The 113,557-nt window shown below is 56.4% G+C and carries 108 protein-coding genes, 3 tRNA genes and 9 pseudogenes (2 of these 120 cut by a window edge); 70 read left to right on the top strand and 50 right to left on the bottom strand.

Annotated features, from left to right (window positions below; translation table 11 throughout):
- The 5 genes from ACG98I_RS07695 to trpA all read left to right on the top strand — a co-directional run.
- On the top strand, window positions 1-287 hold the 3' portion of the coding sequence (locus tag ACG98I_RS07695) for an anthranilate synthase component II (RefSeq protein ID WP_394719756.1). The gene continues 352 nt to the left of window position 1, outside the view; 287 of the gene's 639 nt are visible here — the last part of the coding sequence; its start codon lies off the left edge, out of view; its stop codon occupies window positions 285-287.
- A gap of 61 nt (window positions 288-348) precedes the next feature.
- The gene (gene trpD / locus ACG98I_RS07700; RefSeq protein ID WP_394719757.1) at window positions 349-1,368 is read left to right on the top strand and encodes an anthranilate phosphoribosyltransferase; all 1,020 of its coding nucleotides are present in this window, start codon (window positions 349-351) and stop codon (window positions 1,366-1,368) included.
- Window positions 1,358-2,842 (top strand): bifunctional indole-3-glycerol-phosphate synthase TrpC/phosphoribosylanthranilate isomerase TrpF, encoded by a 1,485-nt coding sequence (gene trpCF / locus ACG98I_RS07705; protein ID WP_394719759.1) that lies wholly within the window; start codon window positions 1,358-1,360, stop codon window positions 2,840-2,842. Before trpD ends, trpCF begins: the two co-directional genes overlap by 11 nt.
- A 15-nt stretch (window positions 2,843-2,857) precedes the next feature.
- Window positions 2,858-4,090, top strand: a complete 1,233-nt coding sequence (trpB, locus tag ACG98I_RS07710; protein ID WP_394719761.1) for a tryptophan synthase subunit beta — start codon at window positions 2,858-2,860, stop codon at window positions 4,088-4,090.
- A 2-nt stretch (window positions 4,091-4,092) separates the two neighbouring features.
- On the top strand, window positions 4,093-4,956 hold the full coding sequence (gene trpA / locus ACG98I_RS07715) for a tryptophan synthase subunit alpha (protein ID WP_394719762.1): 864 nt from the start codon (window positions 4,093-4,095) through the stop codon (window positions 4,954-4,956).
- Window positions 4,957-5,122: 166 nt separating this feature from the next.
- Here the strand turns inward: trpA and ACG98I_RS07720 are convergent, their stop codons facing one another.
- Complete coding sequence (locus ACG98I_RS07720; RefSeq protein WP_394719764.1) at window positions 5,123-6,472, bottom strand: dicarboxylate/amino acid:cation symporter; 1,350 nt, start codon at window positions 6,470-6,472, stop codon at window positions 5,123-5,125.
- 184 nt (window positions 6,473-6,656) lie between these two features.
- Here ACG98I_RS07720 and ACG98I_RS07725 point away from each other — a divergent pair, with 184 nt between their 5' ends.
- The 5 genes from ACG98I_RS07725 to ACG98I_RS07745 all read left to right on the top strand — a co-directional run bounded on the left by ACG98I_RS07725 (window position 6,657) and on the right by ACG98I_RS07745 (window position 11,099).
- Window positions 6,657-7,130 (top strand): SdpI family protein, encoded by a 474-nt coding sequence (locus ACG98I_RS07725; RefSeq protein WP_394719765.1) that lies wholly within the window; start codon window positions 6,657-6,659, stop codon window positions 7,128-7,130.
- A gap of 220 nt (window positions 7,131-7,350) precedes the next feature.
- Window positions 7,351-8,388 carry an alcohol dehydrogenase AdhP gene (gene adhP, locus ACG98I_RS07730; RefSeq protein ID WP_394719767.1) on the top strand — a complete coding sequence of 346 codons (1,038 nt, stop codon included), beginning with the start codon at window positions 7,351-7,353 and terminating at the stop codon, window positions 8,386-8,388.
- 673 nt (window positions 8,389-9,061) lie between these two features.
- Window positions 9,062-9,670: a hypothetical protein gene (locus ACG98I_RS07735; RefSeq protein WP_394719768.1), complete on the top strand. Its 609-nt coding sequence runs from the start codon at window positions 9,062-9,064 to the stop codon at window positions 9,668-9,670.
- A gap of 116 nt (window positions 9,671-9,786) precedes the next feature.
- On the top strand, window positions 9,787-10,764 hold the full coding sequence (locus ACG98I_RS07740; RefSeq protein WP_394719939.1) for a bile acid:sodium symporter family protein: 978 nt from the start codon (window positions 9,787-9,789) through the stop codon (window positions 10,762-10,764).
- Window positions 10,765-10,787: 23 nt separating this feature from the next.
- A complete protein-coding gene (locus ACG98I_RS07745; protein WP_394719770.1) occupies window positions 10,788-11,099 on the top strand; it encodes a hypothetical protein in 312 nt (103 codons plus the stop codon).
- Between the two features lie 312 nt (window positions 11,100-11,411).
- Here ACG98I_RS07745 and ACG98I_RS07750 read toward each other — a convergent pair whose 3' ends face one another.
- The 4 genes from ACG98I_RS07750 to ACG98I_RS07765 all read right to left on the bottom strand — a co-directional run bounded on the left by ACG98I_RS07750 (window position 11,412) and on the right by ACG98I_RS07765 (window position 14,551).
- On the bottom strand, window positions 11,412-11,744 hold the full coding sequence (locus ACG98I_RS07750; protein ID WP_394719772.1) for a branched-chain amino acid transporter permease: 333 nt from the start codon (window positions 11,742-11,744) through the stop codon (window positions 11,412-11,414).
- The gene (locus ACG98I_RS07755) at window positions 11,737-12,450 is read right to left on the bottom strand and encodes an AzlC family ABC transporter permease (protein ID WP_394719773.1); all 714 of its coding nucleotides are present in this window, start codon (window positions 12,448-12,450) and stop codon (window positions 11,737-11,739) included. Before ACG98I_RS07755 ends, ACG98I_RS07750 begins: the two co-directional genes overlap by 8 nt.
- 92 nt (window positions 12,451-12,542) lie before the next feature.
- Window positions 12,543-13,139 carry a YqgE/AlgH family protein gene (locus tag ACG98I_RS07760; RefSeq protein WP_394719775.1) on the bottom strand — a complete coding sequence of 199 codons (597 nt, stop codon included), beginning with the start codon at window positions 13,137-13,139 and terminating at the stop codon, window positions 12,543-12,545.
- A complete protein-coding gene (locus ACG98I_RS07765; RefSeq protein WP_394719941.1) occupies window positions 13,139-14,551 on the bottom strand; it encodes a CCA tRNA nucleotidyltransferase in 1,413 nt (470 codons plus the stop codon). The genes ACG98I_RS07760 and ACG98I_RS07765 overlap by 1 nt, the downstream gene beginning before the upstream one ends.
- A gap of 52 nt (window positions 14,552-14,603) precedes the next feature.
- Here ACG98I_RS07765 and ACG98I_RS07770 point away from each other — a divergent pair, with 52 nt between their 5' ends.
- From ACG98I_RS07770 to ACG98I_RS07785, 4 genes are all read left to right on the top strand, one after another.
- A complete protein-coding gene (locus ACG98I_RS07770; RefSeq protein ID WP_394719777.1) occupies window positions 14,604-15,188 on the top strand; it encodes an NUDIX hydrolase in 585 nt (194 codons plus the stop codon).
- Window positions 15,185-17,467 (top strand): hypothetical protein, encoded by a 2,283-nt coding sequence (locus tag ACG98I_RS07775; RefSeq protein WP_394719779.1) that lies wholly within the window; start codon window positions 15,185-15,187, stop codon window positions 17,465-17,467. Before ACG98I_RS07770 ends, ACG98I_RS07775 begins: the two co-directional genes overlap by 4 nt.
- A complete protein-coding gene (gene murJ, locus ACG98I_RS07780; protein WP_394719781.1) occupies window positions 17,451-20,897 on the top strand; it encodes a murein biosynthesis integral membrane protein MurJ in 3,447 nt (1,148 codons plus the stop codon). The genes ACG98I_RS07775 and murJ overlap by 17 nt, the downstream gene beginning before the upstream one ends.
- Window positions 20,898-21,308: 411 nt before the next feature.
- Window positions 21,309-21,845 (top strand): YceI family protein, encoded by a 537-nt coding sequence (locus ACG98I_RS07785; RefSeq protein ID WP_394719783.1) that lies wholly within the window; start codon window positions 21,309-21,311, stop codon window positions 21,843-21,845.
- Between the two features lie 105 nt (window positions 21,846-21,950).
- Here ACG98I_RS07785 and ACG98I_RS07790 read toward each other — a convergent pair whose 3' ends face one another.
- From ACG98I_RS07790 to ACG98I_RS07800, 3 genes are all read right to left on the bottom strand, one after another.
- The gene (locus tag ACG98I_RS07790; RefSeq protein WP_394719785.1) at window positions 21,951-23,684 is read right to left on the bottom strand and encodes an ABC transporter ATP-binding protein; all 1,734 of its coding nucleotides are present in this window, start codon (window positions 23,682-23,684) and stop codon (window positions 21,951-21,953) included.
- On the bottom strand, window positions 23,685-25,142 hold the full coding sequence (locus tag ACG98I_RS07795; protein ID WP_394719787.1) for an ABC transporter ATP-binding protein: 1,458 nt from the start codon (window positions 25,140-25,142) through the stop codon (window positions 23,685-23,687).
- A 219-nt stretch (window positions 25,143-25,361) separates the two neighbouring features.
- The gene (locus tag ACG98I_RS07800; protein ID WP_394719788.1) at window positions 25,362-25,796 is read right to left on the bottom strand and encodes a VOC family protein; all 435 of its coding nucleotides are present in this window, start codon (window positions 25,794-25,796) and stop codon (window positions 25,362-25,364) included.
- A gap of 135 nt (window positions 25,797-25,931) precedes the next feature.
- Between ACG98I_RS07800 and pepN the strand changes: the two genes are divergently transcribed.
- The 15 genes from pepN (at window position 25,932) to ACG98I_RS07875 (ending at window position 36,532) form a co-directional block, all read left to right on the top strand.
- On the top strand, window positions 25,932-28,511 hold the full coding sequence (pepN, locus tag ACG98I_RS07805) for an aminopeptidase N (protein WP_394719790.1): 2,580 nt from the start codon (window positions 25,932-25,934) through the stop codon (window positions 28,509-28,511).
- Window positions 28,512-28,533: 22 nt separating this feature from the next.
- Window positions 28,534-29,466 (top strand): hypothetical protein, encoded by a 933-nt coding sequence (locus ACG98I_RS07810; RefSeq protein ID WP_394719792.1) that lies wholly within the window; start codon window positions 28,534-28,536, stop codon window positions 29,464-29,466.
- 198 nt (window positions 29,467-29,664) lie between these two features.
- Window positions 29,665-29,919, top strand: a complete 255-nt coding sequence (locus ACG98I_RS07815; protein WP_394719794.1) for a sigma factor — start codon at window positions 29,665-29,667, stop codon at window positions 29,917-29,919.
- A 19-nt stretch (window positions 29,920-29,938) separates the two neighbouring features.
- A complete protein-coding gene (locus ACG98I_RS07820; RefSeq protein WP_394719796.1) occupies window positions 29,939-31,315 on the top strand; it encodes a recombinase family protein in 1,377 nt (458 codons plus the stop codon).
- Window positions 31,316-31,678: 363 nt separating this feature from the next.
- Window positions 31,679-32,206, top strand: a complete 528-nt coding sequence (locus tag ACG98I_RS07825; RefSeq protein ID WP_394719798.1) for a hypothetical protein — start codon at window positions 31,679-31,681, stop codon at window positions 32,204-32,206.
- A 315-nt stretch (window positions 32,207-32,521) separates the two neighbouring features.
- Window positions 32,522-32,674 carry a helix-turn-helix transcriptional regulator gene (locus tag ACG98I_RS07830; protein WP_394719943.1) on the top strand — a complete coding sequence of 51 codons (153 nt, stop codon included), beginning with the start codon at window positions 32,522-32,524 and terminating at the stop codon, window positions 32,672-32,674.
- 158 nt (window positions 32,675-32,832) lie between these two features.
- Entirely contained in the window at window positions 32,833-33,681 is an 849-nt protein-coding gene (locus tag ACG98I_RS07835) for a winged helix-turn-helix domain-containing protein (protein WP_394719800.1), read from the top strand.
- 35 nt (window positions 33,682-33,716) lie between these two features.
- Complete coding sequence (locus tag ACG98I_RS07840) at window positions 33,717-33,905, top strand: hypothetical protein (RefSeq protein WP_394719802.1); 189 nt, start codon at window positions 33,717-33,719, stop codon at window positions 33,903-33,905.
- Window positions 33,902-34,111 carry a hypothetical protein gene (locus ACG98I_RS07845; RefSeq protein WP_394719804.1) on the top strand — a complete coding sequence of 70 codons (210 nt, stop codon included), beginning with the start codon at window positions 33,902-33,904 and terminating at the stop codon, window positions 34,109-34,111. The genes ACG98I_RS07840 and ACG98I_RS07845 overlap by 4 nt, the downstream gene beginning before the upstream one ends.
- A gap of 76 nt (window positions 34,112-34,187) precedes the next feature.
- Window positions 34,188-34,412, top strand: a complete 225-nt coding sequence (locus tag ACG98I_RS07850) for a hypothetical protein (protein ID WP_394719806.1) — start codon at window positions 34,188-34,190, stop codon at window positions 34,410-34,412.
- A 122-nt stretch (window positions 34,413-34,534) separates the two neighbouring features.
- Window positions 34,535-34,729 carry a hypothetical protein gene (locus ACG98I_RS07855; protein ID WP_394719808.1) on the top strand — a complete coding sequence of 65 codons (195 nt, stop codon included), beginning with the start codon at window positions 34,535-34,537 and terminating at the stop codon, window positions 34,727-34,729.
- On the top strand, window positions 34,722-34,928 hold the full coding sequence (locus tag ACG98I_RS07860; protein WP_394719810.1) for a hypothetical protein: 207 nt from the start codon (window positions 34,722-34,724) through the stop codon (window positions 34,926-34,928). The genes ACG98I_RS07855 and ACG98I_RS07860 overlap by 8 nt, the downstream gene beginning before the upstream one ends.
- A gap of 11 nt (window positions 34,929-34,939) precedes the next feature.
- Complete coding sequence (locus ACG98I_RS07865; protein WP_394719811.1) at window positions 34,940-35,746, top strand: hypothetical protein; 807 nt, start codon at window positions 34,940-34,942, stop codon at window positions 35,744-35,746.
- On the top strand, window positions 35,746-36,021 hold the full coding sequence (locus ACG98I_RS07870; RefSeq protein WP_394719813.1) for an HNH endonuclease: 276 nt from the start codon (window positions 35,746-35,748) through the stop codon (window positions 36,019-36,021). Before ACG98I_RS07865 ends, ACG98I_RS07870 begins: the two co-directional genes overlap by 1 nt.
- A gap of 70 nt (window positions 36,022-36,091) precedes the next feature.
- Window positions 36,092-36,532, top strand: coding sequence for a hypothetical protein (locus ACG98I_RS07875; RefSeq protein WP_394719814.1), 441 nt, complete (start codon window positions 36,092-36,094; stop codon window positions 36,530-36,532).
- A gap of 14 nt (window positions 36,533-36,546) precedes the next feature.
- On the opposite strand, the gene ACG98I_RS07880 is transcribed toward ACG98I_RS07875, so the two are convergent.
- The 3 genes from ACG98I_RS07880 to ACG98I_RS07890 form a co-directional block, all read right to left on the bottom strand.
- The gene (locus ACG98I_RS07880; protein ID WP_394719816.1) at window positions 36,547-37,083 is read right to left on the bottom strand and encodes a bifunctional DNA primase/polymerase; all 537 of its coding nucleotides are present in this window, start codon (window positions 37,081-37,083) and stop codon (window positions 36,547-36,549) included.
- Between the two features lie 824 nt (window positions 37,084-37,907).
- Window positions 37,908-38,141 carry a hypothetical protein gene (locus ACG98I_RS07885; RefSeq protein WP_394719818.1) on the bottom strand — a complete coding sequence of 78 codons (234 nt, stop codon included), beginning with the start codon at window positions 38,139-38,141 and terminating at the stop codon, window positions 37,908-37,910.
- On the bottom strand, window positions 38,138-38,455 hold the full coding sequence (locus ACG98I_RS07890; RefSeq protein WP_394719820.1) for a hypothetical protein: 318 nt from the start codon (window positions 38,453-38,455) through the stop codon (window positions 38,138-38,140). The genes ACG98I_RS07885 and ACG98I_RS07890 overlap by 4 nt, the downstream gene beginning before the upstream one ends.
- Between ACG98I_RS07890 and ACG98I_RS07895 the strand changes: the two genes are divergently transcribed.
- The 4 genes from ACG98I_RS07895 to ACG98I_RS07910 all read left to right on the top strand — a co-directional run bounded on the left by ACG98I_RS07895 (window position 38,454) and on the right by ACG98I_RS07910 (window position 41,886).
- Window positions 38,454-38,864, top strand: a complete 411-nt coding sequence (locus ACG98I_RS07895) for an RNA polymerase sigma factor (RefSeq protein ID WP_394719821.1) — start codon at window positions 38,454-38,456, stop codon at window positions 38,862-38,864. The two genes, ACG98I_RS07890 and ACG98I_RS07895, sit on opposite strands and share 2 nt — an antisense overlap.
- 176 nt (window positions 38,865-39,040) lie before the next feature.
- Entirely contained in the window at window positions 39,041-39,967 is a 927-nt protein-coding gene (gene trxB / locus ACG98I_RS07900) for a thioredoxin-disulfide reductase (RefSeq protein WP_394719822.1), read from the top strand.
- A 7-nt stretch (window positions 39,968-39,974) separates the two neighbouring features.
- Window positions 39,975-40,298 (top strand): thioredoxin, encoded by a 324-nt coding sequence (gene trxA, locus ACG98I_RS07905; protein ID WP_394719823.1) that lies wholly within the window; start codon window positions 39,975-39,977, stop codon window positions 40,296-40,298.
- 379 nt (window positions 40,299-40,677) lie between these two features.
- Window positions 40,678-41,886: an N-acetylmuramoyl-L-alanine amidase gene (locus tag ACG98I_RS07910; protein WP_394719824.1), complete on the top strand. Its 1,209-nt coding sequence runs from the start codon at window positions 40,678-40,680 to the stop codon at window positions 41,884-41,886.
- A 71-nt stretch (window positions 41,887-41,957) separates the two neighbouring features.
- Here the strand turns inward: ACG98I_RS07910 and ACG98I_RS07915 are convergent, their stop codons facing one another.
- The 8 genes from ACG98I_RS07915 to rpmH all read right to left on the bottom strand — a co-directional run bounded on the left by ACG98I_RS07915 (window position 41,958) and on the right by rpmH (window position 47,192).
- Window positions 41,958-42,638, bottom strand: coding sequence for a hypothetical protein (locus ACG98I_RS07915; protein WP_394719826.1), 681 nt, complete (start codon window positions 42,636-42,638; stop codon window positions 41,958-41,960).
- 18 nt (window positions 42,639-42,656) lie between these two features.
- On the bottom strand, window positions 42,657-43,784 hold the full coding sequence (locus ACG98I_RS07920; RefSeq protein ID WP_394719827.1) for a ParB/RepB/Spo0J family partition protein: 1,128 nt from the start codon (window positions 43,782-43,784) through the stop codon (window positions 42,657-42,659).
- 18 nt (window positions 43,785-43,802) lie between these two features.
- Window positions 43,803-44,651 carry a ParA family protein gene (locus ACG98I_RS07925; protein WP_394719829.1) on the bottom strand — a complete coding sequence of 283 codons (849 nt, stop codon included), beginning with the start codon at window positions 44,649-44,651 and terminating at the stop codon, window positions 43,803-43,805.
- Window positions 44,652-44,661: 10 nt separating this feature from the next.
- Entirely contained in the window at window positions 44,662-45,261 is a 600-nt protein-coding gene (gene rsmG / locus ACG98I_RS07930; protein WP_394719831.1) for a 16S rRNA (guanine(527)-N(7))-methyltransferase RsmG, read from the bottom strand.
- Between the two features lie 122 nt (window positions 45,262-45,383).
- The gene (yidC, locus tag ACG98I_RS07935; RefSeq protein ID WP_394719833.1) at window positions 45,384-46,364 is read right to left on the bottom strand and encodes a membrane protein insertase YidC; all 981 of its coding nucleotides are present in this window, start codon (window positions 46,362-46,364) and stop codon (window positions 45,384-45,386) included.
- A gap of 27 nt (window positions 46,365-46,391) precedes the next feature.
- Window positions 46,392-46,676, bottom strand: coding sequence for a membrane protein insertion efficiency factor YidD (gene yidD, locus ACG98I_RS07940; RefSeq protein ID WP_394719835.1), 285 nt, complete (start codon window positions 46,674-46,676; stop codon window positions 46,392-46,394).
- On the bottom strand, window positions 46,677-47,045 hold the full coding sequence (gene rnpA / locus ACG98I_RS07945; protein ID WP_394719836.1) for a ribonuclease P protein component: 369 nt from the start codon (window positions 47,043-47,045) through the stop codon (window positions 46,677-46,679).
- A gap of 3 nt (window positions 47,046-47,048) precedes the next feature.
- Window positions 47,049-47,192 (bottom strand): 50S ribosomal protein L34, encoded by a 144-nt coding sequence (gene rpmH, locus ACG98I_RS07950; protein WP_394719838.1) that lies wholly within the window; start codon window positions 47,190-47,192, stop codon window positions 47,049-47,051.
- A 943-nt stretch (window positions 47,193-48,135) separates the two neighbouring features.
- Here rpmH and dnaA point away from each other — a divergent pair.
- The 6 genes from dnaA to ACG98I_RS07980 all read left to right on the top strand — a co-directional run bounded on the left by dnaA (window position 48,136) and on the right by ACG98I_RS07980 (window position 56,825).
- Entirely contained in the window at window positions 48,136-49,827 is a 1,692-nt protein-coding gene (dnaA, locus tag ACG98I_RS07955) for a chromosomal replication initiator protein DnaA (protein ID WP_394719945.1), read from the top strand.
- A 767-nt stretch (window positions 49,828-50,594) separates the two neighbouring features.
- Window positions 50,595-51,791 carry a DNA polymerase III subunit beta gene (dnaN, locus tag ACG98I_RS07960; protein ID WP_394719840.1) on the top strand — a complete coding sequence of 399 codons (1,197 nt, stop codon included), beginning with the start codon at window positions 50,595-50,597 and terminating at the stop codon, window positions 51,789-51,791.
- A 13-nt stretch (window positions 51,792-51,804) separates the two neighbouring features.
- Window positions 51,805-53,043, top strand: coding sequence for a DNA replication/repair protein RecF (gene recF / locus ACG98I_RS07965; protein ID WP_394719842.1), 1,239 nt, complete (start codon window positions 51,805-51,807; stop codon window positions 53,041-53,043).
- Entirely contained in the window at window positions 53,036-53,632 is a 597-nt protein-coding gene (locus ACG98I_RS07970; RefSeq protein WP_394719844.1) for a DciA family protein, read from the top strand. The genes recF and ACG98I_RS07970 overlap by 8 nt, the downstream gene beginning before the upstream one ends.
- A gap of 288 nt (window positions 53,633-53,920) precedes the next feature.
- Window positions 53,921-55,993, top strand: a complete 2,073-nt coding sequence (gyrB, locus tag ACG98I_RS07975) for a DNA topoisomerase (ATP-hydrolyzing) subunit B (protein ID WP_394719845.1) — start codon at window positions 53,921-53,923, stop codon at window positions 55,991-55,993.
- Between the two features lie 94 nt (window positions 55,994-56,087).
- Window positions 56,088-56,825, top strand: a complete 738-nt coding sequence (locus ACG98I_RS07980) for a hypothetical protein (RefSeq protein WP_394719847.1) — start codon at window positions 56,088-56,090, stop codon at window positions 56,823-56,825.
- A 12-nt stretch (window positions 56,826-56,837) separates the two neighbouring features.
- Here the strand turns inward: ACG98I_RS07980 and ACG98I_RS07985 are convergent, their stop codons facing one another.
- From ACG98I_RS07985 to ACG98I_RS08005, 5 genes are all read right to left on the bottom strand, one after another.
- The gene (locus ACG98I_RS07985) at window positions 56,838-57,311 is read right to left on the bottom strand and encodes a hypothetical protein (protein ID WP_394719848.1); all 474 of its coding nucleotides are present in this window, start codon (window positions 57,309-57,311) and stop codon (window positions 56,838-56,840) included.
- A 63-nt stretch (window positions 57,312-57,374) separates the two neighbouring features.
- Complete coding sequence (locus ACG98I_RS07990) at window positions 57,375-57,815, bottom strand: DUF6918 family protein (RefSeq protein WP_394719850.1); 441 nt, start codon at window positions 57,813-57,815, stop codon at window positions 57,375-57,377.
- Window positions 57,816-57,909: 94 nt separating this feature from the next.
- Window positions 57,910-58,386, bottom strand: a complete 477-nt coding sequence (locus tag ACG98I_RS07995) for a hypothetical protein (protein WP_394719851.1) — start codon at window positions 58,384-58,386, stop codon at window positions 57,910-57,912.
- Between the two features lie 125 nt (window positions 58,387-58,511).
- Window positions 58,512-58,772, bottom strand: a complete 261-nt coding sequence (locus tag ACG98I_RS08000) for a cell filamentation protein Fic (RefSeq protein WP_394719853.1) — start codon at window positions 58,770-58,772, stop codon at window positions 58,512-58,514.
- Window positions 58,769-59,011, bottom strand: coding sequence for a CopG family transcriptional regulator (locus ACG98I_RS08005; protein WP_394719855.1), 243 nt, complete (start codon window positions 59,009-59,011; stop codon window positions 58,769-58,771). Before ACG98I_RS08005 ends, ACG98I_RS08000 begins: the two co-directional genes overlap by 4 nt.
- A gap of 69 nt (window positions 59,012-59,080) precedes the next feature.
- On the opposite strand from ACG98I_RS08005, the gene gyrA reads away from it, so the two are divergent.
- The 4 genes from gyrA (at window position 59,081) to ACG98I_RS08025 (ending at window position 62,411) form a co-directional block, all read left to right on the top strand.
- Complete coding sequence (gene gyrA, locus ACG98I_RS08010) at window positions 59,081-61,651, top strand: DNA gyrase subunit A (protein WP_394719857.1); 2,571 nt, start codon at window positions 59,081-59,083, stop codon at window positions 61,649-61,651.
- Window positions 61,652-61,656: 5 nt separating this feature from the next.
- The gene (locus ACG98I_RS08015; RefSeq protein WP_394719859.1) at window positions 61,657-62,052 is read left to right on the top strand and encodes a DUF3566 domain-containing protein; all 396 of its coding nucleotides are present in this window, start codon (window positions 61,657-61,659) and stop codon (window positions 62,050-62,052) included.
- 199 nt (window positions 62,053-62,251) lie between these two features.
- Window positions 62,252-62,328, top strand: a tRNA-Ile gene (locus ACG98I_RS08020).
- A 10-nt stretch (window positions 62,329-62,338) separates the two neighbouring features.
- A tRNA-Ala gene (locus ACG98I_RS08025) sits at window positions 62,339-62,411 on the top strand.
- A gap of 344 nt (window positions 62,412-62,755) precedes the next feature.
- Here the strand turns inward: ACG98I_RS08025 and ACG98I_RS08030 are convergent.
- Window positions 62,756-62,998, bottom strand: a pseudogene (locus tag ACG98I_RS08030) (toxin-antitoxin system HicB family antitoxin); the annotation flags it as partial.
- Between the two features lie 83 nt (window positions 62,999-63,081).
- On the opposite strand from ACG98I_RS08030, the gene ACG98I_RS08035 reads away from it, so the two are divergent.
- The 5 genes from ACG98I_RS08035 (at window position 63,082) to ACG98I_RS08055 (ending at window position 67,531) form a co-directional block, all read left to right on the top strand.
- Window positions 63,082-63,870 (top strand): metallophosphoesterase family protein, encoded by a 789-nt coding sequence (locus ACG98I_RS08035; RefSeq protein ID WP_394719860.1) that lies wholly within the window; start codon window positions 63,082-63,084, stop codon window positions 63,868-63,870.
- Between the two features lie 23 nt (window positions 63,871-63,893).
- Complete coding sequence (locus ACG98I_RS08040; RefSeq protein WP_394719862.1) at window positions 63,894-64,304, top strand: NUDIX domain-containing protein; 411 nt, start codon at window positions 63,894-63,896, stop codon at window positions 64,302-64,304.
- Between the two features lie 651 nt (window positions 64,305-64,955).
- On the top strand, window positions 64,956-66,638 hold the full coding sequence (locus ACG98I_RS08045; protein WP_394719864.1) for an ABC-F family ATP-binding cassette domain-containing protein: 1,683 nt from the start codon (window positions 64,956-64,958) through the stop codon (window positions 66,636-66,638).
- Window positions 66,639-66,688: 50 nt separating this feature from the next.
- The gene (locus ACG98I_RS08050; protein WP_394719866.1) at window positions 66,689-67,273 is read left to right on the top strand and encodes a helix-turn-helix domain-containing protein; all 585 of its coding nucleotides are present in this window, start codon (window positions 66,689-66,691) and stop codon (window positions 67,271-67,273) included.
- A 12-nt stretch (window positions 67,274-67,285) separates the two neighbouring features.
- On the top strand, window positions 67,286-67,531 hold the full coding sequence (locus ACG98I_RS08055; RefSeq protein WP_394719868.1) for a GyrI-like domain-containing protein: 246 nt from the start codon (window positions 67,286-67,288) through the stop codon (window positions 67,529-67,531).
- 45 nt (window positions 67,532-67,576) lie between these two features.
- Here the strand turns inward: ACG98I_RS08055 and panC are convergent, their stop codons facing one another.
- Together panC and panB are read right to left on the bottom strand one after the other, a co-directional pair.
- Window positions 67,577-68,422, bottom strand: coding sequence for a pantoate--beta-alanine ligase (panC, locus tag ACG98I_RS08060; protein ID WP_394719870.1), 846 nt, complete (start codon window positions 68,420-68,422; stop codon window positions 67,577-67,579).
- On the bottom strand, window positions 68,419-69,231 hold the full coding sequence (gene panB / locus ACG98I_RS08065) for a 3-methyl-2-oxobutanoate hydroxymethyltransferase (RefSeq protein WP_394719872.1): 813 nt from the start codon (window positions 69,229-69,231) through the stop codon (window positions 68,419-68,421). Before panB ends, panC begins: the two co-directional genes overlap by 4 nt.
- A 341-nt stretch (window positions 69,232-69,572) precedes the next feature.
- On the opposite strand from panB, the gene sucC reads away from it, so the two are divergent.
- Both sucC and sucD read left to right on the top strand, forming a co-directional pair.
- Window positions 69,573-70,766, top strand: coding sequence for an ADP-forming succinate--CoA ligase subunit beta (gene sucC, locus ACG98I_RS08070; RefSeq protein WP_394719873.1), 1,194 nt, complete (start codon window positions 69,573-69,575; stop codon window positions 70,764-70,766).
- Between the two features lie 26 nt (window positions 70,767-70,792).
- Complete coding sequence (gene sucD / locus ACG98I_RS08075; RefSeq protein ID WP_394719875.1) at window positions 70,793-71,695, top strand: succinate--CoA ligase subunit alpha; 903 nt, start codon at window positions 70,793-70,795, stop codon at window positions 71,693-71,695.
- Window positions 71,696-71,785: 90 nt separating this feature from the next.
- On the opposite strand, the gene ACG98I_RS08080 is transcribed toward sucD, so the two are convergent.
- Complete coding sequence (locus ACG98I_RS08080) at window positions 71,786-72,655, bottom strand: DODA-type extradiol aromatic ring-opening family dioxygenase (protein ID WP_394719877.1); 870 nt, start codon at window positions 72,653-72,655, stop codon at window positions 71,786-71,788.
- Between the two features lie 128 nt (window positions 72,656-72,783).
- Between ACG98I_RS08080 and ACG98I_RS08085 the strand changes: the two genes are divergently transcribed.
- Complete coding sequence (locus ACG98I_RS08085; protein ID WP_394719879.1) at window positions 72,784-73,287, top strand: MarR family winged helix-turn-helix transcriptional regulator; 504 nt, start codon at window positions 72,784-72,786, stop codon at window positions 73,285-73,287.
- A 100-nt stretch (window positions 73,288-73,387) separates the two neighbouring features.
- Window positions 73,388-73,460 (top strand) — tRNA-Ala (locus ACG98I_RS08090).
- 85 nt (window positions 73,461-73,545) lie between these two features.
- On the opposite strand, the gene ACG98I_RS08095 is transcribed toward ACG98I_RS08090, so the two are convergent.
- Complete coding sequence (locus ACG98I_RS08095) at window positions 73,546-73,728, bottom strand: hypothetical protein (protein WP_394719880.1); 183 nt, start codon at window positions 73,726-73,728, stop codon at window positions 73,546-73,548.
- 255 nt (window positions 73,729-73,983) lie between these two features.
- Here ACG98I_RS08095 and ACG98I_RS08100 point away from each other — a divergent pair, with 255 nt between their 5' ends.
- Window positions 73,984-74,622 carry an SRPBCC domain-containing protein gene (locus ACG98I_RS08100; RefSeq protein WP_394719882.1) on the top strand — a complete coding sequence of 213 codons (639 nt, stop codon included), beginning with the start codon at window positions 73,984-73,986 and terminating at the stop codon, window positions 74,620-74,622.
- 34 nt (window positions 74,623-74,656) lie between these two features.
- Here ACG98I_RS08100 and ACG98I_RS08105 read toward each other — a convergent pair whose 3' ends face one another.
- The 6 genes and pseudogenes from ACG98I_RS08105 to ACG98I_RS08130 form a co-directional block, all read right to left on the bottom strand.
- Window positions 74,657-75,679, bottom strand: coding sequence for a zinc-dependent alcohol dehydrogenase family protein (locus ACG98I_RS08105; protein WP_394719883.1), 1,023 nt, complete (start codon window positions 75,677-75,679; stop codon window positions 74,657-74,659).
- Window positions 75,680-75,792: 113 nt separating this feature from the next.
- On the bottom strand, window positions 75,793-76,674 hold the full coding sequence (locus ACG98I_RS08110) for a helix-turn-helix transcriptional regulator (protein ID WP_394719885.1): 882 nt from the start codon (window positions 76,672-76,674) through the stop codon (window positions 75,793-75,795).
- Window positions 76,675-77,123: 449 nt separating this feature from the next.
- Window positions 77,124-78,119, bottom strand: a pseudogene (locus ACG98I_RS08115) (amidohydrolase).
- Window positions 78,023-78,772 (bottom strand): amidohydrolase family protein, encoded by a 750-nt coding sequence (locus ACG98I_RS08120; protein WP_394719887.1) that lies wholly within the window; start codon window positions 78,770-78,772, stop codon window positions 78,023-78,025. Before ACG98I_RS08120 ends, ACG98I_RS08115 begins: the two are co-directional and overlap by 97 nt.
- Window positions 78,772-80,112 carry a flavin monoamine oxidase family protein gene (locus ACG98I_RS08125; RefSeq protein ID WP_394719889.1) on the bottom strand — a complete coding sequence of 447 codons (1,341 nt, stop codon included), beginning with the start codon at window positions 80,110-80,112 and terminating at the stop codon, window positions 78,772-78,774. The genes ACG98I_RS08120 and ACG98I_RS08125 overlap by 1 nt, the downstream gene beginning before the upstream one ends.
- A 55-nt stretch (window positions 80,113-80,167) precedes the next feature.
- A complete protein-coding gene (locus ACG98I_RS08130; RefSeq protein ID WP_394719891.1) occupies window positions 80,168-81,655 on the bottom strand; it encodes an APC family permease in 1,488 nt (495 codons plus the stop codon).
- Between the two features lie 215 nt (window positions 81,656-81,870).
- On the opposite strand from ACG98I_RS08130, the gene ACG98I_RS08135 reads away from it, so the two are divergent.
- From ACG98I_RS08135 to ACG98I_RS08145, 3 genes are read left to right on the top strand one after another with little or no spacing between them, the layout of a single operon-like run.
- Window positions 81,871-82,461 carry a TetR/AcrR family transcriptional regulator gene (locus ACG98I_RS08135; RefSeq protein WP_394719892.1) on the top strand — a complete coding sequence of 197 codons (591 nt, stop codon included), beginning with the start codon at window positions 81,871-81,873 and terminating at the stop codon, window positions 82,459-82,461.
- 58 nt (window positions 82,462-82,519) lie between these two features.
- Entirely contained in the window at window positions 82,520-82,855 is a 336-nt protein-coding gene (locus ACG98I_RS08140; RefSeq protein ID WP_394719894.1) for an aldo/keto reductase, read from the top strand.
- Window positions 82,852-83,301 carry an aldo/keto reductase gene (locus ACG98I_RS08145; RefSeq protein WP_394719896.1) on the top strand — a complete coding sequence of 150 codons (450 nt, stop codon included), beginning with the start codon at window positions 82,852-82,854 and terminating at the stop codon, window positions 83,299-83,301. Before ACG98I_RS08140 ends, ACG98I_RS08145 begins: the two co-directional genes overlap by 4 nt.
- Before the next feature lie 4 nt (window positions 83,302-83,305).
- Here the strand turns inward: ACG98I_RS08145 and ACG98I_RS08150 are convergent.
- The 4 genes and pseudogenes from ACG98I_RS08150 to ACG98I_RS08165 all read right to left on the bottom strand — a co-directional run bounded on the left by ACG98I_RS08150 (window position 83,306) and on the right by ACG98I_RS08165 (window position 89,218).
- Window positions 83,306-84,566, bottom strand: a pseudogene (locus tag ACG98I_RS08150) (IS256 family transposase).
- 842 nt (window positions 84,567-85,408) lie between these two features.
- Window positions 85,409-86,470, bottom strand: a complete 1,062-nt coding sequence (locus ACG98I_RS08155; protein ID WP_394719898.1) for a hypothetical protein — start codon at window positions 86,468-86,470, stop codon at window positions 85,409-85,411.
- A gap of 1,371 nt (window positions 86,471-87,841) precedes the next feature.
- On the bottom strand, window positions 87,842-88,837 hold the full coding sequence (locus tag ACG98I_RS08160; protein WP_394719900.1) for an ArsO family NAD(P)H-dependent flavin-containing monooxygenase: 996 nt from the start codon (window positions 88,835-88,837) through the stop codon (window positions 87,842-87,844).
- A gap of 33 nt (window positions 88,838-88,870) precedes the next feature.
- The gene (locus ACG98I_RS08165; protein WP_394719902.1) at window positions 88,871-89,218 is read right to left on the bottom strand and encodes a metalloregulator ArsR/SmtB family transcription factor; all 348 of its coding nucleotides are present in this window, start codon (window positions 89,216-89,218) and stop codon (window positions 88,871-88,873) included.
- Window positions 89,219-89,298: 80 nt separating this feature from the next.
- Between ACG98I_RS08165 and arsB the strand changes: the two genes are divergently transcribed.
- Window positions 89,299-90,486 (top strand): ACR3 family arsenite efflux transporter, encoded by a 1,188-nt coding sequence (gene arsB / locus ACG98I_RS08170; RefSeq protein WP_394719904.1) that lies wholly within the window; start codon window positions 89,299-89,301, stop codon window positions 90,484-90,486.
- Window positions 90,414-90,833 (top strand): low molecular weight phosphatase family protein, encoded by a 420-nt coding sequence (locus tag ACG98I_RS08175; protein ID WP_394719906.1) that lies wholly within the window; start codon window positions 90,414-90,416, stop codon window positions 90,831-90,833. The genes arsB and ACG98I_RS08175 overlap by 73 nt, the downstream gene beginning before the upstream one ends.
- A gap of 122 nt (window positions 90,834-90,955) precedes the next feature.
- On the opposite strand, the gene ACG98I_RS08180 is transcribed toward ACG98I_RS08175, so the two are convergent.
- The 3 genes and pseudogenes from ACG98I_RS08180 to ACG98I_RS08190 form a co-directional block, all read right to left on the bottom strand.
- Window positions 90,956-91,105, bottom strand: coding sequence for a hypothetical protein (locus ACG98I_RS08180; protein ID WP_394719908.1), 150 nt, complete (start codon window positions 91,103-91,105; stop codon window positions 90,956-90,958).
- A 30-nt stretch (window positions 91,106-91,135) separates the two neighbouring features.
- A pseudogene (locus ACG98I_RS08185) lies at window positions 91,136-92,020 on the bottom strand (permease).
- Window positions 92,010-92,399: a helix-turn-helix transcriptional regulator gene (locus ACG98I_RS08190; protein ID WP_003849007.1), complete on the bottom strand. Its 390-nt coding sequence runs from the start codon at window positions 92,397-92,399 to the stop codon at window positions 92,010-92,012. Before ACG98I_RS08190 ends, ACG98I_RS08185 begins: the two are co-directional and overlap by 11 nt.
- 226 nt (window positions 92,400-92,625) lie before the next feature.
- Here ACG98I_RS08190 and ACG98I_RS08195 point away from each other — a divergent pair.
- Window positions 92,626-92,826, top strand: a pseudogene (locus ACG98I_RS08195) (recombinase family protein); the annotation flags it as partial.
- Between the two features lie 176 nt (window positions 92,827-93,002).
- Here ACG98I_RS08195 and ACG98I_RS08200 read toward each other — a convergent pair.
- Entirely contained in the window at window positions 93,003-93,599 is a 597-nt protein-coding gene (locus ACG98I_RS08200; RefSeq protein ID WP_394719910.1) for a cadmium resistance transporter, read from the bottom strand.
- Window positions 93,600-93,959 carry an ArsR/SmtB family transcription factor gene (locus ACG98I_RS08205; protein ID WP_394719912.1) on the bottom strand — a complete coding sequence of 120 codons (360 nt, stop codon included), beginning with the start codon at window positions 93,957-93,959 and terminating at the stop codon, window positions 93,600-93,602.
- A 304-nt stretch (window positions 93,960-94,263) separates the two neighbouring features.
- On the opposite strand from ACG98I_RS08205, the pseudogene ACG98I_RS08210 reads away from it, so the two are divergent.
- Window positions 94,264-94,977 (top strand): annotated as a pseudogene (locus ACG98I_RS08210) (IS6 family transposase).
- 268 nt (window positions 94,978-95,245) lie between these two features.
- On the opposite strand, the gene ACG98I_RS08215 reads toward ACG98I_RS08210, so the two are convergent.
- Window positions 95,246-95,635, bottom strand: coding sequence for a heavy metal-responsive transcriptional regulator (locus ACG98I_RS08215; protein WP_003847964.1), 390 nt, complete (start codon window positions 95,633-95,635; stop codon window positions 95,246-95,248).
- Between the two features lie 98 nt (window positions 95,636-95,733).
- Here ACG98I_RS08215 and merA point away from each other — a divergent pair, with 98 nt between their 5' ends.
- Window positions 95,734-97,155: a mercury(II) reductase gene (gene merA, locus ACG98I_RS08220; protein ID WP_394719914.1), complete on the top strand. Its 1,422-nt coding sequence runs from the start codon at window positions 95,734-95,736 to the stop codon at window positions 97,153-97,155.
- 243 nt (window positions 97,156-97,398) lie between these two features.
- Here the strand turns inward: merA and ACG98I_RS08225 are convergent.
- A pseudogene (locus ACG98I_RS08225) lies at window positions 97,399-98,106 on the bottom strand (IS5 family transposase); the annotation flags it as partial.
- A 186-nt stretch (window positions 98,107-98,292) separates the two neighbouring features.
- Between ACG98I_RS08225 and ACG98I_RS08230 the strand changes: the two are divergent.
- Window positions 98,293-98,523 carry a hypothetical protein gene (locus tag ACG98I_RS08230; RefSeq protein WP_088859150.1) on the top strand — a complete coding sequence of 77 codons (231 nt, stop codon included), beginning with the start codon at window positions 98,293-98,295 and terminating at the stop codon, window positions 98,521-98,523.
- Between the two features lie 747 nt (window positions 98,524-99,270).
- On the opposite strand, the gene ACG98I_RS08235 is transcribed toward ACG98I_RS08230, so the two are convergent.
- The 4 genes and pseudogenes from ACG98I_RS08235 to ACG98I_RS08250 form a co-directional block, all read right to left on the bottom strand.
- Window positions 99,271-99,549, bottom strand: coding sequence for an SHOCT domain-containing protein (locus ACG98I_RS08235; RefSeq protein ID WP_003847971.1), 279 nt, complete (start codon window positions 99,547-99,549; stop codon window positions 99,271-99,273).
- A gap of 476 nt (window positions 99,550-100,025) precedes the next feature.
- Entirely contained in the window at window positions 100,026-102,113 is a 2,088-nt protein-coding gene (locus ACG98I_RS08240) for a heavy metal translocating P-type ATPase (RefSeq protein ID WP_394719916.1), read from the bottom strand.
- A gap of 123 nt (window positions 102,114-102,236) precedes the next feature.
- A pseudogene (locus ACG98I_RS08245) lies at window positions 102,237-103,278 on the bottom strand (SURF1 family protein).
- Between the two features lie 79 nt (window positions 103,279-103,357).
- A pseudogene (locus ACG98I_RS08250) lies at window positions 103,358-103,789 on the bottom strand (copper resistance CopC family protein); the annotation flags it as partial.
- A gap of 298 nt (window positions 103,790-104,087) precedes the next feature.
- On the opposite strand from ACG98I_RS08250, the gene ACG98I_RS08255 reads away from it, so the two are divergent.
- From ACG98I_RS08255 to ACG98I_RS08290, 8 genes are all read left to right on the top strand, one after another.
- Complete coding sequence (locus ACG98I_RS08255; RefSeq protein WP_394719918.1) at window positions 104,088-106,148, top strand: bifunctional copper resistance protein CopD/cytochrome c oxidase assembly protein; 2,061 nt, start codon at window positions 104,088-104,090, stop codon at window positions 106,146-106,148.
- A 341-nt stretch (window positions 106,149-106,489) separates the two neighbouring features.
- Window positions 106,490-107,281, top strand: a complete 792-nt coding sequence (locus ACG98I_RS08260) for a M23 family metallopeptidase (RefSeq protein ID WP_003847988.1) — start codon at window positions 106,490-106,492, stop codon at window positions 107,279-107,281.
- A 143-nt stretch (window positions 107,282-107,424) separates the two neighbouring features.
- On the top strand, window positions 107,425-107,754 hold the full coding sequence (locus tag ACG98I_RS08265; RefSeq protein WP_394719920.1) for an ArsR/SmtB family transcription factor: 330 nt from the start codon (window positions 107,425-107,427) through the stop codon (window positions 107,752-107,754).
- A 104-nt stretch (window positions 107,755-107,858) separates the two neighbouring features.
- Entirely contained in the window at window positions 107,859-108,566 is a 708-nt protein-coding gene (locus ACG98I_RS08270) for a DsbA family protein (protein ID WP_394719922.1), read from the top strand.
- Between the two features lie 9 nt (window positions 108,567-108,575).
- The gene (locus tag ACG98I_RS08275) at window positions 108,576-109,226 is read left to right on the top strand and encodes a vitamin K epoxide reductase family protein (protein ID WP_394719924.1); all 651 of its coding nucleotides are present in this window, start codon (window positions 108,576-108,578) and stop codon (window positions 109,224-109,226) included.
- Window positions 109,227-109,524: 298 nt separating this feature from the next.
- Window positions 109,525-111,150, top strand: a complete 1,626-nt coding sequence (locus ACG98I_RS08280; RefSeq protein ID WP_040355493.1) for a cytochrome ubiquinol oxidase subunit I — start codon at window positions 109,525-109,527, stop codon at window positions 111,148-111,150.
- 2 nt (window positions 111,151-111,152) lie between these two features.
- Entirely contained in the window at window positions 111,153-112,154 is a 1,002-nt protein-coding gene (cydB, locus tag ACG98I_RS08285; protein ID WP_003847484.1) for a cytochrome d ubiquinol oxidase subunit II, read from the top strand.
- Between the two features lie 5 nt (window positions 112,155-112,159).
- Window positions 112,160-113,557: the 5' portion of an ABC transporter ATP-binding protein/permease gene (locus ACG98I_RS08290; RefSeq protein WP_040355498.1), read on the top strand. 225 nt of this gene lie beyond the right edge of the window; the window shows 1,398 of its 1,623 coding nt (coding positions 1-1,398); it begins with the start codon at window positions 112,160-112,162; the stop codon falls past the right edge of the window.

The raw sequence follows: 113,557 nt of genomic DNA on the forward strand, positions 1-113,557 counted from the left end.
TCTTCGAAGGACTGACCACTGATGTGGAACCAGACCAACCCAACTATGTGGGAACCCACGTTCCAATTGCGCGCTATCACTCACTCGGTTGCGTGAATCTGCCTGAGGGCCTGCACGCACTCGGTTTCATTGATGACATCATCATGGCCGCTGAGACCGATGACAGCATGGCACTGGGTCTGCAATTCCACCCTGAGTCAGTACTCACTCCAGCCGGTCCCATCATGCTGGAGCGGTGCATCAACAAGCTCTTGCAATCTCAACCACCTGCGCCCGCACTTCATTAACGCCACGTTAAACCGCATTTATTAGAGTATCTATTAGTAACTAGAAAGGACACTTAAGCTCATGGCAACACAGCTCGACGCTTTGATGAAATTCCTGGATAATCACGAACCAACGGTGGAGGAGGCCTATGAGGTCTTTTACCCACTGACCAATGGTGAGTATGACGATATTCAAATCGCAGCATTGCTGGCCACCATCCGCACCCGCGGGGAGACCTTCGCGGACCTGGCTGGCGCCGCCAAGGCATTCATTAACGCATCCCGTCCCTTCCCAATCACCGGCGAGGGCATCTTGGACTCAGCAGGTACCGGTGGCGATGGCACCAATACCATCAATATCTCCACCGGCGCATCATTGGTTGCGGGCGCAGGCGGCGCGAAGGTCATCAAGTGCGGTAACCGTTCGGTTTCCTCCAAATCCGGCTCCGCGGATGTACTTGAGGCTTTAAATATCCCACTTGATCTGGACGTCGATCGTGCGGTCCGCCAATTCGAAGAGTCCGGCTTCACCTTCCTCTACGCTCCGGCTTACCACCCAGCGGTTGCTCACGTGATGCCGGTTCGCCGCGCTATCAAGGTGCCAACCATCTTCAACTCTCTGGGCCCTATCCTTTCTCCAGCACGCCCTGAATTCCAGATCATGGGCGTTGCCAACCCGGAGGCAGGCCGCACCATCGCCGAGGTCTTCAAGGAACTTGGCCGCACCCGTGCCATCGTCATGCACGGCGCAGGCACTGATGAAATCGCAGTCCATGGCCCAACCCAGGTCTGGGAACTGCGCGACGGCGAGATTTCTGAATACACCGTCAACCCGGAGGACTTCGGCGTAGCCACCCACCAGCTGTCGGATCTAACCGGCGGTGATGGCAAGGAGAACGCTGAGCACCTGCGCCGCATCTTTGACAACACCGCGCCAGATGCACACCGCGACGCGATTGCGGCTAATGCTGGTGCCATGTTCTATCTGACCGGCCGTGCAGACAGCTTCAAGGAAGGCACCGATAAGGCTTTGGGCTTGCTTGCCGATGGCACCGTGAAAGATTGGTTGCAGCGTCACGAGGAGGCCAACTATGCCAAATAATAATGAGAAGTCGGGACTACCAACGGTCCTCGAGAACATTGTTACAACCCGCCGTACGCACCTAGAGGACATCGCTAAGCGCATTGCTCACGTGGATGTGGATAGCCTGCCGCGCTCCACGCGCTCGCTTTATGACAACCTGCATGGCGCGACCAATGCATTCATCATGGAATGCAAGTCTTCCTCACCATCACTCGGTCTGATTCGTGAGCATTATGAGCCAGGTGCCATCGCGCGCATCTACTCACGGTATGCCGCGGGTATCTCCGTGCTCTGTGAGCCAGAGAAGTTCGGTGGCGATTATGACCACCTGCAAACCGTCGCGATGTCTTCACACCTTCCGGTACTGTGCAAGGACTTCATCGTGGATGAGGTCCAGATTCACGCCGCCCGCTACTTCGGCGCTGATGCCATCTTGCTCATGCTCTCCGTTCTTAATGATGAGCAGTACACCCGCCTGCAGGATGAAGCACATCGCTTCGGCCTGGACGTGCTTACTGAAGTTATCAGCGAGGAAGAAGTAGAGCGTGCCATTCGTCTGGGTGCAAAGATTTTCGGCGTCAACCACCGCAATCTCCACGACCTCAGCATCGATCTCAGCCGTTCCAAAACCCTGGCAGCATTGCTTCCCGATGACGCCGTGGTAGTTTCCGAGTCCGGCATCCGTAATAACGAGACGGTACGCGCGCTTGGCGGACACTCCAATGCTTATCTGGTCGGCTCACAGCTCACCTCGACACCCGACATCGATAAAGCAGCACGCGAACTGGTCTATGGCCACAACAAGGTCTGCGGACTCACCACGTGGTCTGCTGCCCAGGCCGCCCGCGCGGCGGGCGCTGTCTACGGCGGTCTCGTTTTCGAAGAAGCTTCTTCGCGCAATGTTTCACGTGAAACCGCCGAAGATATCATCGCCCACGAACCAGACCTGGACTACGTCGCGGTCTCTCGACGCACCAAGGGCTGGGCTGAGCTTGCCGACATCGAGGGCGTGACCGCGCTACAGCTCCACGCGCCTTACCAAGGCAGTATCGAAGCCGAGCTCGACTTCATCCATGCAGTCGTTCAAGAAGTCAAGGACGCTGGAATCACCGTGGCTTCCACCAAGGATGAGGACCTCGACTTCGGTGCGGAGCAGGAGAGTGGTCTACAAATCTGGCGTGCAGTCTCTATGACCCACGCTGATGGCCCCGCGCTCGCGCAGGCGCTGATCGAGGATAAGGCAGTCGATCTCGTCGTGCTGGATTCCGGCGACGGCGGCACGGGCACCAGCTTTGACTGGACCACGGTTCCTCAAGAGGTTCTGGGTTCCGCACTCTTGGCTGGCGGCATTGCCCCTCAGAATCTGGAGGAGGCTCTCAAGGTTGGCACCCTCGGCGTTGACCTGAACTCTGGGCTGGAAACAAAAAAGGCCGTGAAAGACACCGGCCTGATTGCCCGCGCATTCGATATCATCCGACACTTTCACTTTTAAGGACATTTCCTCACAATGACTGAATCAACCAAGCCGTCGGAGACCTTGCTTCCGGCGTACTTCGGAGAATTCGGCGGACAATTCGTTCCCGAGTCTCTCATCCCAGCTCTTGATCAGCTGGAGCAGGCCTTCGTCGACGCAATGGAAGATGACTCCTTCCAAAAGGAACTCGCGGACCTGCTGCGTGATTACTTGGGCCGTCCAACGCCGATTACCGAGGTGCATAAGCTCGGTGGCAAGGCACGCATCTTCTTAAAGCGTGAAGACCTTGTGCACGGTGGAGCACACAAGACCAACCAGGTTCTGGGCCAGGCACTGTTGGCTAAACGCATGGGCAAGACCCGCATCATCGCGGAGACGGGCGCTGGTCAGCACGGCACCGCAACCGCATTGGCGTGTTCACTGCTTGATCTTGAGTGCGTCATCTACATGGGCGCTAAAGACGTCGCCCGCCAGCAGCCAAACGTGTTCCGTATGGAACTGATGGGCGCCAAGGTGGTTCCAGTTGATTCTGGTTCTGGCACCCTCAAGGATGCCGTGAACGAGGCTCTGCGTGACTGGACCGCAACCTTCCACGAGTCGCACTACCTACTCGGTACCGCGGCTGGCCCACACCCATTCCCAACCATCGTGCGTGAATTCCACCGCGTCATCTCTACTGAAGCGAAGGCACAGATGCTGGAGCGCATCGGTGGACTGCCAGACCTCGTTGTCGCGTGTGTTGGCGGCGGCTCCAACGCCATCGGCATGTTCGCAGACTTCATTGATGAAGAAGGCGTGGAGCTCGTCGGTGCTGAACCCGGCGGCGAAGGCCTAGATTCCGGCAAGCATGGCGCCACCATCAATAATGGCACCATCGGCATCCTGCACGGTGCCCGCAGCTACCTGATGCGCAATGCTGATGGCCAGGTGGAGGAGTCCTACTCCATCTCGGCAGGCCTAGACTACCCAGGCGTCGGACCACAGCACGCGCATCTACACGCGACAGGCCGCGCAAAGTACGTCGGAATCACCGATGCTGAGGCGCTTCACGCCTTCCAGCTGCTGTCGCAGCAAGAGGGCATCATCCCGGCCCTCGAGTCCTCCCACGCCCTCGCATACGCTCTCAAGCGCAAGGATGAGGACATCGACATCCTGGTCTCACTGTCCGGCCGCGGCGACAAAGATATTGACCACGTGCGCCGCACCCTAGAGGAGAATCCAGAACTGGTTCTCAACAAAGACATCATCACCGAGGAGAAGAACTAACCATGACTGCTACACGTGATGGCGCTGCTCGCTTCGAAGCGCTCTTCTCTGCACTCGATGCTAAGAATGAAGGCGCCTTTGTTCCTTTCATCATGCTCAGCGATCCTAATCCTGAGGACAGCATAGAAATCATCCGCACGGTGATTGCCGCGGGCGCAGACGTCCTCGAGCTGGGCGTCCCATTCTCTGATCCTGTGGCTGATGGCCCCACGATTCAAGCATCCCACATCCGCGCTCTGGACAATGGCGCTACCGTCGATGGCTGCCTGAACCTGGTTCGCCAGATCCGCGAAGAGTTCCCCGACACACCAATCGGCATGCTCATCTACGGCAACGTTCCTTTCACCCGCGGACTTGAGACCTTTTACGAGGAATTTGGCGCAGCGGGTGCAGATGCCATCTTGCTTCCCGATGTCCCTGTCCGCGAGGGCGCCCCATTCTCAGCGGCTGCTGAGAAAGCCGGTGTCGCTCCAGTGTTCATCGCCCCTGCACGTGCCTCTGAGCGCACCCTAGAAGGAGTTGCAAAGTACTCCAAGGGTTATATCTACGCTGTCTCCCGCGACGGCGTCACCGGCACCGAGGTCGCATCGGAAACGCTCGGCCTGGATGAGGTAGTGGCGAATATCCATCGCTACAACGGCGCGCCAGCACTGCTTGGCTTTGGCATTTCCACCCCGCAGCACGTAGCCGACGCCGTGGCAGCCGGCGCTGCAGGTGCCATCACAGGCTCCGCAATCACCAAGATTGTCAATGGCTATGTTTCACGTGAAACCGAAGAATCGCCAGCCTCTGTCACCGACCTCGACGGTCTTAAGAAAGAACTCACCGAGTACGTCAGCTCCATGAAGGCCGCGACTAAGCGTTAGCCGCTGCCGCGTCGACTAGCGCACGGTACCCGGAAATAATCTTCTGTAATACTTGCGAATTCTGGGATCAAAATAGTCCCTGTTTCTCGCTCCCACCGCAAAGCGCGGGGAAGAGAAACAGGGACTTTTTCTTGCTTAGAAGCTCCGAGATTAAGGAAGTGGCAGACTAATTATCGCTGCGTTTTCCGGAGTCCGTGGGGTCTCCATGTGGATCGGAAGTAGACTCAGAACCGGAAGTCGCTTGAGAAGTAGATGAGACCGTCTCAGTACCTTCACCCTTATCGATGAACTCAGCTTCATAGCCGTCCTCACCAAGCAGGTTCTCTGGGTTATCCAGTTCATCAATCTTGTTCCGGGCAAAGCGATCCATGATCATCGCAATCGCACCATCACCGGTAACATTCGCTGCGGTACCGAAGGAGTCAACGGCGATGTAGGCAGCGATCATGAGTGCAATCATCGAGTCATCGAAGCCCATCATGTCACTCATCAGACCCACCGCAACCATCACTGCACCGCCAGGAACACCTGGAGCCGCAATCATCATAATGCCCAACAGGAAGATGAAGCCCATGACAACACCTAAGCCAACGTTCAGATTTGCAAGATAGACAACCGCGAAGCCATAAAGCGTCAGCTTGATCATTGAGCCGGAGAGGTGAATAGTCGCGCACAGTGGGATAACGAAGCCAGCGATCGGCTTAGAGATTCCATTATTCAACGCAGAACGGTGGGTGACCGGAATGGACGCGGCGGAAGAAGAAGTACCCAGTGCGGTGAAGTAAGCAGGCAGCATAGTCTTCAGTGCCTTGAATGGGTTCTTACCCGTGATTGCGCCAGCAATACCGTACTGGAGCACGACATAGAGAATGGTCATCACGACAGAGAGGACCAGAACCTTGGCGAAGGCCGAAAGGACATCCATCAGGTTGCCATTCATGCCTAGGCCTAGGAACATGCCGAAGATATAAATCGGCAGCAAAGGAATCACAAAGCCCCAAATGACCTTGATGACGATTGCTTCCAGCTCTTTCGACGCCTTGTAGATGGTATCTGCCTTCACGGCAGTCATCGCGACACCAATACAGAATGCCAGTAGCAGGGCAGTCATCACATCGAATGGGGCCGGCATTTCAACCTCGAAGAAAGGTGCAACCGCACCTTCATCGATATCAGACACATTGAGATTTAGGGACTGGTTGCCCAAAAGAGTTGGGTACAACGCTTGCGCCGTACCGTAGGCGAGAAAGCCGGCAATGATGGTGGAGCCATAAGCTATCACTGCGGTAAACCCAAGCCACTTTCCTGCGCCTTTGCCCAAACCAGCAATTGCCGGTGCAATCAGGGCAAAGATCAAGACAGGAATGAAGAAGTTCAGGAAGTTACTGAACAGACCATTAAATGTCGCGAAGGTACGGCCCAACCATTCAGGGGCGAAAAGACTCACGATGATGCCAAGAATGATCGCAATGATGATCTTGAACAACAGCGAGTCCGTCACTTTAGACTTAGACATCGTTTTCAATTCTATGAACGAGGAGCCACGCCGGTGGTCCACCAGAGCGCGGCAATTGACAAGGATTTGTCGCTGCGGCAGCTCATACCTGTCCCGCGACGCGCAACTATGGTATCCCACTCATAGCTGTTTCTAATAGCCTCTAGTTGGGTATTTACCCTCATTCGGGATTAGAATACGGTTTATGGTCGCTGTCGGAATAATCTTCCTTATCATTTCCCTGTATTGGCTGGTCTTTGGTGGACTCGCCACCGCCCGCCGTCTTCCGGGCAATAAGTATTTCGGGCTCCGAATTCCAGATGTTCGCCGCTCTAAGGAAGCATGGGATGGCTCCCACGTCGTTGCCGGTCCCGTATGGATTCTGGCGGGCGTCGCCTTCCTCTTCGGCGGTTTGGCTGCTTTCCGCGCCAGCGGTTGGCTGTGGCTCATCCCGGTAGCCACCGCCATCATTGGCTTCATTGCTATCTCCGTTGGTTCAAACTTGGGAGCCCGCGCGGCACATCTCTACACGCTCAAGGCACGTGAAGAAGACAGCGGATGCATCTCCGAAGGTGGCTGCAATTGTGGTTCCGGCGGCTGTGGCTCTGCAGGAGACACACCTCAGGTCGATATGGAAGCCCTACGTGACGCTGTAAAGAACGTTGATAACCCCAAGTAGGCTCTCATAATCTCCCTACCCTCAAGGCCCGGTACTTCGGTACCGGGCCTTTGTGCTGGTTACGGACCTACAATCCCCAGAATCAAGTGTCGGAATTATGTTCTAATGACATAGGCTAGTTTCTGACTAAAATGTGTGTCACATCTCAAAATGGGATGCCGAAGGGATCCACCTGCTGCCTTTGGACAATAGAAATATTGATTCTGAAAGGAGTGGCCACATGACCACTGCCGCACCCGAACAATTTACCGCCGCCGTTGTTGAAAAATTTGGCAACGACGTAACAATCAAAGACATCGACCTCCCTGAACCCGGGCCAAACCAAGCACTAGTGAAGGTGCTAACTTCCGGTATCTGCCACACCGATCTCCACGCACTGGAGGGGGACTGGCCCGTTAAACCCGAGCCTCCATTCGTGCCAGGCCATGAGGGAGTGGGCGAGGTGATTAAGCTCGGCCCAGGCGAGCATGACGTCGCAGTTGGTGACATCGTGGGTAATGCTTGGCTTTGGTCGGCATGTGGCACCTGCGAATTCTGCATCACCGGTCGCGAGACCCACTGCCCAGATGCTGAATACGGTGGATACACCGCCAATGGTTCTTTTGGACAATACATGCTCGTTGACACCCGCTACGCTGCACGCATACCGGAAGGCGTTGACTACCTGGAAGCTGCTCCGATTCTCTGTGCAGGTGTGACAGTCTACAAGGCTCTAAAGTCTTCCGAAGCCCGTCCGGGTCAGTTCGTTGTCATTTCGGGTATCGGCGGTTTGGGCCACATTGCTGTTCAGTATGCCAAGGCCATGGGCCTGCGCGTCATTGCGGTGGACATCGCAGACGAAAAGCTCGAACTCGCAAGCAAACTGGGAGCTGAATTCACCGTGAACGCGGCGAATGACGATCCAGGCGAAGCCGTTCAGAACTACACCGATGGCGGCGCTCATGCCATCGTGGTCACCGCTGTTCATGAGGCAGCATTCGGTCAGGCATTGGCGATGGCCCGCAGCGCCGGCACCATCGTGTTCAATGGCCTGCCTCCAGGAGAGTTCCCTGCATCCGTCTTCAACATCGTATTCAAGGGTCTGACTATCCGCGGCTCCCTGGTGGGCACCCGCCAGGACATGGCAGAGGCCCTCGACTTCCTTGCACGCGGTCTGGTCAAGCCCACCGTTGCGGAATGCTCACTCGATGATGTCAATGACGTATTTGAACGCATGCGCAATGGAAAGATCGACGGCCGTATCGCAATCCGCTACTAAGTCCGCTCTCCACGATTGCACTTAAGTAATCACAGCGAAGGGCCACTCCCACAAGCCGTCACACCGGGAGTGGCCCTTCTGTATGCAACTCTGGACTCCCACGCCCACATTTCCATTCAAAATCTAGTTTGGAAGTAGGGGAGTGATTCGCGCACACTAACGTCACTGTGACGTTAATCAATGTGTAGTGCCGACCTCGCTTAAGGAAGTCGAAATTGTAGATTTTTCGGTTCGTCTAACCTGTCCCGAACAATATTCAATGGACACAACCCAAGATTAGCCCCAGCCGTTAATTTATTTGGCTGACCATCTTGAAAATCTACTAAGTATCTATTGAGCGAAGATATAGTTGATGTAATCAATTAAGGCGATCGTCTACCATGTGGTAGATCCGCAGTCGTGGAGGGTAATCATCTTTGTCGAAACGATCTTTACCGCCGTGGCGCTCCTAGCGAATTTCGATCACAAAAAGTCATTGACACGCCGGGAACTTAAAGAGATTTCCTCTAACACTACACCAGTAGACCCCTTGTGCAACAGTAGTGCTCTTGGGAAAGGGATCTCGATGAATAGGCGTGCTGAACCTCTATGCACAACGGTAAGTAGCTGCCAATTGCCTGAGCATTCAAAATTTGACAAGACATAGAGCGAGCAATCAGGAAGAATAGGAGGCATGAATAAATCTGCAGCCATTACAGCACTAGCCGTATCCGCACTCACGCTCGCGTCCTGCTCTTCGGAAGCGCCTAATGACGCCGTAGTGGAGGATGACACCACTCAAACGACTACTGAGCCAACCACCGATGATGCCGATGGTGGTGCAGCGGGGGAGAGCACCGCTGAACAGACTGCTACGGATGATTCAGCAGAATCTATTTCCGAGAATGCCTCGGGAGCTAACAATGGCTCCCGCCGCTTTGATGAAGCCGCTCTAAAGGGTGAATTAGAAGGCTTGGGCTATACCTGTGATGATGACGATGACTGCCAGAAGACAGACGGCGCAATCATTTATGACATCGATGTAGATAATGATTCGGTCGATGTAGAAGTTCAAGGCAACAATGACCTGGATCAGCACTTTGAGACCATCCTTTCGGACGTCGGAACAGCCTTTGGTGATTGGGACTTCGGCGGTGCATCCTGGGATGAGATTGAAACTTGGGCATTAGAAGCATCTGAAGACCAAGAAACCGTAATTGGCAATGTGGAAGTTGACCATGACCGCGGTGAAGATGACGGTATCCCAACCCGCGATCTGAGCATCGAGCTTCAAAATAGCTAATAGGGCATAGACTGCTCATTTATTCGCTCCCCGTTACTTGTGCATCTCACCTACGAATGTGACGGGGAGTTATTTAATCTGAGGACAAAACACAGCTAGTGCGTAAACTAGCACTCATGCTTGAGCGCTTGAAAAAGGTTGACCCTCTTATTGTCCTGATTATCCTCGCGGTGATCATCGCTATCATCGCACCCGCGAGGGGAACATTTGCAGATGTGTTCTCAACGCTAACCAGTATCGCTATTGCGGTGCTGTTCTTTCTTTATGGCGCAAGGCTCTCAACGCAGCAGGCACTGGATGGGCTAAAGCACTGGAAGCTGCATTTAACCATTTTGGCGTTTACGTTTGTGCTTTATCCCATCGTCGGCCTATTGCTGCGGCCACTAACACTGGTGGTCTCAGAAGACATTTACTTAGGTATTCTCTTCCTCACCCTGGTGCCATCCACAGTGCAATCATCGGTGGCATTTACCTCGATTGCGGGCGGCAATGTCGCTGGCGCTATCGTCTCGGCGTCCGTATCAAACTTGGTGGGCGTCTTCGCCACCCCGGTGCTCGTGATGTTGCTGATGGGAGCCAGCGATGGCATCCATATTGATGCCTCAGTCTTTGGTGAAATCGCTTTGCAGCTCCTGCTGCCATTCATCTTGGGTCAGCTACTGCGCAGGTGGGTAAAAGACTTTGCGGCCAATAAGGGCACCAAGGTTGTTGACCGTGGATCAATTGCGATGGTGGTGTATTCAGCCTTTTCTTCCGGCATTGTGGCTGGTGTATGGAGCCAGATCAAAGTGTGGGAAGTCATCTTCCTTATCGTCTTCTCCGCCGTCCTCGTCGTAGTCATGCTGATGCTGACCCGATTCATTAGCGATAAGTTGGGATTCGACCGTGGCGACCGTATCGCGTCTGAATTCTGTGGTTCAAAGAAGTCCCTGGCAACAGGCCTGCCCATGGCATCAGTCATGTTCGCATCAGGTGCGACACCACTGGGCTTAATCATCTTGCCATTGATGATTTACCACCAAGTACAGCTAATGATCTGTTCTTGGCTGGCAGCACGCTATGGACGTGAGGCGACGGACCAGAACGCATCGTAACCCTTTAGATAGACTAAAACACCATGGAAACAATTCACTACGTACGCACCACTCTCTCGGTTCCTGGCGCTGGCATGGCAATCCACATCGCTGAGCTAAAAGAACTCAATAGCCAGATGTGCGAAATGATTCGACTCATCGCCCTCGACCCTAATAATTCCATCGTGGGCGCTGCACACGGCGATGTTCGCGAGGGCAATATCGATATGCCAACCAAGCAAGTTCCACACCCATCCACGTATGACCAGTTCCCAGATATCGATGCCACTTACATCGATCAGGCCGAGTTTGACGGCCTCTGGACCGAAGCCCAAGCAATCTTCCCCAACCTCTAGCCATTCAAAAGTGGGAATGAATGTTCATTGTTTCATTCTGGAGCACTCTGTAGCATAGATTCCTGACGTTGTATGGCCAGCTGAAAGGTAAAAATGCTCGGCACTCTGGTATCTATTATTCCTCTGCTTGCCGGGCTCCTCATCCTGGTGTGGTTCGGAAACCGAATCAATGGAATCTATTTCGAACTCAAGAAGATCCGACAACAGCTGGAAAAGAGCAACCAGGAACAAAACTGAATACCAAAAATGCCCTTCTATGTTTCACGTGAAACATAGAAGGGCATAATCAGTTTTATGTTCTTTAGGCGACTCCTAAAAGACCACATTCACCAGAATGATGTAGGCGACAGTGCCGCCCACAATGGACAATCCGGTATCGCGGCGCCACAGGTGTAGCAACAGGGTAATCGCCACAGCGATTGCCACCGATAGGGAACCGCCGGGCATCTCCAGCTGGCCGTACCAGGTGTAGACCACGAGGACGGTCATCACGCCCACAGGCATGGTGCGGCCGAGCACAGACATGAACTCACTGCCCTTGAGGTACTTCAACAAGCTAAATGGCAGTGCGCGCAGTGCAACGGTGACAACGAACATGGGGATGAGCACAGCGAAGACCATGCCGGGAGTTACGCCATTAGGCATTTGTTCCTCCCTTCCGCCATTCCATCTTCTGATCGATTCTTGGGGAATAGAAGCGAATGAGAAGCACCACGAGGTATGCAGAAAGTGCGACCATCAAAATCTGATTAGGGAAGAAGACCGCTGCCACAATGCCGAGGAGACCGGCAGAAAGCGGAAGAGAAAAGTCTGGGTAGTTCTTAAATGAATCCACCGCCAAGACAACAAAGAGGGCAACAAGAGCGAACTCCAGACCCTGAAGACCTGATGGAACAATCTGACCCGCTAAAGCGCCCACAATGCCGCCGCCGACCCAGGCTGCTTGGCAGAGAATCTGAATCGCTAGAATCCGAGGACCAGATAACTGCTCATCACGGGGCAGGGCAGAGACAATGGCATAGGACTCATCAGTTAGCGCATAGGTGGAATAGACCTTACCTGCAGAAGAATCAATGCGGTGGCGGGGAAAGGTGAGCCCATAGAAGAGGTGGCGGAAATTCACCATGAACGCAGTGACAATTGAGGCGGTGACGCTGGTGCCGGACAGCACCATGGGAATGGCCAGAAACTCCATCGAACCCGCGTAAATGACAACGGAGAAAATTGGTGTCCACCACCAATCGAAACCTGTCTGCACCATCAGGAGGCCAAAAGCCAACCCCAAGGGGATAAGACCCAGGCCAACCGCCCAGGAATCTTTGATCCCCTTCTTTATTTCCTCACTTTGCATGAGGGATACCTTATCAGCACAAAACTAAAATAGTGGGCTTAGATTCCAGAAGGAAAATAAGCCCACAACATGGAGGTTTAACTAGTTTGGTCCTAGTTTGAATCGAGGTCCTCAGGGAAGGTCGCGTATAGCGGAAGCGGCATGTCCTGGCGGCGCATCACATCACCCCACAAGTCAGCGGAACCCGGGGTAATCACGTCCTGGGGCAGTGCCGGGGTGACAAACCAATCGCCGCGCTCAATTTCATTATCGAGCTGACCCGGGCCCCACTCGGCATAGCCGGCGAACAGCCGCAGGCCATTAACATAATCGGCGAGGTCTTCTGGATCCGCACGCATATCCACGTGCGCCAAACGCGGAGCCAAGCGGTTGAGTTGCGGGTGGGAATCAATATCCACGCCCGTTTTGGTCATGGCCAAACCCACCACGGATTGCTGATTGAGTGGGCCACCAATGTAGAGCGCCTGTGGCTTAGCCACAACAGGCAGCCAATCCGGCAGGACATTAAAGACCGCGACATCACTTCGGGAAGTCAGAACGACGCCGAAGCTCATCGCGGGGGAGTGATCCACTATGAGAACCACTGAGCGTGAGAACGATGGTGAGGGAGCCCCAGGGGCAGAGATCAACAACTGACCGGGCGCTGGTTCATTACGCTCAAGGGCGTTAAATAATCTATCGGCGTACATTACTGTCTAGACTCCCACCACTCTTGTAACTTCGCAATAGCAACGTCTCGATCCAGCGGGCCGTGCTCAAGGCGCAGTTCTTTCATAAAGGCCCACGCTTTACCAACATCAGGACCGGGCTTGAGATCTAAAATCTCCATGATTTCATTGCCATCTAAATCTGGGCGGACCGCAGCAATGCCTTCCTTCTCTTGAATGTCAGCAATGCGGTCTTCTAGATGATCATAGGTACGTTGCAGCCTTCGCGCTTTGCGCTCATTGCGGGTCGTGCAATCCGCGCGCACCAGCTTGTGCAGACGCGGCAGCAAGTCACCCGCATCATTGACGTAGCGGCGCACAGCCGAATCAGTCCACTGACCTTCCCCGAACCCATGAAAACGCATGTGCAGGCGCACCAGCTCGGAAACATCTTGGGTGGTGGCCTTCGGGTACTTCAATTGGCGCATGCGGCGACGGGCCAGCTTCGCACCCACTACTTCATGCTGGTGGAAGCTCACCTTGCCGTCCGTCGTATCACGGGTATCCGGCTTGCCGATGTCATGCAGCAATGCCGCCCAACGCAGCACCAAATCCGGGCCGTCGTCTTCCTGGTCCATTGCTTGACGCAGCACGGTCAAAGAGTGCGCGTACACATCCTTGTGCTGCGCATGCTCATCAGGAGCCATCGCCATTGCTGGAATCTCAGGGAAGACAATCTCTGCCAAACCGGTTTCCACCAGCAAGTCAATGCCATCCCAGGGAGCTCGACCCAAGATCAGCTTATCCAGCTCGACCTGGATACGTTCAACCGTAATACGGCGAATCTCTTCCGCCATCTCAGTCATCGCTTGACGGACGCGATCACTGACCCCGAACTCCAACTGGGAGACAAACCGAGCAGCGCGCAGCATGCGCAGCGGATCATCACGGAAAGATAATTCCGGTGCAGCTGGAGTATCCATGATGCGCTGCTCTAAGTCCTTGAGCCCCTCCATCGGGTCATGGAATTCACGTGTGCCATCGGCACGCAGCTCAATCGCCATGGCATTGGCTTTGAAATCGCGGCGAATGAGGTCTTCGGCAAGCGTATCGCCAAAAGTGACCTCGGGGTTGCGGCTATCGCCATCATAAAGATCGGCGCGGAACGTGGTGATTTCAATTTGCTGTCCCTTATAAACAGCCGAAACCGTACCGAATTCAATGCCGGTATCCCACGTCTTCTCAGCCCAGGAATCCAAAATCTCATGCACTACCTGGGGACGAGCATCCGTGGTGAAATCCAGATCATTGCCCAAACGCCCCAACACGGCATCACGGACTGAACCGCCAACCAAATAAAGAGAATGGCCGCGATTAGAGAACTCTTTAACGAGACCGGATAAAAGATCACTTAAGCCTGCAACGGTCGTGTCTGCGCGAGCAAGAAGCCCCATTAGCTGAGTGTCCTGTAAATCCACGGTTAGAAGTCTACTACGATAAGCAGGGATGACTAACCACGCTAACCGGAAGCGGCGCAAACGCCGCCCAGCGCAAAGGCCGCAACGCCAGCAGCGCTCGACAAATAAAATGGTAACCCGCGATGAAACCTCCGCGGGTGGCTTAGTGGTATCCGGATTAGCTGAGGCAGTCGATGAAAACGGCGAGGTAGATCTGACCCGTATCTATGTGGCGCTGATTGGCAGGTTAGACCGCCGTGGCCGCCTATTGTGGTCGATGCCGAAAGGGCACGTGGAAAACGGTGAGCCCAAAGACCTCACCGCACAGCGCGAGGTATGGGAAGAAACCGGCATCCGAGGAGAGGTCTTCTCAGAACTGGGTGTTATTGATTATTGGTTCGTCTCTGATGGCGTGCGTATTCACAAAACCGTGCATCATTTCTTGCTGCGTTTTGTTGACGGCATCTTAAATGATGAAGACCCAGAGGTCACTGAGGTGGCCTGGATTCCAGTAGCCACGCTGATTGAGCATTTGGCTTATGCCGATGAGCGCAAGCTAGCGCGTATTGCACATGATCAACTTCCCGATCTCGCACGAAAGGAAGCCGCAGCAGGAAAGGCCACCCCGCGGTGACACAATCACGCCCACGCACGTTGCGCCACATCACCAATGTGTCCATCGCTGCCACGCTGACGGCTGCATTAGGGCTCACACCAGGGCTGATGATGCCGGCAGTGACGAATGCTCAGGAGGCTGTGCAGCATCCCGGTTGGGAGGGTTCGTCTGCGCGCGGTGATGATCGCGTGGATTTCGCGTTAGAAAGCAATCCCGGCACGGTTGCCTTGGGCGAACACTTTGACGTCGACTTGCGTATTAACAATACTTCCGCCGCGGAGATTAATAATGTGCAGGTCACAGCACGTCGCGGCAATGCCGTCACGGATGCTGCCGCCGCACAGCAGGAGCTGGCGCACGGCGATTTTCCTTATTATGGCACCACCATTTTCCCGGAAGCCCTGGCACCAGGGGAGGAGTCCACGAATCCGATGGACATCGGTATTGGCGTTGAGGAAGCTTCATCGCTGGCCATTAACTCGCCTGGGGTGTATCCGGTCATGATGTCTTTGACCGGCACGATGGATGGCGAGCCCGTGGCGCTGGCCGATGAACGTTTCTTGCTCACCGTCACCGAACGCGATGGCAGCATGACGCTGGACGATGCCGCCGCATCAACGTTGGTATATCCGATCACGGCACAAACCAATATTGCTCCTGGAGAGGTCGGCGATAATCCGTTGGTGCTGACCGATGAGTCGCTCGCAGAGCAGCTTGCCGATGGCGGGCGCCTTGATGAACTCCTAGATATTTATGAAGACCACGACCTAGGTGAGGGCGCCTGCGTGGCGCTCGATCCGGCTTTGCTGGACACGGTAGATCGGATGAGCGCAGGCTATAACGTTGCCCAAACTCATCCGCCGATTGTGCGGGAGCGTAAGCGTCTGCGCGATTCCTGGTTCCGTGATGATGAGTATGACGAAGGTGTGCCAGGCACGGGCGTCCAAGACGCCGAACGCTGGGTGGAGCGTGTTTCTGATCTTGATTGCATCATCGCGATGCCGTGGGCTAATTCCGATCTCAATGCCACCTCACGCGTGAGTAACGCCTGGCTGGAAGTTGAAGCCGTGGAACGTGGTGCGGAAACCATCTCTTCCATCACGGGCAAAGATGTGGCTTCCGATATTGTGGTTCCGGCCTCGGGCTACTCGGAGCAAGCAGGCGCGCTGCCGTTATTGGTGGCCGATAACACTGGCTGGGAAGGCAATGCCGCAACATTCAACGCGGCCCAGGGCGCACTGCTGGCGCAGACCGGCACATTGCCACAAACCACGGCCTATACCGATCCGTGGCTACGCTATGACTTCACCAATGATTCTGTGCACGCCCGTGACCTCACCGCCGCGGCAGCTGTCTACCTGACTCCGAATGACCCCGGAGTTGATGGCAGCAACACCGCCGGAAATAACCCCGCGGGCACTGAAGACGCCAGCCCGGTTAATACCCTGGGCCGTGTCAACCAACCGAATATTTTGAAGCTCCCGAATTATCTGGAGCCCTCGACCGCCGAAGCAGTGCTCGAGGCTGCAGGCCAGTTACCTAACCTGCGACCGATCACGGATGTGGATCCCACCACCACCGAACAGGAACCTGGTTTGCCGCAAAATAGCTCGGGCGAAGGCACCTACAGCGACCCGGCAGCGTTTACGGATCCGGAAGTTCAGCGCATCGCGCAGCAAGCACGCTACACCGATGAGCTGACCCTCATGATGGAAAATAGCGAGAATATCGCTATGACTCGTTATGGGTTTACGCTGCCGCTGCGCCGCGACCTATTGGCCGCGTTGTCACAGTCTGGCCGCAATTCCCTTCATAGTCATGAGGAGGCGGTAGAAACCGCCAGCCAACGCTTGGAGGAAGATAATGTCGTGCTGCGCACCCTACGTGATGCGGTAACGCTGATACCGCCGGGCAACGTGTACACGCGCACCTCAGATGCCTCACCGCTTCTGGTCGTGGCGGAAAACTCACTGCCGCTGCCGGTGCACGCAACGCTGGAATATGACAGCATCGACGCTGTTCGCCTCGAAACTTCTGAGGACATCATCATTCCTGCGGAAGGCTCCATCACCGTCTCGCTGACCGCCTCCATGCCGGAGCGGCAGGAGCGCACCAACATTTCCATGTGGCTTGCTACTGAAGATGGAGCCACGATCTCTGAGCCTGTCAACATCGCAGTTCAGACTCGAGGCGGTATCGTGAACATCTATGGCGCGGCCATCGCTGCCGCATTGGTCTTTGTCTTCGCCGTGGTGGTGAGGACTAGTCGGAAGAAGAAACGTGGACGAAAAACCTAAATCTCTGAGTTCGACAGAGAAGCAGGATCACCCTGTTTCTCGGTCGAATGCTGTTAGCTCAAACCCGTCAACGGAATCTGTAAACCCAGATTCCGTTGATGTAGAGACGGCCGCAGAATTCGCAGGCACCGAATCTGCCGAAACATCATCGGTAGGCTTGCGCCGCCGAATTGTGCAGCCGTCTCCGCCGGCGCCAGTACCCGAGCTGAAGAAACCAGCTCCGGTACCACCGGTCGTAGAAGATAAATCCACGCTGAAATCGACGGCAGCTAAACAAACCAGTGACCGCGATGTGGTTCGCGCAACCGGTTCGATGGCGGTAGCAACGCTGCTTTCGCGCATCACGGGCTTTATCCGCAACGTGCTCATCGGTGCATCCCTGGGTACAGCGATCGCATCAGCGTTTACCACAGCAAACCAGCTGCCCAACCTGATTACTGAAATCGTGCTAGGCGCGATCCTCACCTCGCTGGTGGTTCCAGTCCTAGTCCGCGCGGAGAAGGAAGATGCCGATAACGGCGAAACCTTCGTACGAAGACTGTTCACCCTGGCAGTGACGCTGCTGGGTAGTATCACGCTATTATCGGTCATTTTCGCACCGCAGTTAACGCGAATGATGCTGCCCGAATCAGGGCAGGTCAATACAGATCAAGCGATTAGTTTTGCCTATCTGCTGCTGCCGCAGATCTTCTTCTACGGGCTCTTTGCCCTTTTCCAAGCGGTGCTGAATACAAAGAATGTGTTCGGTCCCGCCGCCTGGGCGCCGGTGGTCAATAACATCATTTCCATTTCGGTGCTGTTGGCCTATCAGTTTGTACCAGGCCAATTGCACCCCGCTGAGGCTTCACCAGTCACGGATCCACACGTGATGCTTCTGGGCCTGGGCACCACCTTGGGTGTCGTCGTGCAATGCGCGATTCTGCTGCCAGCGCTGAAGAAGGCCGGTATCAACCTCAAGCCACTGTGGGGCCTGGATGAGCGCCTCAAGCAATTCGGCAGCATGGCTGTCGCGATTGTCGCATACGTTGCCATCTCCCAATTCGGCTACGTTATTACCTCTCGTATCGGCGCGATGGCCGATGAAGCAGCGCCCTTTACCTACCAGCAGGCGTGGCTGTTGCTGCAGGTTCCTTATGGCATTATCGGCGTGACCTTGTTGACCGCAATCATGCCGCGCCTCTCCCGTAATGCTGCTGAGGGCGACGTTAAGGCCGTGGTCCGTGACCTCACGCTGGGTACCAAGCTGACATTTATTGCGCTGATTCCGATTGTCATCTTCATGACCGCTTTCGGTATTCCTATCGCGCGCGGTCTCTTCCAGTACAACGCTTTCTCGCCAGAAGATGCGGAACTCCTGGGCCTGACGCTGTCATTCTCAGCCTTCACGCTGATTCCATATGCCCTGGTGCTGCTGCACCTGCGTGTGTTCTACGCGCGTGAAGAAGCCTGGATTCCGACCTACATCATCGCCGGCACCATCTTCACCAAGGTCGTGCTGACCATGCTGTCTCCACTGGTGGCTGGTTCCCCTGAGCGAGTGGTCATTCTGCTTGCCGCATCCAATGGTTTCGGCTTCATTGCCGGCGCCGTTATTGGTGCATTCTTGCTGCGGCGCAAGCTCGGCAACCTGGGTGGCAAGGAAGTCATGTCCACCACTTACTGGGCGGTTGGTGCCTCCATCGTGGGTCTGATTCCAGCCGGTATCTTGATGTGGTTCATGAACATGATGCTGCCACCACGCCCACATGCGTTGGTGTACTTGGTCATGATCGCGATTGTCGGCATCGTCTTCGTCATTGTCACAGGGATCGTGCTGGGCCGCTCCAAACTGCCTGAGGTGGTCAATCTCGGCCGCGCACTGCAGCGCATTCCTGGCCTCAACCGGTTTATCAACGTTGATACAGATCAGGGCATCGAGGTTGAGGGCCCAGAGATGGTGGAGATTCAGCCAATCTTCGGCCAGGATGCTTTCAACTCCTCGCCAGTTCCGCCACCAATGTCTGCGGGTATTGTCCGTGGCCCACGCCTGGTACCGGGCGCTCCGGTTTCTGATGGACGCTTCCGTTTGCTGCGTGATTGCGGCTCCGTCCCGGGCGCTCGTTTCTGGCAGGCACGTGAGCAAGACACCGGCCGCACCGTGGCTCTGACTTTCGTGGACACCACCTCGCAGGCACCGCTGGCACCGGCCCCACCGGCTGAAGCAGCACGCCGCTCCGCGCTCGTGTCCCGCAATACCCGTAAGCTCGCCGAGCTCAACTTGGACACCATGCCAACTGGTGTGGAAATCCTCGGCTACCGATCTGGCTGCCTGGTGGTTGCTGACTGGGTCGAGGGCTCCGATCTGGCCACCGTTGCTGAGTCCGGGAATTTGGATCCACACGCGGTTGCTCTCGCACTGGAACCGCTCATCAAGGATTCAGCTACCGCCCATGAGGAAGACCTCGTGGTGGGTATTGATAACCGCTCCCGCATCCGCATTTCCACCGATGGTGTTGCCGTGTTGGCCTTCCCGGCCGTGCTTAATGAGGCAACCCAAGACATGGACAAGGCTTCGCTATCGTCAGCACTGAAGCTGCTTGTAGATGCCTCCACTCCAACCCCTCAGGTCCTGCTCGACTTAGCGGATAAGGATTCTGAAGACTCACTCAATGACATGGCTGCGGGTCTGCGCTCCTACGCTGGTGTGGATTCTGATGAGCCAGAAGAACAAGAGCCAATTGAGGCCCTGCCGGTTACTGAGCAGCCACTGACTTCGGATGAGATTCCGGAAGAAACTGCGGGCTTCGGCGCCCGGAGTTACTCCAGTTCTTCAGCGATCATCATTGGTGTCTCTGTCATCGCATTCGTGGTTCTCATGGCTTTCATCACCACGTGGATTACGTCCTTGGTGGGACAGGAATCTCGCTCTAACCCGGTTGCTCCGGCCCCGATTCAAGACACTGAAGAGGCCGAGCCAACCATGATTTCTACACCTCCAGTCTTGCTGCCGATGTCTGCGGGTATTGAAATTCCAACTGGAAAGATCATCCCCGAAGCAGTCGATGATGACCCCGATACCGAGTGGACTTCCGATGAATCCGGCGTAGGTATAGTTGTCACCGCTGACAACTCCGCGCAGCTGCATGATGTTCTCATCTCACATTCAAGCTCTGCGGGCGCTGAAGTTGTTATCTACGGCGTCAACGCGGTTGATTTCGTGGCCTCTGAATTCAACGCTGAGGAACTCACCCAATTGGGCACCGGCACCTTGGCTCGTGGTCGCACCGCGGTGGAATTGGAAGAAGACCCAACCTCTTATGACTCAGTCATCATCTGGGTTGCTGACCTTCCATCTAAAGGCGATATCAACATCACCGAGGTTCAACTCACCGGCGTCATCACCGGCCCAGCATCAACCAATAATCCTGAGGAAGCAGTCGGCGAAGAATAGAAACGACTGAAACAACCTCGACAATTGATAAGGCCGGAGTCAGGCACAGGGATGACAATCCCAGCTTGGCTCCGGCCTTTTGTTTGCTGTGAATTGCTTTCCTCCGCTGAAAAGTCCACACGGCGCCATTAGGATGGGCGCCAGAACCATCCGGCCAAAATAGCTAGCCAGCAAATCTGCCAGGGGCACGCCTTGAGAGGCATCCGGAAAGGCTCATGTACTGACCCGTTGTTATTGCAGTTTTCAACGATTTTAGAATTTTCTTATCTCCGTGACCTGCAATTTCAAAATATTTTTAGTTAAAGGTTGACGTAATAACAAAGTGATGCCATAATAATTGTTGTTGCGTCAACAAAGGTTGATGCTCAGAAAATCTGAGACATTCTCAAACAACTACTTTAGGAGTACACAATGACCAACTTCGCCGGCTCTTACACCCTGGACCCAACCCACACCGTCATCGGTTTCGTTGCTCGCCACGCAATGGTCACCAAGGTTCGCGGCAAGTTCAACGAGTGGGATGCAAAGATTGAAATCGCTGAGAACCCAGCTGATTCCAACATCGAGGTAGTAGTTAAGACCGCTTCCGTTGACACCGGCAACGAAGACCGCGACGGCCACGTTCGTGCGGATGACTTCTTCAACTCCGAGTCCTACCCAGACATGACCTTCAAGGCAACCGACATCAACGTTGACGAGAATGGCAATGGCACCCTGACCGGTGACCTGACCATCCGTGAGACCACCAAGTCCGTCACCCTGGACGTTGAGACCGAGGGCGTAGCTGAGGACCCATTCGGCAACACCCGCGTTGGCTTCGAGGCTTCCACCAAGATCGACCGCACCGAGTTCGGCCTGAACTTCAACGCTCCACTGAACACCGGCGGCGTTCTGGTTTCTGAGAAGATCACCATCGAGATCGAGGGTTCCGCAATCAAGAACGCTTAAGTTCTTCCCTCAAGTGACTGTCACTAAGCAGTTACTGCAATAACTTCATATACGCGAAGGGCCTGATTCCGATTCACATCGGTGTCAGGCCCTTCGCGTTGTTGCTTAGGAAGACCACGCCTGCCACAGCTTTTCATAGGTGCCACCGAGGGAGCGGAGTTCCTCATGGGTACCGGATTCTTTGATGGCGCCTTGTTCCATGACGATGATGCGATCAGCCTGCGCTGCTTGATCGAGGCGGTGAGCCACGATGAGAGAGGCGCGGTCTCTGGTGACGGCAGCAGCAGCGCGCTCCAGCAGCTGTGCATGATCGGAGCCGGCCTCAGCGGTGGCTTCATCAAGAACCACCAGGTGCGGAGCAGCTAATTCCACCCGGGCTAATGACAGCAGCTGAGCCTCAACTCCGGTCAGGCGGAATTCACCATCACCGATAACGGTTTCCACGCCCTGGGGAAGACGGGCAATCCATGAGTCCCCAACGGTAGCGAGCGCCGACAGAACGTCTTCGTCCGAAGCGTCGGGCCTCGACATGCGGACATTATCCAGCACCGTGCCACGGAAGCAGTGTACTTCCTGACTAACCATTGCTATACAGCCGCGCAGCTGCACCGGATCAATGTCATTGATATCTATCTCCGCCAATTTCACGTGACCGTCTGTGGGGCGCAAGAGTCTTGCTGCGATCAACGCCAGTGTGCTCTTACCGGCACCCGTTGCACCGACCACTGCGACGTGCTCGCCAGGTTTAATAGCAAGGTTTATATCTTTGAGGACAGGCTCTTGCTCGAAGGAGTGGGAGACATCGGCAAGCTGCAACGTTGGGCTCTTTGGCACATCGGCCGTGCCGCGGACCTGCGCGTTAGCAGTGTCAATGACGCCGACCATGCGGATCAACGATGCACTGGCGGACTGAATATCAGCGAACATACCGACGAGGATGCCAATCGGACCGAAGAGCCGGTGGAAGATCAAGGCGGCGGTGGAGACCGCACCGACGGTCACCAGATCTTGGGTCACCAGATAGAAACCGGTGCCCAAAATAGCGATGAGCGTGATGCACTCGGCGCGGTTATTCCGCGAGAAAGCCCAGGTGAGAAACCTAAAGACCGAAATCGAAATATCACGAGCTGTGCCTGAAGCTTGATCGATGCGCTTGAGCTCCAGCGGTTCAGCCTGATATGCGCGCAAGGTCGGTGCGCCCTCCACCGCGCCGATGAGACGCTGGGTGCGGACACCAAATGCTTCACGTTCCTTGGTAAACATCGGGCCCGAACGTGGCAGGTAAACGCGCAGAGTGGACCAGTAGAGGGGAATGGCAATAAGTCCAACCAGACCCAAGCGCCAGTCCACGGCGGTCATCCCAATCGCCGACACGATGACAGTGAAGCTAGCTTGAACGACCATCGGCATCACACTGCTTGCCGCGGTGGACACTTCCCGGGAGTCATCAGCCACGCGGGAGACTAAATCACCCCGGCCAGCTTGCTCGACCGTGTGGGCATCAAGGCTCAGAGCCGAATCAAGTACCTCTTCACGCAAGGCTGCGATGGCGGGTTCCAAAACACGCGCGAGCAGCACCTCACCCCACCAGGTGCCCAGGCTGGCGATAGCACCGCCAACGATGATGAGTATGGCAAAGCGGACAACCCCAGTGAAATCTGGGTCTGCCAGGAGGTTATCCACCACAACGCCAACAGCCCAGGGGCCAATGAGTCCACACACGGCGGTGAGCAGGCCGAGGATAACGACACCAATGAGCTTTAGGCGATGTGGTTTAAGTTGCGCCAGCGCTACCTTAAAGGCACGTCCAGGGCGTGCGGAGGGCAGAACAGTACTCATTTATTCGCCTCCTTGGGGGATTACCCGATCAGCAACGTTCATAAACGCCGGGGAGGTACTGAGCACCACGGTGGTTTTACCCGCACGGAAATCACGTATCCCCTGGGCAATACTGACTTCGGTAACCGAATCCACGGCGCTGGTGGGATCAATCAGCACCAGTACTTCCGGATCCGCATGCAAGGCACGAGCAAGCACCAAGCGCTGGCGCTGACCACCGGAGAGGTTGCTGCCTGAGTCACGCACCTGCGAATCCACGCCCTGGGGAAGCGCCTCAATGATGTCGGTGGCACCCGAAGCTTGCAACACGGCCTCATCAATAGAGGCAGCCGGGTCATGACTCATGGCGATATTCGAGCGAATCGTGCCTTCAAAAACATCTGCCGAGTGCGGCACTATCAGTGCACCCGGATGGAATTCAGGCAAGGTCCAGGTGTCTGGATCGGCGACGATGAATTGGGAATCGCCGAAGTCGATGTCCTGCGCTGATGCTTCGACGGTCGGCTTATTATTCAAGAATTCGGTGACGCGACGCGCAGCGCCATGAGCAACAGCGGCATCACTCATGGAGTTACTCAACAGGCGGATTGGCTCCGAAAGGTACACGGCGATACCAACGATGGCGACCAGCTGTCCTGGTTCCAGCTGCCCTGAACTCACACGCCAGGCGGACATGAGCAATACCGCAGCTAGGTTGAGGGCCACGGCAAATTCACCAACACCAGCCACTTTGCCTTTAACGGCAGCGGTATTGATAGCAGCCTGCGCGGATTCTTGTGATGCAGTGCGATAAGCAGTACTGGCCCAACGCTCGCCGCCAATGGCCTTGATGACGCGCAAACCCAGCATGGTGTCGCCAACCTGCGCGCCTGCCGCCGCAAGCTTGGCCTGCTGCGTGGAGCTGCGCTGGGAAATCCCACGACTAGCACCAGCCACGATGAAAGAAATCACCGGAGCTAGGATCAGCACAATAAGCCCAACGAGCCAATCACTCCACAACAAGAAGATCGCCGATGCCACAAAGCCCGTGATTGAGGAAACTCCGGTGCCAATCTGACCGAAGATGCGCGTGATGGAATCAGCGTCCGCCGTCGAACGCGACATCACCTCACCGGGCACCAGGTCCTTGGTGGACATCTTGGTTAACGCATGGTTGGCAACTTCCACGCGCAGCGAATGCGATTCATGCTGCACCGCCGCATTCAGTGAACGAGAACCAACACGATAAGACCCTGACAGGACAATAAAGAGCACAGCGAATAGCACCAGGCTAATGGCCAACAGTGTCAGATCCCGTGGCAGAACTGCGCGGTCAATGATGACACCAATAGCAATGGGTACCAGCGCCTCACTGAGCTGCCAGAGGCTTAAGAAAATACCGCCGAGGACCGCGCGTTTCCACTGTCTTTTCACCGTGCGCCGCAATAGCGCTGTTCCGCCACGCGTTGCTTTTTCCATAGCAACCTTTCTCCACCACGAATCACATGCTGATTCGTGAATTACCCATGCCCAACATGAGCTGAGTATTCATGCTTTTCATACAAGCTTTGAATCTACCCGCTATCAATCTTTAGTACGAGAACGCCCTAGAAGCATCAGCAATTACAGTAGTTTCAGCTCGCAATAATGAGGTGGAGAAAGAAAAAGCGGTGCTACAGTCATGGCACCGCATGAAACCTAGGCCGGGCTGACAGAAGCGTTAACAGCCCAGCTAACCCCGAAGCGATCACGGACGTGACCATAGAGCTCGCCCCACGGGGCTACTTCCAAAGGCAACACGACTTCACCACCCGTGGCAGTGAACTTATCCCAGTACCCGCGGGCTTCTTCTTCATTCGAGCAGATCAAGAGCAAGGAATATGGAGTGCCATCCAGACCGGGCGAGTCTTCTTCCATGGCGTCACCACCGGCGATAGAGACGATCTCAGAATCCAATGTCGCATTAGCCACCGCATCAGGAACAAGTTCAAAAGGGAACTGCGCGGCATTTTCCTTGGGGAAGTCGCCGTAGGTCAAGATATTTAGGTCACCACCAAAAATGGAGTGATAGTACTCAAACGCTTCCTTCGCAGTACCAGGAAAGCTGATATAGGTATAGGACTTAATGGACATGAATCCTCCCATGGATTTAGTGTTTCAACCCGTCGCGAGCCGATAAGAAAAGCGTACCGCTCTAGACATCCCTCACGCACAGATATTTGTGCCCCAGGTCATATTTTGTTTAATCGAGGGACTACTATGGCAGTCATGCCACAAGCTAATCTCACGCACCTAGAAGCACAGCAGCGTGCAGCAGCGCTCACCCTTAGCGCATATCACCTGCACCTAGATTTATCCCAGGCCACCGATCAGGAAGTGTCCACCTATCCGGTTACTGCTCGGATTGAATTCCAGACCACCGATCCGGAGCTCTTCATCGACTACCTGGGGGAGACGGTCACCAGTGTCACGATCAATGGCGCTGCCACCGATGTCGATTTCCACGATGGGCGACTCTATCTTCATAACCTCCCAACAAATGAAGACGTAGCAGTGGAGATATCCGGTGATTCCATTTACTCCCGCAGCGGCCAGGGCCTGCACCGCATGCTGGATACCGCCGATGGTGCGACCTATCTTTATTCACACCTAGAGCCTTCCGATGCCCGTCGCATCTTCCCATGCTTCGATCAGCCAGATATTAAGGCAAAGTTTCACGTGAAACTTACCGCGCCCGCCGAGTGGGCCATACTGGCGAACCAGCCCGAGATCGCACGCGAGATCTCAAGTGACAGCAAGATCGCAGGTAAGAGTGGGGAGGTAGCTACTGTGGAGTTCGCCGCGACCCCGCCGCTATCCACTTATCTCACCGCATTCGCGGCGGGACCATATATCTCCAAGTCACGAACCTGGACCGCGCCCGATGAGTCACTCACGGTGGAGCTGCGCTCCTCTGCCCGCACTTCCATGGAAGAATTTCTCGATGATGAGATCTTGGAACTCACTGCTCAGGGCATGGATTTCTTTCACGAGAGCTTTGGTTTCCCGTACCCGTGGGGCAAATATGATTCCATCTTCGTGCCGGAGTACAACCTGGGCGCGATGGAAAACCCCGGACTCGTTACTTTCACCGAATCTTACTTATTCCGCTCTGCTCCAACGCGTGCGCAGCATGCCGCGCGAACCAATACAATCCTCCACGAGATGTCCCACATGTGGTTCGGTGACCTAGTCACCCCGCAGTGGTGGGATGATTTGTGGCTGAAAGAGTCTTTTGCGGAATTCATGGGCGCGGACTCTTCTGTCAACGCCACTCAATATGCAGAGGCCTGGACGAACTTTGCTGGTAGCCGCAAGAATTGGGCTTATTCCCAGGATCAGCTGCCCACCACGCACCCGATCAAAGCGGAGATCCCCGACGTGGATGCCGCACGTCAGAATTTCGATGGCATCACCTATGCCAAGGGCGCCGCAGTGTTGAAGCAATTGGTGCACTATGTGGGCAGCGAGGAATTCTATGCTGGCGCACGAGACTACTTCCAGGCACACGCATTTGGCGCGGCTACCTTCGCTGATTTACTCAATGCGCTGCGCAATCACACCGACCGCGATCTCGAGGCTTGGTCGAATGCATGGTTAAAGACCTCCGGCCCCGATACCCTCGCCCCAGAAATCACGGTGTCTAATGGCGCCATTGAGTGGCTGGCTATCATCGCCACCGCCGAGGGTGATACCCGTCCGCACCGCGTGAATGTCTCACTTTTTGACTCCTCACTAAACCGCACCGAGATATTCGATGTTGATATCTCCGCAGGTCAACACACCACCGCGATCGCGGAAGCAGTAGGGAAGCCAGCACCGCATCTGGTTCTCATCAACGATGGTGACCACACCTATGCCAAGGTGCGCTTTGATGAAACCTCCCTCAACACCATTCGCCACCGCCTCAGTGAGCTACGCGGCGGCCCTGAGGAGGAGCTATCCCGTGCGGTCATCTGGACGGCACTGTGGAATATGACGCGTGATGGACAGTGGTCAGCCAATGAATTCATTGACACCGTGCTCGAGCACGGACCAAAGGAAGATAATGCCAATATCATGGCTACCACCTTTGCCAATGCTCGTTATGCGGTGAAGAATTTCTTGCCCGAGGATGAACGAGAGGACAAGCGTATTGAGGTCGCTCATGGTTTCTGGAAACTTCTGACCAGCGCCGATCCCGGATCAGATGCGCAGCTAACCATTGCACGTTCTACCATTGCAACGCTCGCGGCAACACCAGAAGAATCCGGCACGCAGCGCCTACAAGACATTTTGGATGGTGAAATCAAGGGTCTAGAACTAAGCCCTGATATTCGGTGGTCAATCATTCGCGCACTTGCTGCGCGTGATGCAGTGAGCCAAGAGGTAGTGGATGAGCAGCGACGCGCTGACAATACGTTGACGGGTGCAGCGGAGCATTTAGGCGCAACGTATGCATTCCCCACTACAGAGAACAAACGCTTCATCTTCGATGAGGTACGTCGCCCGCAGGCCTACTCCAATACCGAGGTCAAGCAGTTGCTTGCAGCATTCAATGCGCCGCGTTCAGCACCGCTTACTGATTCCTTCGCCACGGAATTCTTCGAGGTACTGTCATCTATTTGGTCCGATCAGCCGATCGAGATAGCCAACCACATTGTGCGCGGGCTCTATCCAGAACAAGAAATGGCAGTGACAGCTACCGATACGTTCCTGGCCAACGACGATGTCCCAGGAGCACTCCGCCGAGTACTCCTGGAATGCCAGGACGCCGTGCGCCGCAACCTGGCTGTACAGGAGGAACAACGCAGCCTTATGGCGCCCTAGTCACTTTTGATAGAAAAGGAAGATGAATTCGTCGAATAGAGCAGCCGTGGGCGCAGTGATTGTTGCTGCGGCTGTTATCTGGCAAGGAATTGGTACGGCGGTTGTGGGGAACACGGTTGCGCCAGAGCTATCGACCTTCACCACGTTTTCAGCATTCCTCACCGCGGCAATCCTGGCGAACCTCATTTTCTTCCTTCGCGAGACAACGGTGCCTATCGCGACCAAGGCGGGGCAGTGGCGTGCGAATTTTAGGGTTGTTGCGGCATTGAACTTATTTTCGGCGGGCGCTTTCTGTCTGTTTTATATCTCTGCCACGATGATTCAACCAACGGCAGCCAGCGTGATTGAAACCGGCATCGGACCGCTCGTTGTCGCGATTATTGCCAGCTTGGCCAGCAAGCGCCTGACCGGCTCTTTGATCCCAGCAGCCATCATTGTGGTGCTGGCATTCGCGTTTTTCTTCTTAGGAAATGACGAGCTCTCAGGCATGACCCTGTTGGGTCTTGCCCTTGCAACTGCCGCAGGGTTTTCCGCAGTCGGTGTGCTTTATTCATCACAATCAGCATCAAAGCGCGGACTGGGAGTGATGAGCATTGCAGCTATCAGGTTCCATTTAGCCTGGATAATAAGCGGGCTCGTGGCATTTATGACGATGGATGCAGAAACAGTGCAGGCAGAGTCACTCATACCAGCAGTGGTCTTATCGGCCCTGTGCATCACCTTCCCAATCTTGCTTCTGCAGTGGGGCGTAATCCTGGCACCACCCTTTGTCTCAGCGTTGATCCTGGCTATCTTGCCAGCAGTTGTCATGGGCACTGAAATGGCCTTTGGTATGAGAATTACAGCGATGCAGTTTACGCTTTTAAGCGTCATCGTGGTCATTACTTTGGGCCAAGCCATCTTGAGCATGCGCGGAAACTGCGAATCGAAAACTCAATCCGCATCAGATAAATAGTACTTGACCTGCCGCGATCGCAGATTATAGACGGAACTCTCACTTCATTAGTTCCATTGCAGCCTTAAATTTCCAGCCCACCTCGGTGGGCTATTTATGCTGGCTGTTTTACCCTTCGAACCTAAATAATGGAAAAGGAGACACACCATGTGGTGGTGTGGAAAACCTTTCACCACTAGATTTCGGGGGGAATCGCAGATGGACTCGGAGCTGGAAATTACGGATGAGCAACTGGTTCGTGACTTTCTTGAAGGAGACACCAGGGCATTCTCGGCGATCGTCGAACGCCACCGTGAGCAACTGCTGTATGTCGCGCGGTCCTATACCAAGTCAGATAATGATGCCCAGGACGTAGTGCAGGAAACATTCTTCAAGGCCAGCACCAACTTGCATAAGTTCCGCTCTGAGGCCAAGCTCTCGACCTGGCTGAATCGCCTTCTGTTAAGGCGATGATACGGGTATAATGGCCTGTATGAAAAAAGCATACACCTATTGCCGAATATCCGCAGATGTAGAGGGGGACGCGCATGGCGTGGCCTCACAGCTGAGACAGTGTCATGACTATGCTGAACAGCAAGGATGGGAGATCGGCGGGGACTATATCGACAACGATCTTTCCGCATTTTCGGGGGTGAATAGGCCCGAATTTGAACGCCTTCTAGCAGACATGGCAGCAGGGAAAGTCCCCATACTTGTCGCATGGCACATTGACCGCATGGCGCGCCGTGTGGCAGATCTAGCCAGGATTGTTGAAGCGGCAAAGCAGGGCGGCACAGAGATCCGAACCGTGAAGGCCGGGGAGATCGACCTAAGCAACGCTTCAGGAGAGTTCGTAGCCTACCTAATGGGCGCTATGGCACAGTTTGAATCACGCCACTCATCCGAGCGCCAAGTTGCCTCGCAGCACGACAGGGCACTACGGGGATTGTGGCGCGGTGGGCCACCACCATTTGGCTATAAATCAGCGGGCACCGGGCAGCTCGTCATTGATGAAGAAGATGCAGCATGGCTTAAGAAGTGGGCAACGTGGCTACGGGCTAATGACTCGCTGCTCGCCATTAGGCGTCGAACACATGCCAGCGTCCCCGAGGGACACAAACTAAAGCGCTTATCGCTTTACGGCCTACGTAGCCGGTTGATTAACCCAGCTATTGCGGGACTTGTCAAAGAGCACGGGGAGATTACCGGAGAGGCTAGTTGGGAGCCTATTTTCAGCCGGGAAGAATACGACACCCTTGTTGCTATCCTGCGTGACCCGTCAAGAAGGACAGCCCAGAGCCAGGAGCGCAAGTGGCAGGGTTCGGGTACGTATATTTGCGGGAGATGCGGGACGCGTTTAAGGTGCCACAGACACCCACAGTATAAGGATAGGCGCGTTTATGAGTGCCCTAAACATCACATGTCTATTGACCGGATAAAGATGGACGCTTTGGTTGATGAGGTTATTGTTGCCTACTTGAGTATGCCTCAACAGGGTGTTTTCGGGGCGGACGATAGCCAGGGCGAGGCACTTGCAAAGTTGCATGAAGAGCGCGTTACGTTGCTTCAACGCAAGGATGGACTGGCGTTGTCTTTTACAGAGGGCGAGATTGACCGGGCGCAGTTGACGGCTGGCACTAAGTCTTTGAATGCGAAACTAGAGTCTGTGGATAAGCGCGTGGCATCGCTAAAGCGTGACACGGTGGTTGTTGACTTGACTGCCTCACCTGAGATGGTGGAGGAACGGTGGCAGGCTATGGCGCCGGATAAGCGCGCGTTGGTGATTCGGGCATTGTTTGATGTGGTGCTGTTGCCTGCTGGCAGGCTTAGGTTGCCGACTCGTGAGCGTGTGGAGTTTAGGTGGAAGTGATGTTGCTGGCAAGCCCCGTGGAGTGATCTAAGCAAGTTGCCATGTGGAGCTACCCCCGAAAGTGTTTAGTAGCGATATGGCGCGATGTGGCTCGGTGTTGGTTCGTGTTGGTTGGCGTTGGGGCGACAAAAACAGCGTTGACTACCAGGGGAAATGGGCTTTATCATAGACAGGCAGCTAAGTCAACTGTTGACCGCGCTGGCGCTGTCTGAGAACTGAATAGAGGCCCAAGAACCTTACACCCAGTCCGTGTGCCCGTGGACATATTTACGGGTAGGCCGTTAGCCATACGGTGCCGTCCCCGGTTAGAGCGGGATAAAAGCTAATACCGAAAGCAATATTCAACATTAGGGAGTTAGCCAGATGAAATTTAGTGATGAAGTAATAATTGACGAATCAGGGCGTGAATGGTGGACGGCGGAGAAGGCCGCCGAAGCCTTTAACGTCACAGTGCGGGAGATCGAAGAGCGTTATAAGCCGTTGATGACACCGGGAGCAGTCAGGGAGCCAGAAAAGGAATATGACTATGTTTACGACTTTGAACGCCCCGGCTATGAGTTTGATGAACAAGCGGCGCGCGAACAGATCCACAAATCAGCGTGGAAGAAAAGTGTAGAGCAAGAATCAACCGATCCCTTTAAGCGTGGCTTTACGATTAATCCGGATCGTGTTGGTGGTGTTCCGCAGGATGGAGACTTTGATTTATGGAGCACGATTGAGACGCGCGGTTATGATCTTGGGCTGGAGCCGGAATCTAGGCGGCTCGTAAATGTTACGCCTCGGCTTTTTCTCAGGGATGAGTTGCTTAATGTGCGTTATGAGAAAGTGCAGAGCCGGAAGGTTAAACCACTTCCGCCGCGTGGTTCCGGTGGTCGATTTGCTAAAAGTTAGCATATGTGCATGTCGGACCGAATATGCGGGAAAGAATGCTAATTAGTAAGGGGAAGAAGAGGCTAAAAATCTTCCCAAGCTCGTCACCCTTTAGGTGCCGGGCTATTTTTTATGCCCACTTATAGTGCCAACCAAGGCAACCCGTTGTACTTCCAGTGCAGCGGGTTTTTTAGATCCAAGGATAAACATTGACCAATGAACAATACATCCAGCAAATTATCGCCCAGGCTCCACCACTTACCGAAGAGCGTCGGGCGTTCTTATCCCAGATTTTCAGCGAAGGAGGTGTCAAGAGTGAAGAAGTATCTAACGCACATGGAGGTGTGCGAGCTGCTTAGTGTTAGTCGTAGGACGTTGTTCCGGTGGCGACAGGTTGGTTATTTTCCCCAGCCGGGTTATGTCGGTCGTAGGCCGGTTTATCGGCGTGAGGTGGTGGATGAGTGGTTGGCGCGGCAAGCGTCACAGTGACGAAAGCCGCATTTTAGAAATGACCGTTTTATTGACTGTTGCAGAACTTCCCCCGGCTGCATAGGTCACATTTTCGAGCAAGAGGGATTTTATGTCCGTTGACCGGGCTATACTTATTTTAGTTAACCACTTGCAGTTACCAGTTGAAAAGGAATGCAATGAACAAGGCAGAGTTTCGCCAGCACCAAGATGATTGGCGACAGGCTTTAATTAGCCACAGGAAAGACAGTGGACAGGCTTTAGAGGGCGCTACTATTCGCGTCGCTATCGCCTTACAGCATTATGAGCACGCGACGGCTGGTGAAGATCAGTGCTGCGCTTTTCCCACCCGCGCGAGCCTTGCAAGGCGGCTAGGGCTGGATAACGGTAAGCCTGAGAACTATCGCAGGACTATCACCAAGCACCTTCGGCAGTTGGAGCAGGCCGGGTTCATCGTGAAGATTCGCGAGGGCGTTAGGCCGTCTTTAGATAACCCGCGTGGCACCTCCGCTAAGTGGCGCTTGATTGTTCCCGCTGAGGATTTGGAGCGAATCAGAACCATGTGGGATGCCGAAGAGCCGGAGGAAGTAGGGGGGCAAACTGTGCATGTAGGTAACGACGAAGAGGGCAACATGCACGATTCACCCCCCAACCCTTGCACGATTCACCCCCCAACTCCTGCACGATTTGCACACCCAACAACCCCTGACTATCAACCCCTGACTGATCAACCTCTGACTGTTGGTGTTGATTTTTCTGAGAAAAGAGAATCAGAGAACCAGGAGCCGGAGAATCTGGAGCAGATGCAGGAGTTCAGTGATGCCTATCCGGGGAGCGCTTCTCCCGTGATGATTGAGGTGGCTTACAGGGATGCGATTGAGGCAGGAGCTACGCATGAGCAACTAGTCGCAGCCGCGAATGAGTACGCAGCCAAGTGTGAACGGCTTGCGACAAAACCAATGATCGTTTGGAGCTTCTTAAGAAACGATACGTGGGCAAAGTACGTCAAAGAAGATCGCCCGTCCTAGCAGACAACCATCCAAAGATAAAAAAGGAATCAGCAATGAGAGTAGATGTAACTCGACAACCAGGAAAACCCGGCTTCTTCCGCGTGGAGCGGTCGAAAGACTTTGAGGATCGCATGTTTGTTTCCGCGCCTTACACGTCGGAGATTACCCGTGATGAAGCGATAAGCCTTATCGAGGCGTTGATTGTGAAGGCTGAGGAGATCTGGCCGGAGGTGAGAGAGTGAGCACTGGCCGTAAGGTCTATCAGATGCCAGACGCGCAGCGGGTGCGATGGATGAAGGACGGCAAACGGAAAAATTTTGACGCAGCGCCCGACCATGAGCGCAGGATGGTGATCGCGTATTGCGGAGCCAGGATAGAACTTCCCAGGGATAAGGCGTTGAAGCTTGCAGACATGCTTGTTGACCTGGCCGAGCAACTACCGGATTAACCCAACTACTTTTTAGCCACTCTTCCCAGACCGGGGCGGGTGGCTTTTTCGATCCATCTTCTTAGGAGCAAAAACCTTGATTTCTATCCCAGCCACTCGACCAAATGGCATACCGCATGTAATCCGCGTCAGTCAAGACACCGGCGACCCAAAGCGGATCTTTATCGGCATGGGTACACCGCGCGGCCTTGTCTTTGATATTGCGCAGGCGCGGGAGCTTGCCCAGGAACTCAACATCCTGGCAGACGTTCTGGAAGCCGAAATTTCCCAGCCATCAGGGCTACTCGTCCAAGACCTGTAGACAGCCCGTAATCAATGCCTAGAAGCCCGCCAGACGGCCTAGAAGCAATCAATCGAACATGAACCCATAAACGCCACTACAGGCGCTTAATTCGTCACACATTCCGAAAGGACACTTTAATCATGAAAACAGTAATCAATCTTGCGGCCGAGCAGATTGTCAGGGCGCAAGACATTTCCGTCGAACGTTCCCGATATGGGGACGGCATATTTGTGCGCGTGCCCCGTACCGGACAGGTGACGCTGACCAGGGAACAAGCCGGGCAGCTAGCTGATGCGCTTTACGGCCTGGCTAAGAGCGGGGTTAGCGATGTCTAGTAACGGCGAAATCTTTGCCCAGTTCATGCACGAGGCTTACGGAATAGAGCCGGAACCGGAACCGGAACCAACCGGGCCGCGTAAACCCGCACCCGTGCCAGAAGCCGGACATGCCGGGCCGTCACCAATGGCCAAAGAGGCATCAGACCTCACCAACTTTCACGAAAAACTACAGCACTACTTCAACATCCACTACTAAGGAGAACCCACATGACCAAGACCACTTACCAGCGACCAAAAGCCAACCTCACCGGCGCCCGTGGCTACCAAGCACTAGCCGATGCATGGAACATTCCAGTCGATGACCTTTACACCGATGCCTACCGTGAAGCCCGCGCCGATGCGAAAGCATGGCAGGAGCTAACCTTTACCGCCGGTGGTAAGGAAGTAGCGCAAATTATCGCCACCACACCGCGTGATAAATGGCTGGCAGAAATCAAAAAGCAGGCCGCCGATTCGGTTGCAGCGGAGCTGATTAAAGAAGGCCACCCGCGCATCAGCTTCAACCTTTCCCGGGCCGCTGATAAAGAGCTAACCGGCGATGCAGCATGGCGCCATGCTGCCACCGTCCTAGACGTGGACAAAGCCGTGCAAGACTTCCAGAACGCTGTGAGCGACCTCGGAACCACCGTCTACGATCCCATCAAGGCAGCACAGAAGAACCCAACCGCGTTTGCCGAATACATGCGCCGATCCCCTCAACTTCTGTTCCTGGATGTGCTCGGAGCGAGTGGACGTGACAGCGCCGCGTTGCATGCCAGCTTCCCAGAAATCCCGGTGTTGACCTTTTCCAAGGATGGTTTCAATCGCAAAACCAACCACTACACCGAAGAAGAAATCAACGTGCACCGCGTCGCCTTGGCCTACTTCGATAAGGCTCGAAACGATGACAACATCCTCATTGACCTGGTGCTTGGAGAATACCCAGGGTTTGAACTGGCAACCAGCCTCAACCCGAATGAGTACCGCCGCCGCCGTGAACTCATGTCCGAAGTCAACAAGATTGAACAGGTCTAATGGCATGGAGCCGGGGCAATGGCCGAACATCCACCGCACGCTGGAAACGGATCAGGCAGCGGGCAAAGGCTTCTTTGAACTACTGGTGCGCACGATGCGGGAGCGGGGAGCCACTGGAGCTAGACCACATCGTCAACACCCGGAGCGGCGGAACCGATGACATGGACAACCTGCAATGGCTTTGTGTCCCCTGTCATAAGGCAAAGACACAGCAGGAATCAGCAGCACGGCGAGGACGGTTTAAGCGACCACCTAAACCGCCACTAGCGCCTTAGTAGGCTCAGGATGCACCAACCCAAGCCGTTGGTGTGTCCGCAACTTACTAACGGACATAAGGAGACAACATTGGCTAGACCAATCAACCCACACAGCAGGCGACAGCGCCACCTAGCAAAGACAGGCGACGCCGCTGACTTCGTATCAATCCCCGCCGCTGGCAACCAACAGCCAGCACCCGCGTGGCCACTCGACAACGAACCCGCCCGCGTGGAACTCGACATGTGGAACAGTCTTTGGGCAACACCACAAGCAACCATGTGGGAATCAATGCACATCAATCACGTGATCGCCCGATACGTCATGGTCACCTGCCTGGCAGAACAAACACAACAGGCAGGACTACTGGCAGAAGTAAGACAACTAGAGGACAGGCTCGGACTAACGCCGGTGTCTTTGCGCAAACTGCAATGGAAGATTGAACACCAGGACAATCAGCCGGTTGATGCTTCCCAATCAGAGGAATCTAAAGAGCGCTGGGCACAAATCCTAGACATGGACAGGCACTAGAAACAGCACACAGGCTACAGGCAAAGCTCATCGAAAGTGCAACGAATAAACCGGGAATGACTGAACCACTCAACCTGACCATCCCCAAAAACATCGCGGCGATACTTCACCGGCTCCTGTTCATGGAACACATGCACCCCAGCACCGGACAAAGACCGTTCAATAAATACCGGCTTCACGCTCTTGATGGCAGACGATGCCCACGGCAACAACTCACCACCGGAATCAAAGCAATGATCCAAGTCGATACATGCCAGCCCATCGCCCAACATCACCCCAACACCATCACCGGCGCTGGAATCCTGCACCGCATCCCAGCTAGTCCAGGTGGCCGGGTTAGTAGACGATGCATTCCTGCCATCAACCATGACAGGACGCTTCCCCTTCGCACGTGTCCAGCGATTAGGTGCCAGCGCCTTTAGTTTCTCGATTCTTTGACGGCGAGCGCGATAAGCCTTTTGTTTGCAGGCAGCGGAACAGAACGTCGGGGTTCTGCCACGCGCGCCCATCGACTCGAAAGACGCTTCGCACCACTTGCAACTAAGGATCATAACCTCAATTCTAGCATAGAAGTGTTACGAATTAAAGACCTGACCACTATCTTTAGGTCAATGGCCTGCATGTTGTCACGAATAGATCGAACACGCGCCACAACGCCGCTAGACGTGGCGAAATTCGCCAATCAAAAGGCAACATCAAACACGCCCCAAACACCCGCCAAACAGCCAAATAAGCCCCAAAAACAGGCATAACCGCAGGACGGATCAATACGAATTATGCACGCGGTTTGAAGTCCTCTATGCCTTCCGTGGTGGGACGTGGTGGCGGAGAGCCGGGACGCCAGGGTGTTTCACAGAATTAGAAGCCCTTGTTTGTTGAGTTGCTTCGGCTGGCATCGATACCCTTTCTACTATAAAGGGCATTAACAGTAATCCCAGGTCATAGCGTTATTGCGTGTGCGCGTCTAGGCGGTTTAGTGGTACTTGTATATGCTCACCACCCGGCCATCGCCTTAAATCGGCTCACAGCGCGCCGTGACTATTCCAGAAAGAGCAGCAGGGAGTGAAATGGGTAGAGGTGCCCCGTGTCGCAAAGGACACAGGTCTATTCCGTCAGTCGCGTTGGTCGTTTAGGTATAGAGTGCGCAGCATGTGCGCGTGTGCTCACTACGGGTATTAGTCGCATGTGACAGGGCCGGGATACTCACACAGGGCGCTCACACTAACCACAGTGTGCCGCGTCCGGGCCTGCCTTTACCGCGTGGCCCTGCATGATCGGATGGGTGCTGTTCCCGCTCTAACCGGGGACGACTACGCGGGTTAGGCGTATCACCCGTTGTGTATCCACGGGCGCAGGGATGAGTAGTAGTTGGGGGTTAGGTGTTGATTGGTTCCAGCTCATCGACAGCGTGAGTGGTGTCAGTCAGGAGCGTTATCAGTGCTTCGCACACCGGGCATACTGGCCGGGGATCTTTGGCCTGAACTTTGTATGTGGCGGCAAACTCGCCGTGCTTGGTTAGCCAGGGGATGACACAGCCGCACAAGGTGTGGATGCCTTCACCGGTTTCTTTGAGTGCGCGGTGCAAGTACTTCTTATTGGCACGTTTCATGAGCGCGCCGGTTCTGTGTTCGCTTTGCGCTTCTTGACCACATCGAGTCGATCCGTGACGACCTGTTCAAGTTCGGTACGTCCGTAGATGTTGAGGAATACTTGCAGTCCGTGGGCGGGATGTTCGGGACGTGCATCCAGCTCATCTAGGCGTGCGATGATTTCACCCGCGATCATGATGAGTTCGCTGTCATAGCCCAGGACTTGCAGATCGGCGATGATGAAGCTGTACAGCTGGTTTGTGTACTCTTTGCCGATGATGCGGTCGGCTTCTTCCAATAGGGCGGTGGCGCTGATAGGATATGTGTCAGACATGCGGAATCTCCGTTTCCGTTGTGTTGAGGCCCCCGGATACGCCAATATCCGTTGTGTGGCCGCTTATGCCCCTATACCCCTATCATCGATCTTTCGCCTGGTCCGCAATTCCGGCTATGACTACGTGCATCATCGCTCCAATGCGCAACATGAATCCTTTGATGCAGAAGTAGTGGAAGACGACCGCAATCACTGGCTCGCGCACGAACCATTGATGGGCATCGATACCCGCATGGATGTCAAAGACGCATTAGAGAACCTGCAGCCCGATCAGCGTGAGGTGTGGTGGTTGACTGAAATCGGCGGGTATTCATTACGCGATGTGGCGGGTTTCCAAGGAGTACCGGAAGGCACGATTAAGTCCAGACGCTCACGGGCGAAAAAGGCACTGCGCTCCGCGATTGCCTAGTTCAACACCCAACAACGGTAGAATTGCTCTTCAGGAAGAGATCACAGCACCTGCCGGTGTCACATGCGATCAGCGGTGGCATAGGTGGCGAATAGAATGAAATTACTTTCATCATAATGCTGTTGATCTGATTGGCGGCTACAATCGCCAGCGACAACAAATAGAGGAGTTAGTACATGACCATCCACGATGTCGCCATTGTTGGGTCCGGCCCAGCTGGCTACACCGCCGCACTTTATGCGGCACGCGCAGAACTCAAGCCAATTGTTTTTGAAGGCTTTGAGTACGGCGGCGAATTGATGAACACCACCGAGGTGGAGAACTACCCAGGTTTCCAAAAGGGCATCATGGGCCCTGAGCTGATGGAAGAAATGCGCGCTCAGGCTATTCGTTTCGGCGCTGACCTGCGTATGGAAATCGTGGATTCAGTAGAGCTCGAAGGTGAGATCAAGAAGATCCACGTCGGCGATGAAGTCTTCGAAGCACGCTCCGTCATCCTTGCTACCGGTGCAGCACCACGCCACTTGGGCGTTGAGGGCGAAGACACCCTGACTGGACGTGGTGTCTCCACCTGTGCAACCTGCGATGGATTCTTCTTTAAGGGCCACAACATTGCTGTTGTTGGCGGCGGCGACTCCGCGATGGAAGAGGCTACCTTCCTGACCAAGTTCGCTGAGACGGTTACTATTATTCACCGCCGCGAGGAGTTCCGCGCATCCAAGATTATGCTGGAGCGCGCGCGTGAGAATCCACAGATCAAGTGGGAACTGAATAAGACCGTAGAAAAGGTCATCGACGTCGACGGCAAAGTCGGCGGCCTAGAGCTCAAGGACACCGTCACCGGTGAAACCTCGACCTTGGACGTCACCGCTATGTTCGTCGCCATTGGCCACGATCCTCGCTCTGAGTTCCTGAATGGCCAGATAACCACCAATGAAGAAGGCTACGTGGTCGTTGAGCAGCCATCGACCCGCACCAGCCTCGAGGGCGTCTTTGCGTGCGGTGACCTGGTGGATGACCACTACCAGCAGGCAATTACCGCTGCTGGTTCCGGCTGCCGCGCAGCGATTGACGCGGAACATTTCTTGGCAGCACAGCGTTAGGAAGAGTATGAGCAACGTAATTGACGTAACCAAGGACACCTTCCGCAGCGAGGTCATCGACTCCGACAAGCTCGTCGTCGTTGATTTCTGGGCTGAATGGTGTGGTCCATGCAAGAAGCTATCCCCAATGCTGGATGAGATTGCTGAAGAGATTGGTGATGACGTCACCATCGCGAAGATCAATGTGGATGAAGAGCGTGAGCTGGGCGCCATGTTCCAGGTCATGTCCATCCCTTCTGTCTTGATGTTCAAGAATGGCGAAAAGGTTGATGAATTCGTTGGTCTTCAGCCAAAGCCAGCAATCACTTCCAAGATTCAGGCACAGCTCTAAAGCCGCAGCCGCCACTCTAGAAATCTTGGCCCTGAGGCTTCTCGCTCAAGGCCAGAGTTGAGCGACTCGCAACCCCCTCCCAGACTATGGCTGGGAGCACGATGAGAACTCACTGTGATGGGAGTGCGAACCAAAGGAGAGCCGGAGTACTAAGCCATACGCTTAGGCTTTGGCTCTCTATTTTTATGCCATATTCATGCAGGTCATTGCATATATTTCAGCAAGTTACTGGATTTCAAAACAACGTGATGGCTTTGTTATCGTTATGTCTCATAGATTGCACTGAACGCCGTGTGAAATGGCGTATTCTCAAAATGTCGCACTAGAGTGGAGACAGAGTTTAATTGTGTACCAATTAAGTTGCTTCACTTAAGTAATCATGAAATTTAGAAAGGGGGACGAAGTGGACCGTATTCTTCAAGTTGGGGATCGCAGTGCCCGCGTAGCCGAGGCACGAGCCACACTTGCGCGAATCGGATTGTTGTCGAATTACAGCGGCGATGTGTCCGACTGGAAGCGTCAAAAGTTCTCCGAAGAAGATAAGCACTTCGACTCCGAGCTTTCCGCCATCGTAAGAGCATTCCAACAGTCGCGCGGTATTGTTCCCTCGGGAAATATCGATGAGCTGACGTTGCGCGAGCTGCGCCAAGCATCCTACAAGCTAGGTACGCGAGTGCTGAGCTACCAGCCAAATAATGAGTTGGTGGGTGATGACGTTGCACAATTGCAGAAGCAGCTGCAAGAGCTAGGCTTTTACATGCAGCGTATCGATGGCCACTTTGGGTCATCAACCCATGAAGCCCTGCTGGAGTACCAGCTCAACTACGGCCTTCAACAAGACGGAGTCTGTGGCCCAGCTACTATCCGTGCTTTCAGCCTGCTAGGCCGCCGCATTACTGGTGGTTCTGCGCACAATATCCAAGAGCGCGAGCGTGTTCGCAACGCTGGACCAAAGTTAGCTGGCAAGCGCGTTGTTATTGACCCCGCCCTGGGTGGGGCTAATAAGGGTCAGAAGGTTAAAGGTCGTTTTGGGGATATTTCTGAGGAAGAAATCATCTGGGACCTGGCTGAACGCGTCGCAGGCCGAATGATTGCGGCCGGAATGGAGATCATTTACTCCCGTACCCGCATGGATGATCCATCCATGAAGGACCGCGCTGATATCGCGAATGCATTTGATGCTGACCTGGTCATCTCATTGGGCTGCGACTCCTACCCGAATGAGAAGGCTAATGGCGTAGCCTCCTTTTACTTTGGGTCAGAGATCGGCAATTCCTCGATGATTGGTGAGACCCTCTCGGGCTATATTCAGCGTGAGATTGTTGCCCGCACGGAGCTGGGTAATAACCAGAACCATGCGCGCACATGGTCCCTGCTGCGGATGACGCGAATGCCGGTTGTTCAAGTGATATTAGGCTATTTAACTAATCCTCATGATGTATCTGTCTTGACCAACCCAACCCACCGCGATGACATTGCTGAAGCCATCGTGGTTGCAGTCAAGCGCCTCTATCTCTTGGATGAAGATACTGCGCCGACCGGTACGTATAACTTCGCTGAGCTGCTGCGCGCTGAGCAGTCCTCGTAGTCAGGTTCCGAATAACAAAGTGTGGGCCCCAGGATCGCTCCTGGGGCCCACACTTTGTATTCTTTAAGTGCTTAGGCAAGCGCGCGGGCAACGAGGTCTTCGGCAGCTGCGGCAGAAAGCAAGTCATGACTTGGTGGTAACTCCAAGCGTAGGCGCGGGGCAACTGGATGGTCTTTGATGACCTCAAATCCCGCGCCCTGCAGGATAGATACTGGAATCAGGCCGATATTATCTGGCCGAATTCCTAGAAAATGCCGGGCTATCTCATAGTTCACATCAGCGAAGAAACTCGTGGATGCGCTATTGAAAATATCAAAGTCTGATTCAGACTCAGTATCCGAGCGGTCATAGAAGATCTCATCTTCTTCCTCGCCGACATCGTGATAGCCGAAGGCTTCCACCGCCTCGAAATCACGTTCCACGAGGTCCATGATGGTCGTATCAAGGAGCACTGACTCCAGTCCACGCCCAGCACGTTGTGAGGTCACAAAAAGCGAAGTAATAATTGCTGCATCGGAGCTGACCGGCCCAGTCGGCATTTGCGCTATGCCAGGCGCATCTTGAGCAGCACAGTAGATGATCGATGCATCTTCGCGGATGCTAAAACCACAGTTACCAAAGCTCAGCATTGTCGATGAAATCCACGCCTCTTTTTCGAAGCGTGGATCTTCGACCTCATGCACGCACTCCCAATACATGGACGTTGCCGCCCGTGGGTGCATCTCCGAATCTGGAGTCAGTGGTACAAGCATGGTTTTAGCTCTTAAATTTTAACTATCCTGTTTGCCATCGATGAGAGCCATGATGCGCTCAAAGTCTTCCTGGTCTCCGAACTCAACTACCATTTTGCCCTTGCGCTTACCCATTGTCACCGTGACCTTAGTGTCAAAGCGATCTGAGAGGCGCTCACCGGCGGCGGTATAGACCTGCGGCTGTGGAGCAGCTGGCTTCGGTGTCGGCTTATCAGGCAAACCATTGCGCTTAATCAGCGTCACGGCTTCTTCAGTCGCGCGGACAGACAGGCCTTCGGCAACAATACGCTGCGCCAGCTGCTCCATCGCTTCCTTGTCATCCAGCCCCAGCAGCGCACGCGCATGGCCGGAGCTCAGCACCCCAGCTGCCACACGACGCTGAACCTCTACTGGCAGACGCAGCAAACGAATGGTGTTGGTAATCTGTGGACGGGAACGGCCGAGGCGGTCAGCCAGCTCGTTTTGGGTAACGCCGAACTCTTCCAGCAATTGCTGGTACGCATTCGCTTCTTCCAGCGGATTGAGCTGGACGCGGTGGATATTCTCCAAGAGCGCATCACGCAGAAGTGAATCGTCCTTGGTGTCACGCACGATCGCAGGAATAGTTGCCAGACCTGCCTTGGCGGATGCACGCCAGCGGCGCTCACCCATGATCAGTTCGAAGCCACCGTCACCTGAAGCGCGAACCACTACTGGCTGCAGCAAACCAAACTCACGGATGGAATGAACCAACTCATTCAGCTCATCTTCATCGAAGACTGTGCGTGGCTGCTTCGGGTTCGGCTGAATCTCACCAACTGAAATTTCACGATAAGTTGCACCAATGGAAGCTGGCTTCGGTTGACGCTTCTTTGACGTCCCCGTGCCGATTGTCGGAGCGCCAGCAACGCGGCGAGACTGGCCGCTGCCGCCCTCAGACTTACCGCCTAGTACCGAATCCTCGGAGCCCGATGACTGATCGGTATCAGGTTTCTTTCCTTGCTCAGGCTTGCGCTGAGACACACCTAGGATCACGTCAGCAGCGTCATTGCCCAAGCGAGGCTTGCGGGTTGGGGCATCTGGACCGGAAGGGATCAGGGCGGCCAGACCACGACCGAGCCCACCCTGTTTCACTTGTGGTTTAACCTGTGGTTTCTTGTCAGCCATAACTATCTCTCTTTAAGCCTATCCTTCTAATTCCGCATAAATATCCGGGCTCACGCCGATCACGCCAGTGGTTTCATGCGGCACATAATCACCGCGTTCATGTAATTCCTTCGCCGCAGCAACGTATGCGCGAGCGCCAGGAGAAGACGGGTCATATTCAATGACAGTCTTGCCAAAGCCAGGGGCTTCAGAGACGCGAATAGAACGCGGAATGAGGTTTCCTAAGACCACCGCACCGAATTGCTCACGTACCTCATCAGCAACCTGTGATGCCAGCTTGGTACGAGCGTCATACATAGTGAGCAAAACACCAGAAATATGCAGATCCTCATTCAGATGCTGACGAATCATGGTGATATTGCCCAATAACTGCCCCACACCTTCCAGTGCGTAGTACTCACACTGGATTGGGATGATGACTTCTTCCGCACACGTCATGGCATTGATGGTCAAAAGACCCAGCGATGGCGGGCAGTCAATGAAGACATAATCAAATTGGTGTTCCTCTAAGAAGCCCTTATGCAAGGCATCATAAAGCCTAAACTCACGGCGCACGAGAGAGACCATTTCAATCTCCACGGCTGCCAGATCAATGGTGGCAGGAATGCAGTACAGGTTCTCCAATGCGGGTGAAGACTGCATAGCTTGCTCTGCCTGGATATCTCCCAAAAGCAGCTCGTAGCTCGACGGAGTTCCGGAGCTATGTTCAACATTGACCGCGGTAGATGCGTTGCCCTGTGGATCCAAGTCAATAACTAGGACCTTGCTTCCAGCCTCGGACAAGGCTGCAGCGAGGTTCACGGCGGTGGTGGTCTTACCAACACCACCTTTCTGGTTCGCGATAGTGATCAGGCGCGGATTAGTCATGCCCACCACTCTAGTTCACCCGAGGGACACGGATGATGGTAGTCCCGCGGACGACTTCGACCACGGCTTTTCCACCGCCGGCCTTCTTGATATCTGCAGCATCCCGTTCTAATTCTTCATGCACGGATTCGCCTTTCATGGCGATCATTTCGCCACCTTTGCGCACCAGCGGCAAGGACCATTTTGCAAGTTTGCCCAACGGAGCTACTGCACGGGATGTAACAATGTCTGCACCTGCAGCCTGCTTCTTCACCGGTCCTTCTTCGGCGCGGCCGCGAATCACCGTGACATTAGTCAGCTCCAGCGCATCAACTACTTCCTGAAGGAACACCGAGCGCTTCAACAGTGGCTCAATCAACGTGATGTTGAGATCCGGACGGGCGATGGCAAGTGGAATTCCAGGAAGACCAGCACCAGATCCGATATCGACGACAGTAGCGCCCTGTGCCATGACATCACCAATAACGGCACAGTTGATGAGGTGGCGGTCCCACAACCGTGGAACTTCACGCGGGCCGATGAATCCGCGCACGGAGCCATCGGTAGCCAGCAGGTCATGGTATTTTTCGGCCAGGCCTATGCGGTCTTTGAATACGTCCGACGGCTCCACGCGAACAACTCCCTAGATAAGTGAAATAACAATAAGAACTAAAAGTAAAAAGCGTCTGGGATAAAAATATCCCAGACGCTTCAAAGTATAAAGGCTAGTAAATTCTTAGCCTATTTACCGGCTTAGTTGCCCTGCTTGCGCTGCTTCTTAGTGCGGGTATCGCGCTTACGTGCACCTGGCTTAGGAGCGGTGGTGCGCTTAAGCTCAATCTTTGCCTGCTCTTCGGCTTCTTCCTCACGGTCCATCTTCGCGTTGACCATGCGGGTCTGAACGTAGGTCCAGACGGTGTTTGCCAGCATGTAGAACAACAGACCAATTGGCCAGATGAAGCCGGAAATAACCAGCATGCCCGGCATGACCCAGAGCATCATCTTGGACATCATCTGCATCTGTTGCTGCATCATCTCAGCATTTTGACCCTGTGGCGCCTGGGTCTTACCGGACGCACGGCGTGCCTCCTGGCGGTTGAGAGACATACGCGCGTTCAGGTGAGTGAGAACAGCAATGATCGCAATCAACGGCACGATGATCATCGCAGCCTGGGCCATCGTCAGATCGTGAAGCAATGGCGAGTTCAGACGCAGGTTGGCTACCAGTGGAACTCCGAAGAGTTCTGCATCGACGTACGACTGAACATGCTCTGGATCGAAGAAGTAGTTGCCAATGCTTGCATTTTGCTCGATGGTCATTGGCTCACCAGCTGGTTGGCCAATTCCGCCGGCAACAGAAACAGTACGGTCGAAGGAACGTAGAACGTGGAACAGACCAATGAACATTGGAATCTGAGCCAGCATTGGCAAACAGCCTGCCATCGGTCGGACCTTGGAGTCCTTATAGACCTTCTGCATTTCTTCGGCTTGCTTGGTCTTGTCATTGGCGTACTTAGTACGCACCTCTTGCAGCTTTGGCTGCAGCTCCTGCATCTTGCGCTGTGAACGCAAAGACGTCAGAGTTGGCTTGACCATGATGGCCTTGAGCGTCCAGGTCAGCAAAATGATGGCCAAAATCCATGTCAGGCCCGCTGATGGGTCCATGACACGACTCAAAAGCCAATGCCAGCAATACAGCACGAATGAAATCGGCCAATAGATAAAATTAAGCACTGGGAGTTGGTTTCCTCAACTGATCGATTAAATTTGTTTTTTCTTCGGTACTGGGTCAAAACCGCCCGGATGCCACGGACCGCACTTGCATAGCCTAGCCGCAGCTAGAACCACACCATGTACCGCGCCATGGACCGACACTGCTTCAAGTGCATAAGCACTGCATGTTGGTTCGAAGCGACACGTAGACACCGGCTTTATCGGTGAAACATGCTTTTGGTAGAAGCGTACCGCCTTTACCAACGGTTTTGCCGCACCACGAGCCTGCGGGATCTCTTCGCCATCAGAATTGAAGTACTCTTCGGTGCTCATTTAGGAGCTCTTCTCAAGCTTCTTCCTTATGCGCGCAAGCGCAGTACGAAGATCTTGTTCTAATTCAGCACTGGTTGCCTCACCGCTGGGCGGTAAAGCTCGAATCACAATATCCATTGTTTCTGGCACATCGTCAATGATGTCCATGCACACATGACGAAGCCGCCGGGAGGTGCGGTGACGAATCACTGCATTCCCAACGGCTTTAGAAACAACCAAGCCGAACCGTGGACCAGTGGTCACCAGTTCGGCATCGGATGAGTTGACGTGCGCATGCACGACAACAGTGCGAGAACCCACACGCCGCCCACGCTTAATTACCCGACGAAACTGTGTCGGAGACGTGAGCTTGAACTGTGTTGGTAGCACGAATTAAGCAGTCAGCTTAGAGCGACCCTTCTTGCGGCGAGCTGCCACAATAGCGCGACCTGCACGGGTAGACATGCGGGTGCGGAAGCCATGCTTACGAGCACGACGACGGTTGTTCGGCTGGAAAGTGCGCTTTCCCTTTGCCACGATAATCTCCTCAAAGTTGTACCGGGCCAGGTGCGCTTGGCACGCCAAGCCCGCGTTAAAAATTTCCAAAATGTAAGTAGTTAACGTTTCACCACCTGCAAATATTCTCTCGGCAGCGCTTAATGAGAGCGCTTAGCCGATAAGTACTTTGCATCCGGGGTAGAACACATACTTACGCGCAGCCAGATTGCTGCGATAGACCATGACAGATTACGTGATTTGACGGGCATTAAACAAATCGACACTCAGGGGCACCCGAAATTACAAAGATGTTTTTATCCCCTGGATAACGGCACTTTCGCCCGCCCACCCTGCGGGCTTAGAGTGCGAGACTTTTGACAGCATTTTCCTATCCCGCCGAAAGTAAACGCGGAAAGATACTCCACTAGACACAGGCTTCAAAAACCGGGTAAACATGAGTAATCCACTTATTCACAGACTTGGTCTAGATGTGGATAAACCTCAATTTAAACTTTAGACTTTGGCGATTGTCGCAGGTAAATGCTATTTCTAGGGCAATTGAGAGTTATTCACACCCATAGACTAGGCTGTGGATAACCAATCTTTTCACACCTGTGGACAACTCTGTGGACTACAAGGTAGACGCGGAATTCCAGATGTGGAAAGTTCAGTGAGAAAATGAGATTTAGCTGTTAATGCATAAATTACAAATTCTCCCGCGACTGGGGCCCACACCAGCACGTTTTGCTGATGTGTGATTTAGGCTACTTTCACGCTGCAGGCTACGCCCTGCCTTTATTTGTTCTGTCCGCTTAACTATTCGAATGCAAAGGGCTTTGGTGTGTCTGACCAACAATCGTCCCTGACCTCCACGTGGCGCGTCATCGTTGAAGAACTGCTGCAGCTTTCTGAGCAACCCAACTCAGAGGTCCCAACTTTTACCAATCAGCAGCGAATTCACCTGCAGTTATTGAAGCCCATCATGATCAGTGATGGCTATGCATTTTTGGCGACCCCAAATCCGCGCGCCCGGGACATTGTTGAAGAAGAGTTGTCCACCCACATTGCTGCCGGACTATCCCGCTACATGGGACGCCCTTGTTCTGTTGCCATCACGGTCGCTCCCCCAGAGGAGACCGAGCAACCGGGTACTGGCGCACACTCGAATCCCAATAATTCTGGCCGCCAGATCGATCAGTTCAACTATGACTCAGGAAACTCCGCGCAGCAGCGCCCGCGCCTGAACCAGGTGGATGTCTCCCAGCAGGACTTTTATCGATCCCACCAAGACAATTATCAAGCTGATACTCACCATCAACCTGAGAAGCGTCAGCAGCAGGCAGATAATCACAACTATTACGACGATCGCAGCCAGCAGGATTTTCAGCCGCAGCGTTTTAATGCTGCTTCGTTTAATCAGGATCAGAATTCATCGAATTCTGACTATCCACCAGCTTCTCAGTCTTCCCCGCAGCAGCGTCAACCACAGATGCCGCAGTCATGGCAGACCAGTCATTCCCCGGCCAACTTGGATGAGCTTGCCGATGCCTACCAGTCGCAGCAACCTAATCAGTCTTCTTATCAATCACCATCTTCCGCACGCATCCCACGTGAACGCCCAGCGCATGACCCAAACCGTGAACAATCACTGAACCCAAAGCACACCTTTGACAACTTCGTGATTGGTTCATCGAACCGTTTTGCCAATGGTGCTGCTGTGGCGGTCGCCGAAAATCCGGCGCGTGCCTATAACCCACTATTTATTTGGGGCGGTTCTGGTCTGGGTAAGACTCACCTTCTGCATGCCGCGGGCAATTATGCGCAGCTGCTGCACAAGGGTTTGCGCGTAAAGTACGTCTCTTCAGAAGAATTTACGAATGACTACATCAACTCCTTGCGTGATGACCGCCAGGAATCTTTCAAGCGTCGTTACCGCAACTTAGACATCCTGATGGTCGATGACATTCAGTTCTTGGAAGGTAAAGAGTCCACTCAGGAAGAGTTCTTCCATACCTTTAACGCACTGCACCAGGCGAATAAGCAAATCATTTTGTCTTCTGACCGTCCGCCAAAGCAGTTGACCACGCTAGAAGATCGTCTGCGTACCCGTTTCGAAGGTGGTCTGATTACTGATATTCAGCCGCCTGACTTGGAAACCCGCATCGCTATTTTGATGAAGAAGGCTTCTGCCGATGGCACCACCGTCGATCGCGCTGTGTTGGAGCTCATTGCCTCTCGCTTTGAGACGTCGATCCGTGAGCTCGAAGGCGCGCTGATCCGTGTCTCGGCTTATTCCTCTTTGGTTGATGAGCCGATCAATATCGAAATGGCTGAAATTGCTTTGCGTGATCTGGCTCCAGATTCCGCAGCAGAGCAAATCACGCCTAATACGATCATTGAAGTAACAGCGGAATACTTCAATATTGAGGTCGATACCTTGACTGGTTCCGGCAAGAAGCGCGATATCGCGCATGCCCGCCAGTTGGCTATGTATCTGTGCCGCGAACTAACCGATCTCTCGCTGCCAAAGCTGGGCGAGCAATTCGGCGGCAAAGACCACACCACTGTTATGTATGCGGAGCGCAAGATCCGCCGTGAGATGACAGAAAAGCGCGAAACCTATGACGAGATCCAGGCGTTGACCCAACGCATCAAATCCCGCGGCCGCGCCTAGTCTCATTAATTCGTAACCGATAAGGCTGCACTACCTTCTAACCACCGTCTACTCCTCGAGCAAAAGCTCTTGGATAGGCGGCTTTTAAGGTTTTATGCCCATCACCTGGCAAAAAGTTATCCACAGTGTTATTCACACTTGTGTAATTTCATTGTTGTAATTTAATGAGCTTGGACACGTTTTGAGTTTTCACAAGACCAAGAAAACCTCCGACCTGCTGTGATCACTGTTGTGCGATCTTGGTGAATAACAAAGACCCGTCTGTGGATAACTTTCGTGTAATTTGAGTTATCCACATTTCGCCCGATCTATCCCCAGATTGATCACACGGGTTAGCACACGATCGATCTTGCCCCCGAGCATGGAAAACTTGTGATTATCCACAGGATCCACAGCACTTATTACTATTACTAGTTTTATTTCTAGATCACTTAAAAGAAAGAGGGCGTGTGTGAAAGTTTGCTCCGAGCCCACGGCGTCCCCGCGGCTCGGGCTAAATGACAAGAAATCAACAACTAGCGCAATGCCATGGGAACTGGGTAAGTTGGAAGCATTGCTGAATTGCACAATTTTTGTAAGTTCTAGAACCTCAAGAAGTTTTTCAACCAGGTAAGTTCTAAGAATTCCGCATGCCCAGGTACTGAACCCACGGTCACCAAAGGCAGCAGATTTTTGGAAGTTACCTAGTCGGCGAGCCTGAAATGACATGAACGTCATGAAGCTGGGCACGGCGCATCGACAGTGAGTCAAGGAGAGTAAAGACGCACATGGAAACCCTAGGAACCAACGCCGTGTCATTTCGTGTGGCTAAAGATGACTTAAGCCATGCGGTTGGATGGGTTGCCCGTAACCTCCCGACTAAGGCAGCGCAGCCAGTACTTCGCGCAATGATCATCACCGCGGATGACAATGGTTTAGAACTCGCTGGCTTCGATTACGAGGTATCTACTCGTGTTCGTATCGCTGCTGAGATCGAAGAACCAGGTCGTATCGCAGTAGCAGGCAAGTTGATGAGTGACATCGTCAGCGCTATGCCCAATAAGCCAGTGGAGATCCGCCAGGAAGAGACCAAGGTTCTCATTCAATGTGGTTCTTCCCGCTTTGAGCTGCCAACGATTTCTCTAGATGATTACCCTCAGCTGCCGGTTCTCCCTGAGGTCACCGGCAAGGTCAACCCACAGCTTTTCTCCGCAGCCGTATCCCAGGTCGCAGCCGCAGCGGGCAAAGATGACACCCTGCCAATGCTCACTGGTATTTCCATGGCGATCGATGGCACCAAGGTAAATCTCACTGCCACTGACCGCTTCCGTCTAGCAGTACGCACCCTCGAGTGGGAGCCCACCGCTGAAGACATCAAGACCCAGCTCCTTGTCCCAGCCAAGACCCTGCAAGAAACTGCGCGTTCTTTGGATACTCACGTCAATGACCCAATTGAGATCGCAGTAGGAACTGGTGACAGCATTGCTGCCGATGGCCTCTTCGGCCTTCATGCTGATAACCGTGAGACCACCACGCGCATGCTGGATGCAGAGTTCCCAACTGTCTCGCACTTGCTACCGAAGACCCACACTGCGATCGCATCTGTTGAGATCGGCCCACTTCAGGAAGCTATTCGCCGTGTTTCCTTGCTGACCGACCGCAATGCACAGATCCGCATGCTCTTTACCGAAGGCGAAGTACAGCTGGCCGCCGGTGCAACTGATACTGGTAACGCTGAAGAGACCATCCCTTGTGCTTTCAGCGGCCGTGATGAGTTGCTCATCGCCTTCAACCCAGGCTTCCTCAAAGACGGCCTGGCTGTTATTCCAACTGATCGCGTGGTCTTTGGTTTCACGGAACCTTCCCGCCCAGCCATTATGTTGCCTGAGCCAGAAGAACTGCCTGAAGCAGATGAAGATGGTAATTTCCCAACGCCGGATACCTACTTCACCTACCTGTTGATGCCTGTGCGTCTGCCTGGTTAAACTAGCGCTGTAGATGTATATTCGTGAGCTTCACCTGCGAGATTTCCGATCTTGGCCTGAGCTAAAGCTAGATCTGAAACCTGGCATTGTCCTATTTGTCGGCCGCAACGGTTTTGGTAAAACCAATATCGTTGAGGCCTTAGGCTATGTCGCGCACTTAAGCTCACACCGCGTCAACCAGGATGCGCCTTTGGTTCGGCAAAACACCAATAGTGCGCGGGTATCTGCCACGGCAGTCAATCAGGGCCGCGAACTTACCGCGCATTTGCTGATCAAGCCGCATGCGGCCAATCAGGCACAAATTAATCGAACCCGCTGTAAGTCTCCACGTGAGTTACTCGGCGTGGTGAAGACCGTGCTCTTTTCACCAGAAGATCTGGCATTAGTGCGCGGCGAACCAGCAGAACGCCGCCGCTATTTGGATGACATCATTGCCACTCGTACTCCGCGTCTGGCAGGCGTAAAGGCTGATTATGACAAGGTATTGCGCCAGCGTAACGCGTTATTAAAGTCGGCATCGGCAGCCATGCGCCGCGGCTATGGTGATACCGAAGGCGCTTCCGCCTTAGCGACTTTGGACGTGTGGGATTCGCAACTAGCTGCCCTCGGCGCCCAAGTCATCAAGGCCCGCCTGGAGTTGGTTGATCATCTTGCTGAACTCATCCCGGCTGCTTATGAAAGCTTGGCACCCGAATCACGTCCGGCGCATATTAGCTATAAATCCACCATCGATATCTCTGACCGCGAGGTATTAGACGCCGTCATGCTGGCTGAGCTGGGCGCTAAACGCCAGCGCGAGATCGAACGCGGTATCTCTTTGGTGGGCCCCCACCGTGATGATGTGGAATTACACCTGGGTTCCACACCAGCCAAAGGCTTTGCCAGCCACGGTGAGACCTGGTCTTATGCCATTTCATTGCGCTTTGCCGAGTTTCAGCTTTTGCGCTCTGAAGACTCCGATCCGATTTTGATTCTTGATGACGTCTTTGCCGAGCTTGACGCGCAGCGCCGCGAGAAGCTGGTCAAACTCGCCGCCGGCGTAGAACAGGTATTCATTACCGCTGCGGTCGATGAAGACCTGCCAGAAAACCTGGTTCCCATTGAACGTTATGAGATCGCGGTTGAAGACACCGATGAAGGCCGTATTTCCGTCCTGGGCCGCTCCCCGATGTCAGCTGATGAAACTACAGTAGAAGAAAGGATAGATACCCCGGAAGAACCGGAAGCAAAGGCGGATGACGGCGATGACTAACACTGATCCAGTGCAGCAAGCCTTTGAGCACATTCGTAGGCGTTCCCCGAATCCGCCAAAGCTGCATCACGTATCGAAATCCAAGATCGCCAAGATGCCCGTAGAAAAACCACAAGGAATTCCAGTTCCGCAGGTTCCCGGTTTTGATATTTCTGAGCTTTCCAAAACCCCGCGGCGGAAATACCGCGGAAAAGGTCGTGAAACCGGCGGTGATGGCCGCCGTATCCGGAAATCAGTTGATATTCCGAAGCTGGGCTCGCACATCGCGCGCGAAATTACTCACCGCGGCTGGGAACATGACCTGGCGCATGGCTGGATTACTGGTCACTGGGACAAGCTTGTGGGCATCAAAATTGCTGAACACACGCATCCGGAGAAGATCGAAAACGGTATCATTTATGTTGCGTGCGATAATTCAAATTGGGGTACGCAATTGCGTTATTTGCAGCGTCCCATCTTGCAGAAGATTGCCGAACAGGTCGGCCCGAATGTAATTACGCAATTGAAAATTTCAGGCCCAAAGCAACATCGCAATTATCAAGGTCCCATGTGGGTAAAACCGCAAGGTTCTAGGGATACATACGGCTAAATTATTAATCTTAATTAAATACCTTGATAACCTGCTTGTTTCGGCGGTGCAGCTGAAAAATGTCGCGCAGGTTAATAAAAATTACCGGATAATTTCGCCTCTAGCCCAAGTGAGGTGGCTCTAGGTAGGGGGACACAGTGTAGAATGGTGAGAGTCTTAGAACTACACAGACGCATTTGAAAGTATCTGAGTGGTTCGCCCTTTTCACCAAAAGGGGTTTATCTACACTATTGATTTTCGCAGCGGTTTACCGCTGTTTAAATTTGGAATAAAGGAGTACACGGTTTCGTGGCTACCCAACCAGAATATAACGCTGGGTCTATTACCATCCTGGAAGGCTTAGAGGCTGTCCGCAAGCGTCCAGGTATGTACATCGGCTCGACCGGTCCGCGTGGTTTACACCACCTTATTTGGGAGGTCGTGGATAACTCAGTCGATGAGGCCATGGCAGGTTATGCCTCCAAGGTCATTGTTCGTCTGATGGAAGATGGTGGCGTTGAGGTCACCGATGATGGCCGCGGTATCCCCGTGGGCATGCACGCCTCCGGCGCACCAACCGTTCAGGTTGTTATGACCCAGCTGCACGCTGGCGGTAAGTTCGACTCTGATTCCTACGCTGTTTCCGGTGGTCTGCACGGTGTTGGTATCTCCGTCGTGAACGCGCTGTCCACCCGCGTGGAAGCAGAAATCAAGACTGACGGCAAGCACTGGTACCAAAATTTCAATGCTTCTATTCCAGAAGAGCTGGTTGAGGGCGGCAATGCCCGCGGCACTGGAACCAAGATTCGTTTCTGGGCAGATCCAGAGATCTTTGAGACCACCGAGTATGACTATGACACCATCTCGCGGCGTTTGCAGGAAATGGCGTTCCTGAATAAGGGTCTGACCATCCAGCTGATTGATGAGCGTGTCACCAAGGAACAGCTGGACCTGGAGGCTATCGCGGATGCAGAGTCCGGTGAAAAGCAGCTGGATGACGCAAGCTTTGATGATGCTGATGTTGATGACTTCAATGAAGGCGATCAAGCAAAGCCTGCAACTGAGGAGAGCGAGCCTTCTGACAAGCTGCAGAAGAAGGTCACGTTCCACTACCCAGACGGTTTGATTGATTACGTAAAGTTCATCAATAAGACTAAGTCTGCTATCCACCCAACCGTCGTCGCATTTGATGTCAAGGGCGCTGACCATGAGGTTGAGATAGCGATGCAGTGGAACCAGGGCTACAAGGAATCCACGCACACCTTCGCTAACACCATCAATACTTATGAAGGTGGTACGCACGAGGAAGGCTTCCGTTCTGCGCTGACGTCCTTGATGAACCGTTATGCTAAAGAGCATAAGCTGATGCGCGAAAAAGACGGCAGCCTCACCGGTGATGACTGCCGTGAAGGCTTGGCAGCGGTGGTATCCCTGAAGGTCGGCGAGCCACAGTTTGAGGGCCAGACCAAGACCAAACTGGGTAACTCTGAGATCAAGGGCTTTGTTCAGCGCGCGGTGAATGAGCACCTCAATGACTGGTTTGACGCCAACCCGGCTGAGGCCAAGGCCATTGTTAATAAGGCCGTTTCTTCCTCCCAAGCTCGTGTTGCAGCGCGTAAGGCACGTGAGTTGGTGCGCCGTAAGTCCGCGACGGATTTGGGCGGATTGCCAGGTAAGCTCGCTGATTGCCGTACCAAGGACCCAAGCATTTCTGAGCTGTACATCGTGGAGGGTGACTCCGCGGGCGGTTCCGCAAAGGGTGGCCGTGACTCGATGTTCCAGGCTATTTTGCCACTGCGCGGCAAGATCCTGAACGTGGAGAAGGCACGCATGGACAAGGTACTGAAGAACGCCGAGGTCCAGGCCATTATTACTGCGCTGGGTACCGGTATCCATGAAGAGTTCGATATTTCGAAGCTACGCTATAACAAGATTGTGTTGATGGCCGACGCCGACGTTGACGGCCAGCACATCGCTACCTTGTTGCTGACTCTGCTCTTCCGTTTCATGCCGCAGCTGGTTGAGGAAGGCCACGTCTACTTGGCTAATCCACCTCTCTACAAGCTGAAGTGGGGCAAGGGTAAGCCGGGCTACGCGTATTCTGATGATGAGCGTGACAAGCTGCTCGAAGAGGGCCTGAATGCCGGCCGTAAGATCAATAAGGATGACGGCATCCAGCGCTACAAGGGTCTGGGTGAGATGAACGCGTCTGAGCTGTGGGAGACCACGCTGGACCCAACCAACCGTATTCTGCGTCGTGTTGATCTTGAGGACGCTCAGCGTGCCGATGAACTCTTCTCCATCTTGATGGGTGATGACGTCGCTGCACGTCGTTCCTTCATTACCCGCCGCGCGAAGGATGTGCGCTTCCTGGACATCTAGGATCCATTGCTTGCCGATGGAACCTTCTACTTAGCAAAACACCGTCATCTACGTTTACCAACGTGATGACGGTGTTTTCTCTATTCTGGGTGTCATGACCGTGAGGATCTTCACCACCGAGTTCATTGCTAAGCCAGAAGACCTGGACCGTGCTTATGCGCTGTATCAGCAACGCATAGGGCAACTGAGTGATGTTCAGCCTGATGCCACGATCTTTGCTTATTCGCCGAGACCACTTCCATCAGATTCTGTCTTTGATCTGTGGTTTCTGCGTACCCAGGCCGTGTATGACCGCCTAGATTCGCCCGAACAATGGCAGCTCTATGAGCTCAACGCACTGGTGGAATACGATGACACCGGCTGTGAAGAAGCCGAAGATAAGGTCCATGAGAAGTTCTTCTTAGAAGACATCCACGAACCCACGGCTTTCCCGGCCTCTTTATCAGGCGTATTCAATATGACTCTGCTCCGTGAGCCTAGAAACAGCCCTTTTACCTACGTCACGGTTGGATTCTTCGCCGCTCCAGAAAAGGCTGATGTCATCCCCGGTCTGTTCAACGCATTCGTGAAAGCCACCGATCCGATTGTGCATGGCGGGAAACCCACCCAGGTTGATCAAGTAGAAATGGCACGCTTCGCCGGCCCATTATGGGCCAAGGCCGCGCAACATGAGCTGGATCAAACGGGTGACCATATTCCTTATGGTTCTAAAGAACTTTGGCTGGGCTGCATCCTCATTGATTACGACGCAGAAAAGCTCGCAGAGCACCTGCCGGAATCCCTCGATCCGGACAACTTTGTGCTCGCGAGCTTATATCCTGAGCCTTTTTAACCAGAGACAGCTCTAGTACAGAGCTTCCTCCGTGCCGGTGCGAAGCCATGGCGCGCCAGCTTCCGACCGCAATTCTTCTGAATAGGAAAACGGTTGCTGATCTTGGGTGATGGGTATTGCTGATGTTTGAACTCCGTCGCACAGCGTGACCTCGCTTTGATCGACAACATCAGCCAGTACTGCGTCATCGCCCGGCGTATACGCCACAACAGCGCTCTCGGTATCGCCTAAGGGTTTGATGGCTTCATCGGCAAGCCCAGCATGCTCCAAGGCCATCTCGCGGAAGGCTTCCTGGCACACGATGATGTACTTGTCATAATCTGCATAGACGTCGCCGAAGTCAATGAGAACACTGCCTTCTTCTTTAGCAGCATCTTGTTGTTCTGCAAGTGCTCCGATCAGTGGGCTAGCGTTTGCAGATTCTGAACATCCTTGCAAGGCTAATGCGCCTACCAATAGTCCAGCGATGAGTGGCAGCTTCTTCATGATTAGCCCTTCTTATCGGAAATCCCTCACAAGAAGCTACCGCATTTTTTTGTTTTGTAAATATTATTTCATGTGCTTTTGAAGGATATTTCCAAGCTCTGGGACCTTGCCTTCAACGATCTTGGCGCCCTTGTTGCGTAGGGACTTGTAGGCCTTAGCTAGGGGAGCGACGTTGATGCGCTCTGCGTGGCGGTCAGCGGTGGACATGACGGCATCAGCAACCTTGTCGGAGTCCTTTTCCAAGAATGCGCCGAAGTCCTGGGCGCCAGACTTTTCAAACTCAGCCCAGCGTGGTTCAAGATCGCCAAGCATGTCGGGCAGAATCTGGTTAATACCCTTGGGGATGATCTCCGAATTGACGCGGGTAGCGGTAGAGACCGCACCTTTGATGGCCATGCCGGAAATACCGGACTGCTCATTAACGGTTTGCTGAATGAACTCGGACAAGTCCTTGATCAGGTCAGGACGTACTTGTGGTTCCAGAAGCTGGGAGAGATTAGGCATGCAAACTATGTTAGCGCCTAAATCCTATAAATCTGGGCAATATAAAGCGCGGTTGAGCTAGAACATGCTCAACCGCGCTGAATCTTCGCACAAACTAGTTGGATGCAGGCTGGCTGGAGGTTGCCTTCAGCGCTGCCAGCTGGTCAGCGATTTCTGGGAAACCGTTGGTGCGCGCGAGGCGCTCCAAGTCAAAGTCCAGGCCACCCTGGTAGAGGCGGTTGTATTCAGAAGAGCCGCTGACGTGCTGCAAGCCTAGGGAAGCAGCGAAGTCATCGACAGCTTGGCGCAGGGCAGGAACATTATCGGTGATCAGCTTCAGCGCAGCAGCGGTGCCGCCGAAAATGAGGGTGAGGTCGGCAGCGGAAGAACCGGTCTGGGAGCTGCCCTCTTCACCTGGAACGAAATCTGGGTTGGTTTCATAATCAGGGGTCTCGCCAGTACCGGTATCAGAAGAGTTGCTGAAAGTGGAAGACAGGTCCTCTGAAGAATCCTGCGCGGAAGCGGGAGCAATAACAGCGGTGGCGGCAATAGAGGTGGCAGCGGCGGTAGCGATAAAGCGCTTGAGCTTCATGATCGGATGAGTTCCTTTCTTGACGCGCAAGCGGGTACTGGCGCGAGTATCAACACAGTGCATAAGCAGCGCACGTTTATGGCAACTTATACGTTCTCAGCATTTCTGCTAATACCATACATAACTTACGCACCATCTGTAACAGTTAAATGGATCTTCGCACAGATTTGTGCGAACTCCTTATTGTGATCGCTCAGTGCGCCTACTTTCGTTAACACTGCATAGAGACTTTCGGCCTGTTGGGTGGGATTGTCGTGGACCCGGATGCCATCGATACGCGCATGCGCGGCTGCGGAAGCTGCAACCAACGCTGAATAATTGGTGATTCTCACGCGCCTAGCCTCGCAAAAGCGCTGCGCAATAATCAGAAGCTGCTCAGCTGTCATAGTGCCGTGTATGGCCTCGCGCTAGGGGAGCGTCGAGTCCGGCGAATATCGGCCTCTAAGGCGCTGCGGCCTTTGATCTGCTCGCGCGCTAAGGCATCGACAGTTGCGTCCTGCACCGTGCGGGCGGCCGCCACGGCAATTGCGCGAACGACCGCCTCATGTTTGGAGGTTCCTTGCGCCGATGCCAGCAGGGTCAACGCGTGATCTTGCTCAGGAGTCAATCGGAGAGTCATCGCCATGCCCGAAATGGTATCACCACGGTATCGACTGGAAGCGATAAAAGCCGGGAGAGGCTAGAATAGGGCCTTATGAGCGATGATAACGGCGATCTTTTTGACAAGATCCATCCCATTGACATCAATGAGGAAATGGAAACCAGCTACATCGACTACGCAATGTCTGTCATTGTGGGTCGTGCGCTGCCAGAAGTACGCGACGGTCTAAAACCAGTACACCGTCGTATTTTGTATGCGATGTATGACTCGGGCTACCGCCCTGAGCGTGGCTACGTAAAGTCCGCGCGTCCTGTCTCTGACGCAATGGGTCAATTCCACCCACACGGTGACTCTGCTATTTATGATGCCCTGGTGCGTCTGGCGCAGAGCTGGAATATGCGTTACCCAATGATTGATGGTCAGGGTAACTTCGGTTCTCCTGGTAATGACGGCCCGGCAGCTATGCGTTATACCGAGTGCCGCATGACGCCTTTGGCGATGGAAATGGTGCGCGATATCCGCGAGAACACCGTGAACTTCTCACCAAACTACGATGGCAAGACCCAGGAGCCGGATATTCTGCCATCGCGTATTCCTAACCTGCTGATGAATGGCTCCGGCGGTATCGCCGTTGGTATGGCCACCAATATCCCGCCACATAACCTAAATGAGCTGGCGGATGCTATTTTCTGGTTGCTGGAGAACACTGAGGCTTCTGAGGAAGAAGCACTCGAGGCCTGCATGAAGTTCGTGAAGGGTCCGGACTTCCCAACCTATGGCCTCATCGTTGGTGATAATGGCATTAAGGATGCCTACACAACCGGTCGTGGTTCTATCCGCATGCGTGGCGTGACCTCCATTGAGGAACAAGGCTCCCGCCAGACCATTGTGATCACCGAACTGCCTTACCAGGTCAACCCGGACAACCTGGTGACCAATATTGCGGAATCCGTAGCGAACGGCAAGATTGCTGGCATCTCCAAGATTGAAGATGAATCTTCCGACCGCGTCGGCATGCGTATCGTGATCACGCTTAAGCGTGATGCGGTTGCACGCGTGGTGCTCAATAACCTGTACAAGCACTCGCAGCTGCAGACCTCCTTCGGTGCGAACATGCTCTCCATCGTTGATGGTGTGCCACGTACTCTGCGTCTGGATCAGATGCTGCGCTACTACGTTGCGCACCAGATTGAAGTTATTGTTCGCCGTACCCAGTTCCGCCTCGATGAAGCTGAGAAGCGCGCGCACGTTCTGCGTGGTTTGGTGAAGGCCTTGGATATGCTCGATGAGGTCATCGCGCTGATCCGCCGCAGCCCAACCGTGGATGAGGCTCGTGAAGGCCTGATTTCCTTGCTGGATGTAGACACCATCCAGGCTGATGCCATCTTGGCCATGCAGCTGCGCCGCCTGGCAGCGCTGGAGCGTCAGAAGATTGTTGATGAGTTGGCTGAGATCGAGCTAGAGATCGCCGACTACAAGGACATCCTGGCCCGCGAAGAACGTCAGCGCGCTATCGTGCACGATGAGCTGAAGGAAATCGTGGACAAGTACGGCGACGAACGCCGCACCCAGATTGTTGCCGCCACCGGCGACGTTACCGATGAAGACCTCATCGTTCGCGAAAACGTCGTGGTCACCATCACCTCCACTGGTTATGCAAAGCGCACCAAGGTTGATTCCTATAAAGCGCAAAAGCGTGGCGGCAAGGGTGTACGTGGTGCCGAGCTGAAGCAAGATGACATCGTCAAGAACTTCTTTATCTGCTCCACCCATGACTGGATCTTGTTCTTCACCAACTTTGGCCGTGTATATCGTCTCAAGGCCTATGAGTTGCCTGAGGCATCGCGTACCGCACGCGGCCAGCACGTGGCTAACCTGCTGGAATTCCAGCCGGAAGAAAAGATCGCCCAGGTCATTCAGATTCAGTCCTATGAGGATGCGCCTTACCTTGTTCTAGCAACCAAGCAGGGGCGCGTGAAGAAGTCCCGTCTGACCGATTATGAGTCGGCTCGTTCTGCAGGGCTCATTGCTATCAACCTCAATGATGATGATGCGCTGATCGGTGCAGTCCTTGTTGAAGAATCTGATGACATTCTGCTGACCTCTGAGCAAGGCCAGGCCATCCGTTTCACCGCTGATGATGAGCAGTTGCGCCCAATGGGTCGCGCTACGGCCGGTGTGAAGGGCATGCGTTTCCGCGGCGATGACCAGCTGCTTAGCCTTTCCGTCGTCCAGGAAGGTGGCTTCTTGCTGGTTGCTACCTCCGGTGGCTACGGCAAGCGCACGGCGATTGAAGAGTACGCACCACAAGGCCGTGGCGGCCTGGGTGTGATGACGTTCAAGTACACGCCAAAGCGCGGCAAGCTGATCGGTGCGATCACGGTCATGGAAGATGATGAAATCTTCGCCATCACCTCCGCCGGCGGCGTTATTCGCACCGACGTCAATGAGATTCGTCCTTCCTCGCGTGCCACCATGGGTGTGCGCTTGGTCAACCTGGGCGATGATGTCGAGCTTCTTGCTATCGACCGCAATGTGGAAGATGATGGTGAAGAAGAAGCGCTGGCTGTAGCAAAGGGTGAGAAGACTGTTGAGGATGCTCAGCAGGAACTGGACCCAAATAGGTCAGCAGATCAGGACGACGATTCCGACAACGAGGAGTAATTCCTATGGCACGACGCAACGTATCGCTCAAGCGAATCTCCCCGCTATCGGCCTTTCGCGTCGGTTTGGCTATGTCGCTCGTCGGCTTGGTGGCGTGGCTTATTGCCGTGGTGTTGCTGTACTTCGGCATGGATCAATTCGGGATATGGGAGTCACTCAACTCCCTCATCTTCGATGTCGGCGGTAATCAGACCATCACGTTCGGCATGGTGGTCTCCATCTGCGCCCTCATCGGCGCCGTAATCGCGATTCTCAACACCATCCTGGCGCCTATCTTGGCGCTCATCTACAACGCCATCGTTGACCTCTTCGGCGGCATTGAGATGGGCTTGCAGGACAAGTCTTCGAAGTCAACGAAGCAGTCAAAGTCTACGAGCAAGACCGCTGACGCAACAAACTAATTAGCGCCAGCATTTTGGCTCCACATCGCAAAGTTATATGTGCGATGTGGGGCTTTTGCTTTCCGATGCCCCTCTCAACCTTTAAACACCTAACCTGAAGTAAAACTCACAACTTTATTAGCTGTTTAAAAACATGCTTTGACCACACGATTTGGCCTTTATTGCAGGCGCTTGTATAGTTACTACTCGTTCCGCTTAAGGGCCTATAGCTCAGTCGGTTAGAGCGCATCGCTGATAACGATGAGGTCGCAAGTTCGATTCTTGCTAGGCCCACCAACGGAACAATGGGGCATTAGCTCAATTGGTAGAGCACCTGCTTTGCAAGCAGGAGGTCAGGAGTTCGATTCTCCTATGCTCCACAGCAAAAAGGCTTGGTAGAGAAAATCTACCAAGCCTTTCGTGGTTTCCGCATCGGTGCACTAGTGGGGGCTAAGTAAACAGATCTGTGGATGGCGGCGTGTCGAGGTCAGGTGCCGAGCCAGCCTTTTTGGATGCCGAGGATGTGGCTGTATCCGTTTGAGTGGTGTTCCGCGTTTCGAGCGCTTCCTAAACTGACAACTGCAGGAGGTAGACGGGAATGGGGCATTTAGGCGGTGCGTAAGGAATTTTCCTTCGTTTAAAGCCGGTCTTGAAGGTATTTCTCTAATCGGTCGTCCTATTGAGGGGCTGTCCCTTGGTATTAGGGACATAAGTGCAAGAACTCTTAAGCCAAAGCTAACTTCTGATTGATCAGAGTACTGAGAGAAATCCCTTCAGCTTTAGCTTGAATCGCCAGGGAACGGTGCAGGGACGGCGAGGTTCGGACGTTGAATTTCCCGGAGTAGTTTCGGGTGCCCAAAGGGGCTGGGATTTCTTCCCCAGACTCAGTCATATCCTCAACAACTTCTGATACAAGTTCAATGCGCCCAGACTCCGCTTCACGGCGATCGGGAGCAAACCATGACAAGAAAGAACCTTCTTGTGTTCAAGACTGTATGTAGGCTTTGGCGCCGAATTAGAAAGTTCTGCTCGGTGGGATAATCTCGATTCATGGCACGCACACTTTGGGCAGTCAGCGACCTGCACGTTACTTTCAAGGAGAATCAGCAGGTCGTCGATCGGCTTGTTCCTCGTGATCCCGGTGATTGGTTGATTGTTGCTGGTGATGTCGCGGAGCGCATCCCTGATGTTGTGAACGCCTTGAAGCCCTTGGTTAAGCGTTTTGCCAAAGTGATTTGGGTGCCTGGTAACCATGAACTATTTAATCGTTCCTCTGAACGTATCCGGGGCAAGACCCGATACCGGGCACTGGTGGGAGAGCTGCGGGCGATTGGTGTGATTACGCCGGAAGATCCGTATCCGGTCTTCGGTGGAGTTACCGTCTGCCCGCTGTTTACGCTGTATGACTACAGTTTCCGTCCACTTGGTCTGACGGCGAAGCAGGCCGTGGCACAAGCCAAGGTCAAGCTGGATGATGAACTTGCGATCGCCCCATATGTGGACATCGAAAAGTGGTGCGCGGAACGCGTTGAATACACCGAAGAGCGGCTCAATGCGGTGCGTGGGCAAACTATTTTGGTCAACCACTGGCCGTTAGTGGTGGAACCAACCCATAGGCTGTTTGAACCGGATATCGCCCTGTGGTGCGGCACCACTGCGACGCGAAATTGGGCAGTGAAATACCATGCGCAGATGGCTATCCACGGTCATCTGCACATTCCCGCGGAAACCCGAGTGGATGGAGTAAGCCACATCGATGTATCGCTCGGTTATCCATTTGAGAAACCACCCGCGAAGTTTCGTCGTCCCTGGCCATTTGAGGTCATGCAAGCGCCGTAGAGAAGGGGAGTATCTTTAGGGCCATGGTTATGCCACAGATTCATGTCAGTGCTGTTGTCTTCCGCGATTCCCAGGATCAGGTTCTCACCGTCCGCAAGCGCGGTACGGAGAAGTTCATGTTTCCTGGTGGCAAGCCCGAACCTGGTGAGAGCGCTATGGAGACTGCAATTCGCGAGGTGCATGAGGAGCTTGGCGTAGAACTCGATGACACCCAGCTCACCCAACTCGGTGTTTTTGAAGCACCGGCTGCCAACGAGGCCGAGCACAACGTTGTTGCCACCGTATTTTCTTACTCCGGCGCGGTATCGCCGAACGCGGCCGCTGAAATCGCAGAACTTTCCTGGGTATCACCACATGAACCGGACGTTGTCCTAGCGCCTTTGCTTGCTGATTATGTATTCCCAGCTCTTATCGGTGATCGGATTCAGTCTTAGCGTTTTCACGTTTGTCACTCCAACGTCGATAAATAGAAGCAACGCCCCAAAGTAGACAGACAATGAGAAATGTTTGAAGCATCCATCCGGGATCGTTATAACCGACGGTGATAATTGCGGCAGCAGGGATGACGAGCCAGATTGCAATGGTTCTTAGGCTCATGGATTTCTCCTCGTAATTACTGGTCTCGATCAAGGGCTGGTTACCTTGCAATGACGGTTGTCAGCGGAAACTTCTTTCTCATAACCTAATCCTTCACGCGGTAAGGAGATGAGAAAAGTAGACACGGATGTACATCTCCGGGTACCTAATCGAAAACTATTACCATGAGGAAAATATCACCCAGCATGACTTTCACGATAGGGCTAAAGCCAAATTAGGTAATTTCGTTCCCTTCTAAACGCGCAAGCCTATGTGATTGCTCATTGATCTTAGATTGTTCATCTTGTAGGTTGAGTCCCATGCAGATGTTGTATTTCCTATAAAAGACGTACGTTCGCCGGCCGTAGACCCGATTGAGTAGATCTCGGGTAGTTGACGGAGGCCAACCTGTCCTGACTCCAAGGTGTGAGTCAACGTCTTTTCATGCCTTAAAAATTTAGCCGACTTATATGTCGGTTGATTGGGCATGCATTTTTCAAAGGAAATACATGAATACCGACGCACGTCGTTTTCCGGCGCAAGGGCTTCCTGCCCGTGAGCTACCAGCTCGTGAGCGCGCCCAAATTATTGCCTCCGAAGTAACCGTTATTCGAGGCACCAACACCATCCTCGATGAAGTAGACCTAGTTATTAATCCCGAGTCACGCGTGGGAATCGTGGGAGAAAATGGTCGTGGAAAATCCACGCTGTTGCATGTTCTCGCTGGTTCTTTGGAGCCAGACAGCGGCACTGTCACGCAGATTGGCACCATTGGTGTGGCTGAGCAAGAGATGGAATCTCACGGTGAGCGCACCGTGGGTGATGCGGTTGGAGAAGCAATCGCGCAGCCGCTCGCCGCGTTGGCTGCGTTAGATGCAGCGAGCCTTCAATTAGCTGAAGGATCTGATGATGCGGATGTGGCCTATGCCCAGGCACTGGAGTGGGTTGAGAGCCTAGATGCATGGGATGCGGAACGCCGCGTGACCATGGCGCTCGAGTCACTCAACGCGGTCACCGATATGTCTGTTCGGCTGGCTGAGTTGTCCGTCGGTCAGCGTTACCGCATTCGCCTAGCCTGCCTATTAGGCGCCGATGATGATTTCTTGTTGCTTGATGAGCCCACTAACCACCTTGATCGCAGCGGGTTGGACTTTCTGACTGCGCAGATTACCAGCCGTAAAGGCGGGGTTGCCGTGGTCAGCCACGATAGAGCATTGCTTGCCGATGTCGCTCGCACCATCGTCGACATCGACCCCACCCCGGATGGCCGTCCGCGCATCTACGGGAATGGATATGCTGGTTATCGCGAGGGTCGCGCAGCTGAGTTGGCGCGTTGGGAACAAGAATACGAGAAGGAACAGGCCGAGCGCGCGCGGCTCGAAGAAAGCCTGAGCGCCGCGCAAGACCGCCTGGTGGATAAGTGGCGCCCCGGCAAAGGTACCCCGCGGCATGCGCGAACGACGCGTGCCGGTGGCGCAGTTAAGGCAGTACATCGCCGAAAAGAAGAACTCGCTGCGCATGCCGTCTCCGTTCCTCAGCCGCCGCAGGACTTTGCTTTTCCTGCACTTCAAGCGCGCAAAGGAGCCAAACTGGTCACTGCGGAGGATGTGACCGTGACTGGTCGATTGGACCATCCGGTTAGCTTGGACCTGGGCCAACGCGGAAGGCTGGTCATCACTGGTCCAAATGGTGCAGGTAAATCCACATTGCTGGAGGTCCTCGCAGGCAACTTTGCCCCGGATACTGGGCGGGTCACCGTGTCACAAGGGACCCGTATTGGTTATTTGCGTCAGGAATCCAACTTGCCCGGAGATCGTCGCGCTGGCGACTATTTCCGGCGCCACGTGGAACACCTGGTGTCCGCTGGCACCATCAAAGAACCGAAGGCTCTGAGCTTGTCAGAGCTTGGTTTGCTGCGTAAACCTGAGATGGATAAGCGTATTGGTGAACTGTCCATGGGCCAGCAACGACGCCTGGAGTTGGCACTGGTTTTGGCAGAATTACCGCACGTGCTGATCTTGGATGAGCCTACTAACCACCTGTCTATCGCTTTGGTTGATGAACTCACTGAGGCACTGGAGGCCACGGATGCTGCGGTGGTGTTGTCTTCCCATGACCGGCAACTATTACGAGATACCGAGAGCTGGGCAAGAATTAGACTTTTCCCGGACAGAAAATATCAAGAGCTTTAAGTGCAAGAAAAATAGTATCTAGGTTGCTGCGGTTCAAGGAGGACAAATTGTTGGAATGGAACCAAATCATCCAAGACATCGAAGATGACTTCGATGTAGACATCGGAAAGCTAGCACAGCGTACATTGACCACGGAATATCATCTGCGGCAAATGTTTAGCACCCTAGCCGGAATAACCCTGACCCGATATATCCGGAATCGCCGCTTGACGCTGGCGGCGGCTGATCTGCGCGCAGGGCACTCAGTACTCGATGTAGCAATCAAATACGGATACGGATCTTCAGAGGCTTTTTCTCGAAGTTTCGCCCAGTTCCATGGTGTTAATCCTTCTATTGCTCGAACTGGTTCAGCCACGCTGAGCTCGCAACCGCAGCTGCGTTTTAACATTTCAGTGAAAGGAGTAAGTAATTTGCGTTTCCGAATACTACAAAAGGAATCTTTCTACCTCAGTGGCTTCACAACGACAGTGAACCTGGTGTTTGAAGGAGACAATGAACAGATTATTGACTTTGAAAAGTCACTTGATCCTCACGCCAAAGCAACATTGTTGCAGCACAATGATGTGGAGCCCTTCGGGCAGCTTGGAGTCAGCACCGAACTGGAAAACCAGCTCGAAGAAGGTTCGAAATTGTAATACTGGCATGCAGTGGCAACTAGTTCGCCGACAGTTGGTTATGAGTCAAAGAAGGTGCCTGCAGGTACATGGGTGATCTTTGAATCAGAAGGGCCATTTCCTGATGCAATCCAGCAAATGTGGGCGGATGCAGCTACCGAATGGTTTCCCTCAAACCCATACCTATGGGCACCCGGACCACAGCTGCTTCAAGTGGAATACAAAGGTGATGGTTCTACTGCACAGGCACAGCTGTGGATTCCTGTCACCGCCCAATAAAAACGTCTAAAGGATGAAGGAGAAACGGAAACGATCCTTGTCTAATTAGATATCCATATTATCGATTAGCCTGGTTCCGCCAACGGTGATGGCTCCCAGCGCTAGTGCTGGCGCCGTCGGCGGCCAAGTAATTGGCTGCAAGGTATCTGGAGAGACAACTTCGAGGTAGTCCAAGTCCACACCTGGTGAATTGCACAATTGGCCACGAGCTTGGTCAAGGTCAATGCGCCGCTCACGCAAGGCTTTTAGGGTTGCTGGCAGCACCAGAGCATTGTCACGATCAGAGGTGCTTAGATGCTGATTGCGGCTGGATTCAGCGAGCCCGTCTGCACCGCGGATAATCGGAACAGCGCGGATATCAACGCGCAGCTCTAAGTCACGGACCATGCGCCTAATGATTGCTAGCTGCTGGGCATCTTTTTGTCCGAAGTAGGCGCGGTGTGGCCGGATAAGGTTAAATAGTTTGGCCACGACGGTGGCAACACCATCGAAGTGTCCTGGCCGGCTGACGCCTTCGAGCTGGCTTCCCATCTCACCAGTGCGTACCCACACTTCCGGTACACCTTGCGGATACATCTCCGCGACATCTGGCGCGAAAACAATATCCACCCCAGCGGATTCCAACAGCTGTGCATCTGCATCCAGGGTGCGGGGATAGTTGCGGTAATCATCGCAATCGCCAAGCTGCGCAAATTGCAGTGGATTAACAAAAATACTTGCCACCACCAGGTCTTCTTCTGAATTGCTGCTCGAACCGATATCGGATCGAGCAGCGGCGACCAGGCTCAGATGCCCTTCATGCAGCGCGCCCATCGTGGGCACCAGGCTGATTGTGCCGCGGACTTCTGAGAGGGCATTGGCAAGCTCTGCTTTGGTTTTAACCAGTATCATTCGTAGGATTCTTCCTCTGCCGGGAAGCTACGGGTGGAAACGTCCTCGGCGTAGGCGCGGGCGGCATCGGAAAGCGAATCGCCCAAATTCGCGTAACGGCGCACGAAACGTGCGGTTTTGCCGCGGTTGAGTCCAAACGCATCCTGCCACACCAGAATCTGGCCATCAGTATCAGGACCGGCGCCAATCCCGATGGTTGCGATCTCAATATCACGCGTAACCTGCGCCGCGATCGCAGCCGGAACCATTTCCAACACCACGGCGAAAGCCCCGGCGGACTCCACGGCGCGGGCATCGCGCGTGAGTTTCTCAGCCCCAGAGCCACGGCCCTGGATGACCGGACCGCCTAGTGCGTGCTCAGATTGCGGGGTAAAACCAATGTGCCCGCAGACCGGAATACCGGCGGCGACAATCGCGCGGATGGTGTCTGCGCGTTCCACGCCACCTTCCACCTTGACCGCGTGCGCACCGGTTTCTTTCATGATTTTTACCGCGGTGGCTACGGCTTGTTCCGGGGATGCTTCATAGCTACCAAAAGGTAAGTCAACCACCACGAGGGCGCGCTGAGTGGCAAGAGCAACCGCCTTGGCGAGAACAATCATTTCATCAACCGTGATCGACAGCGTGGTCTCGCGTCCTAAAACCACATTGGCGGCAGAATCGCCGACCAGCAGCATGTCGATGCCGGCCTCATCAAAGATCCGCGCCGACAAGGCGTCATAGCTAGTCAACGCAGAGATCGGGGAGCCTGCGGCTTTGGCCTCGAAAAAGTGGCGGTTACGTACCCGTTTTGCATCAATTCCTGACATGGCAAGAGTATAACCACGGCCTCATTCTGAAAAAGGGGCTTTTCACAACCGATCTGTACCTGCCTCGGGATCGGACCTGAATTTATTCGGGGGCGAGCGCTGGGGGTGTACCGCGCGAAGTTGGCAAAGCAGGCAGTGATTATATGTGTTCGCTTAGCGCAACGCCATTCCCAGCGGTTTTGTCAGGGATTGAGGGGCGTATTCGATATTTGCAAAGAATGTAAATTGCGATTAGCAAGTGCTGCTATCTCACGTGATTCAACTTTCTGAAGTGTGACTCATCCTTCTATAGACTGTGATCTTGGTTAATTTCCCGTGATTGATGAGAATGGAGTCTCACTGTGGACCTTTACGAGTACCAAGCTCGTGACTTGTTTGAAAAGCATGACGTACCTGTCCTTCGTGGCATTACCGCTACTTCGGCGACTCAGGCAGAGGAAGCAGCCCGGAAGCTCGGAACAGACGTTGTGGTCGTAAAAGCCCAGGTGAAAGTAGGTGGACGCGGCAAGGCTGGTGGCGTGAAGCTGGCGAAGAGCCCGGCGGAAGCAGCAGCGGCTGCCGATGACATCCTGGGTCTCAAGATCAAGGGTCATACCGTGCGCCGCGTGATGATCGCAGAAGGCGCGGACATCGCTGAGGAGTATTACTTCTCCATTCTTTTGGATCGCACCAAGCGTCGCTACCTGGTGATGTTGTCCAAGGAAGGTGGCGTGGAAATTGAAACCCTCGCTGCAGAACGCCCAGAAGCACTGATTCGCCGCAGCTTCTCTCCGTTGGATGGCATGACCACCACTTTGGCGCGTGAGATCGCGACCGAAGCAGGCTTTAGCGAAGATGATGTGGCCAAGCTGATCCCTGTCTTCAAGAAGCTCTATGACACATATGTGGAAGAAGACGCCACTCTGGTGGAGGTCAACCCGCTGGTCAAGACCGGTGCGGGCGATATTGTTGCTTTGGATGGCAAGGTCTCTTTGGATGAAAACGCGGAATTCCGCCACCCAGACCACATTGAGCTCCAAGACCACAGTGCGCAGGATCCACTGGAGTTGAAGGCTCAGAAGATGGGCCTGAACTACGTCAAGCTGGATGGCTCCGTCGGTGTCATCGGCAATGGCGCAGGCCTGGTGATGTCTACTTTGGACGTGGTTGCTTATGCCGGTGAGGATCTGGCAAGCCAGCCGAAGCCAGCAAACTTCCTAGATATCGGCGGCGGTGCCAACGCAGAAGTCATGGCCAATGGCCTCGAGGTCATCTTGGGTGACGCACAGGTCAAGTCCGTCTTCGTCAACGTCTTCGGCGGTATTACTGCCTGTGATGAGGTTGCCAAGGGTATTGTCCAGGCTTTCCGAATCCTGGAATCAGAAGGCATTGAGCCTAAGCCACTGGTTGTCCGCCTTGATGGCAATAATGCTGAGCTCGGCCGCTCCATCCTGGAAGAGGCAGACCTGCCCAAGCTTGTCCAGGTTGGAACCATGGATGAGGCAGCACGTAAGGCTGCAGAGCTTGCCGATTCCGACGTCACCGTCAACGCCTAAGCAGAATAAGGACGAAGAAACACATCATGGCTATTTTTCTCGACTCTGATTCCAAGATCATCGTTCAGGGCATGACCGGTTCTGAGGGCATGAAACACACCCAACGCATGCTCGGATCTGGTTCCAATATTGTAGGTGGCGTCAATCCAAAGAAGGCGGGCGAGTCTGTCTCTTTTGAGACTGGTGAAAATATCCCGGTCTTCGGTACCGTGCGTGAAGCGATTCAGGCTACCGGCGCTAATGTCTCCGTCATTTTCGTGCCAGCCAAGTTCACCAAGGCGGCTGTGGAAGAAGCAATCAACGCGAATATTCCACTCGCAGTTGTTATCACTGAGGGCGTTCCGGTCAAGGATACCGCGGAATTCTTCGCGCTGGCGAAGGAGTCCAACACCCGCATCATTGGCCCGAACTGCCCAGGCCTTATTACTCCTGGTCAGTCCAATGCTGGCATCATTCCTGCGGAGACCGCACCAGAACCAGGTTCCATCGGCTTGGTGTCTAAGTCCGGCACGCTGACCTATCAGATGATGTACGAGCTATCTGATATCGGATTCTCCACCTGCGTTGGTATTGGCGGCGACCCGATTATTGGCACCACTCACATTGCTGCGATTGAGGAATTCCAGAGGGATCCCGATACGAAGGCAATCATGATGATTGGTGAAATCGGCGGCGATGCCGAGGAGTATGCAGCAAACTACATTGCTGAATACGTCACCAAGCCAGTCGTTGCTTACATCGCGGGCTTTACCGCACCTGAAGGCAAGACCATGGGCCATGCGGGCGCTATCGTCTCTGGTTCTTCCGGTACCGCGGAAGGCAAGAAGCGCGCACTGGAAGCAGCCGGTGTGCGTGTAGGCAAGACCCCATCCCAGGCAGCGGAATTGATGCGTGAGGCTCTCGCTGCCGCCGAAGCCAAAGTTCACTAAGGTCCAGTTGCCACAGCTTTGACCTGTATAAAACGCGCAAGGCGGGTACCGATCATATAGTCGGTACCCGCCTCATGACGTTCTGGGGGATTAGTAGACTTCGATGGAACGAATGTGGTTACCCAGACCCACACGGTTAAAGACCGTGCGTGCAGTGGTTGGGTCATTCGCGGCACCCATGGTCAGAAGCAGGGGCACGAAGTGGTCCGCGGTTGGGTGCGCAATACGTGCGCCTGGACCCTTCACCATGTAATCGCGCAGAGAGTCCACATCGCCGCGCTCAATGGTCTCACCGGCCCAGTCATCAAAAGCCTGAACATGAGGTTGCAAAGAAGGATCGCGCATAACGGCGAAGCTGTGGGTCATATAACCAGAGCCCACCACCAGGATGCCTTCTTCACGCAGGCTCTTGAGTTTATTGCCCAGCTCCTGCAGGTCCGATGGGTTCATCGAAGGCATGGAGACCTGAATGACGGGAACATCACCTGCTGGGTACATGGCCATCATTGGAATGAAAGCGCCGTGGTCCAGACCGCGGTCGGTGAACTGATGAACCGGGGAGTAGCCCAATAGGCCAGCGACGCGGCGTGCGAGTTCAGTGGCATCCGGGGTTTCATACTTCAAGGTGTAGTAGCGAGGGTGGAAACCGCCGAAGTCGTAGTACAGCGGGGTACCGGCAGCTGATGCAGAAATTGCGACTGGTGCATTTTCCCAGTGAGCAGAGATCATGACGACTGCGCGAGGCTTGGGCAAAGACTGTGACCACTTGTATAGGTAGCCCAGCCATTCGGCATCATCCAAGGTTGGGGGAGCGCCGTGGCTCACGAATAGAGCTGGCATTGGTCCGTCGCTGGGATCCCAGTGGCGGTGTTCATGTGCACGTGGGATAGCCATGGCGCGCAGGTCATCCAACGCACCTGCAGGGCGGACTTGAGTACGAGGATCTGGCAGGACGGACATTATCTCTCCTAAGTGACTTAAATGTTTAAGTAAAACTTAGCATGCATTGCTTTAGAAGTAAAGCGATTTTTGACAACTACCTGCAAATCTTTCTTGAGCTTGGACCTTCATCTGCTAAACTCATGGTCATGAATGCTAAGTCAAGTCAGTCGGATAAGGGCGCCGAATCTCAAACGCGTTGGCTTAATGATGATGAAAAAGACGCCTTCTACACGCTCATGGCGTTGATTATTCAAGTTGATCGATCTTTGGATCATCAGCTCACTCAAAGTGCTGGATTGAGCCACTTTGGCTATACCGCTATGGCCCGTTTGTCGGAAGCTGAAGGCCGTCAGCTGCGCATGAGCGATCTTGCTTCCACTGCAAATGGCTCTTTGTCGCGCCTATCGCAGGTGATTGCCAAGCTGGAGAAGAAGGGGTGGGTTGAGCGCAGCGCCGATCCTGATGATGGTCGCTATACGGTTGCCACGCTTACCGATGCCGGCTATGACAAGGTTGTTGATACCGCCCCCGGGCATGTCGAGCAGGTTCAAAAGGTGCTTTTTGATCCGCTAACCAAGTCGCAGGTAAAACAAATTCACAATATTGGCCAGCGCATCCTGCGCCGTATCGAGGAGGTGGATGCGCAATAAAATCTTGCGCTTTTATTGCGGCTCTAAGCAGTCGTTTTGCTTGAATGACGTGCGAAGAGTAATCTAAATTCCTAGCGCAAGATTGTTTAAGCGCAAGCCTGGGGCATTAGCTCAATTGGTAGAGCACCTGCTTTGCAAGCAGGAGGTCAGGAGTTCGATTCTCCTATGCTCCACAGCAAAACGGACTTGGTAGAAAAATCTACCAAGCCCGTTTATTTTTCTCTGCAGGTTGGGCGTGAGATTCTGTACCTTAAATGCTTAAGCTCTGGACTGGTTGACGGCGGACTGGAAGATCGCCATGAAAGCCGTCGCGATTGCGACCATGCCGAAGACCCAATTGAATACTGGGCTGCCGATGATGGCAACAGAAGCAAAGAAGAGAATGGTAAATACGAGGGCGATCGTGAGATAGGTCTTAAGGCTGATTTGGGGATTGAACATGCGAAGTAATCCTTAAGTGTGAGGTACCCCGACGGTTACCAGGGCAGTGATTTTCCTTAGGGGGAACATTACGTTCTTACAGGCGGGCTGTCTACCTCTAATTGACACATCGTTTCAATCAATTTGTGACTAAGGCGTCAAGCCTGAACGTTTCGGGAAGTGGTTTCACGTGAAACCAAGCGCTGGGAAAATGGGTCGCTCGGTAGAATGAATGGCAGTAGATCTGCCGAAATCCTAAACCCCGTGAGGAATGAAATGTCTGAGACCGAAGGCTTGAAAGAAACCTACCGTGCGCTTGGAAATGCTCCGGTTGCTGATGGTGAAGGAAAGTCCGTTGTCCTACGAAGGGTCTATGTCGCAGACGTGCAAGACGCGTGGAAGGCATGCACTGACAAGGGGCAGCTTGCGCAGTGGTTTAGCGAAGTAGAAGGAGAATTCCGTCAGGGCGGACATTTCCAGGTCAAAGACAATGCGGGTGGGGAAGTGCTGCAGTGCGAGGCACCACTAACGCTGAAGACTACGTGGGCTTTGGGTCCGAGTATGACCACAGAACTCGAGTTGCGCTTTACTCCAGAGGGCGAGAACACCATCCTTGAGCTGGAGCATTCCACGCCGGCGGCGATCTTTGATGAGATGGTGGCGGCTTATGGTCCCGGTGGCACCATTGGCGTGGCTGTGGGCTGGGACTTGACCCTGAACATGCTGGGCAAGTACCTGGCCGGTGAATCTTTTGATCCAGCAGCGTGGGAAAACTCCGAAGAGGCCAAGGAGTACGCAAAGAGCGCATCCTCGGCCTGGGGCGAGGTTATTCAGAAGGCGTGGGGCACGGGCGATGAAGACATCGCTGCCGCTATTGCCTTCGCGAACTCACATTTTGCCCCGGAGGAATCTTAAAACGGATTCCTGCGGGCTAATTCGTGCTGCCTAATTAGAGCGTCAGCATGACCTTGGTCGCGCGGCGCTCATCCATGGCCTTGTAGGCCTCAGCGGCTTCTTCGATAGGCAGGACCAAGTCGAAGACGGCGCCGGGGTTGATCTGGTCGGTCATGATGAGATCGATAAGCTCCGGCAGGAAACGGCGTACCGGTGCATGTCCGCCGAGCAAACCCACGGTCGCCACAAAAAGGTCGGTGCCGTTGAGCTCGACGCCGTGGCTGACGCCGACGAAACCGACGTGGCCGCCAGCGCGGGTTGCGCCGATGGCTTGGGTCATGGATTCCTGGGTACCTACCGCTTCAATAGTGGAGTGTGCACCATAACCGCCGGTGAGCTCCTTAATCTTTTCGACACCGGCCGCACCGCGTTCTTCCACAATGTCGGTTGCACCGAATTGGCGGGCTAATGCTTGACGGTCAGCGTGACGAGACATCGCAATAATACGCTCCGCACCCATGTGCTTTGCGGCAAGAATACCCAGCAGGCCAACGGCGCCATCGCCAACAACGGCGACGGTCTTGCCGGGGCCGACTTGGGCGGCATCGGCAGCAAACCAGCCTGTGCCCAACACGTCTGATGCAGCAAGCAGGCTCTTGGTTTGTTCTTCATTAGGGGTGCCGTTGACTTTAACCAAGGTGCCATCGGCAAGCGGAATGCGTGCGTAATCAGCCTGGGTGCCAATAGAACCCATCATGACCTGGTGAATACAACGGGACTGGAAGCCTGCCTCACAAATCTCACAGGTGTTATCGGAAGCGACGAAGGAACCCACCACGAAGTCACCGACCTGAATAGTGGTGACCTCATCACCGATTTCCTCGACCACGCCGATGTACTCATGACCCATGTGGGAAGGGCCGTGGACTTCTTCCAGGCCGCGATAAGGCCACAAATCGGAGCCGCACACGCAGGCCGCGGTCACGCGGATAACCGCATCAGTTGCTTCAATAATGGATGCTTTTTCAACGTCCTCCACCCGAATATCGCGTGGGGCGTGTAGAACAACTTGGCGCATTTCATTCTCCTTGGAATGGTCTTTAAATCGTGCATTTTCATGCTACGGACATACGCCAGTGCGTGGGAGATCCTGCGAGTACCTGTCACGCTTTGGGTGGTTTGTTGGACGTTTTAGCTCCTCAGCGGGGCGTGCTGTTCATTGGCAGCCCATTCAGCCAATGCTGCAAGGCGTTCTTCTGTCACGGAGTGTGGCTCCGTGCTATAAATCACCAGCGCCAAATCTTCGGCGGTGGGCAGAGCCATGGCATCCATGGTCATGTGCAGATCCCCAACGAGCGGATGGTTGATGTCCTTATCACCATTGACGTGTAAGCCCACTTCATACTTCGCCCACATCGGATCAAATTCCTCAGACAGCGTTGAGAGCTCGTGAATGAGTTTGCACAGCTCAGCATCATGTGGGTTGCGGCCCAGTTCAGCATGCAAAATAGCAGCCGTGCTGGCAGCTATTTTCTCCCAATCCCGGTACGTGGTGCGTGCTCGCGGACTTAAGAAACAAAAGCGCGCGAGGTTCGCCGGCTCTTCGCTATCGCGGTAGACCTCCGAATACACCGCGCGGCCCAGCTCATTAATGGCCAGGATATCTAAGCGACCATTGCGAATGAATGCAGGAAGCGACGTAATGCTGTCCAGGATGCGCACCTGGCTTGGAGTTATCTGCTCTTGCTCCGCCGTAGAGGAGGAACAATAAACCGTGTCATTTGCTGCATGTGATGCCACGCGCGCGAGGTTGAACAGATGCGCATGCTCAATCTCATCGAGGCGCAGCGCATGCGCGATGGCCTCCAGCACGTCCTCAGAAACACCGGACAGCCTGCCGCGCTCTAACCGCGTGTAATACTCCACGCTCACCCCAGCCAACAGCGCCACCTCTTCTCGCCGCAAGCCCGGTACCCGCCTTAATGTTCCTAAATTAGGCAGCCCCACATCTTCTGGCTGCAGCTTCGCCCGCCGTGACACTAAGAACTCGCGAATCTCCGTCCTTAAATCCATGCACTTAGTTTACTCCGGACCGGCTGACAATCAGATGGGAGCGTTGGCGCGGGGTAGCTTCGAATAGGCTCGTAGCGCCAGCGACACAGCCGTGCAGAACCTAAAAGCACGAAAGTACTGAAGTTCTCTATTCCATTGAATTTCAACTTCTGTGTATTTACGCTGGGATTTATTGATTTGGTTGGGAAAAGGAAGGTGCTTTGAACACTCAGTACACTATTTTGGGTTGTTGGGCTGGTATTGGTATTCGGCATCTACGAGGCTTCCCAGCGGCACAAGTACCTTCGGGATGTCTACCAATCAGAAGAAAGTATGCAGGATTAAGGCATCAGTGAGGCCTTAAATGACAAGCGCGCTCACCTTAAAGGAAAGGTGAGCGCGCTAAAAATAGGAATGGGACTATAGGAAACTAGTCAGGATTCCCATTTACAATCGCCCCTTACACTGCGTTAATTGGAGATGCCAGCGACCCAGCGGCGGGTGACTTGGGTGTTGTGGACGTCCTTGATGTCGCCGGTGAAGATGTTGCGGTCAAGGGCGATGGAGTCGGCGGATTTTCCGGGTTCGATGGTTCCGGTTTCATCGGCTATGCCGAGGGCCTTGGCGGATTCGCGGGTGAATGCGGCCATGGCTTGGGGCAGCGTGATGGCTTGGGCAGAGTTGACGGTGCGGTCGCCGTAGTCCGTGCCTGATTCGCTGCCGTCATTGACGGCAGCCTGGCGGGTGACCATGCCTTCGATGCCCAGCCATGGGTTGAGAACCGGGAGGCCGACGGGCCAGTCGGAACCGCCCGCAACCAGGGCTTTAGTGGTGAGGAGGTCTTTGAAAGGCCAGATATTCGCCATGGTTTCATCGGCAACGAAGGCACCGACGCCATCGGTAAGCGGGCTGGGGAACTACATGAATGGGCAGGCATCGGCGGCCACGTTAAGCTCAGCGAAGCGTGGAAGATCCTCTTCAGAGATAGAAGACATGTGCGCGATCTGCATGGCAGGTCCGCCGCCTTGATCTTGGCGCACGATCTCGGCGGCATCGAGGGCCTGGCGTACCGATGCATCACCGGTCGCATGCAGTTTGGCACCCAAGCCCAGTTCCGCACAGCGGCGCAGTGAGGCCACGAGATCCTCAAGAGTCCAGTAGAGCTCACCGCGGAAATTCGGATCGCGGCTGGAATGATTGCATTTATACGGAGTCAACAAGGCCGTGGTGCACGTGGTGGGCACGCCATCCAGAACAAACTTGGCAAAACGTGGCTTGACGTGTTCGCTTTCAAATTTCATGCCGCCTGCGAAAAGCTCCTCACCAACGGTGCCGTCCTCAATAAACGGGCGAATCGGCATGGAGGCAATCACGTGCATATCCAGCTTGCCGGATTCTTCGAGCGCTGCAAGCCCTTCAAAATGCGGGAGCATGGTTGCGGTATCCTGCACGGTGGTAATACCCAGGGATGCGAGGCGGTCGAGGGCTGCTTGTAGGGCAGCGGCCTGGCGTTGTTGGGGATTTTGTGAGACTGCGCAGCAGCACCTTCGGCAACGGAGCCGGCGAGCTCCCATAGAGCACCAGTGAGGCGGCCCTGTTCATCGCGCACATACGTACCGCCCTCAGGATCCGGGGATTTGGCGTCAACGCCCATTGCTGCAAAACCGGCGGAGTTGATCTGGCGGTTATGCATGGTGCCATCGCGCAGCAACACCGGATGGCCATTGGATACGGCGTCGAGCTTTTCTAAGAACTTCACATTATTCAGAGACGGCAGAACGCCGCTGCCGATGATTCCACCGATCACCCATTCACCTGGTTCCAGGCGGGTGATCCACTCGCTGACCTTTTCCAGAATGGTATCGGCATCATCTGTAGGGTCAAGAGGCAGCTCATGTGCCAATTGGGTGCCGCCGAGGTTTAAGTGGAGGTGGTCATCCATAAGCCCGGGCGTCACTACGCCCTCGGTGAGGTTTACTACTTCGCTGCCATCTGCGGCCTTGGTCTTTACCTCCTCCAGGGTGCCGGTAGCAGAAATGATGCCGTCTTCGACCGCGAATGCTTCACCCCAATCATTATCAGCTACGCCGGTCCAAATCTTTCCCGCGTAAATGGTCATTAGTTCTCATTTAAAGCATTGATGACGCTACGTGCAGTATTCGTGCCCTTTTCCAATGCGCCATCCACACAGACACCGCGCCAGCCATAGGCGTAATCTGAGCCGGCGAAGTAGAGGCGGGAATCAATGTCATCGAAGAGACTCCAGCCTTCGGTGAACTGGCCTTTGCGCAGGGTGCCCCAGGCCTGACCGGCCCACTTATCAGCCACCCAGTTGTGTCCGGTGGTATCAACAACCTCCAGGTCATCGCGCCATTGATTGACCACGGCCTGGGCATCTTCAATGGAGTTGAGGTCAATATTGGTGTTGTCATAGCCAAAGCCGACCAGGATGGTGGTGTCGTCATCCATGAAGTATTCGGAGCGCACTACGGACATCTTGGCTGGCTTTGGTGCATAGCCTAGGAAGCGGTGGTGACCTTTGATCTTGATCCAGATCTTCGCACCTTGGGAGTTCCACCTGTCATCGATAACGCTTTGTACAGCATCGGGCAGGGCAGGGGAGAATTCAATATTGCTCAGCGCGCCCACTGGCACGGTGCAGATTACTGCCGATGCTTCGATGACCTCGCCCGATTCGGTAGTTACGGTGGCACCATCGTCATGATGCTCGACTTTAGCTACCGGGGTATTCAGGCGGATCTCGTTATTCAGATCCCCACCGATACCGTTGTATAGCGAGCGCATGCCGTTATTGAGCTTCCACTTCAGAGTAATGTCTTCCATCACGCGGTAGCGGTTATCGGATAACGCGCCCCATTGCTTCGCCATCAATGCGGAGCCGGTGTACGGGTCGCCGATGTAGCCGGCGCACCAGAAGGCATCGATGAGATCTATGGTTTCTTGATCGAATCCGGCTTCCTTGACCAAGTCGATGGCGGTCTTTTGATCATCGGCAAGAAAGCGTTCACGGACTTCAGCTGGGCCATCGAAGTCATCAGAGAGAACCCACAGCGGATCATATGGGTTAGGGAAGTACTCATCATTGCCCTCATAAGTGGCCTCCATGGCCGCGGTGAGCTTTTCATCCAAGTCATCCTCGGTGCCTTTAACCACCTTGCCGTCAGTGACCCAGTGGGCGTCATTGCCGGACGGGGAAGCCGTGATTTCTGTGCGCTGGCCATAGCGCATGATCTCAGTCCAGGTGTGGGCTTGGAACCAGTGCACCCAGGTAGCGCCCAATTCCAGCGGGCGACCCATGCGTTCTTCGGTCCAGGCACGCCCGCCGATGCGGTCTTTGGCCTCCAAGATTTCATACTCAATGCCGGCAGTTTGCAGCTCGCGCGCGGCAACGAGACCTGCGAATCCGGCGCCGATGATGACAACTTTGTTGTTGGACATGTCAGAAATTTCCTTTTCTTTAAGTGAATGATGATGGCTTCGAGTAGGCAAGTGCCTACACCGGCGCCGCGGGCTGGGGTTCTATTTCCGCTACCTCGCCCGTGATGTGCGCGGAGTTCATGGTGTTGCGGCGGATCAAAATCTCACCCCAAATAAGGCCTATGAGCCCGGATCCCAAGATGATGGCCGGCATGATCCAAATCATGAAGAAGTCTTCGGTGTCCATCATGAGGTTGAAGTTGATGAGAATTAGCGCGGTTACCGCCGCCATACCAATGCCGGCGAGCAACGGCGCGATAGTTTTAACGAACACGCTGTATTCGCGGTGGTAGCGGTTCGCCCACACCATCACGGCAAAGCTGGTGATAGCCAGCAAGAAGGTCAGACCGAAGGCCGCGGCGTTGGTAAACCAGGTAAACAAGGTGACCACCGGAAACAGGAATTCTTGTTCCGAGCCACTGCCGATGATGGCAAAGACGGCCAGCACGACAATCGCCAGGATGGATTGCGCCAGCGAGCCACCAATCGGCGCACCGTTTTTCGCGGTTCTTCCGAAGGCTGCAGGAAGGACCCCGGATTGCCCAAGGGAGAAGAAGTACCGAGCCGCAGCATTGTGAAAAGCAATCAACGCTGCCATGAGGCTGGTGACAAAAAGCAGGTGCGCGGCATTTGATGCCGTAGTGCTAAAGTCCGCCAGCCACACAAAGACCAGATCGGGGCCAAACTCTTGCGATTGGCTAACGATGCTCCCTGGACCCACACCCATCTGCAACGCCCAAGCGGAGAACGCATAGAAAGCAGCAATGATGCCGACGGCGATATATGTTGCACGTGAAACAGTGCGCTCCGGATTCTTGGCTTCCTCCGAATAAATAGCGCCGGATTCAAAGCCCATGAATGCGGCCATCGTAAAAGCTAGCAGCACGCCGATACCTGGGGTGAAGAACTGATCCGGCTGCCAACCGCTGCTGCTGACTCCTTCTGGGGCATTGGCAATGGCCATGACGGAAAAGACAATGACCACCAAGAATTCCAAGGTTACGATGATGCCAAGTACCTTGGCCGAGAAATCGATGTTGTTCACGCCCAAGATGCCAACGATGAGCCATCCCACGATGCCAAGTAACCACCAGGGAAGCTCGATTCCGGCTAATGCTGTCAAAGCATTGGCCGCGGAGAACCCGAAGAGTCCATAAAGGCCAATCTGCATGAGGTTGTACGCAACGAGCGCCAAAATAGCGCCGGCGATTCCTTGGCGCAGCCCCAGACCCCGCGCAATAAAGACGTAGAAAGCGCCTGAGGATTGAATCTTGCTGGCCATGCGCCCATAGCCCACGGCGAAAAGCGCCAGGATGATGCCAAGCACCACGTACCCAATGGGCACTCCGAGCAGTCCTGCAACCGCGTAGTTAGTGGGCGCACCACCAGCTAACACCGTCAAGGGCGCCGATGCCGCGATGATGATAAATACCAATGACGCCGTGGACAGCTTTCCGCTTTTGAGCCCATTGCGAGTGTCTTGTTGTGACGGTGAAGTAGCCATATCGGTCTTTCTGCCGGGAATAAGGGTTGATGTAAATCTCTCTACGTTCTAAAAGTGGTTCACACCACGTTTAAGTTCTACTGGTGTAGAGGATAAACTCGAAGTGACGCATTGGCAAGGGGATATCTGAAATTAGTTTGAACCACGCAACAACCAACTTGAGCAGCGAGAGTGCTTAGTACAATGTCAACAGCACTATTGAGTGGAGAAAATGAATGCCAAAAGTAGTTGACCATGTACAGCGCAAGCGGGAGCTTGTTGAATCAACGTGGCGGGTTATTGCGCGCCGGGGACTAGCTGGTGCCACTATGCGGCAGATTGCTGAAGAAGCAGGCTATGCCAATGGTGCGTTAAAGCCGTATTTTCCCACCAAGATGGACCTTTTAGAGGCCACGTTTGAACACGTTTATAGCTCCACTGAAGAGCGTATTGGCAAGTCCATCGAAGGTTTGCGTGGGTTTGAATCACTGCGAGCGATGTGCCTGGAAGTCCTCCCAGTTACTGAACGACTGCGTGATGAGGCGCGGATAGTTGTGTCATTCTGGGACAGCGCTGCCCAAGATGAGAAACGTGCGGCACTAGCGGCGGTTTCAACGAATCGGTGGTGCGAGATGATAGCCACCATGCTCAAGGAAGCTAAAGAAGATGGGTTGCTTCGTTCAATTTCCAACGTTGAAAGCACGGCAGAGATACTGGTGGTTCTCTTGCAAGGCTCGCAGATTACCGCGGTGATGGATCCGGAAGGATTTAGTAAACAAAGGATCATTAACCAGCTGGAGGCGTACTTGGATCTTCTGCGCGCATAAAAGGTTAGACTCGCGCAAAACTAATCCGAGCGAGTTTTAAGCCAAGAGGAGTATTCACATGCGAAGCGTTGAACTAGGCAGCAGCGGAACACAAGTACCCAACATTATCGCGGGCATGATGCGTATTGGGGATAAAACTGATTCGGAGATTCGCGGGCTTTATGATTCCGCACGTGAGGCCGGCGTGAGCTACTTCGATCATGCGGATCTGTATGGCTTTAACTTTCCCAATGGTGGATACCACTTGTGCGAACGCCGGTTTGCTGAAGCCGTGAAGCTTTCTTCGTCAGAGCGTGAGGAAATTACGTTGCAGTCGAAGACAGGAATCGTTGAAGACCCGTGGGGCTACGACCAGTCCTATAACACATCGTTTCCTCAGTCGATGAATCCTTGAAATCACTGAATACGGACTACCTTGACGTGCTGTTGCTGCACCGTCCGGATGCCCTAGTAGAACCAGAGGAAGTAGCGCGTGCTTTTGATGAACTCGAGGCAGCCGGCAAGGTGCGTGCCTTTGGCGTATCGAACCACACTCCGCGTCAGATTGCTCTGCTCAAGACTGCTGTGAAACAGCCACTTCTTGTGAACCAGGTGCAGTTTTCTATCACGCATTCTTCGTTGGTTGCGCAGGGTATGACATCCAATATGACAACGTCGGATGATGCGTTTACGCGCGATGGTGGGGGTCTAGTGGACTATGCGCGGGTGAATAAGATTACGCTGCAGGCATGGTCGCCAATTCAAATAGGCCATGAGCCAGGCATTTTCTTAGGTTCCCTAGACTATCCGGAACTCAACGCTGAGATTGAAGGTGCTGTTGCAAACAGGAATTCCAGATAACTAACTATTTGTTAGTGTGCAGCGCAATGCTGGTACCGGATCCGCCGTTTTCGTCGAAAACGCGAGTTTGCAACAGCACCGCCTTTGTCTGCTCCAGACTGGTCAACGACATATAGCGTTTCTGCTGAATCCAGTCATCATGCTGCTCCGCGAGTACCGCCCCGACCAGACGAACCACCGCGTCCTGGTTTGGGAAGATGCCGACGACGTCGGTACGCCGGCGGAGCTCCCGGTTCAACCGCTCGGTCGGATTATTCGACCAGACCTTCGTCCACACCGCCTTCGGGGCGTTCGTGAACGCCAGCAGCTCATGCAGAGCTTCCTCCAGATAATCCGCCACCTGCGGGAACTTTTCCTGACAGAACGCCACGACCTCCCGGGCCTGCTTCCATACTGTGTCGGCGTCCGGCTGCTGAAAGATCGTGTGAAACATCGCCGACAACGTCGGCCACTTAAGTCTTCGATACCAAGCCAGAGAGGTTCTTCGAAAAGTGCGTGCGGCACCGCTGCCAGGACGCATTCGGTAGGATCTCGCCGATAGCGTGCTGGATGCCCAGGTGCGCGTCGCTGGTGACCAGGTAGACCTGATTAAGACCCCGGGCCTTGAGGTCCCTAAAGAAACCCGTCCAGGAGGCCACCGACTCTGCGGTGGCGACCTGCATACCGAGTAGTTCCCGGTACCCTTCGGCGTTGACCCCGGTAGCCAACAACGCCGAGGTTTTGACGACGCGGCCGCCTTCGCGGACCTTCATGGTCAACGCGTCACAGGAGACGTACAGGTAGGGGCCGGTATCCAGCGGCCGGGCACGAAAATCCTCGACCATAGAGTCCAGGTCTTTGGCCATCTCGGATACCTGTGACTTCGAGAGATTGTTGATGCCCAGTGAGGCGACCAGGTCGTTCAGCTTGGGGTGGAGACACCCTTGAGATAGCAAGTCGCGATCACCGTGGTCAGGGCGCGTTCGGCCCGGGCGAGTCGTTCCAGCAGCCAGTCGGGGAAGAACGACCCTGCCCGAAGCTTCGGGACCGCGACATCTACGGTGCCAACCCTGGTGTCGAGGTCGCGGTGACGGTAACCGTTGCGGACGTTGGTACGGGCCTGGCTGGTGGTGGCGTAATCAGCACCGAAGATCTGGTCTGCTTGGGTGGACAGGATCTTCGTTGATGAAGCCCTGGAGCATCTGTCTCATCAAGTCCGGGGAGGCTTGAGACAGCAGGTCGTCGAGATAGGTGGTCGGATCGATAGAATAAGGGCCGGCGGCCATCGTGGGTTCCCTTTCGAGGAGATGTAGGAGTTGATTTGAAAAGTGCTTTGGTGGTCGCCCACGTCTTCCATGGGGCCCTCACCGACAGCTACAGATACACCACGCTAGAGGACGTAACCGAGGCGTCGCCGGCGGGTGGAAAGCCGCAGATTTCCAGGCGTAGTACGAGGACCGGTTGATCCTCAGGACTTGGCACAACTGCTTGACCTGATAGAGGTCTCGGTGGTCATCAACGAATCAGAAGCGGCTCTACCTGGTCGTCTCTCCCGCGAAATATTTCGCGGCCTTGGCAGCAGGATATCGTGCTCGGTTGAGAGTTTCTGCGTCTCCGAGCGCAGGTGCTGGACTTCTTTGCGCAGGCGCAACAGCTCGTCGGTGGGGTCTTCGGCGGTGCGGCTGGGCTGGACGCCGCGGGCCTTGCGGGCGGCGTCCAGCCCAGTTCTTCAGCGTCGCCCGGCTGATCCCGAGGTCCACGGCGATCGAGGAGAACGAGGCGCCTGTGGTGTCCTCATAGAGTCGGACCGCGTCCGTCTTGAACTCATCGGTGTGGGTGTTCTTCGCCCATGGTGGTTTCTCGCATTCTCCGGCCCATTTTGGGCCGGGGTCAGCGTGTCCACCAAACAGGGGACGGCCCCGTAGTCTTGCTGGTGGGACTGTTTGTTTGGTTTTTCTTCACACATTAATCGAAACAGGCAGTCCCCTTTTTATGTCCCCGCGACACGCCCCAGAGCGGCGATCGGACTGCGAGCGCTAAACCCCTATGAATAAGCCTCAATCCCCACGGGGCGCTCATGATGTTTATCCGGTGGGCAGTCATGCCCCATGTCTTGGCTTGGTGAGAATTAGCAGTTGCTCTCGTTGGCGTCTTGGCGTTGTTTGAATCGTTGTGCCAGGCGTTTGCCGTGGGTGAGTTCTCGAATGGTGTCTTCGCTATCGAAATTCGATCCGAGAGCACCCGCAACGGTGCCCATCGAGGCGCTGAGCCAGGCGATATCAACGTAGTTCCCGAGGGAGGCTTCCGCACCGATTTTCGATGACATGAATCCGGATTCGATGACACCTATTCCCCCGATGAGAATGCCGATAAATAGTACCAGGTAGAGCAAGATGACCGATAGCAGGAGAGTGGCCACGGTGGAGGCGTTATACATGGCGGCTTCGGTCAGGTCGCCTAGTTTTCGTGAATGTTCCCACAACCTGTTGGCACCGATCAGCCAGAGCACCATGGTCACAATGACCATCGCGGTAATCAGACCCAGTCGCCAGCTGGGCAAAGCGTCCGCCATTTCCCAAATTGAGGAGTAGAAGATGCCGAACGCCCCAGTTCCCGCCGCGGCAGCGAGTACTCCCGACAACTTCGATACCGTCGACAGGGGCTCATTGGTACGTATCATGCCCAGGACCAGTCGGAGTCTGCCCGGTCGCCACCAGGGAGAGGTGATGTAGACGGACCGGCCGGAACGAGACTCCTGCTCGTAGACCACCCCGGAGTCGGACATGTGCTGGTCGGTTCCGGGTGTCTGCTGGTCGGCGAGAGCGTCCAGGGAGTCGAACAGTACATGGCGAAGTCTCTGGGTCACGCCCTGCCATCCCAGTGCTGGTAGGGAAATGATGACCAGACCTTCCCCGTAGTGCAGCGCAGCGATCTTGGGTTTTCGCCCGGCACGGCGGGGGATTTCGGTCACGATGGCCAGTAGATCTACGTCATCGTCTCGTGCCCATCCTCGAACGGTGTCGAGATCGAGCGTGCCATCTGGGCGCGCTGGGGTTCGACTTTTGTGGTGGGAGAAAAGATATCTGCCGACAGTTTTCTCTCCGTCATTGCCATCACCGAGGACACGTGAGACGGTGCGGGACGGTAGGCCAGGGTCGGCAAAAATAGCAACGCGCAATGGTTGGTTCATGAGGGCCATTATAGGGTCAATATAGGGCCATTATTCTGAGGAATCCACTATTTCACAACCTGCCTGGGCCGACGCTGGTGCGCACTCACGGCGGTGCCGAAATCGAAGGATTCATCAGTCTCGAGCAAAGGAGCGCCGAGCGCTTTATACGGATCAAGTCATCGATTGGTCATGATGCTCCAGAAAATCTATTACTGAAGGCCGGCCTGCAACTTCAAACTGGAATCATCGGGACGAGGGTAGCGTCGGTTCCTGGCGTGGTGATGAATTCAGAGCTACTCGGCATCATTCCTAGCGCAGTGGTTGAGAGCCTTGGCTGGTCCGACCGGATACAGATTTTGCCCAATCCGACCAGTGCTGAGCCTATGGAAGTGTCGTTGATGTCAAGGGTGAAGCAACGCCGAACGAGGCCACAAAGGTGCTGTTGCAAACAGGAATTCCAGATAACTAACTATTTGTTAGTGTGCAGCGCAACGCTGGTACCGGATCCGCCGTTTTCGACGAAAACGCGAGTTTGCAACAGCACCCATGACTGTCGCTCAGATCGGCGAAGTTCTGGGAGTTAGCCGCACCACCGTCTACCGGGCGCTGCGCAAAGAAACTGGGGTATTACCTACGCGGCAGAAGGACCCCTCGAAGCCCACATAACCGGGCATTGCGACAGGATGACTCTCGGAAGCTGTGCCAACGACTTCTGGCTCTGACAGCACACCTCAAAAGAACAGTTTTAGAATTACTGTCAGAGTCAGAAGGCGTTGGCACAGATGGCCCCCAGTGACCAGGGTTGTGACGACGGCTTCGGAACACCATCCGGTCAGTACTCGTGTGCACTAGGCTGAAAATGTCAGAACTCCCGGGCACAAGGAGACAGGGACGGACAGCAGCCACACGGACATTGCTGCGACATCACACCTGACTATGCCTGAAGCTGAGTGGGAACAGGCCTGAGCACAGGAACGGGTAATCGCTAGGTTGGCTGAGCACGAGAAAGTTGGAGTAAGCACTGCTGATGCGGTTGCCGAAGAGCTGGGGATGTCCCGGCGATAGATATACCGACTTCTTACACGCCACCGCGAGGGTTCAGGGGCAGTAACTGATGTGCTCGCGGATTTTCCCGCGCGGTGCGCAGCTTGTCCCCGCTGAGCAGTGGTGGCCGGCTTTCCGTGCGGCCACGAACCCAGGCAGCCTCCAGACCGGCGTGTCTCCGCTCCCGGATCAGATCACATTCAAACTCCGCCGGGCAGGAAGATGTGGAACACTTTTCGGCCCTCGGAGGATGAGGTGCCGGTGTTTTCCTGCAGCGATCGAAACTCCACTCCTCTCGTTGTGCTGACGACAGAGTGCCCCTCGAGGTTGCCAGCCAGGCGGGGATTACTTGACGGTCATGCCGAATGAGTCCGCGATGGTCCGGGCGGTCTGCTTGGCGTAGCGGCCTACCCCGGTGAGCGTGGCGGATCCGGGGCCGGTCCAGTCGCCGTAACCGACCAGGTGCAGGCCCGGGTATTTCGGGGTGGTGCCGTCCAGGAGCCGGCGCACCGGCCCGAGGGACGGCCGAAACCCGATACACCAGATCAGATGATCGGCCCGTACTTCGTTGAGGGAGTTAAACATCGGCGTCGCCGCCAAACATCCGGCGTCGCGGGCATCGCGCACCTCAGGCAGCACGACAATGTCGCCGAGCTCCGAGTCGGCCCCCGGATCGGTCTCGCCGCGCTGGACGGCCAGGGCGCGTTGCCGGTTCCGGCGAAACAGCACCCGCCCGTCGACCTCATCGGGCATCCACCGGGGTGGATGGCGGGTATACCAGGTGACTTCGGCAACACCGGTGAGTTCGGCGGCGATCTGCGCGGCGGAGTTCGCCGCCCCCACCACCGCCACGGACGACCCCCGGAAGGGACCCACCCCGGGATAGTTCGCCGAATGCCACTGCGTGCCGGTAAACAATCCCGGGTAGGCCGGGACGAAGGGAGTAGACCAGGTACCGGTGGCGGCTACGACATGGGGAGCCGTCCACGACCGATCACCGGCGTGGAGGCGGTAGCCTGCATCCACCCGCTCGACGCGGTCCACGTGCACGGGGCGCTCGACGGGGATCCGGTAGCGCTGCTCATAGTCGGCAAGGTAGTCGATGACATGGTCCGACGGTGGGAACCCCTCGTAGGCTGGCATAGGCTTGCCCGGCAGGCTGGAAAACTCCGCGGTGGAAAACAACGTCATTGATGGCCACACATGCCGCCACGCCCCACCGGCACCCTCCTGATCGTCGAGGACCAGGGTGTCCACGCCTGCTCGCAGCAGGTAGTAGGCGGTGGCCAGCCCCGCCTGGCCACCGCCAATAATGATCGCCTCGAAGTGTTTGCTGGTCACGTGTGTGATCGTCTCCTGCTCGTCAATGGTGGTTCAGTCCATCTGCAACACGGTGCGCAGCTCCGCGAACAGCTCCGGGCGCACCTGATGGGTCATCGTCCGGCCGACCCGGACCTTGTCCAATAACCCGGCCTCGGTTAACCGTTTCAGGTGGTGCGACACGGTCGGCTGACTCAACCCCGACGTCTCTGTCAGCTCTCCGACGCTGACCGGGCCGCAGCCTTCGGCCGCCAACTGCGATAACAAACGCAGGCGGGCGGGATCGGCCAACACCTTGAACAATGTGGCGTAGCGCTCGGCCTCACCACTGGTCAAGGGGCCAGCACCCAGTGAGCAACAGGCGGACAAGTCCGCCAGCGGGAGAGTCTGCGAGAGTGTCATACCAACCATCCTATATTGACAAGCATCGATATCAAGGCTACTTTTTGTATTGATGCTTGTCAATACTGTGAAAGGCTCGTATGAATTCTGACCACCGCCCACGCATGACCTTTTTAGATCGCTTCCTGCCGGTCTGGATCATTCTCGCCATGGCCGCTGGCCTGCTCATCGGCCGGGTCGTCCCCGGTATCGGTGACGCCCTGCGCGCTTTAGAGGTAGGTGGGATTTCCCTGCCGATAGCACTTGGCCTGCTGGTGATGATGTATCCGCCGCTGGCGAAGGTTCGCTACGACAAGGCCGGTGAGATCGCCGCCGATAAACGCCTGATGACGGTGTCCTTAGTGCTCAACTGGCTGGTCGGTCCGGCTTTCATGTTCGCCTTGGCCTGGATCTTCCTGCCGGATCAGCCGGAACTGCGCACCGGGTTGATCATCGTCGGCCTGGCTCGGTGTATTGCGATGGTGCTCGTCTGGAGTGATCTGTCGTGTGGTGACCGGGAGGCCACGGCCGTGCTGGTGGCGATCAACTCGGTGTTCCAAGTCATCATGTTCGGCGTACTCGGCTGGTTCTACCTCCAGGTCCTGCCAGCCTGGCTGGGCCTGGCGACTACCTCGGCGGAATTTTCCTTCTGGTCGATCGTGGTTTCCGTGCTCGTATTCCTCGGCATCCCGCTGGCCGCCGGCGTGGCCTCCCGAATCATCGGTGAAAAAACCAAGGGCCGTGCCTGGTACGAAAACACCTACCTGCCGAAGATCTCCCCGCTGGCACTGATCGGCCTGCTCTATACCATCGTTCTGCTGTTTTCCCTGCAGGGGGAGCAGATTACCTCCCAACCGTGGACCGTGGCCCGCTTGGCTGTGCCGCTGCTGGCCTACTTCGTCGGCATGTTCGCCATCGCACTGATTGCCGCGAAGGCGTCGGGCATGAATTACGCTCAGTCGGCGTCGGTGTCGTTTACGGCCGCGGGCAATAACTTCGAGCTGGCCATCGCCGTGGCCATCGGCACCTTCGGGGCGACCTCCGCACAGGCGCTAGCCGGCACGATCGGCCCGTTGATCGAGATCCCGGTGCTTGTCGGCCTGGTCTACACCATGCTGTGGCTGGGACCGAAACTCTTCCCCCAGGATCCGACCCTACCTGTATCCTCGACACCGTCTCCGCAGCCTGCTGTATCCGAGAAGGAGAACTTCACCTCATGTGCACCCACCCAACAGTCCTGTTCGTCTGCGTCGGCAACGGCGGCAAGTCCCAGATGGCCGCAGCCCTAGCCGCTAAGCACGCCGGTGACCGGATCGAGATCCACTCCGCCGGCACGACACCCGGCACGAAGCTCAACCCCCAGTCCGTCGAGGTTATCGCCGAGGCCGGTGCCGACATGTCCGCAGGCCACCCTAAGGGTGTAGATCCACAACTGTTGCGCGAGGTCGACCGCGTGATCATCCTGGGAGGTGATGCCCAGCTGGAGCTACCCGACGGTGCCCGCGGTACGTGCGAGCGGTGGGTGACTGACGAGCCGTCCCAGCGTGGCATCGAGGGCCTGGAGCGCATGCGTCTGATCCGTGACGACATTGACACCCGGGTACGCAGGCTCCTCGCCGAGCTGCTCGAGAACTGACCACCCCACCTGACACCACCAACGACCCCGCGCGAATTCGCGCGGGGTCGTTGGTGTCTGCACCGGCTGTCAGCTCCTCGTCCGGGAGCCAGACACGCCGGTAGAGACCGAGATGTGTCGGGTTAGGACGTAGCCTGCGGGTGCTGCTCCTCCTGGTCACTGGTGGTCTCACTGGTGGTCTCAGTGGTGTCGGTGTCGTCGTCGGCGACGATCTCGACACTGCAGCAATCGGAGTTCGTATTCTTCTTGTGAAACAGGTCTTTGAAGCCCATGAGGGTCTCCTTTCGTTAGAGGTACGTGGTTTAGAGGATGATCGTCATCGCGTAGCCGGCCAGCATGGCCGCCAGCAGAATGGTGATCACGAAGGTGGCCAACAGTTTCGGCTTGAACACTGCCGCCAACATCGAGATTTCCGGTGGCGAGGCCCCGGCCCCACCGATCATCATCGCGAAGATCGGGCCGATGGCCACCCCGGCACCCGATAAAGCCAGGGCGACCGGCAGCATCGTCTCGAGTCGGACATACAGCGGGATACCGATCACCGCAGCCAGTGGAATCAGCCACCAGACGTTTCCACCGGCCATAAATCCCAGGCCGTCTTCGGGCACGACCCCGTAGATGAATGCACCGATGGCCACGCCGATGATCATCGGAAGGAGCATGGGGCGAAGATCGTCCTATGCCTGACGGATCGCTGCCGGGGTTTCTTGTTTGATTCCACGCCACGGGGTCCCGTCCAGCTGGTGCCCGCCCTTGACCTTGACCTTGCGCAGCTGGTCTTCCATGCCCAGCGCGGTCCAGGCCCAGGGTACTCCCAGCGACAGCAGCACCATGATCGCCGCGTAGCTGAGCGCGACCTGCCAGGTAAAGATCAGCCATATTCCGCCGACGATAACCGGGTTGAGCAGCGGCGAAGCGATCAGGTAGGTCACGGTGGTACGAAAGGCCACCCCGGCTTTGAGCATGCTGACAAACATCGGGATCGTCGAACAGGAACAAAACGGAGTGATCGCCCCCAATGCCAGTCCTTTGACCTGGCCGGGAACCGCTCCACCAGCCATCCAGCTCTGCAACCGCTCCGGGCCGAAGCGCCGGTTGATCAGCGCGACCGCATAGGAGATCACCAGAAACAGCAGGAGCAGTTCGACCAGGAGGATAGTGAACGTGCCGAGCGCGCTAATCAGCATCAACGACCTCGTTTCTCAGGGAGGTGTCCGTGCAGCAGGCGCGTTGTCCCTCCGGGGTCAACGTCGCCAGGTGCGCTAGCCAGCGCACCGGATCAGCCAGCTGAGCACAACATACCGAATTCAGCGTGGCACGCCCCCTCGGCTCCGAGTCCACCAGTCCGGCCTTGCGCAGGGCAGCCAGATGATGGCTGACCAACGCCTGACTCATCCCGGTGGCCTCATGGAGCTGGCGGTTGGTCATTGACGTCTCCGCCAAGGTGAGCAGGATCGTCAACCGGTTTTCATCCGACAGCGCGGACAGTGTGGGCACGAGTAACTGGGCCCGCTCGGCGGGACTGAGATCCGACGCGGGGATGGATAAGGAAATCTCTGTAAGCATACTCCGACATTAACAAGCGAGTGCTTGTATTTCAAGCAATGGTTTGAATGTCGGGAAAGAGGCCCCTTCCGGCCTTTCCCGAGCGTCTCACTTTCAAGGAAGTGGGACACATCAATGACAATGGATTGAAAATACACAGTCCCAGGAGGAGCATGTCCCACAAGTCATGCCACAGCCATGTCCCATAATGTCCGCTACAGAATGGACTTCCGGCACTATTCTGGTTATGGATACTGGCTACGCCCGGGTGTCGACCGCGAAACAGGACCTTGACCGACAGATCGACGCTCTGCGCCAGGAAGGTATTGCCAGCAAATACATTTACGTTGATAAGAAATCCGGATCCACCACCAACCGCCCCGGACTGCACAAGGCACTGGATCAGGCTCGTGAAGGCGATATCATTGTCGTCCACACGCTCGACCGGTCAGATGCTCCTCAAGCTGTAGCAGCGTGTACACCCCAATAGGGAAGTTTTAGAATTTCTGTCGCGTTAGCGTGGTCGAGTCCCTGCGGCAGCGGCTTTTCACAACTTCATGGGCGGTTCAGTTGATGCCGGTAAGGAAACCTAGAGAGGCCCTAGCAGCACGGGGGATGAGTTTATTAAAGGCCGAAGGCGCCGCCGCTGACGAGGATGAAGATACCCAGGCCGATCAAAACGATCGGGAACAGCACATGCTCCCAGCGTTCGAGAATCTCCGCGATGGGTGGACGGGTGGCCACGAACTTCGCCAACAGGACCAGGCCCGCCACCAGAATCAGAAAGACAACGCAGTAGATGATAACGGTGGCGGTATCCACGTTGAGAAAAAACGGGACATAGACGCCGATATTGTCGCCACCGTTGGCAAAGGTCACCCCGGCGACGGTCAAAACGCTTACGTTCTTTCCGCTGACTTTCGCGTCATCGTCGTCGTCATCGTCTCCCCGCCAGGCTTGCCAGGCCGCCCACAGCCCCAAGGTCAGGGGGATCAGCCCGAAGTAGGGGATCACCTCGGTGGGCAGGAAAGCATCCGCCCCTAGGGTGACCAGAATCGCGGCTGCGAGGATGCCCGCGAAACCAAGGTACTGCCCGGCCAGGATCCGAAGTGTGGTCCTTGCTTGGCCGGCCCCACGGGCGAAGAACAGCGAGAGCACGATGATGTCGTCGATATTGGTGGCGATAAACAGACCAACCGCCCCCAGGAGACCAGTTATCACTTACCTGTTCCCCTCTCCGGTGGCGCACCCGGGCACGTCACATGCCGAGTCAATACACGGGGCATTCTCGTCGGCAGCCAGAGTGGTATCCAGCAGTGAGTTCAACGCCTGGACAAGATGGGCGTCGACGATCTCGTAGCGGGTCTTCCGCCCCTGCGGTTCGGCGACCACAATTCCGCAGTCCCGTAGGCAAGTGAGGTGGTTCGACACATTTGACCGCGTCAGTTCCAGCTCCCGGGCGAGATCGGCCGGGTAGGCTGGGCCGCCCAGCAGGGTCAGGAGAATACGGGATCGGGTGGGATCGGCCATCGCCCGACCCAATCGGTTCATCACGTCCAAGCGTGTAGCAATAGTCAGCATGTACTGAACTATACAGCTGTTGCTGAACTGTTGCAACGAGGGTCGAACGTCGGCCCGACGGTGATGTGTGGGACACCAGTACCCTTCGGTACTGCCTGTGTCGAAATCGTTCGTTTTTGACACAAAAACCCGGTTTCCGAAATGGTCCCATACGTAAAGGTGGGTGCGTTACGTTTTTGTATCACAACACAGTGCCGTATTCTATGTGCCCATTCACTGACCTCCGCACGGGTTCTGATACGTTTTTGAGGGTGCTGTTGCAAAGTTGGGGCAGTAGGAAGAGCGACGTGAAATAATCACAGCCATGGGTATCTTCTCCGGTCGTCATTTCCCCCGTGACATCATTCTGTGGGCGGTGCGGTGGTACTGCCGCTACGTGGTGAGCTACCGCGATCTGGAGGAAATGATGACTTCAGCGGGGCGTGCCGGTCGATCACACCACGATCTACCGCTGGGTCCAGAAATGCGCCCCTGAGCTGGACAAGCAAACACGCTGGTACCGGCAGGTACCTGATTGGCAGGCCCGGTCCTGGCGGGTGGATGAGACCTATATCCGGGTCGGCGGCAGGTGGTGCTACCTCTATCGGGCGATCACCGCCGGTGGCCAGACCCTGGACTTTTACCTCTCTCCGAAGCGGAACGTGGCCGCAGCGAAGCGTTTCCTGGCCAAGGCCCTCAGATCCAATGCGTCAGCCGGGTTCCCGCGGGTGATTAATACAGATAAAGCACCGTCTCTAGCCAGGGCAATCGCCGAGTTGAAGTCAGAGGGAATCTGCCCGCCAACAGTGGAACACCGGCAGGTGAAATACCTCAACAACATCCTGGAAGGCGACCATGGTCGGCTGAAGCGGATCCTGGGGCCGAAAGGCGCGTTTAAGAACCGGACATCTGCATATCGGACGTTGAAAGGGATGGAGGCGATGCACTCATTGCGGAAAGGGCAAGGCACGATGTTTGACCTCACGGGCAACCGAACCCGGACGCGGTGATCGTCAACCGGGTCTTCGAGACGGCCTAACAACGCCCACACGCAGCGGCCATCAGAGAACGAGAAACTGAGTCTTCGCTGCTCTCCGCCCAACTTTGCAACAGCACCATCCAGAGGCCAAGAAGCTTTTGGCTCAAAATGCACCAAAGGTATTATCCTCAACCGCCAAAATGTTACTTCCAGGTAAGAAATAGTCCCTATTTATAGATAGCTCCTGGCGGTTAATCCTGTCATCCTGGCTCTCGTCGAGCTGCAACTCTCGCATAGCGTGGTTGCTAAGGAGGTGTGCCCAATTGGATTACAAGTACCTACACACTTGATCGGTGCTGCACGTTTCAGGGTCCGGGTGCGCGGCGTCCTGTCTGAGGTCCGCGATAGTGTCGCGCAGCACGGAGAGCTGCGCGATCTGCTGCTCGATCTCAGCGAGGCGCACGTCAAGCAGGTCGCGCACGTGCTCGCAGGGCGCCTGGCCGCCGTCGCGGATGTCGAGGATCTGGCGGATCTGGGCGAGGGTGAGGCCCGCGGCCTGGCCGCGGTGGACGAAGTCGATCCGAGCGACCGTCTCGGGCGCGTAGTCGCGGTATCCGGACGGCGTGCGCTCGGTCGGGGGCAGAAGGCCCTGTTCCTCGTAGAAGCGAAGGGTCTTCGCGGTAGTGCCCGCCCTCTCGGCGAGTTCTCCGATCCGCATTGCTGTCTCCCTCCGTGGCCGCGCTTGACCTTCCCCTGCACTGGAAGGTCCAGTATGGCTGAGACAGAGCAGAAAGCCAAGAGTTGACAGGAGCAGAGATGCCTACGAAGTACGATCTCGCCATCATCGGATCGGGAGGCGGCGCGTTCGCCGCTGCGATCCGCGCCAGCACGCTCGGAAAGTCGGTGGTGATGATCGAGCGCGGGACGCTCGGCGGCACCTGCGTGAACACGGGCTGCGTCCCGTCGAAGGCGCTCATCGCCGCGGCCGGCGCGCGGCACGTCGCCGTCGACGCCGCAACCCGGTTCCCCGGGATCGCGACGACGGCGGATCCCGTCGACATGCCCGCGCTGATCGCTGGGAAGCAAGCGTTGGTGGAGTCGCTGCGCGGCGAGAAGTACGCCGACGTCGCCGACTCCTACGGCTGGCAGGTCCTCCGCGGCGACGCCTCGTTCGTGGGCACCCCTGATGCGCCGGTTCTCGATGTTGCCGGAGCCGACAGAAGCGTCGAGACCATCGAGGCCCACCACTACCTGGTCGCGACTGGTTCTCGCCCGTGGGCACCGCCGATCGACGGCCTGGAGGAGACCGGATACCTGACCTCGACCACGGCGATGGAGCTGACGGAGGTCCCCGAGTCGCTGCTGGTGCTCGGCGGCGGCTACATCGCCCTGGAGCAGGCGCAGCTGTTCGCCCGCCTCGGCTCGCAGGTCACGCTGCTCGTGCGGTCCCGGCTCGCCTCGAAGGAGGAGCCGGAGGTGTCGAAGGCGCTCCAGGAGGTGTTCGCCGACGAGGGCATCCGCGTCGTCAGCCGCGCAGTGCCCACCCGGGTCTCTCGCGGCACGGGAGGCGAGGCCGTCGTGACCGCCGCCGTGTCCGGCGGCTCGCAGGAGTTCCGCGCCGACCAGGTCCTGGTCGCCCTCGGACGCCGTCCCGTCACCGATGGCCTGAACCTCGATGCGGTCGGGGTGAAGACCGGAGACTCCGGCGAGGTGGTCGTCTCCGACCGGCTGCAGTCCTCGAACCCGCGGATCTGGGCCGCGGGCGACGTGACCGGGCACCCCGAGTTCGTCTACGTCGCCGCCCACCACGGCACCCTCGTCGCCGAGAACGCGTTCGCCGACGCCGACCGGTCCGTCGACTACGCCCGCCTGCCGCGGGTGACGTTCACCGGGCCCGCGATCGGCGCGGTCGGGATGACCGAGAAGGACGTCCTCGCCGCGGGGATCCGCTGCGACTGCCGCGTCCTGCCCCTGCACCACGTGCCCCGCGCCTTGGTGAACCGCGACACCCGCGGGTTCATCAAGATCGTCGTGAACGCCGAGACGAACGAGATCCTCGGCCTGACCGCCGTCGCCAAGGACGCCGGGGAGCTCGCCGCCGCAGGCGTCCACGTGCTCGGCAGGACCGTCGCCGAGATCGCCGACGCCTGGGCCCCCTACCTGACCATGGCCGAGGGCATCCGGATCGCCGCGAAGGCCTTCACCACCGACCCGTCGCTGCTGTCGTGCTGCGCATGAACGGCAACGCAGGCAATCGGGGAGATCTCATCCTGAAGAGGTGCAGACGATGAGCGCCCCTCCCCCTTGGTGGCTCCTGTCGGTTTTGAGATAAAGATGATTCGATAGGGCACACCCCAGGGGGACGGGTGCCCGGCAGGTGTCAGTGTCAGAAGGTGTTGGCACAGATCGGCCCTGGTGACCAGGGGTGTGACGACGACTTCTGAACACCATCCGGTCAGTCCTCATGGGCACTAGGACCTGTTATGAAAGTCGTTTGAGCCAGCGGTCAATGTTCGCGACCCGGATGACTGCCTCGAACCGGATGGCGAGTTTGTCGTATCGGGTGGCCACCCCGCGGTTGTGTTTGAGCGCGTTGAAGCAGCGTTCGACGACGTTGCGGCCCTTATACGCCTCAGAGTCGAAGGCCGGTGGCCGCCCACCGGCAGACCCTTTGGCCTGACGGTTGTCGGCCTGGTCCTTTTTGACCGGGATCGTGGTGGTGATCTTCCGGCACCGCAGGTACGACCGGTTCGCCTGTGAGGAGTAGGCCTTGTCCGCCAGCACCCGATCCGGCAGACTGCGGGGCCGACCGGGCCCGGGGCGGGCCACCCGAATCCGGTCCAGGACTTCGGTCAGCTGCGGGCTGTCACCGGCCTGCCCGGCGGTCAGCGTGAACGACACCGCCTGTAGGTGATGGTCACAGGCCAGATGAATCTTGGTGGAGAACCCGCCCCGAGACCGGCCGAGGGCATGGTTGTCCGGTTCGCCGTCGAGGCGGTCGGAGGAATCTCGCCGCGCTCCGGCGGCGTGGATATGCGCCCGGCTGGTAGTCGAGTCCACGGAGATGTCCCATCCGAGTTGTCCCTGGCCATCGGCTCGGGACTGAAGGGCGGCTTCGATCTGTGCCCAGGTGCCGGATAGTTGCCAGGCACGAAACAGGGCGTAGACCCGCGTGGAGGGTTCCCCAGCGCACGCCGGTGGGAGCTGGGGACAGTGTGGAGAAGATCACTAAAGGGGCCGCAAGGTGGACATCGGAGAAGTTCAGGCGTTAGTGTTACCTCCGTTAGATAACGGAACGGTAACGGTCTGATCTCCAACGGACATATCGCTGGAATTGCTCAGGGCGGGACAACAGACAACGACGGAAGACGAGTCATGCGCCTGAAGGCTTCGCGGTCATCCGGAGGAAAACACCGCACGATCACCACCTCGCAGACCAAGGGGCGTCTCGCCCTCGTGGCTGTAGCCGCCGGCGGTGGAGACTGCGCCGATGGCAGCGGCCATGAGGGCGATGCGGCTCTTAGTGGACCGCTGATTCGGGCTGGAAATGGTTCTACTCCTGTCATGCTGCCCACTGCACGGGCCTGGGCGATAACTCAATCGTGAGCACATCGTGACCGTTTCGTTATTGATTCGCAGAACCATACATACGGGCCTTGGGGTATGCAAGCCCCCCGTCAGCCTATAATTTGACTGTCAGAATCCCGGGCCGTATGCAGGGGAAAAAGCCCAGGTTAGCGCGCAAGTGGGAGAAGGGTGTCAGGATTCTTCCAGCTCAGACCCAGTTTCTGAGTGGAGAAATGCGCTCCGAATCACAAAGGCCACACGCTCCCGGGAGCGTGTGGCCTTGAAGGAAAGGTGGGGAGGGGGTGGCGTGGATAAGCGGGGGTCAGACAGCTCTACGCCGGTGGAACCCGTGATAGAAGACGGCCGTGATGATGGCGACGCCAGCCAGCGCGGCGTACATGGTGCCGTAACCGCGGGAAGCGACCAAGGCTTCCCGGAGGAGCATCGTCACCGCGTAAGTCACGAAAAAAGAACCGCTTTGGGATGAACTAGTCCCCGGGGCTCACCCGCCAGGTCCATCCCGGAATCGTGCCATTATAAGCCAGAACCTGAGCCTGACATCCGCGGATATCCACCTCTTGCTGGGCGGCAACTATCTTCACCTGCAGTAGCCCGTCCTGGCTGTGAAGTACTTCCGGCTGCCATAGGTCTCCTCCCACGAGGATGCCCGCGTCGTCGCCACCAGAGACCTGGGAGAAGAGGCGAATGGGTGGGCCCAGGGCAACCCGGTCTTGGAGACGCCGATTCCACCCGGGCCCATTGTCCTCGGCTGAGTGGCGTCAGGGCCTAATCTTTATCCTTACGGTTCTCAAGACGCCGCCGTTTCTCGTCGTACTCAGTGGCGTCGATCTCCCCTCGGGCATAGCGCTCATCGAGCATGTCTCGTGCCCGATTGCGCTCCGGTCCCTGAGCCCTGTCATCGCCTCCTGGGCCTCGTCCTATTCGGCCGCGGAAAATGCCGACCATGATCATGATCAAGACCACGATACCGAGCACGAGTAGGGCCAGGACCAACCAGCCCATTCCCATGCCCCAGCCCCCCATGTGGTCTCCATCCCAGTGCATGTTTCACTCCTTCGGGGTTTCCCGAGCAGCTGACCATCGTCGCCGGGGGAGCGCCAGGCCTTCCACATTTTCCGGATCAGTACCGCCAGCAGCTCTTCTTCTGCCTGTGGCCACCAGAATAGGTGGCATGCTCTCCTGCCTCGACTATTGAGGAGAACCCAGTCACAAAGCCAGTCTGGGACGAGAATCTTCACGAATTCTTCATCAGAGAGGACATGCAGGAACTCATCCTGGGTGGCTGTCTTTATCTCCAGAGAAGGGCAGCTGAATGATCACGTCAGACGAGGCTTGCTGTCAGGGGCAGAAGTCGTTTGCCTGCCTTTACCTCACGGAGGATGTGTGTGGCTAGGCGCCGAGGTATGACACTGTCACGCGGAGTCGATAGTAGGTCAGAGACGGTTTCGCTGGCCTGAGGGTGAACGCGGCTTCGGACTGTTCTCGAAACTGCCCCCACTGGTGACTGGCAGGGGGAAGCGTCAGTGCGTGGGCTTATCTTCGTGGTCGATGCCAGCGTGTTCCTTGCCCTTCTGGAAGTTGAGCAGGCGCAGCGCGTTTGCGACGACGATGAGAGTGGATCCCTCGTGGATAAGCACGACGGCGCCGATATTCAACCCGAGGAAGGTCGCGATGATGAGGACAACGACGACTGCGAGGCTGGCGATGAGGTTTTGCCGGATGATCTGGCCAGTCGCCCGGCTCAGCCGGACAGCGAACGGGACGCGTCCGAGGTCGTCACTCATCAACGCGATGTCACAGGTCTCCAGCGCGACCGTCGACCCAGCGGCACCCATCGCAATGCCGACGTCGGCGCGGGCCATGGCGGGGGCATCGTTGACACCGTCGCCGACCATCGCGATCGGATGGTATGTCTTGGCCAGGCCCGTGATGTGGGTGACCTTATCCTCGGGGAGCAGCTCTCCGATCGCCGTGTCGACGCCGACTTCCCGGCCGACCGCGTCGGCCACCCGCTGGTTGTCGCCGGAGATCATGACCAGATGGCCCACCCCTGTGTCCCGGAGCATGCTGAGCACCTGGGCAGATTCGTTGCGGGAGGCATCCATCACTCCGACGACCCCAAGGAAGCGGTCACCACGACGGACCACCATCAACGTCTGCCCCGAGTCGCGGGCCTTCGTGTAGGCCTCGGCCAGCGAAGGAGGCAGCTTAAGCTGCTGCTCATCGAACATGCGGAGGTTGCCCACTTCCACCCGTTCTCCGTCGATCGTCGCAGTGATGCCGCGTCCAGTGAGGGCAGAGAGATCGGTGGCCACCAACCGCTCGGTCTCCGGGACGCGGGGGGCAAGGTCGCGGACGATCGCGGCAGCGAGGGGGTGATCGCTGAGCGATTCGACAGCCACAAGTGTGGGGATCAGTTCCGCTTCGGACGTATCGTTGGCGGAGGCCAGTGAGGTCACTCGGGGCGCGCCCCACGTGAGGGTGCCGGTCTTGTCGAACGCTATCGCCTTTACTCGGCCCAGTGTCTCGAGCGGGGCACCGCCCTTGACGAGCACGCCGGCCCGGGCAGCGCGAGCCACACCCGCCAGGACCGCGGCTGGGGTGGCGATCGCGAGAGCACATGGACTCGCGGCGACGAGCACGGTCATGGCGAGGTAGAAAGCGTCGGAGAACGGTTGCGCGAACACGAACATCGACACCAACAAGGTGGCGATGACCCCGAGGATCACGGCGGGCACGTACCAGCGCTGGAACCGGTCGATGAACTGCTGGGTCGGGGACGCGGCCTGGTCGGCGGTGCGAACGAGCTCGACGACTTTGCTCAGCGTTGAGTCGGCGGCGGTCGCGGTGACCTCGATCTCGAGCACGCCGGACCCGTTCACGGTGCCGGCGAACACTCGATTGGCGGCGGGGAGGGTGTCAATCGTGTGCATCGTCCGCTGTGGGTCGGCCACCGGTTCCTTCTCCACGGGGATCGACTCGCCCGTGACCGCTGATTGATCAACGGCGGACATCCCGGAGATAACGAACCCGTCCGAGGGGATGCGGGAATTCGGGCGGATGACCACGATGTCTCCGACCACGAGTTCCTCCACGGGCACTTCCACGGGTTCGGTATCACCGCGGCGCACCAGGGCGTGGCGGGGGGCGAGTTCGGCGAGGGCCTCAATGGACTTGCTGGCGCGGCTGAGGGCGTACTCCTCGAGGGCGTGGCCGAGGCTGAACAAGAACAGCAGCACCGCTCCCTCCGCCCACCGGCCGATGAGGGCAGCGCCGACCGCGGCGACAAGCATGAGGAAGTCAACCTCGAACTTCCCCCGCAGCGTGGAGGAGATCGCGGTGCGGATGGTGAAGAACCCGCCGAAGAAGTAGGTGGCGAGAAAGAACGCCAACGGCCATCCGACCATCGGCAGCCCCAAGGCGAACTGCGCAATCATCCCACCGGCGTAAGTGACGCCGGCGGCGATCGAGAACCCCAACTCCCAGCGTGCGGAGCCGTGGGCATGATCGCCGGTAGGGGTGGTCGGCGCTGTCGGTGTCAGGGTTGTGGGGGATCCGTTCGGGGCATGGGGCTGGCCGGGGTCATGGCCGTGGTCGGGCGTGCTCATGCCTGTAGCCTAGCAGGGAAATCCCCTTATTGAAAGCTTATTGAAAATGCTTGATGGCATCCGGTCTGGTACGGCCCACGCAAGTGTGAGGCGGGTTGAACGGTGCTGCGGGGAAGGCCACGGTTAGAACCGTTCGCGCTGGCGACGAGCGAATTTTCGGGAGTGATCCGGTCGACTGTCACCGTAGCGGTCGTGCAACATGCGTGAACGGTCACCGGAGGATGCGGACGTGGTGGTTCCGGTAGGGGCGGGGCCAGGGGTGTCGTTCTCCGGATGAGTGGTGCGGAGGGTGCCCATCGTGCCGGAATCCGTGTCACCGTCCTGTTGGTCCGTGGTCTGCTCGGCGGATGCGGCGTCGACGGAAAGCTCGGCCTCCTCGCGGCGCACGCGGCGGTGTTCCTTTAACTCCGCCCAGATGAAGTAGCCCAGGCCGAGCGGGGCCATGATGCCAAAGGCGATCCACTGGAAGGCGTAGGACAGGTGTGAGCCGCGGTCGAGCATGGGCACCGGGATGGCGTTGATCTCCCCGGCCTGTCCCTCGGCCAGCTGCACATAGTCCTGTGCGAGATCTGTGCCGGTCACCTCGGCGATCTGCTCGGTGTTGATGCCGTAGACTTGGCGGTAGCCCTGGTCCTCGATCGGCGGGGACATCGGTGTCTGCTCGGCAAATCGGGCGTGGCCGAGAATGGACTGCTCACCGGTCGGCGGGGTGTCCATCGGGGGGGACACCGCCCTCGAACGGCGGTTGAAAACCACGGTTGACCAGGATCACCTCACCGGAGTTCAGCTGGAAGGGGGTCAGGGCGTGGAAGGCGGGGGAGGAGTCGACCGGACGGTTGCGCATCAAGACCTCATCCTCGGGCAGATAGTGGCCCTCAAGGATGACCCGCGCCCATTCCTCCTCAGGCTCAATGCTGCCCTGGGCGTCGAAGACCTCCTCGGCGGGGACGGGCTCGACCTCGAAGGCGGCCTCGATCTGATCGTTGCGCTCGACGATGGCACCGTCCCTGCTCAGCTGCCATGGGGCCAGAAAGGTAAAGGAGAAATAGGAGAAGGCGATGATGGCGAGGACACCGAACACCCAGCCGGGCCGGAGGAATGTCCTCCAGCCCTTCTTCTGCGCGGCCCGCTCGTACCTGCGTTCATGTGTGCTGCTCACGGCCATGACTTCTACTTCCCCGTCCGGTGAGAAAATGCATTCTTTTCCAGTGTGCTGATGGGTGAAAACACTAGTAGACCCGGGTCTTTCCGTGCGCATCCTCATCCGTGGTGGCAGCGGCCGCGTCGCCGGCGACGGTGAAGGTGGTTGAGCTGCGGGTGGCGTGGCCGTCGGAGGAGAGGATCTGGAAGCCCACGGTGTAGTCGCCTGGTCCACCACTGATATCCGCCGGCAGGTCGAGGGTCACCAGTCGATCCTTGATGGTCGGCTCACCACTGAACAGGAGGTCACCGGAATCCTGATCGGTGATGGCCACGGTGCTGAAACCCTCCTGGGGAAGCCCCGAGAACTCCAGTTCGATGCTGCGCGGGAACTCCTCGACCACCTCACCGTCCGCGGGATTGCCACCGATCACCGAGTCATGCGCAAGGGCAGCCGGGGTGGCTACGACACTCAGGGCACCGACCGCCACCACAGCGGCGATGACACGACGAGGGAGCATGGGAGAGATGATCACGAAAGTCCTCCTGGACTGGGCCGGCTCTTCAACCGGATGTGAGCGACTACGGCACCTGCTTGCGGGAGGTACCAAGAGAGTGGTCGGAACGGACGGGGGGAAAGTTCCCGGCCACGCCGCCTTCACCGGGTGTTGTTCTTCACAGGTAGATGCACCCCTGCAGGGGGTGAACCGGGGGAAGATACTGGTCCCTGGGCAATTTACAAGAACACCAGCAGGCCCCATTAGGGTGAACCCCACGCCAGCTTCCGAACGCATCAGGAGAGCGGAGGCGGCTTGGACGGCGAAATGGACACAGATGACCCACCCGGTAAATGACACCCCCACTGCCACGGATACGACCGCAGGGAAGACCCCCACCATCGGGAGCCGGCCTCAGGAGCGGGTACGCCCCACGTGGCCGTTGTACTTGCTCTTTCTCGCCGTCGCCGGTGCAGTCGGCGGGACGGTTGCCTACAGCTTCCTCGGCGAATCCCTCGCGGCCTTGGGGATCCCCAACCCGGGCATCGCGACCACCTTCGGGTTGCCGTTTTTCCGCGCGGTCGGTTGGATGCTCGCTGCCCTGTCGGCCGGTTCTTTCCTGTTCTCCGCTTTCCTCATCTCCCCACGGTTGCCCGGCGGTGATAACGACCGCCTGCACCAGGCCTCGTTGAGTGTGGACGGGCACCTGGCCTCGCGTACCGGTGCAGTCGCGGCCCTCTGCTTTGGGCTTGTTGCGTTATTGATGATCCCGCTGGTGCTCTCGGATGTCTCCGGCACACCCCTGGCCCAGACACTCGGCCTGGAGACCCTGACGGTGGCCGTCGAGCAGGTGGCCATGGCCCAGGTGTGGCTGATCGTGGCGCTTATTGCCCTGGTCACCGGACTTACAGGCATGATGAGCCGGGCGTGGATCACCCAACCACTGTTGCTCCTCGGGTCAATCCTCATGATCATCCCCCTGGGCCTGACGGGACACTCTTCCTCGGGTGGTAACCACGACCACGGCACCAACTCCTACCTGTGGCACCTGATCTTCCTGGTCATCTGGGTCGGCGGGCTCATGGCCCTGCTCGCCCACGGGCGTCGCCTGGGACCTGACCTGGATATTGCGTTGCGTCGCTATTCGACGATCGCCCTGGTCTCCATCATCGTCATGGCCATGTCCGGGCTGGTCAACGCCGTCATCCGCATCGAACTGAGCGATTTGTTGACCACCCGCTACGGACTGATCATCGTCGCCAAGACCATCGGCGTGATCATCCTCGGTGTCTTCGGCTGGATCCACCGGGCCTGGGTCATCCCGCAGGTGCAGGCCGATCCCACGGATCACCGCCTGTTCCGCCGGGTCGCCATCATCGAGGTGCTTGTCATGGCCGCGGTCACCGGTATCGCCATCACCATGGGACGCACCCCGCCGCCCCCACCGCGCATCCCGAACCTCTCACAGATGGCCACCAAGCTCGGCTACGAGCTGTCCGAGAAACCCACCGCCCTCAACGTGTGGAGCATGTGGCGCTTTGACCTGCTCTTTGGCACCCTCGCCCTGCTATTGGCCGCCGGCTACCTCTACGCGGTGTGGCGCACCCGCCAGGCCGGCAGAACCTGGTCGACCACCTCCACCGTCTGGTGGCTGGCCGGATGCGTGAGCCTGCTGGTGACGATGAGCTCGGGGATCGGGATGAACATGCCCGCTACTTTCTCGGTGCACATGCTCGGCCATATTATCTTGTCGCTGGTCATCCCCATCTTCCTCGTGCTCGGCGCCCCGCTGACCCTGCTGATGACCGCCTTCGCCCCGGGGGCCCCGGGTAGGCCGAATATCCACGACTGGGTGCGCGCCTTCACCCGCAGCCGGTTGGTGGGAATAATCACTCATCCGGTGGTCAACACCCTGCAGTTCCTGTTCTTCTTCTACGTGATGTACCTGCTCATCCCGCTCTATGAGCTGCTGATCTCCAAGTACGCAGGACATCTGATCATGAACACTGTGCTCCTGGTCTCCGGCTGCTTCTACTTCTGGGGGATGTGTGGACCTGATCCCCTTCCGCACCGCCGCCCAGCCGCCGTCCGCCTGGGATGGCTGGTCGCCTCCCTGCCCGTCCACCTGCTCTTCGGCGTCTATCTCCTCCAGCTCAACACCATCGTGGGTGAAGAGTTCTACCGCTCACTGCTCCTGCCCTGGGAGCTGGATCTGCTCGCCGACCAGCGCGCCGCCGTCCTGGCCTGGGCCGCAGGTGTCATCCCGCTGGCCTTCGTCGTTTTTCTGCTCAGCCGCCAGGTGCAGGGGAGTGGCGACAGCACCCGGGGTGTCGAGGAGGTGGCCACCCCCGACACCGGAGGAACCGGTACACCCTCCCTGTCCCCGCCCGCCAAGTAGTACCGGTGGGATTTCGCCAGGAGCGGCCGGGACGCCGCCGGTGGCTACAGTCCTGCCCGGATTGCCCCTGGCCGTGCCCGATTTCTAGGTAGGTCAGCTAGGAGCAGGCAAGAGCTCTCCGGGCACATTGGCGTCGTCCTCGCTAATCCCTGACAATCCCCGGCGATCGGGCTGTGAAGAAGGTGGAAGAAGCACAGAGTTCGTCTTCCGACTGGATTTCTTGGGGAGTGAGACGCTACTGTTACGTCCGTAAATAACGGAACGGTCACATTCTGGTCTCCATCGTGCATAGCGGTGGGCTTGAGTGGGACGGACCAACGGACAACGACGGAAGAAGATTCATGCGACTGAAGGCTCAGCGACCAGCCGGAGGAAAACACCGCAAGATCCCCACCCCGCAAACCAAGAGCCGCGTAGCCCTGGTGGCCGTGGCCACGGGCGCGGTCTCGTCTGCGGGTCTCAGTGGTGCCGCCGCCGCCACGCTGCAGACCCAGGCTGAGGCCCCGATCTCCCCGCAGGACATTGTCGGTGGCGTGCAGTTGGCCACCAATAACACCGCGCTGCCCCCGGACACGACGGAGACGGCCCCGCAGATCCTGACGATCTCGGAGTATAAGCCGGTAACCAATATCAACGAGCAGTTGGACAAGGCGGTTGAGTACGCCGCCGAGCGCACCGAGGCCGCCCGCGCTGAGGCTGCACGTCTGGAAGCAGAACGGATTGAGGCAGAACGCCTGGCCAACGCCTCATCCGTGGTCAAACCCACTGAAGGCACCTTCACCTCCGGTTTCGGTATGCGCTGGGGCAGCCTCCACGCAGGACTAGACATCGCCAACGTCGTGGGCACCCCAATTCTTGCGGCCATGGGCGGCACCGTCATCGACTCCGGCCCGGCTTCCGGTTTCGGCCAGTGGATCCGCATCCAGCACGATGACGGCTCCATTGCCGTCTACGGCCACATGGAAACCCTCGATGTCAGCGTGGGTGAGCAGGTCACCGCCGGCCAGAAGATCGCCGGCATGGGTAACCAAGGTTTCTCCACCGGTTCCCACCTGCATTTTGAGCTCTACCCGACCGGCAGCGGCGCCGTCGACCCCGCCCCCTGGTTCGCCCAGCACGGCATCACCTTCTAACCTTCCCCCACCCGGGAGAAAACCCGGTCCTGACCCTCAGGCCAGCGTCTGTGGTCCGGGTGTCAACATGCTCCAGGTCATCTCGCACTCCTCCGCCGAGGGCACCGAGGAGTAGTACAGGGGATTGTGTACTGTCTACGATTATGAGCACGGTGACCGTCACTCACACCTCGGCGTTGTCCCGGGTGGGCCATGCCCTGTCTGATGACACCCGGACCGGGATCCTGTTGGCCTTGCGCCACGGGCCCGCCCGACCCTCGGACCTGGCCCGGCAGTTGGATGTCTCCAAACAGGTGATGTCGAATCAGTTGGCCTGTCTGCGCGGATGCGGGCTGGTGGCCGCCACCCCGGAGGGGCGCAGCGTCTGGTATTCTCTGGCTGATCCCCAGCTGGGTCACGCCCTTGGCGAGTTACTGGAGTTGGTGGTCACCATCGATCCGGCCTGTTGTTCGCCGGACGGATGCACCTGCTGATGACCGTCTCGGTCCTGGAGGACTTCGTCGCCACCTTGCCGGGTCCCCCGGGGCCCACGGCCTGGACATCCCTTAATTTCCACCAGAGATAGAACGGACCCCTCGTGAGCACCCCCACCAACCGCACCACCTCCGCCCGGCCCTCCGGGAATTGGAGAAAAGCCCGGATCATTGTCTGGGCGTTATTGGCAATCGTCGTCATCGCCGGGATCGTCGCCTTTTTCCTCGGCCGATCCGACTCCGCTTCTGCGCCCGCCCCGGAAACCGTGACCAGTGATGCGGGGCAGGTGGTCCGGGACAACAGTCGGGTGCTGTCCCAGGCGCCGAACGAGAAGGCCGTGCTGGTGGAGTTCCTCGACTTCGAGTGCGAGGCCTGCCGGGCGGCTTACCCCTTCGTGGAGGAACTTCGTGCGGAGTACTCCGACACCGTCACCTTCGTCAACCGTTACTTCCCGCTGCCGGGTCACCGCAACTCCATGCCCGCTGCCGTGGCTGTGGAGGCTGCCGCCCAGCAGGGACAATACGACTCGATGTACCACCGGATGTTTGAGACCCAGTCTGAGTGGGGTGAGTCCGCCGAGGACAAAAGCGCGGTCTTCCGCGGCTTCGCCGAGGACCTGGGTCTGGACATGGCCGCCTTTGACGCCGCTGTGGCCGATCCGGCCACCGAGGAACGGGTCCGACTCGATGTGGCTGACGGCACGGCCCTGGGTGTGCGCGGCACCCCGACCTTCTTCCTCGACGGTCAGCTCCTGACCCCGGACTCCCTGGAGCAGTTCCGGGCCGAGGTCGACGCGGCTGCCGCCGACTAACCCGAATCCATGACGCACTCACCCACCGCCGACGACAATGAGGTTCTTGTGACCGAGACGAACACTGACCCCTCTTTGCCGGCCGTCGCCCGGAACCGTCCTTTCGCCCTCATCCTGTTGATCACCGGTGTGATCGGATGGGTGGCCTCGGGCATCCTGGTGCTCGAACGCCTGGCCCTCTACGAGGACGCCGAACATGTCACCACCTGCGACATCAACGCGTTGGTTTCCTGTGGAAAGGTGATGGGCACCTGGCAGTCCGAACTGCTCGGCTTCCCCAACCCCCTGATCGGCATCGTCGCTTTCGCCGTGGTCATCACCACGGCGATGGCCATGCTATCCGGGGCCCGCTTCGCCGACTGGTACTGGGGGGCTCTGCAGGCAGGGGTGACCGTGGGCCTGCTGTTCATCGTCTGGTTGTGGTACCAGGCCCTGTTCGTCATCCATATTTTGTGCCTGTACTGCATGGTGGTGTGGGCGATGATGGTCCCGCTGTTTATCCTGCTCACAGTACGCAACCTCGCCCACGGCCTCTTCCCCGCCTCGCCTGCTGTGGTGCGGTTTGCCTCCCAGTGGGCAGGCACCCTGATCGCCGTGGTCTACGTCGCCGTGGCCGCCTCGGTGTTTGTCAGCTTCTACTCCGATTTCACCAGCCTCTGACCTTGGCGAGCGGCCACTTCCCAGCGCCGGTGATTCCGGGGCCATGTGTGACGCAGGCCCAGACCTGGGGTGACCTGCATCAACTCGAATGGGCTTCGGGTGGAGACCTTCGTCACGTTCTCGGAACTTTCCGTTCAGCCGGACCGACAACTTGGGTATACCTGAATTTAGATCGGGTGTCGGCAGGAATCGCGAGCCGGGAGTGTGTGAGGCCAGTTCGCCACGCCTGCCGGAAAAGAAGCTGTCGCGGTGGCGATGAGTTACTGTGCCGGTTTTTCAACTGCGAAAGGCATACGCTGTGGATCTTGTCGATGTCTCACGCTGGCAATTTGGCATCACGACTGTCTATCACTTCATTTTCGTCCCCCTGACCATCGGACTCGCTCCGCTGGTGGCAATCATGCAGACGGCCTGGCATCGCACCGGTAAAGATATGTGGTACCGCGCCACCCGGTTTTTCGGCACGCTGTTCCTGGTCAACTTCGCCATGGGCGTGGTCACCGGCCTTGTCCAGGAGTTCCAGTTCGGCATGAACTGGAGTGAGTACTCTCGCTTTGTCGGCGATGTTTTTGGTGGTCCGCTCGCCCTGGAGGGGCTGGCAGCTTTCTTCTTTGAGTCCATCTTCTTGGGCATTTGGATCTTTGGTTGGGGAAGAGTCCCCCGCTGGATACACCTGGCGTCCATCTGGATCGTCGCAGCCGCGACTAATGTCTCGGCCTACTTCATCATCGTGGCGAACTCCTTTATGCAGCACCCGGTGGGGGCGGCGATGAACTACGAGAACGGTCGCGCGGAACTGATCAACGTCTGGGAACTGCTGAGCAATCCGGTGGCCCTGGTGGCCTTCCCGCACGCGGTGGCCGGTTCCGTGCTTGTGGCCGGCACCTTCGTCGCCGGCATTAGTGCGTGGTGGATGGTGCGCGATCGTCGTCACGCCGCAAAGACGGGCGAAAACGCCGAGGATGCCGGGCAGTTGTGGCGGCCCCTGCTGCGCATGGGACTGTGGGTCACATTATTGGGGATCGTCTCCGTTTCCATCACCGGTGATCTGCAGGCCAAGGTGATGTTCGAGGTCCAGCCGATGAAGATGGCCTCCGCGGAGGCCCTTTGCTATACGGAGGAGGACCCGTGGTTTTCCATCTTGGCTATCAGCACGTTCAACGACTGCAACTCCGTCTCCGAGATTTTCAGTGTGCCCTGGGTTCTGTCATTCCTGGCCGGCGGCCAATTCAGCGGTGTAACGCTGCAGGGTGTCACGGACCTGCAGGCCCAGGCCGAGCAGCTCTACGGTCCGGGCAACTACTCTCCGAACCTGTTCGTGACCTACTGGTCCTTCCGTCTGATGATCGGCTTCATGGCCGCCTCCATCCTGGTGGTTATCGTCGGTTTCTGGTTGACCCGTAAGAAACGCACCACCGACAGGCGGTGGTTCGCCTGGCTGGGTCTCATCGCGATTCCGTTCCCCTTCCTGTCTAACTCCGCCGGCTGGATCTTCACCGAGATGGGGCGCCAGCCCTGGGTGGTGTACCCGAATCCTGACTTCGGTCCGGAGAATAGCCCGAACGGGGAGAACGACATCCACCTGATCGTGGACTTCGGGGTGTCCAACCACTCGGTGGCCACCGTCTGGATTTCCCTGATCGCCTTCACCCTGATCTACGGCATCCTCGCCGTGGTCTGGTTCTGGCTCATGCGCCGCTTCGTGGTTGCCGGGGCACTGGCATCTGGCGCTTCCGAGAACATCGTCGAGGACACCTACGGGCCGGACGCCGAGGAGCTAGAACCGCTGAGCTTCAACGCCGACAGCTCCGACGACTTCCCCAGCGCCGAAGAGTCCGAACCCGCCGACCGGGGTTCCGCAGCTGTCACCACGAAACCACGCCGACAGCGTGATGAGCGCACCGTTGATGAGAAGGGGAATTGATCATGGATCTGCAGACCTTGTGGTTCATCGTGATCGCTTTCCTGTTCGTCGGTTATTTCGTCCTGGAGGGTTTCGACTTCGGTGTCGGTATGCTTCTGCCCTTCCTGGGCGGTGACGGTGAGGAGCGTGCGCGGCGTCGCGACGCGGTGGCCACTAGCATCGGACCGGTGTGGAACGGCAACGAGGTGTGGCTTATCGTGGCGGTGGGTGGCATGTTCGCAGCCTTCCCTGAGTGGTACGCCACGATGTTTTCCGGTTTCTATCTCCCGTTGCTGCTCATTTTGCTCTCCCTAATCCTGCGGGGCGTCGCCCTGGAGTGGCGCGTCAAAGTCGACACCCAGGCCTGGCGGGACCGCTGCGATATCGGGTTGGCTATCGGCAGTTGGGTGCCAGCGATTTTTTGGGGTGTAGCCTTCGCCAATATCGTCCAGGGCGTGGCGATCGACGCCAACCGGCAGATCGATTCCAGTCTGACCGCGATGTTTGGCCTGTTCAATCCCTACGGTCTGCTGGGAGCGGGGACCTTCGTTCTGGTGTTCATGGTGCACGGCGCGACCTTTTTGGGGCTCAAGGTGCACGAACCGTTGCGCAGCCGGGCCCATCGCCTAGCCCAACGGCTGACTATCCCGACAGCCGTGGTGGCCGTCGGGTTCGCGGTATGGACTCAGCTGGCACATGGTGATCCCGTCATCTGGATCGCGGTGGGTGTGCTCGCACTGTGCGTGCTCATCGGTTCGGTGGCCATCATGCGGGGCCACGACGGCCTCGCGTTCGCGGCCACTGCCGTGGCTGTGGCCACCCTGGTGGTGCAGATTTTCGTCACCTTGTTCCCGAACGTGATGCCTACCTCCCTGCCGGGCGGGGTGTCTCTGGACATCTATAACGCCTCTAGTTCGGACTACACGCTGGTCTTTTTGTCCTGGGGTGTGCTGATCCTGGTGCCGTTCATCCTGGCCGCTCAGGGCTGGACCTTCTGGTCCTTCGCCAAGCGGATCACGGTGTGAGCCGCGTGCAGGGACCCATTGACCCCAGACTCCTTGCTCTGGTTCCGCCGGTGTGGGGCCTGATCCTGCGTACCGGCGTTCTGCAGGCGCTCACCACCGTGTTAGTGCTCGCCCGCGGGGTGCTCATCGGCTGGATCGCAGCCCGCGTCATCTTGGACCGCGGCGCCGACTGGGACGTGCTGACCTGGCCAGTGGTGGCACTTTTCGTGGTCATTGCTGTCCACGGCGTCGTGTCCGGTCATGCGCAACGCGCCTCCTCGGAGAGCGTCGGACGGGTCGTGGATACGCTGCGGGCCAAGGCTCTGACCGCGTTGCGACGCCGCGATCCCCGCCGCGTGCAGGAGGAATCGGCCCACTGGCGTGAGGTACTCACCGACGGTATCGAGGACTTCCGGCCCTACTTGAGCGAATTTCTGCCCTCGCTGGTCGCCGTCGTGCTGGCTACTCCGGCCGCTTTGGTGGTGGTGCTGGTGGCGGACCCGGTCTCCGGAATCTTGGCGCTGGTGACGGTGCCGCTGATCCCGGCCTTCATGGTGTTGATCGGCAAGCTGACCGCCGCGCATACCCGACGCCGCCTGGAGGTGACCGCTGCTTTGGGCGGGCAGCTGGCGGATCTACTCTCCGGCTCGCTAACGCTGCGGGCGCTGGGAGCCATCCGTCATCCGAGTAGGCAGCTGCGGTCCACGGGGCGTCGCCATGAAAAGGCCACCATGTCGGTGCTGCGCCTGGCATTCCTCTCTTCCTTCGCCCTGGAGTTCCTGGCCACCCTCGCGGTGGCGCTAGTTGCTGTGAGCATCGGGCTGCGCCTGGTGGACGGGAACATGGAGTTGACCGCCGGGCTGATCGCGCTGATCGTGGTCCCGGAGGTGTACAACCCGATCCGGCAGGTGGGTACGAACTTCCACGCCGCAGCCGATGGGCTGGCCGCCGTCGAGGAGATCTTGGAGCTGCTGGATGAGGATGCCAAAGCAACCGACACATCCGGGGCCGGAGCGGACCACCGCGGCCGGACCTATCTGACCCACCGCGAATCACCTGGAGACGCCCAACTGACGGTCACCGGCCTCAGCGTGAGAGGCCGCGACGGCATGAAGCCGGAGAACTTGAGCTTCACCGCCGAACCTGGGACGATCACCGTGTTGTACGGCGACAACGGTTCCGGAAAATCCACTGTGTTCCTCGCCGTCCTGGGCGCGCTGCCGGATGATCTGGTCACCGGACGGGTCGTCGCTGCGCCGTTGGTGCGCACGGCCTATCTGCCGGCCCGGCCGGTACTGGTGCAGGGCAGCGTAGAGGACAACCTCGTGCTGCTGGGTGCCGAGCGTGGGCCGGCCACCGAAACCGCTCGGAACCTGGGCTTCGACGTGTCGCTGGAACGCCGCCTCGGACCGGCGGGGGAAGGC

This window comes from Corynebacterium sp. L4757 (assembly GCF_043673995.1).
Taxonomy (GTDB): domain Bacteria; phylum Actinomycetota; class Actinomycetes; order Mycobacteriales; family Mycobacteriaceae; genus Corynebacterium.

Excerpts from the sequence above, each read along its gene's own strand:
- trpD (WP_394719757.1), top strand. The coding sequence starts at position 349 with ATGGCAACACAGCTCGACGCTTTGATGAAATTCCTGGATAATCACGAA.
- trpCF (WP_394719759.1), top strand. The coding sequence starts at position 1,358 with ATGCCAAATAATAATGAGAAGTCGGGACTACCAACGGTCCTCGAGAAC.
- trpB (WP_394719761.1), top strand. The coding sequence starts at position 2,858 with ATGACTGAATCAACCAAGCCGTCGGAGACCTTGCTTCCGGCGTACTTC.
- trpA (WP_394719762.1), top strand. The coding sequence starts at position 4,093 with ATGACTGCTACACGTGATGGCGCTGCTCGCTTCGAAGCGCTCTTCTCT.
- ACG98I_RS07720 (WP_394719764.1), bottom strand. The coding sequence starts at position 6,472 with ATGTCTAAGTCTAAAGTGACGGACTCGCTGTTGTTCAAGATCATCATT.
- ACG98I_RS07725 (WP_394719765.1), top strand. The coding sequence starts at position 6,657 with ATGGTCGCTGTCGGAATAATCTTCCTTATCATTTCCCTGTATTGGCTG.
- adhP (WP_394719767.1), top strand. The coding sequence starts at position 7,351 with ATGACCACTGCCGCACCCGAACAATTTACCGCCGCCGTTGTTGAAAAA.
- ACG98I_RS07735 (WP_394719768.1), top strand. The coding sequence starts at position 9,062 with ATGAATAAATCTGCAGCCATTACAGCACTAGCCGTATCCGCACTCACG.
- ACG98I_RS07740 (WP_394719939.1), top strand. The coding sequence starts at position 9,787 with ATGCTTGAGCGCTTGAAAAAGGTTGACCCTCTTATTGTCCTGATTATC.
- ACG98I_RS07745 (WP_394719770.1), top strand. The coding sequence starts at position 10,788 with ATGGAAACAATTCACTACGTACGCACCACTCTCTCGGTTCCTGGCGCT.
- ACG98I_RS07750 (WP_394719772.1), bottom strand. The coding sequence starts at position 11,744 with ATGCCTAATGGCGTAACTCCCGGCATGGTCTTCGCTGTGCTCATCCCC.
- ACG98I_RS07755 (WP_394719773.1), bottom strand. The coding sequence starts at position 12,450 with ATGCAAAGTGAGGAAATAAAGAAGGGGATCAAAGATTCCTGGGCGGTT.
- ACG98I_RS07760 (WP_394719775.1), bottom strand. The coding sequence starts at position 13,139 with ATGTACGCCGATAGATTATTTAACGCCCTTGAGCGTAATGAACCAGCG.
- ACG98I_RS07765 (WP_394719941.1), bottom strand. The coding sequence starts at position 14,551 with ATGGGGCTTCTTGCTCGCGCAGACACGACCGTTGCAGGCTTAAGTGAT.
- ACG98I_RS07770 (WP_394719777.1), top strand. The coding sequence starts at position 14,604 with ATGACTAACCACGCTAACCGGAAGCGGCGCAAACGCCGCCCAGCGCAA.
- ACG98I_RS07785 (WP_394719783.1), top strand. The coding sequence starts at position 21,309 with ATGACCAACTTCGCCGGCTCTTACACCCTGGACCCAACCCACACCGTC.
- ACG98I_RS07790 (WP_394719785.1), bottom strand. The coding sequence starts at position 23,684 with ATGAGTACTGTTCTGCCCTCCGCACGCCCTGGACGTGCCTTTAAGGTA.
- ACG98I_RS07795 (WP_394719787.1), bottom strand. The coding sequence starts at position 25,142 with ATGGAAAAAGCAACGCGTGGCGGAACAGCGCTATTGCGGCGCACGGTG.
- ACG98I_RS07800 (WP_394719788.1), bottom strand. The coding sequence starts at position 25,796 with ATGTCCATTAAGTCCTATACCTATATCAGCTTTCCTGGTACTGCGAAG.
- pepN (WP_394719790.1), top strand. The coding sequence starts at position 25,932 with ATGCCACAAGCTAATCTCACGCACCTAGAAGCACAGCAGCGTGCAGCA.
- ACG98I_RS07810 (WP_394719792.1), top strand. The coding sequence starts at position 28,534 with ATGAATTCGTCGAATAGAGCAGCCGTGGGCGCAGTGATTGTTGCTGCG.
- ACG98I_RS07815 (WP_394719794.1), top strand. The coding sequence starts at position 29,665 with ATGGACTCGGAGCTGGAAATTACGGATGAGCAACTGGTTCGTGACTTT.
- ACG98I_RS07820 (WP_394719796.1), top strand. The coding sequence starts at position 29,939 with ATGAAAAAAGCATACACCTATTGCCGAATATCCGCAGATGTAGAGGGG.
- ACG98I_RS07825 (WP_394719798.1), top strand. The coding sequence starts at position 31,679 with ATGAAATTTAGTGATGAAGTAATAATTGACGAATCAGGGCGTGAATGG.
- ACG98I_RS07830 (WP_394719943.1), top strand. The coding sequence starts at position 32,522 with ATGGAGGTGTGCGAGCTGCTTAGTGTTAGTCGTAGGACGTTGTTCCGG.
- ACG98I_RS07835 (WP_394719800.1), top strand. The coding sequence starts at position 32,833 with ATGAACAAGGCAGAGTTTCGCCAGCACCAAGATGATTGGCGACAGGCT.
- ACG98I_RS07840 (WP_394719802.1), top strand. The coding sequence starts at position 33,717 with ATGAGAGTAGATGTAACTCGACAACCAGGAAAACCCGGCTTCTTCCGC.
- ACG98I_RS07855 (WP_394719808.1), top strand. The coding sequence starts at position 34,535 with ATGAAAACAGTAATCAATCTTGCGGCCGAGCAGATTGTCAGGGCGCAA.
- ACG98I_RS07860 (WP_394719810.1), top strand. The coding sequence starts at position 34,722 with ATGTCTAGTAACGGCGAAATCTTTGCCCAGTTCATGCACGAGGCTTAC.
- ACG98I_RS07865 (WP_394719811.1), top strand. The coding sequence starts at position 34,940 with ATGACCAAGACCACTTACCAGCGACCAAAAGCCAACCTCACCGGCGCC.
- ACG98I_RS07870 (WP_394719813.1), top strand. The coding sequence starts at position 35,746 with ATGGCATGGAGCCGGGGCAATGGCCGAACATCCACCGCACGCTGGAAA.
- ACG98I_RS07880 (WP_394719816.1), bottom strand. The coding sequence starts at position 37,083 with ATGATCCTTAGTTGCAAGTGGTGCGAAGCGTCTTTCGAGTCGATGGGC.
- ACG98I_RS07885 (WP_394719818.1), bottom strand. The coding sequence starts at position 38,141 with ATGAAACGTGCCAATAAGAAGTACTTGCACCGCGCACTCAAAGAAACC.
- ACG98I_RS07895 (WP_394719821.1), top strand. The coding sequence starts at position 38,454 with ATGCGGAATCTCCGTTTCCGTTGTGTTGAGGCCCCCGGATACGCCAAT.
- ACG98I_RS07890 (WP_394719820.1), bottom strand. The coding sequence starts at position 38,455 with ATGTCTGACACATATCCTATCAGCGCCACCGCCCTATTGGAAGAAGCC.
- trxB (WP_394719822.1), top strand. The coding sequence starts at position 39,041 with ATGACCATCCACGATGTCGCCATTGTTGGGTCCGGCCCAGCTGGCTAC.
- trxA (WP_394719823.1), top strand. The coding sequence starts at position 39,975 with ATGAGCAACGTAATTGACGTAACCAAGGACACCTTCCGCAGCGAGGTC.
- ACG98I_RS07910 (WP_394719824.1), top strand. The coding sequence starts at position 40,678 with ATGAAATTTAGAAAGGGGGACGAAGTGGACCGTATTCTTCAAGTTGGG.
- ACG98I_RS07915 (WP_394719826.1), bottom strand. The coding sequence starts at position 42,638 with ATGCTTGTACCACTGACTCCAGATTCGGAGATGCACCCACGGGCGGCA.
- ACG98I_RS07920 (WP_394719827.1), bottom strand. The coding sequence starts at position 43,784 with ATGGCTGACAAGAAACCACAGGTTAAACCACAAGTGAAACAGGGTGGG.
- ACG98I_RS07925 (WP_394719829.1), bottom strand. The coding sequence starts at position 44,651 with ATGACTAATCCGCGCCTGATCACTATCGCGAACCAGAAAGGTGGTGTT.
- yidD (WP_394719835.1), bottom strand. The coding sequence starts at position 46,676 with ATGAGCACCGAAGAGTACTTCAATTCTGATGGCGAAGAGATCCCGCAG.
- dnaA (WP_394719945.1), top strand. The coding sequence starts at position 48,136 with ATGATCAGTGATGGCTATGCATTTTTGGCGACCCCAAATCCGCGCGCC.
- dnaN (WP_394719840.1), top strand. The coding sequence starts at position 50,595 with ATGGAAACCCTAGGAACCAACGCCGTGTCATTTCGTGTGGCTAAAGAT.
- recF (WP_394719842.1), top strand. The coding sequence starts at position 51,805 with ATGTATATTCGTGAGCTTCACCTGCGAGATTTCCGATCTTGGCCTGAG.
- ACG98I_RS07970 (WP_394719844.1), top strand. The coding sequence starts at position 53,036 with ATGACTAACACTGATCCAGTGCAGCAAGCCTTTGAGCACATTCGTAGG.
- ACG98I_RS07980 (WP_394719847.1), top strand. The coding sequence starts at position 56,088 with ATGACCGTGAGGATCTTCACCACCGAGTTCATTGCTAAGCCAGAAGAC.
- ACG98I_RS07985 (WP_394719848.1), bottom strand. The coding sequence starts at position 57,311 with ATGAAGAAGCTGCCACTCATCGCTGGACTATTGGTAGGCGCATTAGCC.
- ACG98I_RS07990 (WP_394719850.1), bottom strand. The coding sequence starts at position 57,815 with ATGCCTAATCTCTCCCAGCTTCTGGAACCACAAGTACGTCCTGACCTG.
- ACG98I_RS07995 (WP_394719851.1), bottom strand. The coding sequence starts at position 58,386 with ATGAAGCTCAAGCGCTTTATCGCTACCGCCGCTGCCACCTCTATTGCC.
- ACG98I_RS08000 (WP_394719853.1), bottom strand. The coding sequence starts at position 58,772 with ATGACAGCTGAGCAGCTTCTGATTATTGCGCAGCGCTTTTGCGAGGCT.
- ACG98I_RS08005 (WP_394719855.1), bottom strand. The coding sequence starts at position 59,011 with ATGGCGATGACTCTCCGATTGACTCCTGAGCAAGATCACGCGTTGACC.
- gyrA (WP_394719857.1), top strand. The coding sequence starts at position 59,081 with ATGAGCGATGATAACGGCGATCTTTTTGACAAGATCCATCCCATTGAC.
- ACG98I_RS08015 (WP_394719859.1), top strand. The coding sequence starts at position 61,657 with ATGGCACGACGCAACGTATCGCTCAAGCGAATCTCCCCGCTATCGGCC.
- ACG98I_RS08035 (WP_394719860.1), top strand. The coding sequence starts at position 63,082 with ATGGCACGCACACTTTGGGCAGTCAGCGACCTGCACGTTACTTTCAAG.
- ACG98I_RS08040 (WP_394719862.1), top strand. The coding sequence starts at position 63,894 with ATGGTTATGCCACAGATTCATGTCAGTGCTGTTGTCTTCCGCGATTCC.
- ACG98I_RS08045 (WP_394719864.1), top strand. The coding sequence starts at position 64,956 with ATGAATACCGACGCACGTCGTTTTCCGGCGCAAGGGCTTCCTGCCCGT.
- panC (WP_394719870.1), bottom strand. The coding sequence starts at position 68,422 with ATGATACTGGTTAAAACCAAAGCAGAGCTTGCCAATGCCCTCTCAGAA.
- panB (WP_394719872.1), bottom strand. The coding sequence starts at position 69,231 with ATGTCAGGAATTGATGCAAAACGGGTACGTAACCGCCACTTTTTCGAG.
- sucD (WP_394719875.1), top strand. The coding sequence starts at position 70,793 with ATGGCTATTTTTCTCGACTCTGATTCCAAGATCATCGTTCAGGGCATG.
- ACG98I_RS08080 (WP_394719877.1), bottom strand. The coding sequence starts at position 72,655 with ATGTCCGTCCTGCCAGATCCTCGTACTCAAGTCCGCCCTGCAGGTGCG.
- ACG98I_RS08085 (WP_394719879.1), top strand. The coding sequence starts at position 72,784 with ATGAATGCTAAGTCAAGTCAGTCGGATAAGGGCGCCGAATCTCAAACG.
- ACG98I_RS08095 (WP_394719880.1), bottom strand. The coding sequence starts at position 73,728 with ATGTTCAATCCCCAAATCAGCCTTAAGACCTATCTCACGATCGCCCTC.
- ACG98I_RS08100 (WP_394719882.1), top strand. The coding sequence starts at position 73,984 with ATGTCTGAGACCGAAGGCTTGAAAGAAACCTACCGTGCGCTTGGAAAT.
- ACG98I_RS08105 (WP_394719883.1), bottom strand. The coding sequence starts at position 75,679 with ATGCGCCAAGTTGTTCTACACGCCCCACGCGATATTCGGGTGGAGGAC.
- ACG98I_RS08110 (WP_394719885.1), bottom strand. The coding sequence starts at position 76,674 with ATGGATTTAAGGACGGAGATTCGCGAGTTCTTAGTGTCACGGCGGGCG.
- ACG98I_RS08120 (WP_394719887.1), bottom strand. The coding sequence starts at position 78,772 with ATGACCATTTACGCGGGAAAGATTTGGACCGGCGTAGCTGATAATGAT.
- ACG98I_RS08125 (WP_394719889.1), bottom strand. The coding sequence starts at position 80,112 with ATGTCCAACAACAAAGTTGTCATCATCGGCGCCGGATTCGCAGGTCTC.
- ACG98I_RS08130 (WP_394719891.1), bottom strand. The coding sequence starts at position 81,655 with ATGGCTACTTCACCGTCACAACAAGACACTCGCAATGGGCTCAAAAGC.
- ACG98I_RS08135 (WP_394719892.1), top strand. The coding sequence starts at position 81,871 with ATGCCAAAAGTAGTTGACCATGTACAGCGCAAGCGGGAGCTTGTTGAA.
- ACG98I_RS08140 (WP_394719894.1), top strand. The coding sequence starts at position 82,520 with ATGCGAAGCGTTGAACTAGGCAGCAGCGGAACACAAGTACCCAACATT.
- ACG98I_RS08155 (WP_394719898.1), bottom strand. The coding sequence starts at position 86,470 with ATGAACCAACCATTGCGCGTTGCTATTTTTGCCGACCCTGGCCTACCG.
- ACG98I_RS08165 (WP_394719902.1), bottom strand. The coding sequence starts at position 89,218 with ATGACACTCTCGCAGACTCTCCCGCTGGCGGACTTGTCCGCCTGTTGC.
- arsB (WP_394719904.1), top strand. The coding sequence starts at position 89,299 with ATGAATTCTGACCACCGCCCACGCATGACCTTTTTAGATCGCTTCCTG.
- ACG98I_RS08175 (WP_394719906.1), top strand. The coding sequence starts at position 90,414 with ATGTGCACCCACCCAACAGTCCTGTTCGTCTGCGTCGGCAACGGCGGC.
- ACG98I_RS08180 (WP_394719908.1), bottom strand. The coding sequence starts at position 91,105 with ATGGGCTTCAAAGACCTGTTTCACAAGAAGAATACGAACTCCGATTGC.
- ACG98I_RS08190 (WP_003849007.1), bottom strand. The coding sequence starts at position 92,399 with ATGCTTACAGAGATTTCCTTATCCATCCCCGCGTCGGATCTCAGTCCC.
- ACG98I_RS08205 (WP_394719912.1), bottom strand. The coding sequence starts at position 93,959 with ATGCTGACTATTGCTACACGCTTGGACGTGATGAACCGATTGGGTCGG.
- ACG98I_RS08215 (WP_003847964.1), bottom strand. The coding sequence starts at position 95,635 with ATGCGGATCGGAGAACTCGCCGAGAGGGCGGGCACTACCGCGAAGACC.
- merA (WP_394719914.1), top strand. The coding sequence starts at position 95,734 with ATGCCTACGAAGTACGATCTCGCCATCATCGGATCGGGAGGCGGCGCG.
- ACG98I_RS08230 (WP_088859150.1), top strand. The coding sequence starts at position 98,293 with ATGCGCCTGAAGGCTTCGCGGTCATCCGGAGGAAAACACCGCACGATC.
- ACG98I_RS08235 (WP_003847971.1), bottom strand. The coding sequence starts at position 99,549 with ATGCACTGGGATGGAGACCACATGGGGGGCTGGGGCATGGGAATGGGC.
- ACG98I_RS08240 (WP_394719916.1), bottom strand. The coding sequence starts at position 102,113 with ATGAGCACGCCCGACCACGGCCATGACCCCGGCCAGCCCCATGCCCCG.
- ACG98I_RS08255 (WP_394719918.1), top strand. The coding sequence starts at position 104,088 with ATGACCCACCCGGTAAATGACACCCCCACTGCCACGGATACGACCGCA.
- ACG98I_RS08260 (WP_003847988.1), top strand. The coding sequence starts at position 106,490 with ATGCGACTGAAGGCTCAGCGACCAGCCGGAGGAAAACACCGCAAGATC.
- ACG98I_RS08265 (WP_394719920.1), top strand. The coding sequence starts at position 107,425 with ATGAGCACGGTGACCGTCACTCACACCTCGGCGTTGTCCCGGGTGGGC.
- ACG98I_RS08275 (WP_394719924.1), top strand. The coding sequence starts at position 108,576 with ATGACGCACTCACCCACCGCCGACGACAATGAGGTTCTTGTGACCGAG.
- cydB (WP_003847484.1), top strand. The coding sequence starts at position 111,153 with ATGGATCTGCAGACCTTGTGGTTCATCGTGATCGCTTTCCTGTTCGTC.